Origin of the sequence: Spiroplasma endosymbiont of Sarcophaga carnaria (assembly GCF_964019595.1) — a bacterium.
Taxonomy (GTDB): domain Bacteria; phylum Bacillota_I; class Bacilli_A; order Mycoplasmatales; family Mycoplasmataceae; genus Spiroplasma; species Spiroplasma poulsonii.
This window is the reverse complement of sequence record NZ_OZ026456.1, coordinates 922,747-1,038,089: the sequence shown is the minus strand read 5'-3', so window position 1 is coordinate 1,038,089 and position 115,343 is coordinate 922,747. Positions and strand designations below refer to the sequence as shown.

General features: G+C 27.6%; 133 protein-coding genes, 1 tRNA gene and 2 pseudogenes (2 of these 136 only partly in view). 44 read left to right on the top strand and 92 right to left on the bottom strand.

The features are described 5' to 3' along the window. The 11 genes from AACK91_RS05960 to AACK91_RS05910 form a co-directional block, all read right to left on the bottom strand. Positions 1-652, bottom strand: partial view of a prolipoprotein diacylglyceryl transferase family protein gene (locus AACK91_RS05960; protein ID WP_338965112.1) — the 5' portion only. 554 nt of this gene lie to the left of the window's left edge; 652 of the gene's 1,206 nt are visible here — the first part of the coding sequence; its start codon is at positions 650-652; its stop codon lies beyond the left edge, outside the window. 17 nt (positions 653-669) lie between these two features. Then, positions 670-1,593, bottom strand: coding sequence for an HPr(Ser) kinase/phosphatase (gene hprK, locus AACK91_RS05955; RefSeq protein ID WP_338965110.1), 924 nt, complete (start codon positions 1,591-1,593; stop codon positions 670-672). A gap of 39 nt (positions 1,594-1,632) precedes the next feature. Continuing rightward, positions 1,633-3,597: an excinuclease ABC subunit UvrB gene (gene uvrB / locus AACK91_RS05950; RefSeq protein ID WP_338965109.1), complete on the bottom strand. Its 1,965-nt coding sequence runs from the start codon at positions 3,595-3,597 to the stop codon at positions 1,633-1,635. 103 nt (positions 3,598-3,700) lie between these two features. After that, a complete protein-coding gene (locus tag AACK91_RS05945) occupies positions 3,701-4,687 on the bottom strand; it encodes a hypothetical protein (RefSeq protein ID WP_338965106.1) in 987 nt (328 codons plus the stop codon). Then, a complete protein-coding gene (locus AACK91_RS05940) occupies positions 4,618-5,217 on the bottom strand; it encodes a hypothetical protein (RefSeq protein WP_338965103.1) in 600 nt (199 codons plus the stop codon). The genes AACK91_RS05945 and AACK91_RS05940 overlap by 70 nt, the downstream gene beginning before the upstream one ends. Positions 5,218-5,230: 13 nt before the next feature. Then, positions 5,231-6,817 (bottom strand): ABC transporter, encoded by a 1,587-nt coding sequence (locus AACK91_RS05935; protein ID WP_338965100.1) that lies wholly within the window; start codon positions 6,815-6,817, stop codon positions 5,231-5,233. 57 nt (positions 6,818-6,874) lie between these two features. Next, positions 6,875-7,048, bottom strand: coding sequence for a hypothetical protein (locus tag AACK91_RS05930; protein WP_338965098.1), 174 nt, complete (start codon positions 7,046-7,048; stop codon positions 6,875-6,877). Between the two features lie 72 nt (positions 7,049-7,120). Then, entirely contained in the window at positions 7,121-7,423 is a 303-nt protein-coding gene (locus AACK91_RS05925; RefSeq protein WP_338965095.1) for a hypothetical protein, read from the bottom strand. Further along, on the bottom strand, positions 7,423-9,093 hold the full coding sequence (locus tag AACK91_RS05920; protein ID WP_338965092.1) for a hypothetical protein: 1,671 nt from the start codon (positions 9,091-9,093) through the stop codon (positions 7,423-7,425). Before AACK91_RS05920 ends, AACK91_RS05925 begins: the two co-directional genes overlap by 1 nt. A gap of 209 nt (positions 9,094-9,302) precedes the next feature. Continuing rightward, complete coding sequence (locus AACK91_RS05915; protein ID WP_338963247.1) at positions 9,303-10,265, bottom strand: IS1/IS1595 family N-terminal zinc-binding domain-containing protein; 963 nt, start codon at positions 10,263-10,265, stop codon at positions 9,303-9,305. Continuing rightward, positions 10,266-11,468 (bottom strand): hypothetical protein, encoded by a 1,203-nt coding sequence (locus AACK91_RS05910; protein ID WP_338965089.1) that lies wholly within the window; start codon positions 11,466-11,468, stop codon positions 10,266-10,268. A 590-nt stretch (positions 11,469-12,058) separates the two neighbouring features. On the opposite strand from AACK91_RS05910, the gene AACK91_RS05905 reads away from it, so the two are divergent. Beyond that, on the top strand, positions 12,059-12,550 hold the full coding sequence (locus tag AACK91_RS05905) for a hypothetical protein (protein ID WP_338965087.1): 492 nt from the start codon (positions 12,059-12,061) through the stop codon (positions 12,548-12,550). Positions 12,551-12,680: 130 nt separating this feature from the next. Here AACK91_RS05905 and AACK91_RS05900 read toward each other — a convergent pair whose 3' ends face one another. Beyond that, complete coding sequence (locus AACK91_RS05900) at positions 12,681-13,709, bottom strand: ribose-phosphate pyrophosphokinase (protein WP_338965085.1); 1,029 nt, start codon at positions 13,707-13,709, stop codon at positions 12,681-12,683. A gap of 137 nt (positions 13,710-13,846) precedes the next feature. Here AACK91_RS05900 and AACK91_RS05895 point away from each other — a divergent pair, with 137 nt between their 5' ends. Next, complete coding sequence (locus AACK91_RS05895; protein WP_338965083.1) at positions 13,847-14,074, top strand: NifU family protein; 228 nt, start codon at positions 13,847-13,849, stop codon at positions 14,072-14,074. On the opposite strand, the gene AACK91_RS05890 is transcribed toward AACK91_RS05895, so the two are convergent. From AACK91_RS05890 to AACK91_RS05875, 4 genes are all read right to left on the bottom strand, one after another. Continuing rightward, positions 14,067-14,699 carry a hypothetical protein gene (locus AACK91_RS05890; RefSeq protein ID WP_338965080.1) on the bottom strand — a complete coding sequence of 211 codons (633 nt, stop codon included), beginning with the start codon at positions 14,697-14,699 and terminating at the stop codon, positions 14,067-14,069. The two genes, AACK91_RS05895 and AACK91_RS05890, sit on opposite strands and share 8 nt — an antisense overlap. A gap of 146 nt (positions 14,700-14,845) precedes the next feature. Next, positions 14,846-15,562, bottom strand: a complete 717-nt coding sequence (locus AACK91_RS05885) for a hypothetical protein (RefSeq protein ID WP_338965078.1) — start codon at positions 15,560-15,562, stop codon at positions 14,846-14,848. 8 nt (positions 15,563-15,570) lie between these two features. Further along, on the bottom strand, positions 15,571-16,002 hold the full coding sequence (gene rpiB, locus AACK91_RS05880) for a ribose 5-phosphate isomerase B (protein ID WP_338965075.1): 432 nt from the start codon (positions 16,000-16,002) through the stop codon (positions 15,571-15,573). A 65-nt stretch (positions 16,003-16,067) separates the two neighbouring features. Continuing rightward, positions 16,068-16,235 carry a hypothetical protein gene (locus AACK91_RS05875; RefSeq protein WP_338965072.1) on the bottom strand — a complete coding sequence of 56 codons (168 nt, stop codon included), beginning with the start codon at positions 16,233-16,235 and terminating at the stop codon, positions 16,068-16,070. A gap of 266 nt (positions 16,236-16,501) precedes the next feature. On the opposite strand from AACK91_RS05875, the gene rpsT reads away from it, so the two are divergent. Continuing rightward, positions 16,502-16,753, top strand: a complete 252-nt coding sequence (gene rpsT / locus AACK91_RS05870) for a 30S ribosomal protein S20 (protein ID WP_338965070.1) — start codon at positions 16,502-16,504, stop codon at positions 16,751-16,753. A gap of 77 nt (positions 16,754-16,830) precedes the next feature. Here the strand turns inward: rpsT and AACK91_RS05865 are convergent, their stop codons facing one another. From AACK91_RS05865 to AACK91_RS05690, 37 genes and pseudogenes are all read right to left on the bottom strand, one after another. Then, entirely contained in the window at positions 16,831-18,318 is a 1,488-nt protein-coding gene (locus tag AACK91_RS05865; RefSeq protein ID WP_338965068.1) for a hypothetical protein, read from the bottom strand. 29 nt (positions 18,319-18,347) lie between these two features. Continuing rightward, positions 18,348-19,313: a DNA polymerase III subunit delta gene (gene holA, locus AACK91_RS05860; protein WP_338965065.1), complete on the bottom strand. Its 966-nt coding sequence runs from the start codon at positions 19,311-19,313 to the stop codon at positions 18,348-18,350. Positions 19,314-19,391: 78 nt separating this feature from the next. Continuing rightward, positions 19,392-21,170 carry a ComEC/Rec2 family competence protein gene (locus tag AACK91_RS05855; protein ID WP_338965062.1) on the bottom strand — a complete coding sequence of 593 codons (1,779 nt, stop codon included), beginning with the start codon at positions 21,168-21,170 and terminating at the stop codon, positions 19,392-19,394. 11 nt (positions 21,171-21,181) lie between these two features. Next, on the bottom strand, positions 21,182-21,442 hold the full coding sequence (locus AACK91_RS05850; RefSeq protein ID WP_338965060.1) for a hypothetical protein: 261 nt from the start codon (positions 21,440-21,442) through the stop codon (positions 21,182-21,184). A gap of 10 nt (positions 21,443-21,452) precedes the next feature. Continuing rightward, positions 21,453-22,010 (bottom strand): hypothetical protein, encoded by a 558-nt coding sequence (locus tag AACK91_RS05845; RefSeq protein WP_338965058.1) that lies wholly within the window; start codon positions 22,008-22,010, stop codon positions 21,453-21,455. A 70-nt stretch (positions 22,011-22,080) separates the two neighbouring features. Then, positions 22,081-24,696, bottom strand: a complete 2,616-nt coding sequence (locus tag AACK91_RS05840) for an ABC transporter permease subunit (RefSeq protein ID WP_338965057.1) — start codon at positions 24,694-24,696, stop codon at positions 22,081-22,083. Further along, on the bottom strand, positions 24,680-25,648 hold the full coding sequence (gene potB / locus AACK91_RS05835) for a spermidine/putrescine ABC transporter permease (protein WP_338965055.1): 969 nt from the start codon (positions 25,646-25,648) through the stop codon (positions 24,680-24,682). The genes AACK91_RS05840 and potB overlap by 17 nt, the downstream gene beginning before the upstream one ends. 12 nt (positions 25,649-25,660) lie before the next feature. After that, positions 25,661-26,713, bottom strand: a complete 1,053-nt coding sequence (potA, locus tag AACK91_RS05830; RefSeq protein WP_338965053.1) for a spermidine/putrescine ABC transporter ATP-binding protein — start codon at positions 26,711-26,713, stop codon at positions 25,661-25,663. A 23-nt stretch (positions 26,714-26,736) separates the two neighbouring features. Further along, positions 26,737-27,270 (bottom strand): XRE family transcriptional regulator, encoded by a 534-nt coding sequence (locus AACK91_RS05825; protein ID WP_338965052.1) that lies wholly within the window; start codon positions 27,268-27,270, stop codon positions 26,737-26,739. A 115-nt stretch (positions 27,271-27,385) separates the two neighbouring features. Beyond that, positions 27,386-28,207, bottom strand: coding sequence for an HAD family hydrolase (locus tag AACK91_RS05820; RefSeq protein ID WP_338965051.1), 822 nt, complete (start codon positions 28,205-28,207; stop codon positions 27,386-27,388). A 44-nt stretch (positions 28,208-28,251) separates the two neighbouring features. Continuing rightward, a complete protein-coding gene (metK, locus tag AACK91_RS05815; protein ID WP_338965049.1) occupies positions 28,252-29,403 on the bottom strand; it encodes a methionine adenosyltransferase in 1,152 nt (383 codons plus the stop codon). Positions 29,404-29,659: 256 nt separating this feature from the next. Continuing rightward, positions 29,660-30,601 carry a hypothetical protein gene (locus AACK91_RS05810; RefSeq protein ID WP_338965046.1) on the bottom strand — a complete coding sequence of 314 codons (942 nt, stop codon included), beginning with the start codon at positions 30,599-30,601 and terminating at the stop codon, positions 29,660-29,662. A 16-nt stretch (positions 30,602-30,617) separates the two neighbouring features. Beyond that, a complete protein-coding gene (locus AACK91_RS05805) occupies positions 30,618-31,418 on the bottom strand; it encodes a TIGR00282 family metallophosphoesterase (protein WP_338965043.1) in 801 nt (266 codons plus the stop codon). Positions 31,419-31,430: 12 nt separating this feature from the next. Beyond that, complete coding sequence (gene ylxM / locus AACK91_RS05800) at positions 31,431-31,751, bottom strand: YlxM family DNA-binding protein (RefSeq protein ID WP_338965040.1); 321 nt, start codon at positions 31,749-31,751, stop codon at positions 31,431-31,433. Further along, complete coding sequence (gene ftsY / locus AACK91_RS05795; RefSeq protein WP_338965037.1) at positions 31,751-32,737, bottom strand: signal recognition particle-docking protein FtsY; 987 nt, start codon at positions 32,735-32,737, stop codon at positions 31,751-31,753. The genes ylxM and ftsY overlap by 1 nt, the downstream gene beginning before the upstream one ends. A 74-nt stretch (positions 32,738-32,811) precedes the next feature. After that, the gene (locus AACK91_RS05790; RefSeq protein WP_338965035.1) at positions 32,812-33,768 is read right to left on the bottom strand and encodes an alcohol dehydrogenase catalytic domain-containing protein; all 957 of its coding nucleotides are present in this window, start codon (positions 33,766-33,768) and stop codon (positions 32,812-32,814) included. A gap of 102 nt (positions 33,769-33,870) precedes the next feature. Then, entirely contained in the window at positions 33,871-34,629 is a 759-nt protein-coding gene (locus tag AACK91_RS05785; RefSeq protein ID WP_338965033.1) for a hypothetical protein, read from the bottom strand. A 114-nt stretch (positions 34,630-34,743) separates the two neighbouring features. Then, positions 34,744-35,196, bottom strand: coding sequence for an SsrA-binding protein SmpB (gene smpB, locus AACK91_RS05780; RefSeq protein ID WP_419335379.1), 453 nt, complete (start codon positions 35,194-35,196; stop codon positions 34,744-34,746). Next, on the bottom strand, positions 35,193-37,310 hold the full coding sequence (gene rnr, locus AACK91_RS05775) for a ribonuclease R (RefSeq protein WP_338965028.1): 2,118 nt from the start codon (positions 37,308-37,310) through the stop codon (positions 35,193-35,195). The genes smpB and rnr overlap by 4 nt, the downstream gene beginning before the upstream one ends. Before the next feature lie 77 nt (positions 37,311-37,387). Beyond that, positions 37,388-37,684, bottom strand: coding sequence for a preprotein translocase subunit SecG (gene secG / locus AACK91_RS05770; RefSeq protein ID WP_338965025.1), 297 nt, complete (start codon positions 37,682-37,684; stop codon positions 37,388-37,390). Between the two features lie 84 nt (positions 37,685-37,768). After that, positions 37,769-38,620: an HAD family hydrolase gene (locus AACK91_RS05765; RefSeq protein WP_338965023.1), complete on the bottom strand. Its 852-nt coding sequence runs from the start codon at positions 38,618-38,620 to the stop codon at positions 37,769-37,771. Positions 38,621-38,634: 14 nt separating this feature from the next. After that, positions 38,635-39,465: a Cof-type HAD-IIB family hydrolase gene (locus AACK91_RS05760; protein ID WP_338965021.1), complete on the bottom strand. Its 831-nt coding sequence runs from the start codon at positions 39,463-39,465 to the stop codon at positions 38,635-38,637. A gap of 99 nt (positions 39,466-39,564) precedes the next feature. Next, a complete protein-coding gene (locus AACK91_RS05755; protein ID WP_127092524.1) occupies positions 39,565-39,828 on the bottom strand; it encodes a FoF1 ATP synthase subunit delta/epsilon in 264 nt (87 codons plus the stop codon). A 1-nt stretch (position 39,829) separates the two neighbouring features. Further along, a complete protein-coding gene (gene atpD / locus AACK91_RS05750; protein WP_338965018.1) occupies positions 39,830-41,227 on the bottom strand; it encodes a F0F1 ATP synthase subunit beta in 1,398 nt (465 codons plus the stop codon). 15 nt (positions 41,228-41,242) lie between these two features. Further along, complete coding sequence (gene atpG, locus AACK91_RS05745) at positions 41,243-42,100, bottom strand: ATP synthase F1 subunit gamma (RefSeq protein ID WP_338965017.1); 858 nt, start codon at positions 42,098-42,100, stop codon at positions 41,243-41,245. A 15-nt stretch (positions 42,101-42,115) separates the two neighbouring features. After that, the gene (atpA, locus tag AACK91_RS05740; protein WP_338965015.1) at positions 42,116-43,687 is read right to left on the bottom strand and encodes a F0F1 ATP synthase subunit alpha; all 1,572 of its coding nucleotides are present in this window, start codon (positions 43,685-43,687) and stop codon (positions 42,116-42,118) included. A gap of 17 nt (positions 43,688-43,704) precedes the next feature. Next, complete coding sequence (locus tag AACK91_RS05735) at positions 43,705-44,250, bottom strand: F0F1 ATP synthase subunit delta (protein WP_338965013.1); 546 nt, start codon at positions 44,248-44,250, stop codon at positions 43,705-43,707. 6 nt (positions 44,251-44,256) lie between these two features. After that, complete coding sequence (gene atpF, locus AACK91_RS05730) at positions 44,257-44,784, bottom strand: F0F1 ATP synthase subunit B (RefSeq protein WP_338965011.1); 528 nt, start codon at positions 44,782-44,784, stop codon at positions 44,257-44,259. A gap of 49 nt (positions 44,785-44,833) precedes the next feature. Continuing rightward, a complete protein-coding gene (atpE, locus tag AACK91_RS05725) occupies positions 44,834-45,121 on the bottom strand; it encodes an ATP synthase F0 subunit C (RefSeq protein ID WP_040094327.1) in 288 nt (95 codons plus the stop codon). 51 nt (positions 45,122-45,172) lie between these two features. Beyond that, positions 45,173-45,994 (bottom strand): F0F1 ATP synthase subunit A, encoded by an 822-nt coding sequence (locus AACK91_RS05720; RefSeq protein WP_338966580.1) that lies wholly within the window; start codon positions 45,992-45,994, stop codon positions 45,173-45,175. Next, the gene (locus AACK91_RS11605) at positions 45,984-46,364 is read right to left on the bottom strand and encodes an MG406 family protein (RefSeq protein WP_419335376.1); all 381 of its coding nucleotides are present in this window, start codon (positions 46,362-46,364) and stop codon (positions 45,984-45,986) included. The genes AACK91_RS05720 and AACK91_RS11605 overlap by 11 nt, the downstream gene beginning before the upstream one ends. 49 nt (positions 46,365-46,413) lie before the next feature. Beyond that, complete coding sequence (upp, locus tag AACK91_RS05715; protein WP_338965006.1) at positions 46,414-47,037, bottom strand: uracil phosphoribosyltransferase; 624 nt, start codon at positions 47,035-47,037, stop codon at positions 46,414-46,416. Positions 47,038-47,168: 131 nt separating this feature from the next. Then, positions 47,169-48,278, bottom strand: a complete 1,110-nt coding sequence (locus AACK91_RS05710; RefSeq protein WP_338965004.1) for a MupG family TIM beta-alpha barrel fold protein — start codon at positions 48,276-48,278, stop codon at positions 47,169-47,171. A gap of 5 nt (positions 48,279-48,283) precedes the next feature. Beyond that, entirely contained in the window at positions 48,284-48,616 is a 333-nt protein-coding gene (locus tag AACK91_RS05705) for a PTS lactose/cellobiose transporter subunit IIA (RefSeq protein WP_338965001.1), read from the bottom strand. Between the two features lie 19 nt (positions 48,617-48,635). Beyond that, positions 48,636-49,589 (bottom strand): annotated as a pseudogene (locus tag AACK91_RS05700) (ROK family protein). A gap of 17 nt (positions 49,590-49,606) precedes the next feature. After that, the gene (locus tag AACK91_RS05695; RefSeq protein WP_338964998.1) at positions 49,607-49,891 is read right to left on the bottom strand and encodes a hypothetical protein; all 285 of its coding nucleotides are present in this window, start codon (positions 49,889-49,891) and stop codon (positions 49,607-49,609) included. 114 nt (positions 49,892-50,005) lie between these two features. After that, positions 50,006-50,641 (bottom strand): Gfo/Idh/MocA family oxidoreductase, encoded by a 636-nt coding sequence (locus AACK91_RS05690; protein WP_338964995.1) that lies wholly within the window; start codon positions 50,639-50,641, stop codon positions 50,006-50,008. A gap of 59 nt (positions 50,642-50,700) precedes the next feature. Between AACK91_RS05690 and AACK91_RS05685 the strand changes: the two genes are divergently transcribed. From AACK91_RS05685 to AACK91_RS05620, 14 genes are all read left to right on the top strand, one after another. Beyond that, entirely contained in the window at positions 50,701-50,931 is a 231-nt protein-coding gene (locus tag AACK91_RS05685; protein ID WP_338964994.1) for a hypothetical protein, read from the top strand. A 17-nt stretch (positions 50,932-50,948) separates the two neighbouring features. After that, a complete protein-coding gene (locus tag AACK91_RS05680; RefSeq protein WP_338964992.1) occupies positions 50,949-51,398 on the top strand; it encodes a hypothetical protein in 450 nt (149 codons plus the stop codon). Further along, positions 51,382-51,726: a hypothetical protein gene (locus AACK91_RS05675; RefSeq protein ID WP_338964990.1), complete on the top strand. Its 345-nt coding sequence runs from the start codon at positions 51,382-51,384 to the stop codon at positions 51,724-51,726. Before AACK91_RS05680 ends, AACK91_RS05675 begins: the two co-directional genes overlap by 17 nt. Positions 51,727-51,765: 39 nt before the next feature. After that, positions 51,766-51,915, top strand: coding sequence for a hypothetical protein (locus AACK91_RS05670; RefSeq protein WP_338964988.1), 150 nt, complete (start codon positions 51,766-51,768; stop codon positions 51,913-51,915). 749 nt (positions 51,916-52,664) lie between these two features. Beyond that, positions 52,665-53,975, top strand: a complete 1,311-nt coding sequence (locus AACK91_RS05665; RefSeq protein ID WP_338964986.1) for a DNA (cytosine-5-)-methyltransferase — start codon at positions 52,665-52,667, stop codon at positions 53,973-53,975. A gap of 412 nt (positions 53,976-54,387) precedes the next feature. Next, positions 54,388-54,540 (top strand): hypothetical protein, encoded by a 153-nt coding sequence (locus AACK91_RS05660; protein ID WP_338964984.1) that lies wholly within the window; start codon positions 54,388-54,390, stop codon positions 54,538-54,540. Between the two features lie 30 nt (positions 54,541-54,570). Beyond that, a complete protein-coding gene (locus AACK91_RS05655; RefSeq protein WP_338964981.1) occupies positions 54,571-55,194 on the top strand; it encodes an Mbov_0396 family ICE element transmembrane protein in 624 nt (207 codons plus the stop codon). Between the two features lie 12 nt (positions 55,195-55,206). Further along, the gene (locus AACK91_RS05650; protein ID WP_338964979.1) at positions 55,207-56,229 is read left to right on the top strand and encodes a hypothetical protein; all 1,023 of its coding nucleotides are present in this window, start codon (positions 55,207-55,209) and stop codon (positions 56,227-56,229) included. A gap of 117 nt (positions 56,230-56,346) precedes the next feature. Beyond that, complete coding sequence (locus AACK91_RS05645) at positions 56,347-56,949, top strand: hypothetical protein (protein ID WP_338964976.1); 603 nt, start codon at positions 56,347-56,349, stop codon at positions 56,947-56,949. A gap of 58 nt (positions 56,950-57,007) precedes the next feature. Next, entirely contained in the window at positions 57,008-57,361 is a 354-nt protein-coding gene (locus AACK91_RS05640; protein ID WP_338964973.1) for a S1 RNA-binding domain-containing protein, read from the top strand. Between the two features lie 1,039 nt (positions 57,362-58,400). Then, positions 58,401-58,580: a hypothetical protein gene (locus tag AACK91_RS05635; RefSeq protein WP_338964970.1), complete on the top strand. Its 180-nt coding sequence runs from the start codon at positions 58,401-58,403 to the stop codon at positions 58,578-58,580. 48 nt (positions 58,581-58,628) lie between these two features. Continuing rightward, positions 58,629-59,609: a hypothetical protein gene (locus AACK91_RS05630; RefSeq protein ID WP_338964967.1), complete on the top strand. Its 981-nt coding sequence runs from the start codon at positions 58,629-58,631 to the stop codon at positions 59,607-59,609. A gap of 465 nt (positions 59,610-60,074) precedes the next feature. Beyond that, positions 60,075-60,740, top strand: a complete 666-nt coding sequence (locus AACK91_RS05625) for a hypothetical protein (protein WP_338964964.1) — start codon at positions 60,075-60,077, stop codon at positions 60,738-60,740. After that, entirely contained in the window at positions 60,740-60,946 is a 207-nt protein-coding gene (locus AACK91_RS05620) for a hypothetical protein (protein ID WP_338964961.1), read from the top strand. Before AACK91_RS05625 ends, AACK91_RS05620 begins: the two co-directional genes overlap by 1 nt. Positions 60,947-61,062: 116 nt before the next feature. Here the strand turns inward: AACK91_RS05620 and AACK91_RS05615 are convergent, their stop codons facing one another. Next, a complete protein-coding gene (locus AACK91_RS05615; protein ID WP_338964580.1) occupies positions 61,063-62,034 on the bottom strand; it encodes an IS30 family transposase in 972 nt (323 codons plus the stop codon). Positions 62,035-62,153: 119 nt separating this feature from the next. Here AACK91_RS05615 and AACK91_RS05610 point away from each other — a divergent pair, with 119 nt between their 5' ends. Both AACK91_RS05610 and AACK91_RS05605 read left to right on the top strand, forming a co-directional pair. Then, positions 62,154-62,246 (top strand): lipoprotein, encoded by a 93-nt coding sequence (locus AACK91_RS05610; protein WP_338964578.1) that lies wholly within the window; start codon positions 62,154-62,156, stop codon positions 62,244-62,246. Beyond that, positions 62,224-62,349, top strand: a complete 126-nt coding sequence (locus AACK91_RS05605; RefSeq protein ID WP_338964576.1) for a hypothetical protein — start codon at positions 62,224-62,226, stop codon at positions 62,347-62,349. The genes AACK91_RS05610 and AACK91_RS05605 overlap by 23 nt, the downstream gene beginning before the upstream one ends. A 256-nt stretch (positions 62,350-62,605) precedes the next feature. Here the strand turns inward: AACK91_RS05605 and AACK91_RS05600 are convergent, their stop codons facing one another. From AACK91_RS05600 to AACK91_RS05575, 6 genes are all read right to left on the bottom strand, one after another. Further along, positions 62,606-64,684, bottom strand: coding sequence for a spiroplasma phage ORF1-like family protein (locus AACK91_RS05600; RefSeq protein WP_422397288.1), 2,079 nt, complete (start codon positions 64,682-64,684; stop codon positions 62,606-62,608). A gap of 142 nt (positions 64,685-64,826) precedes the next feature. After that, positions 64,827-65,363, bottom strand: coding sequence for a family 1 glycosylhydrolase (locus AACK91_RS05595; RefSeq protein WP_338964958.1), 537 nt, complete (start codon positions 65,361-65,363; stop codon positions 64,827-64,829). 81 nt (positions 65,364-65,444) lie between these two features. Then, positions 65,445-65,987: a DUF402 domain-containing protein gene (locus AACK91_RS05590; protein ID WP_338964955.1), complete on the bottom strand. Its 543-nt coding sequence runs from the start codon at positions 65,985-65,987 to the stop codon at positions 65,445-65,447. Positions 65,988-66,311: 324 nt separating this feature from the next. Next, complete coding sequence (locus tag AACK91_RS05585) at positions 66,312-66,632, bottom strand: hypothetical protein (protein ID WP_338964952.1); 321 nt, start codon at positions 66,630-66,632, stop codon at positions 66,312-66,314. Positions 66,633-66,737: 105 nt separating this feature from the next. Further along, the gene (gene groL, locus AACK91_RS05580) at positions 66,738-68,351 is read right to left on the bottom strand and encodes a chaperonin GroEL (RefSeq protein WP_338963590.1); all 1,614 of its coding nucleotides are present in this window, start codon (positions 68,349-68,351) and stop codon (positions 66,738-66,740) included. 25 nt (positions 68,352-68,376) lie between these two features. Further along, positions 68,377-68,649 (bottom strand): hypothetical protein, encoded by a 273-nt coding sequence (locus AACK91_RS05575; protein WP_338963589.1) that lies wholly within the window; start codon positions 68,647-68,649, stop codon positions 68,377-68,379. A gap of 423 nt (positions 68,650-69,072) precedes the next feature. Here AACK91_RS05575 and AACK91_RS05570 point away from each other — a divergent pair, with 423 nt between their 5' ends. Genes AACK91_RS05570 through AACK91_RS05540 form a run of 7 tightly spaced genes read left to right on the top strand, consistent with a single transcriptional unit; the run spans position 69,073 to position 71,309 of the window. After that, complete coding sequence (locus AACK91_RS05570; protein ID WP_338964949.1) at positions 69,073-69,222, top strand: hypothetical protein; 150 nt, start codon at positions 69,073-69,075, stop codon at positions 69,220-69,222. Continuing rightward, positions 69,222-69,404, top strand: coding sequence for a hypothetical protein (locus tag AACK91_RS05565; RefSeq protein WP_338964946.1), 183 nt, complete (start codon positions 69,222-69,224; stop codon positions 69,402-69,404). Before AACK91_RS05570 ends, AACK91_RS05565 begins: the two co-directional genes overlap by 1 nt. After that, the gene (locus AACK91_RS05560) at positions 69,385-69,798 is read left to right on the top strand and encodes a hypothetical protein (protein ID WP_338964943.1); all 414 of its coding nucleotides are present in this window, start codon (positions 69,385-69,387) and stop codon (positions 69,796-69,798) included. Before AACK91_RS05565 ends, AACK91_RS05560 begins: the two co-directional genes overlap by 20 nt. Next, the gene (locus AACK91_RS05555) at positions 69,782-70,459 is read left to right on the top strand and encodes an ERF family protein (protein WP_338964941.1); all 678 of its coding nucleotides are present in this window, start codon (positions 69,782-69,784) and stop codon (positions 70,457-70,459) included. Before AACK91_RS05560 ends, AACK91_RS05555 begins: the two co-directional genes overlap by 17 nt. Continuing rightward, the gene (locus AACK91_RS05550; RefSeq protein ID WP_338964939.1) at positions 70,459-70,914 is read left to right on the top strand and encodes a hypothetical protein; all 456 of its coding nucleotides are present in this window, start codon (positions 70,459-70,461) and stop codon (positions 70,912-70,914) included. The genes AACK91_RS05555 and AACK91_RS05550 overlap by 1 nt, the downstream gene beginning before the upstream one ends. 4 nt (positions 70,915-70,918) lie before the next feature. Beyond that, complete coding sequence (locus AACK91_RS05545) at positions 70,919-71,107, top strand: hypothetical protein (protein ID WP_338963402.1); 189 nt, start codon at positions 70,919-70,921, stop codon at positions 71,105-71,107. Then, complete coding sequence (locus tag AACK91_RS05540; RefSeq protein WP_338963231.1) at positions 71,100-71,309, top strand: hypothetical protein; 210 nt, start codon at positions 71,100-71,102, stop codon at positions 71,307-71,309. The genes AACK91_RS05545 and AACK91_RS05540 overlap by 8 nt, the downstream gene beginning before the upstream one ends. A 19-nt stretch (positions 71,310-71,328) precedes the next feature. On the opposite strand, the gene AACK91_RS05535 is transcribed toward AACK91_RS05540, so the two are convergent. Continuing rightward, entirely contained in the window at positions 71,329-71,667 is a 339-nt protein-coding gene (locus tag AACK91_RS05535) for a hypothetical protein (protein ID WP_338964936.1), read from the bottom strand. A gap of 73 nt (positions 71,668-71,740) precedes the next feature. Beyond that, entirely contained in the window at positions 71,741-72,367 is a 627-nt protein-coding gene (locus tag AACK91_RS05530) for a hypothetical protein (protein ID WP_338964164.1), read from the bottom strand. Between the two features lie 225 nt (positions 72,368-72,592). On the opposite strand from AACK91_RS05530, the gene AACK91_RS05525 reads away from it, so the two are divergent. Both AACK91_RS05525 and AACK91_RS05520 read left to right on the top strand, forming a co-directional pair. Continuing rightward, a complete protein-coding gene (locus AACK91_RS05525; RefSeq protein ID WP_338963247.1) occupies positions 72,593-73,555 on the top strand; it encodes an IS1/IS1595 family N-terminal zinc-binding domain-containing protein in 963 nt (320 codons plus the stop codon). A gap of 187 nt (positions 73,556-73,742) precedes the next feature. Further along, entirely contained in the window at positions 73,743-74,705 is a 963-nt protein-coding gene (locus AACK91_RS05520) for an IS1/IS1595 family N-terminal zinc-binding domain-containing protein (RefSeq protein ID WP_338963247.1), read from the top strand. A gap of 94 nt (positions 74,706-74,799) precedes the next feature. Here AACK91_RS05520 and AACK91_RS05515 read toward each other — a convergent pair whose 3' ends face one another. From AACK91_RS05515 to AACK91_RS05490, 6 genes are all read right to left on the bottom strand, one after another. Beyond that, complete coding sequence (locus tag AACK91_RS05515) at positions 74,800-75,846, bottom strand: hypothetical protein (protein ID WP_338964933.1); 1,047 nt, start codon at positions 75,844-75,846, stop codon at positions 74,800-74,802. Continuing rightward, positions 75,836-76,774 carry a hypothetical protein gene (locus AACK91_RS05510; protein WP_338964160.1) on the bottom strand — a complete coding sequence of 313 codons (939 nt, stop codon included), beginning with the start codon at positions 76,772-76,774 and terminating at the stop codon, positions 75,836-75,838. Before AACK91_RS05510 ends, AACK91_RS05515 begins: the two co-directional genes overlap by 11 nt. Positions 76,775-76,780: 6 nt before the next feature. After that, positions 76,781-77,422 (bottom strand): hypothetical protein, encoded by a 642-nt coding sequence (locus tag AACK91_RS05505; protein ID WP_338964930.1) that lies wholly within the window; start codon positions 77,420-77,422, stop codon positions 76,781-76,783. 18 nt (positions 77,423-77,440) lie between these two features. Then, positions 77,441-78,145, bottom strand: a complete 705-nt coding sequence (locus AACK91_RS05500) for a hypothetical protein (protein ID WP_338964928.1) — start codon at positions 78,143-78,145, stop codon at positions 77,441-77,443. Between the two features lie 18 nt (positions 78,146-78,163). After that, positions 78,164-78,625, bottom strand: coding sequence for a hypothetical protein (locus AACK91_RS05495; RefSeq protein ID WP_338964925.1), 462 nt, complete (start codon positions 78,623-78,625; stop codon positions 78,164-78,166). 219 nt (positions 78,626-78,844) lie between these two features. Then, positions 78,845-79,807, bottom strand: a complete 963-nt coding sequence (locus AACK91_RS05490) for an IS1/IS1595 family N-terminal zinc-binding domain-containing protein (protein ID WP_338963247.1) — start codon at positions 79,805-79,807, stop codon at positions 78,845-78,847. 461 nt (positions 79,808-80,268) lie between these two features. Between AACK91_RS05490 and AACK91_RS05485 the strand changes: the two genes are divergently transcribed. The 3 genes from AACK91_RS05485 to AACK91_RS05475 are packed head-to-tail and all read left to right on the top strand — an operon-like array spanning position 80,269 to position 81,143. Continuing rightward, entirely contained in the window at positions 80,269-80,625 is a 357-nt protein-coding gene (locus AACK91_RS05485; protein ID WP_338964922.1) for a hypothetical protein, read from the top strand. Then, positions 80,625-80,804 (top strand): lipoprotein, encoded by a 180-nt coding sequence (locus AACK91_RS05480; protein ID WP_338964919.1) that lies wholly within the window; start codon positions 80,625-80,627, stop codon positions 80,802-80,804. The genes AACK91_RS05485 and AACK91_RS05480 overlap by 1 nt, the downstream gene beginning before the upstream one ends. 3 nt (positions 80,805-80,807) lie before the next feature. Next, the gene (locus AACK91_RS05475; protein WP_338964916.1) at positions 80,808-81,143 is read left to right on the top strand and encodes a hypothetical protein; all 336 of its coding nucleotides are present in this window, start codon (positions 80,808-80,810) and stop codon (positions 81,141-81,143) included. A 27-nt stretch (positions 81,144-81,170) separates the two neighbouring features. On the opposite strand, the gene AACK91_RS05470 is transcribed toward AACK91_RS05475, so the two are convergent. Beyond that, positions 81,171-81,452: a hypothetical protein gene (locus AACK91_RS05470; protein ID WP_338964914.1), complete on the bottom strand. Its 282-nt coding sequence runs from the start codon at positions 81,450-81,452 to the stop codon at positions 81,171-81,173. Positions 81,453-81,753: 301 nt separating this feature from the next. On the opposite strand from AACK91_RS05470, the gene AACK91_RS05465 reads away from it, so the two are divergent. The 8 genes and pseudogenes from AACK91_RS05465 (at position 81,754) to AACK91_RS05430 (ending at position 87,059) form a co-directional block, all read left to right on the top strand. Continuing rightward, entirely contained in the window at positions 81,754-81,903 is a 150-nt protein-coding gene (locus AACK91_RS05465; protein ID WP_004027793.1) for a hypothetical protein, read from the top strand. Then, the gene (locus tag AACK91_RS05460; RefSeq protein ID WP_126821078.1) at positions 81,903-82,154 is read left to right on the top strand and encodes a hypothetical protein; all 252 of its coding nucleotides are present in this window, start codon (positions 81,903-81,905) and stop codon (positions 82,152-82,154) included. Before AACK91_RS05465 ends, AACK91_RS05460 begins: the two co-directional genes overlap by 1 nt. A gap of 279 nt (positions 82,155-82,433) precedes the next feature. Continuing rightward, positions 82,434-82,874: a DUF3627 domain-containing protein gene (locus AACK91_RS05455; protein WP_338964911.1), complete on the top strand. Its 441-nt coding sequence runs from the start codon at positions 82,434-82,436 to the stop codon at positions 82,872-82,874. A 152-nt stretch (positions 82,875-83,026) separates the two neighbouring features. Beyond that, positions 83,027-83,230 (top strand): DUF2649 family protein, encoded by a 204-nt coding sequence (locus AACK91_RS05450; protein WP_338964909.1) that lies wholly within the window; start codon positions 83,027-83,029, stop codon positions 83,228-83,230. Then, positions 83,230-84,243, top strand: a complete 1,014-nt coding sequence (locus tag AACK91_RS05445; protein WP_338964907.1) for a hypothetical protein — start codon at positions 83,230-83,232, stop codon at positions 84,241-84,243. The genes AACK91_RS05450 and AACK91_RS05445 overlap by 1 nt, the downstream gene beginning before the upstream one ends. Next, positions 84,236-84,633, top strand: a pseudogene (locus tag AACK91_RS05440) (hypothetical protein). The gene AACK91_RS05445 and the pseudogene AACK91_RS05440 overlap by 8 nt, the downstream one beginning before the upstream one ends. Continuing rightward, positions 84,633-84,869, top strand: a complete 237-nt coding sequence (locus AACK91_RS05435) for a hypothetical protein (protein ID WP_004027616.1) — start codon at positions 84,633-84,635, stop codon at positions 84,867-84,869. Before AACK91_RS05440 ends, AACK91_RS05435 begins: the two are co-directional and overlap by 1 nt. Before the next feature lie 9 nt (positions 84,870-84,878). Then, positions 84,879-87,059 (top strand): spiroplasma phage ORF1-like family protein, encoded by a 2,181-nt coding sequence (locus AACK91_RS05430; RefSeq protein ID WP_338964905.1) that lies wholly within the window; start codon positions 84,879-84,881, stop codon positions 87,057-87,059. Between the two features lie 20 nt (positions 87,060-87,079). Here the strand turns inward: AACK91_RS05430 and AACK91_RS05425 are convergent, their stop codons facing one another. Further along, positions 87,080-87,490, bottom strand: coding sequence for a lipoprotein (locus AACK91_RS05425; RefSeq protein WP_338964903.1), 411 nt, complete (start codon positions 87,488-87,490; stop codon positions 87,080-87,082). A 79-nt stretch (positions 87,491-87,569) separates the two neighbouring features. On the opposite strand from AACK91_RS05425, the gene AACK91_RS05420 reads away from it, so the two are divergent. Both AACK91_RS05420 and AACK91_RS05415 read left to right on the top strand, forming a co-directional pair. Continuing rightward, positions 87,570-88,532 (top strand): IS1/IS1595 family N-terminal zinc-binding domain-containing protein, encoded by a 963-nt coding sequence (locus tag AACK91_RS05420; RefSeq protein ID WP_338963247.1) that lies wholly within the window; start codon positions 87,570-87,572, stop codon positions 88,530-88,532. A gap of 185 nt (positions 88,533-88,717) precedes the next feature. Then, complete coding sequence (locus tag AACK91_RS05415) at positions 88,718-89,071, top strand: S1 RNA-binding domain-containing protein (RefSeq protein ID WP_338964901.1); 354 nt, start codon at positions 88,718-88,720, stop codon at positions 89,069-89,071. 110 nt (positions 89,072-89,181) lie between these two features. Here AACK91_RS05415 and AACK91_RS05410 read toward each other — a convergent pair whose 3' ends face one another. The 8 genes from AACK91_RS05410 to AACK91_RS05375 form a co-directional block, all read right to left on the bottom strand. Then, positions 89,182-90,000, bottom strand: coding sequence for a hypothetical protein (locus tag AACK91_RS05410; RefSeq protein ID WP_338964899.1), 819 nt, complete (start codon positions 89,998-90,000; stop codon positions 89,182-89,184). 180 nt (positions 90,001-90,180) lie between these two features. Then, on the bottom strand, positions 90,181-90,762 hold the full coding sequence (locus tag AACK91_RS05405) for a hypothetical protein (protein ID WP_338964897.1): 582 nt from the start codon (positions 90,760-90,762) through the stop codon (positions 90,181-90,183). 39 nt (positions 90,763-90,801) lie between these two features. Continuing rightward, entirely contained in the window at positions 90,802-92,157 is a 1,356-nt protein-coding gene (locus AACK91_RS05400; protein ID WP_338964895.1) for a hypothetical protein, read from the bottom strand. 150 nt (positions 92,158-92,307) lie between these two features. Continuing rightward, the gene (locus tag AACK91_RS05395; RefSeq protein WP_338964893.1) at positions 92,308-92,817 is read right to left on the bottom strand and encodes a hypothetical protein; all 510 of its coding nucleotides are present in this window, start codon (positions 92,815-92,817) and stop codon (positions 92,308-92,310) included. 162 nt (positions 92,818-92,979) lie between these two features. Beyond that, entirely contained in the window at positions 92,980-93,552 is a 573-nt protein-coding gene (locus AACK91_RS05390) for a hypothetical protein (RefSeq protein WP_338964890.1), read from the bottom strand. Then, positions 93,545-93,823 (bottom strand): hypothetical protein, encoded by a 279-nt coding sequence (locus tag AACK91_RS05385; protein ID WP_338963373.1) that lies wholly within the window; start codon positions 93,821-93,823, stop codon positions 93,545-93,547. Before AACK91_RS05385 ends, AACK91_RS05390 begins: the two co-directional genes overlap by 8 nt. Beyond that, the gene (locus tag AACK91_RS05380) at positions 93,823-95,283 is read right to left on the bottom strand and encodes a PBSX family phage terminase large subunit (protein ID WP_338964887.1); all 1,461 of its coding nucleotides are present in this window, start codon (positions 95,281-95,283) and stop codon (positions 93,823-93,825) included. The genes AACK91_RS05385 and AACK91_RS05380 overlap by 1 nt, the downstream gene beginning before the upstream one ends. Beyond that, positions 95,276-95,674, bottom strand: a complete 399-nt coding sequence (locus AACK91_RS05375) for a hypothetical protein (RefSeq protein ID WP_338964885.1) — start codon at positions 95,672-95,674, stop codon at positions 95,276-95,278. The genes AACK91_RS05380 and AACK91_RS05375 overlap by 8 nt, the downstream gene beginning before the upstream one ends. A 313-nt stretch (positions 95,675-95,987) precedes the next feature. On the opposite strand from AACK91_RS05375, the gene AACK91_RS05370 reads away from it, so the two are divergent. Beyond that, the gene (locus tag AACK91_RS05370) at positions 95,988-96,974 is read left to right on the top strand and encodes an IS30 family transposase (RefSeq protein ID WP_338964882.1); all 987 of its coding nucleotides are present in this window, start codon (positions 95,988-95,990) and stop codon (positions 96,972-96,974) included. A 283-nt stretch (positions 96,975-97,257) separates the two neighbouring features. On the opposite strand, the gene AACK91_RS05365 is transcribed toward AACK91_RS05370, so the two are convergent. Further along, positions 97,258-97,333, bottom strand: a tRNA-His gene (locus AACK91_RS05365). A gap of 449 nt (positions 97,334-97,782) precedes the next feature. On the opposite strand from AACK91_RS05365, the gene AACK91_RS05360 reads away from it, so the two are divergent. After that, the gene (locus AACK91_RS05360) at positions 97,783-98,154 is read left to right on the top strand and encodes a hypothetical protein (protein ID WP_338964879.1); all 372 of its coding nucleotides are present in this window, start codon (positions 97,783-97,785) and stop codon (positions 98,152-98,154) included. Positions 98,155-98,187: 33 nt separating this feature from the next. Here the strand turns inward: AACK91_RS05360 and AACK91_RS05355 are convergent, their stop codons facing one another. From AACK91_RS05355 to AACK91_RS05330, 6 genes are all read right to left on the bottom strand, one after another. Next, on the bottom strand, positions 98,188-101,199 hold the full coding sequence (locus tag AACK91_RS05355) for a 2-oxo acid dehydrogenase subunit E2 (protein ID WP_338964877.1): 3,012 nt from the start codon (positions 101,197-101,199) through the stop codon (positions 98,188-98,190). A 168-nt stretch (positions 101,200-101,367) separates the two neighbouring features. Beyond that, on the bottom strand, positions 101,368-103,044 hold the full coding sequence (locus tag AACK91_RS05350; protein WP_338964875.1) for an MATE family efflux transporter: 1,677 nt from the start codon (positions 103,042-103,044) through the stop codon (positions 101,368-101,370). Between the two features lie 67 nt (positions 103,045-103,111). Next, positions 103,112-103,897 carry a hypothetical protein gene (locus AACK91_RS05345; RefSeq protein WP_338964873.1) on the bottom strand — a complete coding sequence of 262 codons (786 nt, stop codon included), beginning with the start codon at positions 103,895-103,897 and terminating at the stop codon, positions 103,112-103,114. A 393-nt stretch (positions 103,898-104,290) separates the two neighbouring features. Then, positions 104,291-104,536 carry a hypothetical protein gene (locus AACK91_RS05340; protein WP_338966579.1) on the bottom strand — a complete coding sequence of 82 codons (246 nt, stop codon included), beginning with the start codon at positions 104,534-104,536 and terminating at the stop codon, positions 104,291-104,293. Positions 104,537-104,620: 84 nt separating this feature from the next. Continuing rightward, positions 104,621-106,828, bottom strand: a complete 2,208-nt coding sequence (locus AACK91_RS05335) for a fructose-specific PTS transporter subunit EIIC (RefSeq protein ID WP_338964871.1) — start codon at positions 106,826-106,828, stop codon at positions 104,621-104,623. A 130-nt stretch (positions 106,829-106,958) separates the two neighbouring features. After that, positions 106,959-107,867 carry a type I phosphomannose isomerase catalytic subunit gene (locus tag AACK91_RS05330; protein ID WP_338964869.1) on the bottom strand — a complete coding sequence of 303 codons (909 nt, stop codon included), beginning with the start codon at positions 107,865-107,867 and terminating at the stop codon, positions 106,959-106,961. 110 nt (positions 107,868-107,977) lie between these two features. Here AACK91_RS05330 and AACK91_RS05325 point away from each other — a divergent pair, with 110 nt between their 5' ends. Continuing rightward, a complete protein-coding gene (locus tag AACK91_RS05325) occupies positions 107,978-108,472 on the top strand; it encodes a hypothetical protein (protein WP_338964867.1) in 495 nt (164 codons plus the stop codon). Here AACK91_RS05325 and AACK91_RS05320 read toward each other — a convergent pair. The 7 genes from AACK91_RS05320 to rpoC all read right to left on the bottom strand — a co-directional run. Further along, positions 108,462-109,265: a DUF3137 domain-containing protein gene (locus AACK91_RS05320; protein WP_338964865.1), complete on the bottom strand. Its 804-nt coding sequence runs from the start codon at positions 109,263-109,265 to the stop codon at positions 108,462-108,464. The genes AACK91_RS05325 and AACK91_RS05320 overlap by 11 nt on opposite strands. A 269-nt stretch (positions 109,266-109,534) precedes the next feature. After that, positions 109,535-110,149: a LemA family protein gene (locus AACK91_RS05315; RefSeq protein ID WP_338964862.1), complete on the bottom strand. Its 615-nt coding sequence runs from the start codon at positions 110,147-110,149 to the stop codon at positions 109,535-109,537. Between the two features lie 121 nt (positions 110,150-110,270). Further along, a complete protein-coding gene (gene tuf / locus AACK91_RS05310) occupies positions 110,271-111,461 on the bottom strand; it encodes an elongation factor Tu (protein ID WP_338964859.1) in 1,191 nt (396 codons plus the stop codon). Positions 111,462-111,577: 116 nt separating this feature from the next. After that, complete coding sequence (fusA, locus tag AACK91_RS05305) at positions 111,578-113,656, bottom strand: elongation factor G (RefSeq protein ID WP_338964857.1); 2,079 nt, start codon at positions 113,654-113,656, stop codon at positions 111,578-111,580. 23 nt (positions 113,657-113,679) lie between these two features. Then, on the bottom strand, positions 113,680-114,147 hold the full coding sequence (gene rpsG / locus AACK91_RS05300) for a 30S ribosomal protein S7 (protein WP_338964854.1): 468 nt from the start codon (positions 114,145-114,147) through the stop codon (positions 113,680-113,682). Positions 114,148-114,169: 22 nt separating this feature from the next. Then, entirely contained in the window at positions 114,170-114,592 is a 423-nt protein-coding gene (gene rpsL, locus AACK91_RS05295; protein ID WP_040094450.1) for a 30S ribosomal protein S12, read from the bottom strand. A gap of 135 nt (positions 114,593-114,727) precedes the next feature. Then, positions 114,728-115,343: the 3' portion of a DNA-directed RNA polymerase subunit beta' gene (gene rpoC / locus AACK91_RS05290; protein ID WP_338964843.1), read on the bottom strand. The gene runs 3,137 nt beyond the window's last position; 616 of the gene's 3,753 nt are visible here — the last part of the coding sequence; its start codon lies beyond the right edge, outside the window; it ends in the stop codon at positions 114,728-114,730.

The window sequence follows — 115,343 nt, the reverse complement described above, 5'->3', positions numbered from 1 at the left end:
TTCATAATAAAATATTGGCAAATGATTCATATAAAAAAATTGGTTGAAAATATTGCACATTATTAAAATCAGTTGGATCAACAGGACCACCACCAATTCCGACCGCTTGTGTTGGGTGAAAATTATTTGGTATTGGATCAGGAACATATCATTTAAACAAATTGTCGCGAATAAAACTTGGTAGTCACATTAATTGCTCTCGTGCAACAGCTGCTCCCAATAACTCATGATTAAAAAAATTACCTCAACGCCCAATTGCTTGTGCTAATAAAATATTTGGAACAATTGAATCAGCATAAACTCAAATGGAAATATTATGTTTCCGTGATTCAAATCCAAATCAAATTCACCCGGTTATTAAACCAAAAATTAAACCACCATGAATACTCATTCCTGGTTGTCAAAACGAAAATAACGTAAAAAAGAAAATTGGATTCTTAGCATCGTATTTTCCAAAAAAACTAGCTCCTAATAAAGCAATTGGTGAAATAACAAAGATTCCTAAATATAATCCTTGGGTGGGAATATGGCGTTTACAAAAATTAACTCATGACAAAATAATTGTAATTGCAAAACCACAAAAAATTAAAAATCAATATGGTCGAAATCAATTCCCATAAGTATCATAGGCAATTCATATTCCTAAATTCACCAGCCCTACTCCTTTTTCTATTTTGAATATTTTTTAAAACGATCTTGTAATGTTTTCATTGAAGAGATACCAGCTGCTCCTAATTTTAATTTTGAAACAGCTGTTTCAACTAATTCACTAACATTTCGTCCATACGTAACGGGAATTGTTACAATTGGAACTTGTGTATCTAAAATTTTAATATATTTATATTCTGAGCCAAGACGGTCGATTGATTTATATTGCTCATCCTCAAGATGAATCAATTCAATTACTAAATCAATTGTTGTTTCATCTAATAAAACTTGTAAGCCATAAATTTTGCTTAAATCTAAAATCCCTAAACCACGAACCTCAATTAAATTTTTTAACATTTCATGTGATTGCCCATACAACTTATTATTTCGTTGTTGAATAATAATCCGATCATCACCAACAAATAAATGATTTTTTTTAACTAATTCTAATGTCATCTCAGATTTTCCGATGCCAGATTTTCCTTTTAATAAAATTCCTTTCCCAAAAATATTAATTAATGACGCATGTTCTTCCACTATTGGAGCAAATTGTTCATCAAAAAATTCTAGGACAACTTGATACAAACGACTTGTGGTAATATTTTTTGCTAAAACAACCGGACAATCATGCTTGTCGGCAATTGTTAATAATACTTTATCCGTAAACTTTTCTGTCAAAATAATCATTGGAATGTTTTCATTTAAAATATATTCATAACGTTCTTTTTTTATCTCATCAGTTAATGTATTAACAAATAATTGCTCTTTATTTGATAATAAAACTACCCGACGGTTACTATTATTTTTTTCAAAATCAAATCCTGCTAACTCTAACCCCGGACGATTAAGACCATAAACTTTAACTTCACGGTTAAGTCCTTTTGCTCCTGCTAAAACTTCATATTCAAATCTATCAACAATATCTTTTACAATAAACTTTTCCACCCTAAGTTCCTCCTCATAGTTTAATACTATCACAAATTTTTATTCTGCTTCAATTTCAATAATAATATCGCGTAATTCTGCTGCTCGTTCAAAGTCAAGTTTCTCACTGGCTTCATACATTTCTTTTCGCAAATCGTTAAGCAATGCTTCTTTTGCTGTTTTATATTCTTTTGATTTTTTATTTTTAATTTTTTGTAATTTATCATCCTGACTTTTAATATTAGTATAATCACGAATGCTTTTAATAATTGTCGTTGGTGTAATATGATATTTTTGATTATACTCGTCTTGAATTCGACGACGACGTGCTGTTTCTGCCATTGCTTTTTCCATTGCATCAGAAACATTATCTGCATATAAAATAACATGCCCACTAGCATTTCGTGCTGCGCGTCCAATTGTTTGAATTAAACTACGTTCATTACGTAAGAAACCTTGTTTATCAGCATCTAAAATACAAATTAGTGATACTTCTGGGATATCAATTCCTTCCCGAATCAAGTTAACACCAACAATACAATCATAAACACCCTTTCGTAAGTCTAATAAAATTTGACTCCGTTCTAATGTTTTTAATTCACTATGTAAATAAGCAACTTTAACATTTTGTTCTTGTAAATAACTTGTTAAATCTTCTGACATTCGAATTGTTAAAGTTGTAATAAATACCCGTTCATTTTTTTCACGGCGACTTTTAACTTGGGCAATAATATCATTGATTTGCCCAACTGTTCCTTTTACCTCAACAGTTGGGTCTAATAAACCAGTTGGTCGAATAATTTGTTCAACTACTTTTTGATTAACTAATGCTAATTCATAATCACTTGGTGTTGCCGAAACATAAATAACATTCTTTAATTTTTGATTAAATTCATCAAAATTTAGCGGGCGATTATCTAGCGCACTTTTTAATCGAAACCCATAATTAACTAGTGTTTCTTTCCGACTGCGATCAGTATTATACATTGCCCGAATTTGGGGTAATGACATATGTGATTCATCAATAATTGTTAAAAAATCATCACCAAAAAAATCAATTAAAGTATATGGAGCTTCCCCTTCACTTCGTAAATCTAAATGCCGTGAGTAATTTTCAATCCCAGAACAAATTCCACTTTCTCGTAACGAATCTAAATCATATTCTGTCCGTTGTTTTAATCGTTGTGTTTCAACAATTTTTCCTTCCTGTTCTAATTCTGCTAGGCGAACTTTTAATTCTGCTTCAATCCGTTTGATTGCTTCTGCTAATCGTTCTGGTGAAGTAATATAATCTTGTGCCGGAAAAATTGTTAAGGTTGATAACCGTTGTGTTACATCACCAGTTAACCCATCAATATATGCTAAGTCTTCAATCTCATCACCAAATAAATCAATCCGAATAAAAGTTTTAATATTTCATCCCGGAACAATTTTAATGACATCTCCTTTTGCACTGAAACTACCTGGAATTAATTCAATATCATTTCGGACATATCCTGAAGATACTAAAAAATTTGCTAACGCTTTTTTACTAATTTTCTGGTTACGATCAACTTGAAAAAAAGATTTTTTATATTCGTTGGGATCTTGGGCACCATAAATTGCAGCAACTGAAGCAACAACAATTACATCCTTACGCGTTGTTAAAGCATTAAAAGCACTTAGACGCATCATATCTAATTCCATATTTTGACGAGCATCCTTGTCAACATATAAATCCTTGCTAGGAACATATGCTTCTGGTTGATAAAAGTCAAAGTTTGAAACAAAATATTCCACCCGATTTTCCGGAAACATTTCTTTTAATTCAACATATAATTGCATTGCCAATGTTTTGTTATGAGCCATTACTAATGTTGGTTTTTGATAATTTTCAATAACATTTGCCATCGTAAAGGTTTTTCCAGTCCCAGTCGCCCCCAGTAAAACTTGATGCTTTTTACTCGCAAATAAATTTGTTGTTAATTGTTCAATTGCTAATGGTTGGTCACCAGCTGGCAAATAATTAGCGATTAGTTTAAACATTATGACACCCCCCTTATACTGCTCTCTTTTTATTCTACTTTAATTATATCAATCTTCGCTTTAAATATTTTAAAAATAAAAAAAGTAAAATTAATTTTACTTTTTATCCATTCGTAATGTTGGCAACTGGAATATCAACTCCTGCTCAATAAATATCAATTGTTTCATTAGTTGTAAATTTCATAACTTGAATATTCATTTTATAAGTTCCTGTAACTTTACCACCAATTGGCGTGATTGTTACAGCATACTTTACTTCAACTAAATTACCAACAGCACTACCACCAGCTGGTCGTGCATCAATTGTTGTATTCAAAGTAACACCATTGCGATATTCTCGTGGCATTCATTTTAAAACCGCTGCTTTAACTGCTGTTTCTAAGTCATCTTCTTTATAATTACTATTTAAAAATGATGGTGCTGGAATTTTATTTGAAAACTTTGTTAAGTCTAAGTCAACAACTGGTTTATTTAAAACTCCAACTATAATTTCTAATTTTTTATCCACTGTTGTAGCCGCGCTTTTTGCTGACACAATAACTTTATATGGTTTTACTGTTAATGCTTTTGTATCATCAGTTTCATTTTCAACAGTATATTCAATTTCGGTTTTATCAACTGCTGGAGCAACAAATGATTCAACATAATTTTTAACCGCTGCTTTTAAATCGCTAACCTTGTTACCAACAGTTAAATCAACTGAAAAATATTTTGTTGGAATTGTTTCTAAATTAAACTTAAAGTTAGCTTTATCAACAACATCAACTTTAAAATTACCTAATCCCTGAATTGTTTTAGCGTCTTTTTTTGCTTCCAAAGTAAGTTCGTAAGTTCCAACCACTAATTTCCCACCGGCAGTTCCACCGCTTGGTCTTGTTTTAACAACTAATTCAACTTCAGCAGGATCAATTTTAATGTTACTTTCTTTATCTAATTCAGCAATAACAACTTTTGTAATATCTGCTTCACTATCATTGGTTGTGAAAAAATCTTTTTTAAGTCACCCAAAATCAACAGCACTTAAATTAGGTAACATTGAATAACCATACTCATGAATTTTTGCTTTGCCACTAATTTGGTAGTAACCCATCAACATTTTTTTGCAGCAGGACTAACTTTTGCTTTTTTATACATTGCATCATCAATAAAATCTGATGTTGGCACCAAACTTTGTGCGGTCTGAAATAATGTTCCGTTTTTATTGGGCATAATTCTCGCAACAGCACCATTAACTCCCGAAGGTTTATCCTTACTATTTCCTAATAAAGTAACAGTATATAACACCACCGCTAGTGAATTAACGGCTGTTGTTCCTTGGTCATTGTTTGTTCATGGATTTAATGAAGGATCCTCTAACGAAGGATAACGCTCTCATTGGTTCTGTAAAATATCTTGATAATTATAATAAAACTTATTGTCAGCAGCAGAAGTACCTTTAATATATAAAACATTATACATTAAAAAGTTATTAACAGCATTGATAACTGCTGGTGCCGCTGTCTTCGCAACTTGATTATTACCAGGAAAATCACCAAGATTGTTTGTCTTGCAACCAACAACATTAACTCCAACTGCTGCTGACAATGAAAAAATTGTTAGTAATGATAATAATTTTTTCATTTATTGGTCCTCCTTAATCAATTGAATTTCGTTCCATTTTTTTAATTTGTCTTTTACTTAATTTTGTATAAGAATATTTTTCACTAATATTTGTAAACAATATTTCATTAACTTTTGCCTTGATTTCTTTTTTCTGCTCTTTTGTTAAAATCAATAACACACTTCTTTTATGAGCATACTCTGCTGTACTTTCAACTTGTGTCATTGCTTTATAAATAACACTCATTCGACGTGTTCCATAATGAGCACGAAAGAACCGAATATGTAATGTCGCTAATTTTATAACAATCATAATAATAGCCATTGCTAATAAGACTAAACAGTTTTTAATAATATCTGCTTGATAGTATCATAATTGTCCCGCCCCCGATGCAATTCAATAAATAATATTTCCCATATTATGCATTGCATAAATGAGTAGCATAATATTTGATAATGCATTGTAGAATGGATTTGACATAAATGATGGGAATAAAATTCATCCACAAGCAAAATTAAACATTAGAACAACCATATTTAATACCCGTGAAGAAACTTCATCAGGAATGGATAACCATATACCACCAACAATAAAGGTAAAGATAAACCCAACATAAAGTGAGAATAAATATAGTAACCAAAATGTTGATCCTAACTGTCAAAATCCAATTGGCAATAACATTAATAATAAAATTGAGACTTGAATAAACATATTAACTTGTAAAATTAGCATTTTAGATAAATAATGTTGATAAAATCTAGTATTAGGTGTCCGTGACCGGCGATTATAAATAATTGTTGAAGCAAAGATTCCAATGAAAGTTGCAATTAAAATAAATGCTTCTCCTAACCCAATTCCATATTGACTATATTGTTTTCCAACTAAAGTATGTGGCATTTTAAAAATATTTATTAAATTAGAACCTGTTTCAGTAAAGCTTTTTGATGCTGCTGAAAATTCAGTATAATTCATTTCCTTACGATTAAATTTAACTTGATAGGTTATAAGATCAATGTCAAATGCCGGATTTGGTTTTGGATTGTTAATTTGAAATAAGTCATTAACAATTGGCATTAATGAAATTGGTTGAATTCCCGTTAAGAAGCGATAAATTTCATCAGCAATTTTTGAACTAATATAGTTTCCTGAAATTGCAACATCTAAAATATTTTTTAAAGCAATTGCTCTTTTTTGGACTGGGATATAATCACTTAATTTAACTGGGCGTCCAGCAATAACCATTGGTGGAACCAATGATGGATCAATGAATTCAAATAGAAAGCGATTAATATCAGCTTCTTGAATTGTTCGATCATTAGGATTTGTTGAATTTGGTGGATAATAACTAAACATTGTAAACAAAGTTGTAGCCATTAACTGTGGTAAAATTTGAGCACTTAATGCTTTTGTTAAATTTCCATAAAAATTACTAATCATCCCACTTGCAAAATTCTGGCGAAATGTTCCTCAAAAAATAATTCTGTTTTGAACAAATCAACGTAATTCCTTAATAATAATACCATTTAATTCTGTTGCTGGTAAAACATGTGTTGGGTCACCGTCTTTGCAAACATTGTTACTATCAAAACCATCAAAGCAAGCATAATTTGCTTTATTCATGTTGACAATTAATGAAGCTAAATGTTGTGTAAATCCTTGTGGAATTCGGATTTGAACTTAATATTTACTATCTAATTCACTAACATTTTGCCCTGAATAGCGAACATAATCTCCTTCAACTTTTCCAACTTTTAAGTCATAAGTAAAACGATTAGTGTCAGCATTGTAAAAATTTAATTTTGTTACAGCTTCATCAGAAATACTTGTATAATAACCTATTTTCCCAACCATTTTTGCTTGTGAAGTACAATCTGCTTGATTATTAACAGTATAATCAAATGAAATTCCTTCTGCATTTAATAATTAATCAGTCCCATCAGTTGATGGTGGCAAGTTTTTATCATCTTTATAAATCATACAAACATTAGCATCTTGATTAACAATTGCCATTGGTATTCTTCGCAAATTTTGATACGGATTAAAGAAGGCTCAAATATAGAAAAATCCATAAATAAAGGTCATAAAACAACCAACAATTGCGATTACTTTATTAAATGGCTTTTCAACAAAAAAGGCACGTAATTCGTTTTTTAAAATATCACTAAATTTTGGTTTAATATCCGTGTTATTCTTTTTATTTATTTTGTACTCGTCGTTTTTCATCACTAAGCCTCCCAATCTATTCCTTCGCGGTTATCATCATAAACATAATTTGTTTTTAATTTAACTAATTCCGCATTATATTTTGCAAATTTAAATTTATTAGTAATTTTATCTTTTTGCTGTTCAATAATTGAACGTAATTCATCTTCTAGATTTTCAATTTGGTGATTAATATCTTCAATCTTAGTATTAATCTTATGAATTCTAATATTGTATATTTCATCTTTTGTAATTTTCGATAACTTATAATTTTTATCTTTTTCAGCATTTAATTCTTCTAATTGACGTTTTAATTTAGCAATACGGTCTTCAATATGATGATTAACTTGGGTTTTATTTGCCTCTAAATCTTTAATATCATTTGCCAATATTAATAATTTTTCTTGGCAAATTGCAACTATTCTTGATTCTGGTTTTGTTTGTTTTAAATGATTTAAATGTTCTTTTTCTAGATTATATTGAACAATTAATTTATTAATTTTTTTATCACGTGGGTTATCAAAAACTGTTTTCTTTGTATTACTGTTTAACTCATCAATTTTATTTTGAATATATGTTAATTGTTGTCGTAAAGTATATACTTTTCGTAATTTTAGCTTTGAACTATTGTCATTAATTGTTCGTGTTGCAAAATTATATTTGTCTTTTAAATTATCAAATTGTTCACGTAATTTTAGAATACGTTCATAATTTGGATTAGTTTTCAGCATTTCAATTTCTTTTCGTGCTGCCTTAATTTTTTCGCCTAAAGTTTCTAATTTTTCTTTTAATATTTGTGATTTACGAATATCATAACTATCATTTGTAATTTCAGCTTTTTGAACTAAAATAACATATTTTTGCTTAATTATTTCAAAACGGTTTCGATACATTTCAATTATTGCTTCTAATTTTTTAATTCGAACAACAGCAGGATCTTTATACAATGAATTAATTTTATCTTCTAAATCTTTAATTTTTTGTTCACGATGTTTTTCATCAATATATTCTTTAATTAATAAAGCATATTCAACACTTAAATTGTTAATAACACGACGACTTCTAACAAATTCTTTTGTTGCATCAATATTATCCATTGTTTCATAAATTTCTTTTAAGCTAAATGTTCCAAACATTTCAATTCGACGATAAATATATGCCGTTCCTAAACCAATTCCTAAAAAGACTGCTAGGAAAATTAGTAATGCTCCAAAACACCCTAAAATTTCATTGTTATACATGCTAACAATTCCCTCGTTAGATGCAATTCCATAGACAATATTACTCATTCCAAAAATCGTATATTTAAATGGCACAATATAACTAATTGCTTGGAAAAAGCCATTTTGTAAAATAACTGGGAAACTTCCCCCCCCGGCCGTTAAATTAAAGACAGTATAGATAATAGATAAGAATCGCCCGACATTATCATCTGGCATTGAGTACCAGAGCGCCTGGGTTATTGTTGTTAAGACGGTCGCTGTGACAATCATCCACATCAGCATATAAACAATTGGTGATCCTAATTTTCCATAACCAACAGCTAATAATCCTAAGAATAACAATAGCGTTTGGGCATAGGAAGTTATCAACATTGTAAATCATTTTGAAAAATAGTGTTGATATCATTTTGCATTAGGCGTATAACTTTTTTTACGATAAATAAATGTTTGCGTAATAGCTCCAATTCACAATGAAATTGAAATAAAATATAATCCTAATCCATATCCATAAGTTCCAAATTCATAACCTTGGATATGTTTATTAACACTAGTTGATTTTGATACATTATTTAAAAAATATCTTTAATTTTGTCGAAAACTCTTGATGAAATAAAAAAAATCATCAATATGACAATTTGAAAACTAATTTTGTGTAAGATTATGATTTTGCTTTAAATTTTTTAAACGTTAAAATATAATACCGTTGATTGTTGGTTTGGTGTTAAACCTTTGTGTTGGTATTTTCATTTTCAGAGCTTTAAATAATTTTGAATATTAGTGAAACCCAAACCATGATAATGAATTAAGGCTTCTTTAAGACTGGATTGTAATTTACTAATCTTATTTAACTTTTGATAACTAGTATCAGGGTTTGTACTAGTTTTGGTGGAATATAGAGTAGAATTTGTTTGTTTTGCTACTAATAAATATAGTGGTTGCATATCAGAAATAATTATTGATTTTTCTTTAATTAGTTGCTTATTCATATTTTCAATAATCCATTGTTTTTGTAATCTTTTGGTATTGGTGGATTGAACAAAAATATTATTATTGCTATCAACTGCCATTTGAATACAGCATTTGGTATCAGTTGAAAATGGATCGAGATGAGTTTTTCGTTTATCAAATTTATCTTTAAAATTGCCTTTATGAATTTCTTTAATAAATGTTTCATCCATTTGGATTTGACCATTTAATTTTTTAAATTTTAACTGTGTATTTTCTAATTGTTTTGATTGCATTAATTTTTGTCGATTATATCAAGCGGTTTTTGGGGTTGTTTTAATAAAACGAGAAATTATTTTACTAGATTGTCCTAACAATGAAATTTGAATTAATAAATTTCACTGTTCATAATTTAAATGACTTCAATAAGTAAAATGATGACGAAATGCATCAAAACTAGCACGACATTTTTTACATAAATATTTTTGTTTTCCTTCGGAATTATGACCATTTTTAACACAATGAAAAGATTTGCAATTAGGACATATAATGCCTTTATCTCTAAATTTTTGATCAATTTCATTTAAACGTTTTTGTTTTTTAATTAAGTCTGCTTGTTGTTTTATTTTTTCATAAAATTCTAAAAATTGATCATCTGTTAAGCTATTTATTAATTCTGTAATTATTTTTTTCATCATTTATTTACCTCTATATATTAAAAATATACCTAATTTTAGGTATATTTTATAAATATCAAGAGTTTTCGACAAAATTAAAGAAAAATATTGAGTTACATATAATAATTTTGTTTTATAATCTGAAAAGTAAACACGTTGTTCTCATCTTGGGTCATTATCTTTTGGGCTTCCTAAATCAGGAAACATAATTTGAAAAGCAAGCGGTAAAATATCCGCCATTTTTAATTCAATAATCCCACCAACAGAAATCATAACATCGTTTTTAATATGACCAAACATTTTGTTAACGGATTCATATAATTTAGGGTTATTTTGTTTTAGATGTTGTAACGCTTTATATAAGTTTGATGGCTCATTTGGTTTTGGTCCCTGACATACTTTCCCATCACAATCATATGTGCTAATGTTTTGAACAACAGCCATGATAAAATTATACATATTTTTGGGGATAATATAATACTCACCAAAATGAGAGCTCCCACCACCATTTGAACTTTCACCATAATCTTGTCGTGATGCTAATCAAAACATTGTTTCTGGTGCTAATGTTGCTAGAATACTACTAGCTAAACTTCCAAAACCCGCTTGTAACATATTCATCATATTACCAATCATAAAACTATGTTCATATGTCGCTCAAAATTCCATTTTATTAGCACTGAAATAATCCATTGTTTTAAAGAAATCGTTTTCATCATCATCAGTAAAATTTGGTTCACCAATTTGAGCTAATCCACGCATTAATTTATAAGTATTTAAAGAATAATCAGTTGGAATTTTTAGTTGCACTCAGTATTTACTATTTGGAGTAAAACTAGTTTCTGTCTCTTTTAAATATTTAATTGTTGTTGCAATATCACCAATTGATGTTGTTAAAGTTTTTGAATTTTCATCATATTTGTTATTATTAGTAATAACACTATCAACCAATGAAGAATAACGATAATTAAGTTCATACTTATTTGGATCAAATCTTTCACTTTGGTATCATTTGCTTGCTTGCCCATTACATTCTTCTGAGCTTTTTGCTTCTAAATAACCAACTTTAACTGCATTGTCAATAAATTCATTTCCACCTTTACTATTAACATAAGCAACACAAGTTGCATCATCACGGTTTACAATTGCCATTGGTACTTTTGAAATATTAGCAACTGGATCTCAAACTCCAGTAATACAAATAATTCCATACAAAAAAGACATAAAACAAATTAATAAAAATCGCAGCAAATGTTTTTTATCACGGGCAATAGAATTATATAATTCTGTTTTAAAAATTCCCCCAAATGTTGCACGTCCATATTTAATGTTATCCGTAGTTTGTTTTTTCTCAGATTTAGGATTAACAATTTCATTTTGATCAGGCGAAGCGTTTGGATCAATATCTTCACTAAGATCTTTTTCAGTATCTTTATTTATGTTAAAATAACCCCTCTTAAATAATTACACTAATTTATTAATATTAACATAAAAGGAGGTATTAATCAATATAAAAAATTGAATAAAATAATACACGATGTAAAAATAAATTGCAAGAAATTTTTCTTTTATTTTTTAAAATTTGTAAATAAATTTTAATTTTTTGGCATTGTTAAATGTAACAACATTTAAAAAACAATTTTAAAAAATTCTTATAAAGCATACCAGATTGTTAAAAAATATGGTATCGTAAAAATATATGTAAAAAATGAGGAACAAAATGAGTACAAACAAATTAACAACAACTTCAACCCTATATCACAACAAAAAAATATACTGTAGAAAATCAAAATATTTTAAATTAACTATTAGCAATGCGCTTAAATGCACCGACGATTGAAAGATTATTACGTTTTAAAAAAGGACTAACACAAGATCAAAAACAACTCCTTTTATCAATTACAAAAAATTTAACTCCCGGTCAAACTTTGGAATTGCCAAAAACACCAAAACAAATTACAATCAAAAAAACTAATAATAAAAAAGAAGGAAAAATTGTTGCAATTAAACCACAGCAAGTTAAACCGCCTTCACAATTAGAGTATATTAATGAACAGAAACATAAACGAATTACACAAAAAATTAAAAAAACTAACTATGCCGGTCGTACAATTTCAAAGCAAGAAAGTATTCATCAAGCACCAACTAAAAAGGAAGCAAAACAACCAAACAATAGTAAAAAATATCAAATCACAAATAATGGCCCCTTCTTTGATTATGATCCAGGTTATGTGCGACAATATAGTCGTACAACATTATCATTTTTAGTTAGAGCAAATTACAAAACTTGAAATAAAGTAAAATAACAAAATATAGTAGGTTTTAGAAAACTACCATACTAAAATTAAAAAGTTTAAGGTCTATTTTTTAATTAACCTTAAACTTTTTTAATAACTATTTTAGTATCTTATTTTTATTTAATATATTAAATGACTGTTATTTTATTCCTTTGATTTTTTCTACTAATTTTTTAATTTTTTCATTACATTGTAGATAAACATCAGATAAACTACGTTTTTCAATCATTGCTTTAATCATTTGTGAAATTAAGCTAGCAATTGAAATAACTTCTAACCCATCAAAGAGACGGTCACTATTAATATCAATTGTATTCGTAACAATAACTTTTTTGACAGTTCCATTATTGATGATTTCAGTTAATCGTTCTTTTGCTGGTGGTGAAAAAACACCATGACAAGCTAATAAGTATACTTCTTTTGCACCATTTTCTTTTAAAGCTTTAGCGGCATTGCAAATTGTTCCTGCTGTATCAATCATATCATCAACAATAAAACAAATTCGATCTTTAACATCTCCCAACACAAATTGAACTTCACTAACATTTGGTTTTGGGCGACGTTTATCAATTACCGCAATATTCCCGGCCAAACTCCCTAACCGATTAGCAACGTCACGAGCACGAACTAATCCACCGTGGTCTGGTGAAACAATTGTTACTTCTTCAGTAATATGATCTTCTTCGAATTTACGAATAATTGTTGTTGCTAATTCTTGTGTTGAACGTAAATCGTCAACAGGAACATCAAAAAATCCCATTGATTGTGGTGAATGTAAATCAACAGTCATCACTCTTGTTGCCCCTGCTGTTGTTAACATATTAGCAACTAACTTACAAGTAATTGGTTGACGGCCACGCGCTTTACGGTCTTGTCGCGCATAACCAAAATAAGGAATAATCACATTAATGCTTTGTGCACTTCCGCGTTTTAAAGCATCAATTGCAATTAATAACTCCATCAAATTTTCATTAACTGGCCGTGATGTTGATTGAATAATGTAAACATCTTTGCCACGAACTGAATTCATTGCTCGTACTAAAATTTCTCCATCAGCAAAACGAATAGTTTCCATTTCTTCTCTTTTAACACCTAACATATTACAAATTTCATCTGCTAACTTAACTCCAGCAGACAGGCCATATATACTAAAACTCTTTTCTTCCATTAGTCCTCCTATAAAATTTTGGTATGAGATAAAAATTCAAATTGAATCCTTACTTATACTATATACTTATCCATAATGAATTAAACAATCTTTTATTAGAAAATAATAATGATATAATAAATAATGAAGGTGATAAAATGACACAAACAAGTCAAGCAAAAGATATTATCGATAATCTTCGCCCCTATATTAACCAAGATGGTGGGGACATTGAATTTGTCGAAGTTAAAGATAATGTTGTTTATGTTCGATTAGCTGGGGCATGTGTTGGCTGCGGATTAATTGATTCAACAATTAAAGATGGCGTTGAACAAATTGTTAAACAAGAAATGCCTGACATTAAAACAGTGGAAGTTATTATGTAACTTCTTTTTTTGTTTGTAAATATTCTTGTAAGACAATTTTTTGATCAACCCGTTCTGGAACAACCATTCCTACTAATTCCGCTAATTTTACTTCCGCTTGTTTTGGATAATAATACTCACCACTAATAAATTTAGCAGTAAAATAAACAAGAATAATTAATCCAAAACAACTAAGTGCACACCCTAAATATAAAAATAAAATAACAGTTTTTAGTGTTTTTAAAAATGCATCGTTTTCAACAAATGGTAAATTTCAATTTATCGCTAAATTATTAAAAATACCAAAATGATTGTCAGCAAAAACACGAATTAAAAACTGAACTAAAAAAGTCATCAAAGAATTTAGTGCCGAAAAACAACCAGTTACCGGTCGGTTTCGAATCCGATAATTCCACATAATTGCTAAGGAAAACAAAACCCCAAATAATACTCCTAAAGCAAAACCATTTAAAACTTGCAATCCCAACAAAACTTCTGGCACTGAAATTGTTGCGGCTAAAATGAAATATACTCCTCAAATAGCAAATGCTAATATTAGTGAATTTTTAATTCCAACCTTTTTAACAAAAAAATGATATATTAATGCGGCATCAACAATTTGTGCAATTCACCAAATTTCTTGCACAGAATGAAGATATTGTTCGACAATTATTTTGTTATGGTACTTAACCCAAGCTTCTTGAGCTAATAATAAGTTTAAAAATCACCTTGACTTATTTCTCTTAATATTGCGACAAAAAATAACAAAACAAAAATAATAACAACTTTTCATTATGAAAACAGCGGAAGTTGTTTTAATACTGGTGGCTGAAATGCACCAATATTACTCTTAATTTCTGGCAAATAAAAACAAAATATCATCGCAAATATTAACAAACCAAAAATAGTTCCAAAAATAACATAATGTAATGTTAAAGGATTTTGATTAAAATTTTTTACAAACATTAAAAAATTTGCTCCTGCCATATTAGCTAAAAATACAACTGGTAAGTTTAAAGCAATTGTTAAAAACGGATTAGTTCGATATAAATAAACTTCATTAAAACTTAAATATCATATTGAATTGGTTGAAACACCAAATCCAAACGCAATGGTACAAATAATCATTGCCACTCAATTATATGGCAAAATTAAAACTAATAAAATTCCAAAAAGCATTAACCCATATGAAATCCACAATCATAGTTTCCGGCTACGAACCAAAACAGTAATTCATGCTCCTGGAATAAAAAAGATGGCAGCATAAAACGAAGTACTAACGGCAAATAAAATTGCAATTGAAGTAATGTTTTTTGCAAAATCAAAAATAATAAAATTATAGTTTAAAGTTAATGTACATGATAATGCTAATCAAAAACAAAAATGTTGAACAATAAAAACTCATTGCCAAAAAGATTTTGCTCCTTTTTTAACCAAACCAATAACATAAGCAATCATTACTAATATTGTTAAAAAGGGATACAAAATTAAACTATCTCAATTATTCATAACAATAATTACAGTTTATTAAGTTTATCAACACGTAACGCATGACGTCCCGCATCAAAACTAGTATTTAAAAATGTTTCAACAATTCAAATTGCATTTTGAATAGCAATAACACGGGCCCCTAATGCCAAAACATTTGCATTATTGTGTTCACGTGCTAATTTAGTTAAATTTGTTTCATTGGACAACGCCGCTCTTACTCCTTTTACTTTGTTGGCTGCAATTGAAATTCCAATTCCCGTTCCACAAATGACAATGCCAAGACTATCTTTTTCTTGCATCACTTTTTCACCAACTGCTTGACCCAAGTCTGGATAATCCACTGCCGCATCACTATTTGTCCCTAAATTAATAACTTGATGTTTTTGATCTGTTAAATATTTAACAATTGCGTTTTTCATCTCAACACCAGTATGATCGTTCCCTATAATCACTTTCATAGTTTCTTTTCTCCTTTGCCTATATTTTAACTATAACACATCTTCCCCACGAAAACACTTAGACCCTAATTTTGGGTAATTACATCAAGTAATTTTTTTGGACTCATTGGTGTTACAGTAACAATTAAACGCTGTTGTTTTTCAACAGCAACATACAAATTACCCTCTAAATCATCTAATTTAATATATAAATTACTCCTTGTTTCAATCCGATCAGAAGAGTTGTCAATCATTTTAATAATTTTATCTTTAATGATTCAATCATTTTCATTCTTAAAAAGTGGAATTCGTTCCCGAATCCGCGTTGTAAACCATGAAAAGAAAATCCTAACTTATGTTGATAATAATAACCCATGCCCGTAGCTCCTATTACCTTTATTATACATATAATCAAGAAAAAAAGTTATAAATTATCGAGAAAAAGTACTACTTTTCTTTACACCTTTTTATCTATTTGCTATAATTCCTTTGTGTCTTAAAAAATGAAAGGAGACCTAACATGGCTAATATTAAATCACAAATGAAAAGAGTTGCAACAAATGCAAAAGCTAATTTAGCAAATAAATCTTTTAAATCTTCAATAAAAACTGCAATTAAAAAAGCAGAATTTGCAATCAATGCAAATGATGCAAATGCAACAGAACTAGTTAGCACAGCAATTAGTTTAGTTGATAAAGCAGTTACTAAAGGAATTTATCATGCTAATAAAGCTGCTCGTGTTAAAAGTAAATTAATGCTTAAAGCAAATTAATTACGCATCCTTTTTCAAAATAGACAACAGTATTAAAATAAAAAGTTTTCATAATTAATTTATGAAAACTTTTTATTTTAATTATCTTTCTTACGATATGAGTCATCTTTTTCAAAAACATTGTCATCTTTAAATTCATCATCAAACAGCGTTGGGTCCATTTCGTATTTTTGACCACTCATCATTGCTGTCACTGCTTTTTGATATTCTGTATTAGCACGAATCAATTTATTGCGATCTACTTTAGGTGCTAAAACAGCTAAAATAACAACCATAATTCCAGCAATTAGACCAATAATCATTGAAATAATTGTAAAAATTCGTAAAACTTGATAAGTTGTATTATTATACACTTCATTTATTAAACTTTTAATTGTTTCAGCCAAATCAGAATCTGGCAATAATAACCCACCAGTAATGTCTAATCCGGGGTCGTTTTTAATAATTACTCCATTGTTAGGAACTGAGATTTTATTAAGATATTTCTCAACCATATTTGGTAGTAAAACTTGAATTAATGATAACGCAGAATATAATAAAATCACAATTGACAACACAACTGGTCAAAAACGAACAACATAGTTATCTCGTTTAAAACGTTTTTTCCCCAATAACTCATAGCCCAAGAAAATTCCCGGTAAGATTGATAGAATCCCAGAAAATGTTTGTAAACCAGCGGACAACATTAATGAGAAGTTATACTGCGAACCAAAAGCAAATGCTTCTTTACTAAAATTATTATTCACATTATGTAAGGCAGAATCTGCTCCTCCACCAACAATAATCGATAATTTTGTTCCCGGAATTGTATAAACAATTACTTTTGTATCTAAGCGGATATTTAAATAAGAAGTTAAAAATCATAGAATTACTAATAAAACCGACGCTAGAATTACAACACCAGCAACAATTTTTTTCAAAAGCGGCATATATTTTGGTTTTGAAGTATAAAAGTAAAAACGGGGATCCAATCGCGGTGGAACTGGCATATTAGCCATTTGTTGCATCATCTGCGACATATCAAAATTATTTGGATCAGGAAAGTTAGGTCCCATCCCACCCATAGCAGCACCCGCACCAGCAATTGTTGGTCCTGTTTTGTCCCGTAATTCATCTAATTCTTCTTTGTTAGTTTTAATTTTTAATTTATCTTGTGCATTTTCAACTGCTTTTTTATCAGTAAAATCAGCTGTTGCATCAATTAATTCATTTGTAATCACATTTTCTCTCGTAATATAACTTTTTTCAACTTCAAAATTTTGAACAATATATTGTACAAATTCAACATATTCTTCATCTAACGAGTTAAAAGTAGCCCCGTCAACTTTTTCAATTGTTTCTGATTCATTGGTAATATCGGCTAAGACTTGTGCAAATGAAAGAGTAAACTTATTATCATTTAAATTTGCATTAAATTCTTTTTCTAATGTCAATAGGTTACAAATTTGCTGAATTACTAATTTTTTAAACTCTGGATTAACGATTACTTGTGCCTTTATATTGTCATCATTAAATGTATTGTATAATGTATAAACTATATGAGCATATAATTTATTTTCTTTCATTTGTTTCCCTCGTCTTTCTTTGCTATAGTTTAATTTATATCAAATAATTTAATTAAATACAAATCACTACTAATTTCTTTCCTTATTATACCCTTTTTTATATTATAATCAATTCAAAATAATTCCTTAATAATATTATTTGCTTTTTTGATACTAAAATTATGCATATGTTCAGCAATTTTTTTAACCCGAAAAGGATGAATTTGTAGAATTTCAGCAATTTGGGATGGTGTTTTCTTTAAAGCAGATAATACAATAATATCTCTTGTAAAAATAACACTATTAGTAATTAAAGCTAACAAAGCAATACTACTTAATCCCCGTTCTTGCAAATAATGATAATTAATTAGAAAATTATTTAAATCATTTTTTAATAGGTCATCAACCAATTTAAAAATATCCGTATCCAAATATTTTGTCATATTATTTTCAATTAAATCATCAGCTATCACTTTATCAATTAAAAGTAATTTTTTTAGTTCATTTTTAATAATATATAAATTATTTGGTAAATATTCAACAATTTTATTAATTAAATTTTGCTTAATTGTTCCGTTATTTTTAACAATATAATTATCAATAAATTTTGTTAATTCATTGTATGATAAATTAGTTGCTTTTAAAACACTAGTTAATTCCAACATTTTTTTTGTTATTTTTAAACGATTACTAATATTATTTACTGGGCAAATAAAAATAATGAAAGTACTTGGATTGGGAGTTAACAAATATTCCATTAAATGGGTTAAATATTCTTTATTATCAACTTTTGTTTTAATTTTTTCTTCGGTAATAAAGTAACTATCATTAATAATGATAATTCTTTTTTCAGAAAATAATGGTATTGTATTAGCATCATTTAAAATTGTTAAAAGAAAATCTTCTAAATAACTATACTCTTGCAAATCATATTCATTATCTGGATTAATTTTCTTTAGAATTTTATTTTTTTGCATTTTAATTAAAAAAGCATCTTCCCCATATATTAAAAACATCTTTAAAACTCCTTTAAACTGTGCTAAAAACTATGTTAAAGTAATCTTATCATAAAAACAAATAATTAAAATGTTAACTTAAAATAATTTGAGAACTGTTTTTTTATCAATAATATGAAACTGAAGATTTCTTTTACCACCAGTAAAATAAATTTGGCAATTAACAGCTTGCAAATTTTGTAAAACTGTTGCATCAGGATACTTTTGTTGTTTTGTTTTTTCACCAGAAATAAAACAAAACATTGGTTTTATTCTTTGCAAAAAAAGTAGATTAGAACTTGTCACCGAGCCACGATGAGCAACTTGCAATAAAGTAACTGTTGTCAAATCTTGTTCTAATAAATTAAGTTCAATTTTTTGAGTAATATCTCCTGTTAATAAAATTTTAGTATTATTAATTTTAACTAAAACAACTAAACTATTATTATTTTCATCAGAGTCATTAATCCACCGATGTAAAACCGTAAATTTCATTTCTCCAAATCTAATCCTTGTTAACTTAGTATTATTATAAATAATTTGTTTAACTAAAAAATAATTTTGCACTCCTAATAAATTATTATAGTGATCATCATATTGATGTGAAATAAAAACAGCATCAACTCAATTAACTCCTGCTCATCGTAAATAATTACTTACTAATTGTTTTGACCGACCCCTACCCACACCAGCATCATACAGAACAGTTCTTAAAGTTCGGTTATCTTGAAAAACAATTGTTTGACCATTACCAACATTTAGCATTGTCATAGAATAATTAGCATTAAACAAAGTATTTTGAAAACTACTACAAAGTAAAAAAAGTATTAACCCAAAAGCAAGGATCTTTTTTCATAACCCAATACTATTAATAACACTTAATAAAATAAGATAATATAAAACAATATAACCAATATTAACAACACCAATATTTCATACTAAATTAATTTTTGTACAAAGAATAACATAGTTCCTTAATAACAAATAAAAATATTGGTAAACAAAATAACAAGGTGGTAAGCAAATAATTAGAAATGAAAGGAAATAAATTAACACTAAAATTGGTGTTAATAACAAATTAAACAACATACTAGAAAAATTTAAATGATAATTAAAATACATTGTCCAACCAAGTAATACAACAAAAATCATAAAATTATAATAAAATAATTTTTGATAAAAAGTAAAGTGCTTTGTCCTTGTTTGAAAAGTAAAAATAAATAATGTTACTGTAAAACTATACCAGAAACTACTTGATAAAAAACTATACGGAAAAAATAATAATACTAAGAAAACATTTAATCCTCATATTTTGTGCAACGATAATTTTTTTTGTAAAAAATGAGTGTTAAACAATGAAAGGGTTAATAAAATAACAGCTTTAACGCTTGCAAAAGAGTAATTTAAAAGATATAAATAAAAAAGTAAGAAACCATAAATGAAATAATAATAAATTTTTTTTCGAAAAATTCGCTGAAATAATTTATCTAAAAAACAAAATAAAATATTAATATGATATCCCGAAACAATCAATAAATGAATGACCCCTATTTTGACAAAATCATTATACAAATTAAGTGTTGTTTTTGCTTTCTGACCAAACAAAATTAAATAAATTGTATCCTTTGTTAAATCATCATAATTATTAAAGAAATTTGTTATTTTGGCAAGAATACTAGTTCCTGTTTTAACTTCTATTATTTTTGTTAAGTTAAATTGATAAAAAATATTGTTCGCATTTAATCAAGCGTGGCGATTTAATTCATAAATATTAGATGATGAGATAATTGCCGAATAATATCCTTGTAAACGAACTTGATTATGCACCTCAAAATTAAGCGTTGTTTTCAAAAAATATTGTTTTCAACCAATTTGCAAATAATAATAACCTACCCCCTCTTTTGAATCTGCCCAGTAACAATTTGATTGTGATAAAAATTTGGTTGCTTTAAATAATAAGATAAAATTGCTGACACAATAATCGCTAAAATTAATATTAATAAATGAATTCTTCGTTGTTGTCAAATTAAAACAAAACCTAAAATAAAAATAACTAAAATAGCATAATAACTATTTATCAAAAGTAAATAATTAGAAAGAATTATTCCTCCAAGTAAAATAAAATCTGCTTTTTTAAAAAAACAATACATCTGTTTTAGATTAAAAAACACAAAACAACCTAATAATATTAAAATATTTTAAATAACTACCACTTAAATATTGTTGTAATTTAGTAATGATAATCTTAGAAGAATTTACTTTATCTTGCAAAATTTTGATAACTTTTGATTGCAGAAAATTTGGAATTAAAACTTGTTTTAAAAGTTGTTTTGTTAATAATTGCCGTTGATATCATTTAATATACTGTGCTGTTGGAATTAGTCCAATTGTTGATATTTGCTGATATTTTTTTTGCAAAATATTTTTATGAATTGGAGCAAAAACATTAAAATCAAACTGATAATTTAATAAAATTGTTTCAATTGTTCAACCAACCATTTCCGCAGAAATTCAAACAGGAGTTGGAATTACTTTTGGTTGTGCTAATGGTAAATTATATTTATTTGTAAAAATTATTTTGTAATCATATTTTCGGAGGTCTTTTTCTACAAAATTATTAACATTTATTCGTCAAGAAAATAAAAAATAAATTAAAGTAACTAAAATACCAAATAATATTGTAAAAATAAAATATCCCTTCTTTTTAACAAAAACCACCCGCTTTCAACTTATGATATAATCATTGTCTTTTCATTTTCCTTGCAAGAAAAAAAGAGATGATACATCTCTAATTCTTCCCAGCAATTAAAATATTATATTTATCTAAAAGATAAGTATCTAAGTCAGTCAACATAAATGGACCGTCGGAAATTTGTGGTTTAGCAATATACTGTTGAAGCGTCTCATCAAATCTTGCCACCGGTACATAATCACGACGATAGTTAACCATTGTTCCTGATTCGGGATCATGGCCATTACTATAATAGTTGTAATTATTTTCATAATCCATAACTTGTTGATAAGGTGAAGTATAATTTGCTTCTTCTGTTATTGCTGTTGCATTTTGAACAACATAATTCATAAACTTATAAGCTAAATCTTTGTGTTTAGCATCTTTTGCTAATACCATATTATCACTTCAAATATTAGTTCCTTCAGTTGTTTGTGATATTCACTGGGTTGTTGCACGGGGACGAGTAATAATTAATTTTGTACCGCTGGCTTCTTTTCTACTATTTGCAAATAATGTGTCAGCATAAATCGCATCACCATTATACATAAATGCAAAATCAAAGTTTCCATCACCAACAGCATTAAGTAATTCATCATTCATCAAAGCAACATTATTGTTTTTTAATAATGTTGTTAATTGATTATAATCAACATCAACTTGGCTTTGTGTTTTTGGAATTGGTCTAAAATAATTTTTTTCATTTGCTAGCATAAATAAATTTCGTGGATCATTATTTACTAAAACTCGTTTTTTAGCTGCTGCTGCTTGCCAAAGAATATCTCATGAAATACCATTTGAATAAATATTATTGTGGGTTACTTCATTAATAGCAATTTGATCACGATTTGTTGCAGGATCTCATTGTTCACGTTGATAACCAAATTTTCCTTTTGCTGGTGCTGGTAAGTTAGTATTTGCTTTAGCAAAAATATCTTGTAAAAAATCTAAGTTACTTTTTGTTGGATTAATAACTAATGAAACTTCTCCTCAAAAGTATGGTAAACTATAATTTACAATTGTTTTAACATCAGCATTAGGTTGCCCTGCCAACTTATCAGTCCCTTTAATTTTATTTTCATTTAAGATATTTAACAAACCATTATTTAATGATGCCGCATATGTTTTATCAAAACACTTTGATTGTGTTGGGTCAATAGTTGAAACAACACAGTTTTGATAAAAATCTGGATTAATTTCTTTTACTGCAGTAATATAAATATTTAAATCATTAAAATACTGATTACCAATTGTTCATTTACCTGAATTATTTTCATTATATGTTGGATTAGGTTTAATAATATTAAAACTTTTATCAACATCATTTAGTTTTTGATAATCAATTTCTTCTAAGCGCCCTTCTTGGGCTAATTTATTGACCATATAATCACTTGGAACCATAACATCATAATGCGTTGTATATAATTTATTGTACAATGTTTCATTGCTATCATAAACACTATATTTAACTTTAACATTATATTTTTTCTCAAAATTACTAATTAAATCAGAAGTAATATAACCACCTCAATTGGCAACGGCCAAATCATAAATGTTATTACTAATATAAACCCCCGTTAATAATCCAACGGAACCAACTGAAATGACTGCTAATAATAATGGTTTTCAACTCCGTGAAAATCAACGAAATTTTTTTCGTGACATTTTGTTAATGTTCTCTTTAGTTTCTTGGCGTTCAATAAAAGTTTGTTTTTTATTTTTAATTCATACTAAGGTTTTTTCATATTTTTTTTCTAATTTAATAATTTTTCAACGTAAACGTTCTTTTTGGTTTTCACTTTGAAATTTTTTAGTATTAAGTTGATGATAAAGCAATGCTAATTTCATTTCATAACACATAATGTCTTTATCTTTATATGTTCCTTTTAACATTTCGCGGCGTAAACGATTGTAATTAATTTTATAAATATTTCAACCATTTCAACCAATAATAACAAAAGCAATAATTGCAATACAAATTGTTCCAAATGCATTAATGAATGGTTTGATTCGTTTCATTGTGTAAATAAATGTTGCAACGTTAACATCATCACCCCCGGTGAAATATGAAATAATGAAATCATCGAAACTCATTGCAAAAGCAATTGCAGCAGCAGCGATAATTGCTGGTTTTAAAATTGGTAAAATAATTTTACGTAAGGTTTGTGATGGTTTTGCTCCTAAATCTAATGATGCTTCAAGTAATTTTGGATCAACTTTTCGTAACCTTGGTAAAACAGTAATAATTACATAAGGTACATCAAACGAAATATGGGCCAGTACTAAGGTAAGCATTCCAAAGTTAGCTCCCAGGGCAATAAATAACATCATTAACGAAACCGCCGTAATAATATCGGCATTAATTAACGGAATATTAGTAATTGATAATGTCATTTTTTGTGTAATCTTACGGGCACGACTTAAACCAATCGCTGCTAATGTTCCAATTATAACCGAGATAACTGTTGCAATAAGGGCAGTAAAAACAGAAACAATAATACTTTGTAGAAATGGTTGTTCATTAGCAAGTTGTTTATATCAACGATCAGAAAAGCCATTAAAGATACTCGTACTCTCCCCAATGTTAAATGAGAACAAAATTAGAATCATAATTGGAACATAAATAAACAATATGATTAATGCCATGTAAGATGATTTAAGAAATCTTTTCATTACGACGCCCCTTTCTTGTTTCAAAATATCTTGATAATAAGTTTGATAATACAATAATCAGAAAAACAATAATTGCTAAAATAACTGAGATTGCTGCTCCAATTCCAAAGTTTTCGCCTTTAAAGAAATATGATTCAATTACATCAACAATTAAATTAATGCGACCATTCCCCATAAACTTAACAATAATTAAAGAAGTTGCTGCTTGAACTAACAATAAAGTTCCTCCAGCAATAATTCCTGGAATTGATTGACGAAAAACAACTTTTCAAAATGTTTTAAAACCATTTGCACCCAAATCTTTTGAAGCTTCAATTAATGATTTATCAATTTTATCTAAACTATTATAAATTGGTAAAATCACAAATGGTAAAAAAGCATATACCACCCCAATTACAACTGAAATTGGGGTCCCCAATAATCCTGGCGCAATAATATTAAATAAGGTTTGTAATCCAATAATTTTTAATAACATATTAATTCAAATCGGTAAAGTTACAAGAATTCAAATATTTTTTGATAATAGTTTTGACTTACAAAAGGCCATTACATAAGCAACTGGATATGCAATTACAATTGCAATTAAAGCCGCAATAAATGAATAACCTAGTGCTAAGAGCAATGCAATTACAAATTTTCGTTCTGATAAAAAAGTTACAAAATTTTTAAAATTAATTTCAAAAACTAAACTATTTCCGGTTGGTTGAATAAATGAATATAATAAAATAATTAGTAACGGAACAACAATTAATAAAATCATAATAATAATGTATGGTCATAAAATTGGATTTAACCCTCGTTTAAATCATTTACTTTGTTTTGCCTGATAAGAAATGTTGAGATATTTTGTTCGACATCAAGCAGCAAAATGTTGTCTACGTGATTTAGCACGACTAGTTTGTTTTTTAAATCAAGTTTTAACTTTCCCTGGTGGTTTTTCTTTGTTTGCCATTATACCCTCCTCTTAATCATCAATCTCTTTTCACATAACATGAATATCTTCAACATGTCATGAAATATCAACTGTGTCATATTCTTCAACTTTATCAGTTGAATGAATTAAGTATTTGCGATCTTTACATTTAACAATAATTTCTCAATGAACACCTTTAAAATTAACACTAGTTACTACACCGGTAAAAAATCCTTTTCCGACTGGAACAATATCAATATCTTCGGGGCGAATCATAATATCAATTTGATCCTCTTTTTCACCAAAACCACGATCAAGACATTCAAATTTCTTTCCATCAAATTGAACACAATTATCTTTTAAGAAAATAGCATTTGAAATAATATTTGAATCACCAATAAATTGTGCGGTTCAAATATTTTCTGGTTCATTATAAATTTCAGTTGGGGTTCCAACTTGCTGGATTGCACCATCATTCATTACAATAATTCGATCAGACATTGTTAGTGCTTCTTCTTGGTCGTGCGTTACTAAAATAAACGTAATACCAATCTCCCCTTGTAAAGCTTTTAGTTCAGCTTGCATTTTTTTCCGTAATTTTACATCTAACGCCGCCATTGGTTCATCTAATAATAAAACCTTTGGTTTATTAATTAAGGCACGCGCTAAAGCTACGCGCTGACGTTGCCCCCCCGATAATAATTCAACTGACTTATCTTCAAAACCTTCTAGTCCGACTAAAAAAAGAAATTTTTTAACTTCTGCTTCCAAAACATCATATTTAATTCGTTTAATTTTCAAACCATAAGCAATGTTATCAAAAACAGTTAGATGGGGAAATAAAGCATAGTTTTGAAAAACAGTATTAATCTCTCGTTTATGAACCGGAATTTTAAGATAATCTTTTCCTAAAAATAATAATTCACCACTATTTGGTTGCTCAAAACCAGCAATAATTCTTAATGTTGTTGTTTTTCCACATCCAGATGGACCTAATAATGTAACAAATTCTCCTTCTTTAATGTTTAAGTTAATCCCTTTTAAAACAACTTTCCCATCATATTGTTTTGAAATGTTACGTAACTCTAAAATATTTTTTTCCAATTTTTTTCTTCCTTTCTAGCAACTTAAAATGTTGGTGGCGTTGATATTCATAATACTTCAACGATGTCAGCTGTTTCATTTTTTAAATAATGTTGGTTGTTCCCATATAAATAAAAACTATCTTTTGCTTGTGCTTTTTGTGCTTTTGGTCCAGAATAAACCATTACTGTCCCCTTTAAAACATATCCAAAAATTTCACCTTCAAATGGTAAAATCCGTTCGGATTCACAATGTGGTTTAATCTGAATTAAAATTGGTTCTAATTCGTTTGCTTGTGCATTCGGAACTAATCACTCAATGCGATAATTATCTTGTTTAACTTCATAATGATCATCTGCTTGATAAACAAACTTTTTATTTTTTTCTTGTTTAAAAAAATCTGCTAAGTTGGTGCCTAACACTTCTAAAATATTTTGAAGTGTTACAATACTAGGCGAAGAAATATCTCGTTCAAGTTGACTAATAAAACCTTTTGTTAATTCACAGCGATTAGCTAATTCTTCAATTGTTAAATTGTTTTTTTGACGTAACAACTTAATCTTCTCACCCAGTAACATATGCACACATCCTTTTTGTAATTGTGTTTAGTTATACTAAACTTTTTGTTTTAAAATTACAACCACATTAATTATAGGGAAAACAAAAAAAATATCAATACTTTTTTGATATTTTTTACTTTTTAAAATACTTATCAATTGCTTTAGCAACTCCGGAACGACGATAATGGGCTGTTGTATCATCAGAAATACCCTTGATATCATCTGTTGCATTTCCCATTGCAATTCCAACACCTGCTCATTTTAACATTGCATAATCATTTGAACCATCACCCATGGCAATAACTTCCGCAGGCTGAATATTATATATCTTTGTCAAATACTCTAAAGCATCTTTTTTATCACTATTTTTTGGACTAATTTCTAAATTTAAACTCTGGTTTGTTAAATATGATGAATCAAAAACATTAAACTCGTATTTCACTAAAATTTTTGCTTTAAATTTTAAAACAGCTTCCTTTTTACCACTAACAACAAACTTATATGCTTGGTCGTGCAAAGTATTACTATTTTTAACTAAAATTCTTTTTCGTTTTGTATGAATACTCATTCATTTCACCATAAAACCATGGTTAGTATTAACATAGGCTAAATGATCATTAGCAACAGAATAAGCTCATAATTGAATACGATATTCATTAGCAATATTAAAAACAGTAATTAATTCTTCATTTGTAAAAGCATTTTGTTGAATAATCTTTTCCTTAGCAAAATCATAAATAATTCCACCATTAAAACCAATCACTGGCATTTGTTTTTCAATAATTCCTAATTTTTTTGCCACTTTTCGAATTACTCCAATACTACGCCCAGTGGCAATAATTACTTTAATATCATTTGCTAACGCTCATTTAATTGCAGCAATGTTTTGTTTTGAAATTTGATTTCGATGAGCTGTTGTTCCATCCAAATCAAGCGCAATTAACTTATATTCCATTAGTTCTTTCTCCTTATTTCCTTTCTTTTAATTATATCTAAAATTTAAGAAACCAACAGATATTTGACTAAACTTTGAACTTTATCTAATTTCTCTCATGGTAATTCACTATGATAACGACCAAAATGACCATAAGTTGCTGTTTGTTGATAAATTGGCTTTTGTAATTCTAATTTTGCAATCATTGCTTGTGGTTGAAAATCAAAGTTCTCTTTAATAGCCGTTAAAATTACATCATTAGAAACCAGATTTGTTCCAAAGGTTTCAACAAAAATTGAAATTGGTTCTGCAACACCAATTGCATAAGATAATTGAATCTCACAACGTTCAGTTAATCCTGCTGCAACAATATTTTTGGCAACATAGCGTGCCATATAAGCCGCCGAACGATCAACTTTTGTTCCATCCTTACCAGAAAAAGCACCCCCGCCATGGCGAGCATAACCACCATATGTATCAACAATAATTTTCCGACCAGTTAATCCAGCATCTCCCTTCGGTCCTCCAATTACAAAACGTCCAGTTGGATTAATCAATACTTTAAAATCTAAATTCATTTTAAATTCTTTCACAACTGGTTCCATAATTTCAGTAATAACGAATCCTTTAAATTTCTTTTCATCAATATCTTCATCATATTGAATTGACATTAAAATTGTATCAATAAAAATATTTTTAGAATTTGTTAAATCTAATGTCACTTGTGATTTCATATCCGGACGAGCTCCGTGAAAAATTCCTTCTTTTCGTAAAATACTTGCTCTTTTAACTAATGCATGGGCTAACGAAATGGCTAATGGCATATAATTATCTGATTCGTTTGTCGCATAACCAAACATAATCCCTTGATCACCAGCGCCAAAATTATCAACCCCTTGGGAAATATCTGGTGATTGTGTTTTAATTAAAACTTCAATCTCGCAAGTTTCTCAGTCAATTCCTCATTCAGCATTATTATAACCAATTTCTTTTAACACTTTTCGCGCTACTGCTGCATAGTCAACGTTTGTTTTTGTTGTAATTTCACCGCCAATAATAACACGGTTCGTTGTAACAAAACACTCACAAGCAACTCGTGAAAACGGGTCTTCTCGTAAACAAGTATCTAAAACAGCATCAGAAATTTGATCACAAATTTTATCAGGATGTCCCTCTGAAACTGATTCAGAAGTAAATAAAATTTTCTCTTTCTTCATACCTTTTCTCCTTAATCATAAATAAAACCACATCATAATAATGTGGCATTAATAATAATATGTTTACACTTAAATTAATAGTTAACTTTATTCAATAACTAATAAATCTTATTGGTAGCATATCATCTTGCCCTGCTAAAAGCACCTTCTAATTAAATATAGGGTTGCTAGTGGATCATTGTTTAGCGTACTAACCACTTCAAAATAAGTTTTATGTTGTTACTTGACAACATATTTATTATAACTTAAAAATTAATTAATTTTGTTTTAAATTAATAATTTCTGTAAAAATTTTATGATCAATATTTTTATCAGTAAAAAGATAGTGCTTTGCTACTGAAACTTTGACAATGTTAATCATTTTATTGTTAATTAAGTTTACTTTTTTATTATTATAAAATTTATCATTTTCTACTTGAACAATTAAAGTGGTTAGTTTTATTTTATTAAGTTGTTTAAGAAGTTTTTTATTTAAATAATTAAATTGTAAAATTTGATTTAAAAAATACGTCTGTTCTTTTTGCAACATTAATTGACTATAAATTTCATTTTGACTTAAAACTTGATAATCAATGTGGATTTTAAGTAACTTATCTAAGTTAAAAATAAAACCAATACCAATACCAATTTTACTAGTAATTGAAAAACGAATTCCTTTATGATTAGTAACTGGATTAACTAAAATAACCTTTTCAACTAATGGTTGCTTTTTTAACAATAAACCAATTAAACTAATCGAAAAACCTTCTAATAACAAAATAATCTTTTGCTGTTCGTATTTATTTTTTAATGCCGTAATGACATCAAAAATGTCGTTAACTAAAAACCCAACATTTTTGATGCGCGCTGAAACATTATCCTTGACATTTCGTTGGTTAAAAGTAATAACACTTATTTTGTTTTTTAATAGCTCATCATTATTAACTAATCCCATAAAATTCTCTTTCGCTCCATATAAGTCATGCACTGCCAAAAGAATATATTCACTATCCTTATTAACTGTTCCCAATGTTGTTAATTCATACTGATCAGCAGTAAGAAAATGTTTATTTTCAATATATTCTGGTAGTTGAATTTGTCCTGGTTTGGCTTTTTTATTAAAAAGACGGTAAAATCGAAAAAGCAAATAACGGCAAAGAAAAATCCCTACGATGGCACAAATAACAATAATAAGATCTGTTTTAATAAAACTAGTCATTTAACTTCTCCTTCTTTTATTTCAAAAAGTCTGCTTCATTTTCCGGGCGAATTAAAATTCGTTCAATTTTAACTGCTTTATTTGTCTTATCATCAACTTCTAATAACGCAGCAGAAAAAATTAATTGATCATCATTTTCTGCTGGTTCAAATCGTAATGGTAACCCCATTTTTTCTTTAATAATAATTTCAGTGGGATTAGCCCCAATGATTGAATTATAACTTCCACACATTCCAACATCAGTAATATATCCTGTTCCTCGTGGTAATAACCGGTTATCTGCTGTTTGCACATGCGTATGTGTTCCAAAAAAACCAGTAATTATGCCATCATAATTTCAAGCAAATGCTAATTTTTCAGCACTAGCTTCTGCATGAAAATCAACAAAATGTAAATCACTATCATCATTTACCATAATTTCTTCAAAAACAGCATAGGGATTATCAACTGGGTCCATAAAACTGCGTCCCATTAAATTAGTTATCCGGATTTTCTTATTATTAATTTTAATTTTAACAGTACCGTTCCCCGGCGTAAATGAATTCATATTTGCTGGCTTCAATAAGTCATTAACTTCCTCAATATAATTTAATACTTCAGGATTACGAAAAATATGATTACCAGAAGTAATAATATTAATACCATATGATTTTAATTCATTGTAATGGTGCTTTGAAATAGATTTCCCATGGGTTGTATTTTCACCATTAGCAATAACTAAATGTAGGTTGTATTTTTTTACTAGTAAAGGTAAATACTTATTAACTGCTATCCGACCAGTCTTACCATAAATATCACCAATCATTAAAATATTCATTCGAGCCTCTCCTTAATCATTATCAATTTCTTTTAATTTTTTTATTAATGGAACACATTCATCAATTTTATCAAACTGTTGACAAAAAATTTCACGTTGTTGTTGTGTATAACTTAATTGTAGGTTATTTTCAAATTTGTGCAATGCGTTTGTAATTTTTAATAATGAATCATAAACTGCATTACGAGAAACGTTTTTTTGCCCAGCGATTTCACTTAAAGAATAATCATCAAAAAAATATAATTCAAAATACTCAACTTGCTTAGGTGTTAATAACGAATTATATAAATCATATAAAATAATTAATTCATTTGATTTTTCTAAATCTTTCATTATGCTTCATCCACTTCATCATGATTAAATAAATCTTTTGTCAAATTATAAATATATTGTTCTATATCAAACTCTTGTAAATCTTCTGGTTGTTCACCAAGACCAATTAATTTAACTGGAATATTTAACTGATCTTTAATTTCTAAAACAACACCACCCTTAGCAGTTCCATCCATTTTCGTTAAGACAATCCCGGTCACATTTGTCACTTCTGAAAAATTCTTTGCTTGTGAAATCCCATTTTGACCAGTCACCCCATCAATTACTAATAATGTTTCATGCGGAGCATCAGAAATTTCTCGTTTAATAATGCGATTAATTTTATCTAATTCATTCATTAAATTGACTTTATTTTGTAAACGCCCTGCCGTATCAATTATAACGACATCAACTTGTTCGTTTTTTGCTTTTATTAAACCATCATAAATTACGCTGGCGGGGTCTTGTCCTTCTTTAACTGGTTTGACAATATTAACTTTTAATCGCATTGCTCATTGGTTTAATTGCTCAACAGCTCCAGCTCGGAACGTATCGCCCGCAACAAATAAAACAGTTTTCCCTTGGTCAAGAAATTGTTTAGCTAATTTGGCAATTGTTGTTGTCTTTCCAGCCCCATTAACACCAACCATTAAAATAACATTTAAACGGTTATCTTTTAAATTTAATTGGTTTTGTTTACTTTTGGGATCATTATATAAATCCATAATTACTTCGACCAAATAATCATTAGTATCATCAATGCTTCATCCTTTTTGCACTTTTTTTCGAATTTGATCGGTAATTTGCAAAACCATGTTCATTCCCATATCACTAGCAATCAAAATTGCTTCTAAATCTTCTAAATATTCATCATCATATTCTTTATATTTATTTGCTAATTTTTTAATATCATTTGAAAAAGTTAATCTTGTTTTACGTAATGCTTTTTCTAATTTAACTTGTTTTTTTTCTTCTCGCTTTGCTTTTAATCTTTGGAAAAAACCCATTTTTAACTTCACCCTATTCTATTTCGTACTATAATTTCACCACAACTTTAAATATATCTTTGTCCATAAAAGCTTTATAAGCCTTGTAAGACTTGATTTTTATTAAAAGCTTTTGTTACTAACTGCATTGGTGAAATTTCCTTTGCTTCAATTTTTGTAACTAATTCATCAAGAGTATAAACATTTAAGATCCCAGTGTGAACAGTAATATTTTGGTATCATAATTGTTGTAAATTAAAAACAACAGATTTATTAAAAACACCGATTGTAATAATTGTACCATTAAAATTAACCATTTGTTGAGCTTGTTCAAAGGTTCCCCGATCATTCCCAACACATTCAATTACTAAATCGTATTTAATATTAAGAATAGTTTTAGTACTATAATATCCCTTATGTGCTCCAAGTTTTTCAAAATAATCTAATTTTCGACTATGATGACCATAGACATCAACTTCTTTATGATATTTATTTATTAACAAAAGAACTGCAAGGCCGATTGGACAATCACCAATAATTGCAATATTATTAATATTTTGAAAATCAACTTTTTTGATAACATTCTCATAAGCCGTTGGTAAAACATCACTAAGCATTAATGCATCAGCTAAATTTATTGTAGAAGAGATTTTGATTACACTATTGTCACCATATGGGATGCGAACATATTCAGAATGCGTTCCATTAATTTTTGTTCCCAAAATAAAACCACCATTAACACATTTTGCAAAAGCTTTTCGAAGACACCACTGGCAAATGTTGCAATGCGTAATACAACCAATTGCGACACGATCACCAACCCTAAGATTAATAACACTGACACCAACAGCAGTCACAATACCAACCCCTTCGTGTCCCATAATTGTATTTAGAGCAACACTATCTTCTTGGCCCAAATAAGGACGATAATCGGCACATGAAAAAGTAAACCCTTCAATTTTTACAATAATATCTGTCGGTTCGACAATAACTGGTTCCGTTGTTTCTGTTCATTCAATTTTATTTTTTCCTTTAAAAATTAATGCTTTCATATTTTTGCCCTCTTTTCCTTCTACCTATGATTATACCCAAATAATAAAAATATCAAATAAAAAAGAATAAGCTAGAACAACTTTAAATAACATTGTTTTAACTTATTCTGAAACTTGTAATGTTCCCTGTTCAATTTCTAGTCCAATCTTAGGATCAACTAAATCAGTAAATAATCGTTGGTGTGGCATTTTAGTATTAAAATATTGGCGATAATTTTTTCGAATTAATTCCTGATTCTCATCATTTAAATTCACAAAAACTCATGCATCAGTACAAACTGGTAAGTTATTAAACATAATAACTTCTGCTGCATACATCTCTGCTAACTTGACACTATCTTTTGTGCGATCATCAAAGGGAACTAAAAAACTATCTTCTAAATCATAAATTTTTTCTTCGGAAGGATCATTTGCAATTCCAATTCCAACTTTTACTTCTTTTACCGTTTGATATTTTTCATATAACGTATAGTTAATAATTTTAACAGTTGTATTAATATAATTAGCAATTTCAATTAAATAATCTAAATCACCATCATCTTCATATAATGCTAAATAAATATCTTCATGACGATGAATACCAACAATATTTTCTGCCATTTTTAGTGAATTTAAAATTGTTTCTTCTAAACTTGTCACAATTCATTGATAAGTTTCCTTATCATATGTTTTTTTAATTTCTTTTTCATTAATGAAACGCACAACAACCGATGACATTGACTGATTATTATTTTCTTTGACATAAAAAGGTGGCAATTGTAAATTTGATAAGGCAACTCGATTACGATATTCATCAATTCGATTTTTACTATAAACATATTCCTTTAATATTTCAATAGTTTGCTGTGGATCTCATTTCATATTATTTACCCCTTAGTTAAAAAAATTACCATATTAATTATACTACAAACCGCAATAAAAAGGAGGGCACTAGCTCCCGCAAACCCTAACCTTCCCAACTTTTTATTTTATTTATTAACGCTTTTGACGTAAACGTTCATTATCACGTTGCTTAATTAGTTCTCGTTTATCATAATTCTTCTTCCCACGAACTAGAGCAATTTCCAATTTAGCATAATTATTTTTTAAATACAACTTTAATGGAACCATTGTTAGTCGTTCTAATTTAATTCGTTGCAAAATCTTTTTAATTTCAGATTTATGTAAAAGTAGTTTTCTGGTACGATCAGCATCAGGAACATAAGCTGTTGAAAATTTATATTGTGCAATCACCATATTAATAACAAATGCTTCCTTTTTACGAATAATAACAAATGCTTCATTAATTAAAACATCATTATTTCGAATTGATTTAATTTCACTTCCTGTTAAAGCAAGGCCCGCTTCATAAGTTTCAATAATTTCATAATTATACCGTGCACGCTTATTAATTGTAATTATTAACATTATGATCAACTCCTTGCTTAATTAACTAATTCAAAATCAATTTGTCGTAATTTCTTGCTTGCTTTTTTAACTCTTATCCGAACTTTTTTTCCTAAAAAATATTCTTTTCGTTTTCGTTCTCCAACTAATTTTAAACTTTTTTCATCAAAAGGATAATAGTCATCATTTAAATCAGTAATGTGAACCAATCCTTCAATCGTATTTGGTAACTCAACAAAAATTCCAAATGCCGTTACACCAGCCACAATTCCATCATATTGATAACCAATTTTGCTTTCCATATACTCTGCTTCTTTCATCTTATCAACTTCTCGTTCACATTCCATTGCTCGTAACTCTGCTAATGATGATTGCTGACTGGCATGGCCAACCAAAGCGCGTGTTTGTTCCAAATCAGTAACTTTAACTTTTGCCTGAAACAAATATTCTTTTAATAATCGATGGACAATTAAATCGGGATAACGCCGAATTGGAGAAGTAAAATGCGTGTAACACCACGACGCTAATCCAAAGTGGCCATCATTAATTGGAATATACTTAGCTTTTTCCATACTGCGTAAAACTAATGCTGAAATAACTTTAAAGTTTTCTTTGTCTTTTAATTTATTTAAAATTTGTTGTAAATCTTTAGAATGAATATTTTCCATTTTACCTTTAATATTTAATCCCAAATAAGACAACTGGGTATACAAATCAAATAATTTTTTTGGTTTTGGTTTATTATGGATACGATAAACAAATGGTAAATCCATTCAGTAAATTGTTTCAGCAACAGTTTTGTTTGCACGAATCATAAAACTTTCAATTAACTTTTCAGCATCCGCACGTTCAATAGTAATGATATCTTTAATTTTACCATTTTTATCAACAATAAATTTCGGTTCATCTAAATCAAAATCAACAACACCATCTTGTTGTTTTTTTCTTGCTAAAATTTGGTACAACTGATGGGCCAAAGAAAGCATCTCTGTTAACGCAAGAGGAATTTGGTTTTTTTCATTTTGAAAAAATTTATTAACCTCATCATAAGTTAACCGTGCTTTTGAAATGATAACAGATTCATAAATACTTGAAGTAACAACATGCCCTTGTCCATCAATTTCCATTTCACAAGTTAATGTTAAACGTGATTCAAACGGATTTAACGAACAAATACCGTTACTTAATTTTTCTGGTAACATTGGCACAACCCGATCAATTAGATAAATTGAACACCCCCGGTCAAAGGCTTCTTTATCAAGGGCACTATTCGAGGGAACATAGTGTGCAACATCAGCAATTGCAACTGATAGTAAGTAATTCCCGTTCGCATTTTTCTTAACTAAAATTGCATCATCGAAGTCTTTTGAATCATTACCGTCAATTGTTACAAACATTTCATTTTGTAAATCACGACGTAATTTATTTTTTAATGCTTCTGTTACATCAAGCTCTTGTTTAATTTGGTTGGCCTCACGTAAGACTTGCTCATTAAATTTAGTGGGAATATTGAATTCATGTAAGACTGCTAAAACATCAACACCAACTTGATTAGCATTGCCAATAATTTCAGCAATCTTAACTTGCATTAAATTGGTCTTACTATTAATATTGACAATGCTCCCTTTAATAATTGTATTTTCAATTGCTTCTTTAAAATTAATAATTTCAGCACGATACTGTGTTAATTTATTATTTAAAATTTCTAGATACTTTTGATTATTACGATTTTTTTTAACAACTCCAACAACATATTCATTATTTCGTTTAACAACTTTAATAACTTGTGCTTCAATTTTTCTGGCATTATTATTAGGTTTATGTTTTTTTAAAACAAATAAAACAGAATCTTGATCTAATGCATTATTTAAATCATCTTGCTTAATAAAATACTCTTCTTGGCCTTCGCCAATTTTAACAAAACCAAATCCTTTTTTATTAACACTTACAACTCCTTGTAAATAAACTTTTGGATCTAAATAGTAAAAACGATTGTGGTTTGCAACCGCAATAATATTATCATTTTCTAGTTCAACTAAAGTTTTTAACATCATCTTATTATCATCAATATTATTAATTGCCAATAGTTGTGCTAATTCAATTGTATCAATCGGCTTTGCTTGTTTTTTTAAAATCGCAATGATTTGATCATGCATACAACTTCCCCCTAAATGAAAAAAGAGACATTTTTAAATCTCTTTAAAATTAATGCCATTATTAGTAATCTACTTTTTTAAAGTAACACTTTGGTCAATAAACTTATCAACAATGTAACAATTAATAATGTTGATCCAAAGCTTAACATAAAAATTGATAATGTACAGTCTAATCCTCTTTCTTTACTATTAGCAAATAATTCATCATTACCACCGTTCAAAGCGCTTAAACCAGTTTGGGCTTTTTTGTTTTGCAGCAACCCAATGATAATCATAATAATTGAAACAATTAATGCCACAATTTCAAAAACATAGATAACCGTATTAGCTGTTTGTGAATCAATTGCTAAAAGCATCATACTTGATAGGCTCATTAAAACCGTCCTCTCTAACTTAATTTATGTCCTTATTAATCATACTATAATATCAAGAAAATTATAGCATTTTAACGGTAATTTTTAATTATTTTGTTCAAGTTTATTTAAATAATGATAAATTCCACCGGCATTATTACTGCCCGCAACATCAAAAGCTAGTTTTAATACTTCCGTTGGGGCATGTTCCATTGCAATAGCGTATGGCAAAACTTCAAAAGCAGAACGGTCATTATAATTATCACCAAAGTATAAAACATTTTCAATTTTAATATTTGTCTTTTGGGTCTGGTTTAAAATATCAACTAAATGCAAAATTGCTTCACCTTTGTTTGATTGAACATGAACAATATCACAACCATAATCTGATAATTGCTCAACATTAATATTTTGCATTTGCTTCAACACCTGAAACATTTCGTGAAAAACTGTTCGCGACAGATGTTTTGCAACAATTTTATTTGCGCGTTTAATTTCATCAAACTGAAATGGTTTTGCTATTTTCATTCCATCTAAAAAAGCGCCTGGCTCGGACTTCGCTTTTAAAAGGACTTCACCAGCACAATAAAAAGTATTATCATTTTCATATGAAATAGTAAACTCACACTGGTATTCTAATAAAATTGTAACAACAGCACGAACATCATCAACAGTCAATAAATTACTATAAGCAATTTTGTTATTTTTCGCATTGTAAACTAATGACCCATTTGCTCCAATGACATATTGTGAATAATCCTTAATTTTTAATGCTGTTGTATAATTATCAAATCCCAACGGCATTCGTCCTGAAGCAATTGAAACATAAACCCCTTGTTCTTGCAAAACAATTAATTTATTTTGAACAATAACGGGTAACTCTTGGTGATCGGTAATTAATGTTCCATCAACATCAGTTACAATTAACTTAATTTCGTGATCATTAATTTTTAACATTTGGACCTCATTTTCTATTTTAAAATAGTTTGATAAAGGTAATCTGCAATTCCTGCCGCATTATTATCTTTACTCGTAACAGCTGTTGCAACTTCTTTTAATTGTTGTGTCGCATTAGCTAACGCGATGCCATATTTTGCATTTTTAATCATTTCATAATCATTCATTTGGTCACCAAAACACATAATTTCATCTCAGTCAATGTGAATATTTGCATTATCTTTCAACGCCGCCGTTAATCGCAAGATTCCTTGCCATTTATTAACATTCTTTGGAATAATTTCAATAAAACGATAGCCAGTAACCTCCGTACGTAACGTGGCACTAACAGCAACTTGTTGACGTAATCAATTTTGTTTTTCTTCATCATGACAAGAAATAACAACTTTGCGCATTTGCGGAATGTTATTTCAATCAAATAGTTCTGGTTTTATATCACTGTTACGAAATAAAAAAGTATCTTCTGTGATAACATTTTTCCGTGAAACAAAAGCCTTTTGTTCATCAAGAGGAGCTAAATAAAAATCATAACCAAATTTTTTGACAATTGCCATTGCTCATAACGTATCTTCATATGAAATTATTTCATCATAAACATACTCATTAGTTTTTAAATTTAAAACAGCACCACCATTACTACCAACAACATACTGACAATTATCAATAATCCCCAACGTCATAGCATAATCATAGAGACTACTTGGTACTCGTCCTGATGCAATTGTTACTAAAATCCCGGCGGCTTGGGCCTTTTTTAATGCTTCAATATTAGCTAATGGAATCACTTTTTCTTTATCTGTCACTAATGTCCCATCAATATCACAAACAATCATTTTTACTGCCATAGGAATTCCCACTTTCTACTACCTATTACTTATTATCTTATCGTGTTTTTACTATAATTAACATAAAAAATCTCAAAAAGAGATTTTATTTTTTCTTATTTAATTAATAACTTCAACTTCATCAGTTAGAATTTTAACAAATTCTTGTTCAACTTGTAAAATTCCTCCCCCAATGTTTAACTTGTGCTCTTGATTATTAATTTTATATGACATTTCTGATGGAGTAAGCGTTGAAACAAGCGGAATATGACCATACAAAATTCCCATATAACCAGTAATTGTTCTTACTGTCACAATATCAACTGGATTATCAACAATTACCCCTTGTGGAGTAATAATTTTTAAAGCAATTTGATTAGCCATTTTAATTATGTTTTAAAGCAGTTGCTGCTTTAATAACCTCATCAATTGTTCCAACATATAAAAACGGTTGCTCTGGTAAATCATCATATTTTCCCGCTAAAATTTCTTTAAAAGCACGAATTGTTTCAACAACAGGAACATACTTTCCTTGTTTTCCTGAAAATTTCTCAGCAACAAAGAACGGTTGTGATAAAAAGTTTCGAATTTTTCTTGCACGGGCAACAGCTAACTTATCTTCATCTGATAACTCATCCATTCCTAAAATGGCAATAATTGATTGTAACTCTTTAAATTTTTGTAGAATCTCTTGGACACCCTGTGCAACTTCGTAATGTTCTTCACCAACTATTAATGGATCTAACAATCGTGATGAACTTCCTAGTGGATCAACCGCCGGATAAATTCCTAATGCCGCAATTTCACGATCTAAAACAACTTTAGCATCTAAGTGAGCAAACGTTGTTGCTGGTGCGGGATCAGTTAAATCATCCGCTGGAACATAAACGGCTTGAACGGAAGTAATACTTCCTTTTTTAGTGGAAGTAATTCGTTCTTGCAATGCTCCCATTTCTGTTGCTAATGTTGGTTGATAACCAACTGCTGAAGGCATACGACCTAATAAGGCTGAAACTTCAGAACCAGCTTGCGTAAAACGGAAAATATTATCAATAAATAATAAAACATCTTGGTTTTTATCATCACGGAAATATTCGGCAATTGTTAATCCCGTTAAAGCAACCCGCATACGAGCACCTGGTGTTTCATTCATTTGTCCAAACACTAATGCTGTTTTGTCAATAACACCAGCCTCAATCATTTCATAATACAAATCATTACCTTCACGAGTTCGTTCACCAACACCAGCAAAGACAGAGATTCCTCCGTGTGCTTTTGCAACGTTATTAATTAATTCTTGTACTAAAACAGTTTTTCCAACTCCGGCTCCTCCAAACAATCCAATTTTTCCTCCCTTTGCAAAAGGTACTAATAAATCAACAACTTTAATTCCTGTTTCTAAAATCTCAGCAGTTGTTTGTTGTTCTTCATAGGATGGTGCCTCACGGTGAATTGGTTGCATTAATTTTGTTTTTGGTTGCGGTTTTTCATCAATTGCTTCCCCAAGCACATTAAACATTCTTCCCAGCACTTCTTCACCAACAGGAACTGTAATTGGGGCTTTGGTATCAATAACTTCCATTCCCCGGACCATTCCTTCGGTTGGTCCTAACGCAATTGTCCGAACAGTATCATCACCAATGTGTTGAACAACTTCTAAAACTAATTTAGTTCCATTATTATCAACCATAATCGCATTGTACAATTCAGGTAAATATTCTTCGGCAAACCGTACATCAACAACAGGTCCTAATACCTGTACTACTTTTCCATTTTTCTCCATTTTTCTAATCACCTCTTAATTTTCTTGTGCGCCTGCTCCAGCAACAATTTCCGTAATTTCTTGAGTAATTGCTGCTTGACGCTTACGATTATATAATAATGATAACTTTTCTAACATTGCGTTAGCATTATCGGTTGCATTTTCCATTGCTACTCTTCGTGATGCTTGTTCAGAAACTTGTGACTCAACAATTGTTGAAAATAAAATTGTATTTAAATACATTGGTACTGCATTTTCCAAAATTATTGCTGGGTCTGGTTCAAATTCAGTAATAACATGTGGGTGTTTAGTTTCTTCTTTACTACTTGCTTTAACAATTGGCAACAATTGTAAGATGGTTGGTTCAAAAGTAACATTATTAATAAATTTTGTATAAGCAATTTTAATTTCATCATAAGTGTTACTATTAAAACCAGATAGAATTTCTTGAGCAAATTCACGAGCATCATCATATGAAAAATTAATATCAATGTCTTTTTTCGCATGCATAATTTTAAAACCTTTATGAAGATAAAATGATTCTGCTTTTGACCCAATTGCAATAATACAATCATTTGGACGCAATTCTTTTAAAACTAATTTATTAATATTAATATTATAACCACCACATAAACCAAGATTTGAATTAACAATAATTCAACAAGTTTTAATACTAGCATTAGTTGGGCCTTTTTTCTGATAAATTGAATCATCAGCTTTACTAATGATATCGTTAAAAACGGTATAAACTTCAGCAAAATATGGTTTTGCATTAGAAATTCGTTTTCCAACTTTTTTTAATTTTGCGGTAGCGACTAACTTCATTGCCTGTGTTATTTTTGAAGTTGAATTAATTGAAGTAATTTGTTTTTTTAAACCTGTTCCGACTGCCATTCTTAATAACCTTTTTTATCGTCCTAGTTTATTTCATTCTTCAATTCGCCCAAATCGTTCTGGATTATAATCTGCAATTTTGTTAGTAACTTTTTTCACAACACTAATAATTTCATGATCAATATTTGTCATTAAAGTTTCGCTATAAGCTTTTTCTTGCGCTAATTCATCATAATATTTTTTTGCTTTTATATCAAAATGTTCAATAATTTCTTCCTTAAACTCCTGAATTTTATCAACTGGAACTCAACGAATTCTTTTTTTATTAACTGCTAATAAAATAATTGCTTGGTCAATTTGTGAAAGCGGGGCATATTGTTTTTGTTTTAAAATTTCAATTACCCGTTTTCCGTGCTCTAATACTTCTTTCGTTGTATCATCTAAATCCGAACCAAATTGAGCAAAAGCTTGCAGTTCACGATATTGTGCTAATTCTAATTTTAAAGAACCCGCTACTTGTTTCATTGCTTTAATTTGCGCCGCTGATCCTACCCGTGACACTGATAACCCAGCATCAACAGCAGGACGAATTCCAGCATTAAACTGATCATTATTTAAAAATATTTGACCATCGGTAATTGAAATAACATTTGTTGGAATATAAGCAGAAATATCACCAGCTTGTGTTTCAACAATTGGCAAGGCGGTAATACTTCCACCCCCATATTCTTTTGTTACTCGCGCTGCTCGTTCTAATAAACGACTATGCAAATAGAAAACATCCCCCGGATACGCTTCACGACCTGGTGGGCGGTGTAATAACAAAGCCATTGTTCGATAAGCAACAGCATGTTTGGAAAGATCATCATAAATAATAATAACATTATCGCCTGATTCCATTCATTCTTCTCCAATTGTCACACCAGTATAAGGCGCTAAATATTGCAATGGTGCTAATTCACTTGCTGTTGCTGAAACAACAGTCGTATATTCCATCGCCCCTGCTGCACGCAGTTTTTCAACAATTTGAGCAACAGTTGATGCTTTTTGTCCGATTGCAACATAAATACATTTTACATGTTTTCCTTTTTGATTTAAGATTGTATCAATTCCAATTGCTGTTTTTCCGGTTTGACGATCACCAATAATTAATTCCCGTTGCCCTTTTCCAATTGGAATCATCGCGTCAATTGTCATAATTCCTGTTTCCATCGGTTGGTCAACTGATTTTCTAGTCATAACTCCTGGCGCAATTCTTTCAACTGGTCTTGTTTTTGTTGCTTTCAATGGTCCTTTTCCATCAATTGGTTGACCTAAAGCATTAACAACACGACCCAATAGAGCATCGCCAACAGGTGTTTCAACAATTTTTCCTGAACGACGAACTTGGTCACCTTCACGGACAGTTGTATCATCTCCCATTAATACAGCACCAACAGCACCTTCTTCTAAATTTAGCACCATCCCATAAATTTCGTTTGGAAAAATTAATAACTCACTCATCATCGCATTATCAAGTCCATCAATTAAAGCAATTCCATCGCCAACGGTAACAACAGTTCCTTCTTCATGAATTTCAATTTTCTTTCCATATTCTTTAATCTGTTTTTTAATTATTTCAGAAATTTCATTTATATTTAAAGCCACTTTTTCCACCCCATCTTCTATTTATTATGTATTGCTTTTTGGCGCATTGTTTCTAATTGGCCCGCAATCGAACCATCAATAATTTCATGTTTAATTTTAACGCGAACACCACCAAGTAATGATGGGTCAATTTTATTAACTAATTCAATATGATATCCAAATTTTTTACTTAATTTATTCTCAATTATTTCAATTTGTTTTTTTGTTAACGGTTGTATTGAAAAAATATTACCATATTGAACATCATAACTAATATTAATAATTTTTCGCAAACGCTTAAAAATTCTTCGAACATAACAAAAGGCTTCTCGGTCAATTAATAAAAAAAGCGCATTTAGAATTAACGGATCAACCGCCTTCTGAAATGGTTTCGCTAATATTTTTTTGCGTTCTTCTTTAGTAATATAAGCATTCATCATTAATTTAACATATTCTGGATCTTGTTTAAATAATTCAACAATCATATTACTTACTTCTAAATAATGATCAAGTTTTTTTGTTTCAAGCGCTAAATCCATTAAAGCAGCAGCGTAATTATCAATAAATTTTTCACTAACTAACATAATGTTCTAGTCTAAATCCTTAATAAAATCTTCTACTAATTTTTCATTTTTTTCTTTTGTTATTTCGTTTTCTAATAATTGTTCAGCTGCATTAAACGCAATATTAATAATTGATTTTCGAATATCATCTTTATATTGTTCTTTTTCTTTTTGTATTTCTTTATGTGCTTGTTCATTTAAACGAACTACTTCCGCTTTTGCTGTTTCTAACACTTGATGTCGTTTTGTTTCTGCTTCAGTCCGCGCATCAGCAAGAATCCCATTAGCTTCTACTTTTGCTGTTGTCAGCAATTTTGATGCTTCTTTCTGATCAATTGTTGCTTTTGCTTGTTTATCAGCAGCATCTTGAATTAATTCACGAATTTTATTACGACGAGCACGCATTGCTTTACGAAATGGATTATATACTCATTTTGATAATAAAATTAGTAAAATAATTGTTGCAATAACATGAGCAATAAAAATTCATAAATTTGGAAATAGTTGATTAATAATTTCTGCTGGCTCAATTGGTTTTGACATTAATCATAACATAAGACATCCAAACCTTTCTGTTTTAAAATTCTTTTAATATTATTAATTATTAACCAGTAACAAATGCTAAAATAATAGCAATAACTAATGCATAAATTGAACCTGATTCAGTAATAGCAGCAGCAATAATATATTGGGTACGAACTTTCCCCTCAACTTCTGGATTACGAGCAATCGCTTCAACTGCTTTCCCCCCAGTGTATCCTTGTCCAATTCCTGAACCACAACATCCAATCGCAGCTAATCCTGCTCCTAATAAAGACATTCCTTTGGTAAACCCATCATTAATTCCTGCCATTAATCATACGCCAATCATATTTGACATTAAATCTAACATATTGTAATTCTCCTCTTCTTTAAAAATATATAATTTTATTTTAATACTTTTTTACCTATTTAAGTGGACATTTTGAACATTTTTTATTTTTTTATGTTTTTTTAATTTAATTGTTTTTTCTTTATCGGTTTTTTCATCAGTATGCATTTCCATCGCCCAATACGCAATTGTTAAGATAGAAAAAATATACGCTTGGATTAGACTATCAAAAACATCAAAATAAATACTTAAAAATGGTAAAAATACTCCCGCTAATAAATCAACTGGCCCAATATAAGGAATTTGTCCTCAAATAAAGCTCATTAAAGCGGTAAATAAAGCAATAATAACTGTTCCCCCTAAAATGTTTCCAAATAGACGAAATGAAATTGAAATTAACGGCACAAATTGCGTTAATAATTCTAATGGGTTAACAATAAATTTTTTAAAATACATTAGTTTTTGATATTTAATCCCAAAATAATATATTCCAATAAAAGTAACTAACCCCATTGATAGTGGCACTGTATAAGCTGTTGCCAGTGAATCAAATCCAACAACACTCATTAAATTACCAATACCAACATACAATAATAAGTACATAACATAAACTGTTAAAAATTTATATTTTGGTCCCATTAAGTCCACAACTTGCTTTTCAACTCATTTAATTGCAATTTCAGCAAAAAGTACTAAGTCTGTTGGAACATCAGTTGGACCAATTTTTTTTAACCTTTTATAATAACCAATTGATAAAAGCATAATAATAAAAGTAGTTAATACTATCGTTACTAGTTGCGGTAATAAAATTGTATAACTTCATACGTCCATTCCAGTTTTATTTGGATCAGGAATTAAATCCATTGCAAAAAGTTGACAAAAATTAACTTTCATCACCATTTATCCCTTCCTTTCTGTGCTTATGACTTGAAAATTTAATATTAACAAATAATGACGATAAAGGACAAAGACTAATACCCACAATTACCGTATATATACTAAAAAAACTAGTATTCTTAGCATAAATAACTATTGGTATAGAATAAATAACTAAGCGAACTAGGTACAATAAGATAAAAAAGTACTTATTTAAACTTATACTTAACAATCATCCCGAAAAGCAAATGATTAAGAAACCTATAAGAGAAAACAAATACCCTAAGACTAATCCCGAGTATAAAGTTCAGTCCTGTTTTAAAGTCAAATATATAATCGTCAATATCGCAAATATTCCTAAAAACATAATTAAATTTATTATTGACATTTTATATTCTACACCTTTAAAATGTTTTTTTCAATGTAATTTATTCTTTTTATTTAGTTCCAAAAATACGGTCTCCTGCATCACCTAGACCTGGAATAATATAACCATATCCATCTAATCGTTCATCTAAAGCAGCAACATAAATATCAATATCAGGATGATGTTTTTCAATATATGCTTTACCTTCTGGTGCAGCAACTAAACATACTAGTTTAATATTAGTTGCTCCTCATTCTTTTACCTTTTGAATCGCAAGATTAGCACTACCTCCTGTTGCTAACATTGGATCTAAAACTAAAACATTTGCCTTGATAATATTTTCTGGTTTTTTAGCAAAATACTCATGAGGTTCTAGTGTTTTTTCATCACGATATAATCCAATGTGACCAATTTTAGCATTTGGAACTAAATTAATAATTCCATCAACCATTCCTAAACCGGCTCTTAAAATTGGAAACAAAACAATATCATTCGCAATTTTATATCCTTTTGTTTTTGCTACTGGTGTATCAATTTTAAATTCCTTTAATTCAATCTCACGAAATATTTCGTAAGCCATTAATTGGGCAATTTCATCTAGATTTTCCTTAAACACCTTTGAGTTACTTTCTTTCTTACGCATCCTTGTTAATTTATCTAAAATTAGGGGGTGTTTTATTACCGTAAATGACATTAATTATTTTTCCTCCTTAATTTATTAGATTTTAACATAAATAAAGAAAAGATACCAAGGTTTAATAAACAATTACCCATAAAAATTAAAATGCTTAAACAAAAAAACTTAACAAACTGTTAAGTTTTTTGCTAAATTAAATTAAAACTAAACTCACGATTTGATATTAAACAATCAACAATCTTTTGCTCGTTTTCATCCAATTGTCCAACTCAATTACGAATGCCATCATTGGCCATTCGTTTCGTAACAATTTGTAATTCGCCACGATAGTTTTGAGCTTCATTATTTAAAATAACAACATCACCTTTCTCAAAATATTTTCCTTCAAAGTGACGAGGTGGAATATCATCGTCATGATATTTTAAGCGAGAAAAAGTACTACGAATCATATATTCTGCCAAATATGGACGGACAAAATGGACCCTTTTATCACTCAAAATTGTTTTTTCTGCTGCGGTAATTTCAACAGATGGTCTTAAATTTAACGTTATTTGAGATAAGTTAATATTATTTAACGTCATCAATTCATCATCATTTAAAAATTGTGTTGAAACAATAATATCATCAACACCTAGAGCAACAAAATGACGAACTTGAAAATCTAGTGCCAAATCACGGTGCATTTCAATACTTGGTAGTTTATCATTGTGTTGTCAAGGACCTTGCGCATCGACACGTTGTAAAGCAACAAAGGCCTGTGATAAAATCCCCGTTGCTTTCAAAGCATTCATTTTTTCAACAAAATATGATAATGAACTAGCAGTATAACGTTGTGGATAAAAATTTCAGCATGCTACTAAATTACTTTTCTTTACTTGTAAGGAAAGTAAATATGGGGTTTCCTGCGCTGGATTTGAACTATTTAAAATAATTTTAATATTCTCATGATTATGCGTTAACTTTGCAATTCCTTCAGCACTAACTCCTGCGTCAAAACGAACTCCTTTTAATCCTAATTCTGCGATAAAAAAATGCATAATTTCTTCACGATTATTCTTATCTAATTTAAATTCATCATAAACAGTATCATCGACTTCACCATAAACTTCCATTCCTAACTTGTTAGCTATCTTCGTTAAAGTTAAAAACCGTTGCAATAATTCTTTGTCATCTTTTTTAGCATTAATTAAAGTAGTGAAAATAACGTTGATCTGTCCTTTTGCACACTTTATCAAATATCCTTCTAAATCATAGTTTGCTTTAATCAAATGTGGATATAAACTAATACCAATACGCATGATAATTAATCTAAAACCTTTTTTGCTTGTAATTTATCATATAAATCAATAAATTCTTTTGCAAGTTCAATAACCATTTGTGCTGTCATCATTTGATCTTCAGCATGAATAAATAACACCGGAACTTGGTGTTTAACACCTTGGGCTTCTTGTTGAATAATACTCATATGTTGTTTTTCTGCTTCAATAATATTTTGTTCTGCTTCTGTAATTAAATTATTCGCATTTTCAATCTTTCCCTCTTTTGCTGTTTTAATTGCAATTAAAGCATTTGACTTTGCCATTCCAGCAAAAGTAATAATTCCAAATGATACTTCTTCAAAATTTACTTGTTCCATAATAATTTTCTCCTTTTCTTTATTTTACCTCGTTTATCTTCGAAAGGGCATAATATCCCGTCCCATACATTCCTGCTTTATCTTGTAAATTAGAAATTTCAATTTTAAAAGTTTTTAACATAAAATCACCAATTCGTGTTTTTACTAAATTTTCAAGAATTTGTTTTAATTTTACCCCCAAATTAGTAACTACTCCTGCCAAAATAATTACTTCGGGGTTTAAAGTATATAACATTGTAACAATGTGGTCGGCCAGTGGAATTAATCCTTATGTAATCGTTGCAATTGTAATTTCATCATTCTTATCAAATAATGGTTTAATGTCAACTAATTTTAAATCACATTGCAAGTTCTTTTTTAAAGTAGCTAATAAACTTTCTTGTTTTTCATCAGCCACTTGGTTGATTAATCTTGTTAAGCCCGTTGCCGACGAAACTGGTTCAATACAATGTTGTAAACCACAAGTACAAGGAAAACGGTTTTGAAAATAACCTCTATGGCCAAATTCTCCCGCATATCCATTTGCCCCAGTTCATAAGCGACCATCTAAAACAATACCACCACCAATGCCAGTTCCGAGAGTATATAATAATAATGATTCTTTTTTATCATAAATGCGATCTCAATATTCAGCTAATACAGCAGCATTAGCATCATTAATAATATGCACTGGTCTTTGAAAAAGATTTTCTGCTTCTTTTTTAATATTAAAATAATGTCAATTTAAATTACCCGCTAAAACAACAATTCCCCCTTTTTCATCTAAAAAACCAGGAATAGCAAAACCAATTTGACTTATTGTCGATCAATCAATGTGATATTTAATTAGTTGTTCATCAATTTCTGTTTTTAAATTTTCTAAAATTGCTTCTTTTTTTGTTGCCACTTTAAATTCACAAAGAATTGTTTTTTTTGTTGAAAAAACAGCACATTTTGAACTAGTTCCCCCTAAATCAATTGCCAAAACATTCATAGTATTTTATTTCCTTTCTATAACTCAATAATTTGTTTATCATTAGTATTATTAGTTAATTCTAGAATTTTAATAATTTCTAGTGAAATAGCTTTTGTAACAATGTTTGATTCTATTTTTTGATTTTTTCATAGTTCATAAATGTGGTCAATTTCAAAACATAATCCTTCACCAGCTGTTTTTAGTTGTTCATTAACATTTTTAAGTAAATTTCCTTGTAAATCATACACTTGATAAGTATATGCCATATGACAAGAATCTTTATGATAATCAACATGATATTTTTGTAAATTACCCCCCAATTTAATATACCCAGCTGTTCCTAAAATTTGAGCAGATAAATCACTGGATAAATTATCACTTGCTAAAATTGTTGAAATACCATTATTTTTATGACGAATATTTAAAACAGAAGTTTAAATCGCCCTATGGGTTGCATAAGCATTATTTAAATGTGTTACTAGCTGCGCTGGTCCTAGTAAATCAAGGCCAATAAATAAAGCATACATCCCTCCCGCGAGATGCAATCCAACAAATTTTGGATCATTTCAAATTGGTTGTGGTTTCTTGCCACTTGTTGAAACCTTAGAATGACTAGCACTTAAATATTCAATTGTTCCAATTAAACCAGCTTCAATATCTTTGCGCATTAGTTGATAAACCGGTGAAAAGCCAGTTTTAATACCATCAAATAGCAAAACATTATTAGTAGTTGCTAAATCATATAATTCTTTTGCGGTTTGATATGATAATGTTAATGGTTTTTCACAAAAAACATTAATTTTATTAATCAATAATTGCTTTGCAATTTCATAATGGGTGGCATCACTTGTTCCAATATAAGCCAAATCAAAGTTTGCTGCATCTTGAAGAAAATCATCTAAAGATTGATAAACTTTTTGAATTTGATATTCAGATTGATATTGGAACGCTTTTTCATGTGTTAAGTTATAAATCCCAAATAAGGTTATCTTATCGTAATATTTAGTATTTTTTAAATCATCTAAAAATCATTTTACAATTCGTCCTGCTCCAATAAAAACTATTTTCATTTAAGCCTCCTTATTGATATCAAAAATCTCATGTTGATTATCATAAAGATTCTTGTCATATGGCATATACTTATCAAGTGTATGATTTACAAGGAAATTTACTTAAAAATGTTAATGAACAACTAAAAACAGCTGGTGAAGGATTATGTTTTGAAATTGACCACATTTATGAACTATGAAAAAATCAAAAAATAGAATCAAACATTGTTACAAAAGCTATTTCACTAGAAATTATTAAAATTCTAGAATTAACTAATAATACTAATGATAAACAAATTATTGAGTTATAGAAAGGAAATAAAATACTATGAATGTTTTGGCAATTGATTTAGGGGGAAATAGTTCAAAATGTGCTGTTTTTTCAACAAAAAAAACAATTCTTTGTGAATTTAAAGTGGCAACAAAAAAAGAAGAAATTTTAGAAAATTTAAAAACAGAAATTGATGAAAATAAAAATTATGTAGTAAATAATATCTTAAATAACAAAAGTGGCAATATTGTGGGAAAAAATTTAATTTTATCTTTTGAAAAATTAAAGCAAGAAAACAAAAAGAAGTTTAATTTGCAAAACAAAAATGATAATAATAATGATTTACTAAATAAATATAACAATAATTATGATAACAAAACAACACAACAAAAATTTTCCATAGAAGAAGAAAAACAACTACTAGAAGATTTAGAAAATATTGATAACCCCAATTATTGAGATAATGGTTTTTATTTAGGATACAACAAATATGAAAAAATTGTTTAGTTTATTATCAATATTTTCGTTATCGTGTACGAACACAGTGAGTTTAATAGGCTGTGGTAATATTACAAATAACAAACCACATTTACCACCAACAAAACCAAAAGAACCAATAATCAAAGACATTTTTTACTATGAAAAATTAAAACAAGAGATTACAGCAGAAACTAAAGAATATGATGAAGTAATTAAAGAAATTGAAAATAGTAAAAAGGATTATGAAGGTGAAGAAGATTATCAAACAGAATTAAAACAAACACAAACAGAAAAATTTATCAAAATGTCGGAACTAAATAATTGTGAATATCAAATTTTACTATGTAAAAAATAAAATGAGTTTACAGACGAACAAAAACAACAAGCAATTAAGTTGTTAGAAAAACAAATAAAAAATTTAAATAGTGCTTTAAATTTACTAAGTGAAATTAAAAATAGTGATTTTGACCAGAAAGATTTAGAAAAAATTAAAACAAAAATTAAAAATATAAAAATTATTTTGGATGAAGTTAAAAGAAATTAAGAAGGGAAAGATTTAATGTGAAAAAATTTTTTAAATAAATTACCTATCAATTATAATTTTTATTTTAACAACTATATTTTTAATTTTATGTAGAGAGTGGTCATCAAAAGAAAATTTATTTTTTCCAATATATATTTATTTTTGTGTTATTAATTTTACTTTTGGTAGTTTGTTTGTACTATCAACTTTCCATGAAGTCTTGGAATTTATAGATAATAAAAAACAACAAAAAAATTAAAAAAGAAAGGAATGATTTAATGTGAAAAAATTTTTAAAAGAAATTAATTTATTAAAATTATTTATTAGTTGCTTATCAATTATAATGTGTGTTTTAATGACTACATTTTTAATTTTATGTAGAGAATGAATAAATGATGGTGGGGGTCTTTTTGTTTATGTTGTAGTTTGTATTTTTAATATTGTTATTGGTGGCGGAGTTATATTATGTATTTGTTTTGAAATTTTACAATTAATTAAAAATAAAAAACAAAACAAAAACAATATAAATAATGAAAACATATAACAGATTAAATTAAAAATAACATAAATAATTAAAATAACACAAAACAAGATAATTAATATCTTGTTTTTAGAAAGAGGTGCGGCAATGATTAATTGTCCGTTTTGTAAATATATTCATAATACTTATAATGAAAACAATATCCATATATTATTTTTTTGTTCTTATAGATATCCCAATCCATGAATCATTTTAGATAAAAGAAAAATTGGAAGAACGATGATTTATTATGCTTAAAGTAATTGAATTATTTGCTGGGATTGGAAGTCAAAGAAGAGCATTAGAAAAGATTGAAATTAACCATAAAGTAGTTGCTTTTTGTGATAATGATAAATACGCTGAAAAATCATACCGAGCAATTTTTAATGATTATGAAACCCCTAATTTAGGTGATATTACTAAACTAGAAACTTTACCGTATGCTGATTTAATAACTTGATCATTTCCATGCCAAGACATATCAAATGCCAATAATAATGGCCAAGGATTAAATGGCAAACGAAGTGGTTTAGCTTACAAAGTTGTTGATTTAATAAAAACAATGACAATAAAACCCCAATATCTTTTAATGGAAAATGTACCAAATTTATTAAGTAAAAAGTTTTTTGTTGGATTTCAAAATCTACAAAATCAACTTAATAAATTAGGATATAATAACCAATATTTTACAATGAGTGCCAAAGATTATGGAATTCCCCAAAATAGAAAACGATTGTTTATGATTTCAACATTAAAACAAGATTTTAAATTTCAATATCCCCAACCTTGTAATTTGAAATTTTTAGTAAAAGATATTTTAGAAAATAATGTGAATGAAAAATATTTTATTCGGCAAGAATCAATGAAAAAAGCAATTGAAAACAATAAACTTAAAATCATTGAAAAATGTGCTTATACAATTACAACAAAACAAATGCGATGAGGAAACGCAGGAATTATTGCAATTCCCAATTATATAAAAAAATTAAATGATGGAAAATTAATTATTAATCTGAGAAATTATAATCAAGTTAATATTTTTAATGACATAACAAAAAATAATCTTATTCCAACCATTACAACAGCACAAGGAAGACCACCACAAATTGCATTGCCAATTAAGGATTATGGTAATTTTATTGTTTTACCACGAGCAAAAGATGGTTTACTAGTTAACGGTTCATATAATCAGTTTTGAAAAACAGGAAATAATTATATGGGAACAATCGCAGCAAGTAATATCAATAAAATCATCGTTGATAACCATAAATTACAAGAACAAGATAGTAGTAAAATACTATATTTTTTAATTGATGAAAAAGAATATTTTTTACGAGTATTAACTCCGCGAGAATGTTGATTATTAATGGGATTTAGTAATAAAGATTTTGATAAAGCAAGCAAAGTTGTTTCAGAAACCCAACTTTATAAACAAGCCGGCAACAGTATTGTTGTTAATGTGTTAGAAAAAATATTTATATCAATGTTTCAAATAGAAAGGAAAGATAAAAGATGCAAAATAAAAGAAAAGTTTGGTGAAAATGACTTTTATATCCTTTAACAATTATTATTGGAATTTTGTTGCTAGTAATTTCCCCCATTTTATTTTTAATTACCCTCGGAATTGATTGTGATTTTATGCTCGGTGATTTATTGTTGCATTTATTTTGTCTTCCTTTTGAAAGGAAAAATAAAAATGACTAAGAAAAACAATATTAAAAATTATTTTAATAATCATCAACAACACTATCAAAAAAATAAAAATCTTTTTTATTGACAAATAAACAAATTTAACAAAAACAAATTTTTAAAATAACAAAGGAGGAGGAAAATATGAAATCAAACAACACGGCAAATTTTAGAGAAATAATTGTGATGTTATTACTTTATGAAGTAATGTTGTATTTGGTGTTTTTTTAGTAATTGTAGTTATATTTGCGATTTGAAAACTAATTTTTATTTTAGTTTCAATTATGCGAAGTGCAGATAGTCCGGAAGAAAGAGCAAATTATTTAAGTGCTTTAAAATTCCCAATTGGAGCAATTATATCTATATTGGTACTTACTGCCATTATGAATGTTGTTTTACAAGTTATCAAAACATATAACCCTAGTATTGGAACATAGTTGATAAAAAATGAAAGGAGGTGAAAAATTATGATAGTTAATGCACTATATAAACTAATATGATCGATTTTTGTACAAGGGCCATTGCAGTTAATTGCATCATTTAACACTGTTCTAAATTATTTAACAGGTGGTGTGGTTGGTGATTTAATGTTTGGATCAAAACAAGAATTTAGTTTTCAAAATATCCCAATGGCATTTTGATATTTTGTCATAACGGCTCTTTGTTTATTTTATTTAATATTTACAATTACCATGATTAAAATTTTGTTTCAAGATGCCAGCGAAACAAAAACAAAATTTATTGTTGCCTTACAAAATGGTAGTAAGGCATTTATTTTTATATTTTTAATTCCAATCTTTTTCTTTTTGGCAAATTTTGCAATTGCTAACATTGCCAAAATGATTACATCTGGATTTGGGGGCGAAAACGGAAATATTGCCAATTATCTATACAATATCGGAAACAAACATTGAGATGGTAGTGGTGATAATATACCAAGCAATTATTCCTATCCTGACAATATTGGTGATTTTAATATGATTGCCGAAGTTTTTGGAGTATGATTTATGCTATTTGCAATGTTTATGATTGGAATTGCTTTGGTACAAAAAATAATCGAATTGTTTTTCTTATTTATTATTTCGCCATAAGTAATGGTTATTATGACAATTGACAACGGGAAAGGAGCATTTATTTGAAAAGATATGGTAATTGCAAAATTTCTAGCATCAACCGCCACTTTAACAGGATATTTTATTTTTATGACAACAATTCAAACAATTTTAAGCACTAATTTAGCGGGATTGGGAATCGAAGGATATGGTAAATCATTGTTTGTAATTCTGATGATGTATGGTGGTGGTTTAGCGGTAATGGCATTTTCGGATGTTGTTGCCAACCTAATTGGTGAAGCAGCCGGTGTTCGTGAAGGGATGAGTTCAATGAAATCAACTGTTGCTGGTGGAATGATGGCAATGGGGGCTGGGAAAATAGCAGGAAAAGCATTCGGATTTGCTAAAAGTAAAAGAGCCAAACGAGCAATGGCAATGGGTGGCACTAGTATGGGCGAAAAAACCATGAACGCAATGGGTTCAATGGCTGGTGGCGGTGATGGTGATTGAGGTGATAATGAAACAGCAAGCGGTCAATCTCGCCAAGAAAAACCCCTTGACTTTCGTCATTTCTGACATGCTACCGAGGGAATGAGCTCAAGAGCCGGGATTGTTGGTTTGGCAGGATTTGGATTTGGAGTCACAACCCTAGCAACAAGCAAACTAGTGGGAGCAGCTCGCGGAGGTGGAACAAAAGGATTTTTCCGCCAAATTGGAACTGGGATTGCAACACCATTCAAGGCAATTGGAAAAAGATTTAATCCACAACTAGCTAGCAAAGGAACGGAAACTAACATATCAAAAACAATAGATTTAGATAAATGAAATAGAAAATCTTTAAACAAAAAACCAGGGAAAGTCGAAAACAAATTTACTAGCAAAAACAGTTTTTCATATCTTAAACCAACAATCAAAAAAGAAATGAAGCATAATCAAAAAGTTTCATTACAAAATTTAAATGAGAAACAAACAAAGATTAATGAAAAACTTAAAGATCATTTAACAAAATCAGACGCTAGACAGAAAAAATGAGATGAAAAAGCTGCCAAAAAAGCAGAAAAGAAAAAGCAATAATCAAAAAACACCTGACAAAAATAAGAAATGTGGTATAATGTAAATAAAAAGGAGTGATAAATCATAGGATTATGACGATTATTAGGTGGCGAAGTCAACTGAGAACGCGTTTCAAGAATGCAAGACAGAGGTCTTGCAACTGAAATTCACGCTGCAATTATTGATGCACTCGGGGGGGCGAATATTCCTTTAAGCATTGATAGATTAAATAGTGATAAACAAAATAATGTTATGTGAGTACTAGAAAAATTTGGTCATCAAGTTCCTGATTTAAATAGATATCCATTTTTATCAAAATCATATCTTGATCCTCAACAAACTTTAAAACAAAAACATAGTTTAGAAAATCAGAAAGATTGAGATCAAGCGTGAGAATGATATGATTACTATAAAAGTGGAATAATTCCATTTCTCGAATATCGCATTCAAATCCGCGAAAAAGAATTAGAAGAAATGGAAGAAGATTTAATAAAGTTCAATTCCAACCCAAAACCTACACGAGTTACTCGTAGATTAATTAAATCTTATGAAGAAAACATACCATTAAGAAAAACAGAAATTGCTAAATTAAAAAGAGGGTTGGAATCTATGAAAGCAAAAGAAATGCAAAAGAAGCAAGAAATAAAACCTGAGTTAATCCTTGAAAATGAAAATTTACGCTTAAAAAAAGAAATTTTAGAAATGGAACTAAAACTAAAAGAAACAAATAGAGAAAGATAAAATGTATCAAATATTAACTTATCAAAATTTAATTTAGAAAAGGAGATATATTTTATTTATGTATGAAAAAGGAAATAAAATTAATGTTAAAATAACAAATATTACTACGTATGGTGCTTTTTGTCGGGCAGAAAAAGCTGATGGCTTAATCCATATCAGTGAAATTTCAGATTACTTTGTTAGAGATATTAAAGATTTTTTTGATGTTGGTGATGAAATTGAAGTTGAGGTACTTGATTTTGATTCAGTTAGGAAACATCTTAAATTAAGTTATAAAAAGTGTCACCCTGAGTTATTAAAAACTTATGATAATGAAATTCAAGAAATAAAAGCAGCTTTTAAAAGTTTAAATAAAAAACAAAATAAAACAGACAATATTGAAAATATTAGTAAAACAAATGAAAACGAATAAATTAGCAAAAGTAATTAAGTGTAAAGTAAAGGGAGAAAAATATGTTAGAAATTTGTTGTCCTGGTAGAATTAAACAACAAGAGAATAAGAAAAAATATAAAAAGTAAAGGAGTTAAATTAATAAATGAATTATTTTGAAAATAAAAAAACAATTCCTAGATTTATTAAAAATAAAATTACTTTTATTAAAGTAATTTCGTTTTTTCAAATATTATTTTCTTTATTTTTATTCTTGTTTTTATCTTTCATATTATTTTTATATTATAACATTGATTATAAAAACAAAATTTTTAAATTAAATACAAATATTAATTTTATTTTTAATAAGATTGTTAAATCCCTTGAAATAGAATTAATTCCCTATCCATTTTTATTAATTTTTTTATTAATAATCTTTTTTCTTGTATTTATATATGGTTGTTTTAATTTAACAATGATAAAAAAACAAGCAAAAAAATATAAATTATGATTAAAAAATGATGAAAATACTATTCCAGAATTTATATATAATGTATATAAAAAAAGTATTGTATATAAAATTATTGCTAATTGATTTTGCAGTTTTTCTTATATAGTTGGTGTAATTACATTGTCTATATTGATATGATTACAATATCAGTATATTAATAATGAAAATATTTTTTATTTAGGTTTTTGAAAAATAGGAACAATAAAAAATTTACAAACAGAAATAATAATAACTAGTTCATTAATATTATTATTTTTTATTTTGCATTGTTTTTGTTTTATTCATTTTAAAAAAACTAAAACACAAATAATAGGTTATTGAGGAACAGATATCTTATCATTAGAAGAAAAAAAATATTTAAAAAGAAAAACAAATTGAATTTGTTTTATTATAATTGCTATATTATTAACAATTACATTATTTTCTATTTATATTATTATTAAAAAATTAAAAATAAAAAATAATAAAAAAATATTATCTTAGTGAAAATTAAATATATCTTAAAAATAAACAGCAGTTTTAATTTAATTGCTGTTTTTTATTTTATCAAAATAGAAAGGAAATAATAAAATGAAAAATAAAGATAACATCTTTAATTTTGATGCAAATACTAATTCATATTTTGAAAATGGAAATATTAAATATTATGAAATATTAAGAAAAAGTAAAAATAAATATAACTTTAATTTTATAGTTGGAAAAACCGGAAAAGGACAAGCATTTAATCCAAAAATCAATAGCAAAAAATAAAGTTGCTATTTTTTTATTTTTTCAAAATAGAAAGGAAAATAAAAATGAATGAAAAAATTACTTAGTTTTTTATCAATATTTTTGTTGTCGTTTGTAAACACGGTGAATTTAATTAGTTGTGAAAATATTACAAATAAAAAACCACACTTACAACATAATTCAGATAATGATTTAAAAGTTAATTCAGAAACAAATATTGATTTAGAAAAAATATACTTTCCCCACCCTGTTTTAATTCAACAGCGAGAATATAAAGGAACTTTCTTTAATCAATATAAAACAGATATAATCAAAAAATTAACTAATGCCTTTTTAAGCAAAGCAAATAATAATTTAGCAATTAAATTTAAAACAAAATTTATCACTTATGAACAATTACAAGGTTATTTAAAAATATACCAGCAAAATTATTGACAAAATTTATTGAATAATATTTGTCAAAAAAACCAAGATAATTTAAAGAAACTTATTTTATTGTTTTATAATTTTGTTGCTAATATTTGAAATAAAACAAATATCAGTGAAATTTTAAAGAAAATAGAAATTAAAAATGTGATTGATGGTGATAATAATGTCCTAGGACAAACAAATAATTACCAAACTATTTTAATAAAAAAGGTTTTATCTTGTGCGTTTGAAAAAACAATAAATAACGAATGACACAAAGGTCAATTTACAACCAATAACTTTCTGCATATTTTTATCCATGAATTAGGACATATCTTTTATTTTTATGATTGAGAAACATTTAAAATCAATCATATTTTTTATTTAAAGCAATTTTTAGGACAAAAAATTAACAACTTAAATAAATTTTCAGAACTAGACAAAGAAAAAGTGTTAAAGATATTTGCCAACAGTAATTATGGATTGAGTGATGATCACGAGTTATTGGCAGAGGGATTTGCATATTGGTTATTAACAAAACAAAATATGCAAACAAAAATATGAGCATTTTGAAACGAATACTTTACAAGTTATTTACCACAAATAAGAGATAAAAAAGAAAGGAAGTGTAAATGATGTTAAACACAATAATCGGAATGATGGGAACCATTGCTGTAATCGGTTTATTTGGTTGTTTATGAAAATTTCTTGGTATTAAATTACAAAAAATTAAAAAACAAATTGAAATAAGCAAATATAAAAAAACTTGTCGAATAATATTATATGTTAGTATAAGTTGTTTGTTGTTGCTTTTGTTAGTAATTGGATTATGATTCGGATTAATATATCCAACTTTGAAATAAAATGAAAATAATATTCAAGTTTTTAATATGTGTTTTTCGAATTGGCAATTATTTAACTGGAATGTACTTTTTCGCAACAAATTCAATATATTTAATTAAAAATTACAATATGAGTGAATGATTAATTTGATTTGTTATTATGCCAATTCATTTTATATTTTTTTATTTTATAGATTGAATATTATATAAGATTAAAATTTTTATCTAATTACATTTTTAAAAAATAGAAAGGGGGTTATATGCTGTGAAAAAGATTATATTATCATGTTTATTAACATCGTTGATTGGTGTAAGTGAACCACTTATTTTTAAATCATCCATCAATGATAATTTTTCAATTGCAAAGCAAGAACAAGTTATTAGTAAAAATGCAAAGAAAAGTTTTAATCCAACAGCACCAAGTTTTACAAAAAATATTAATTGAAATGATGATATTGATGTAGAAACGGGTGAAACTTGGGGTGGTGATTATACAAAAAAAGTAGAATCATCATATTATTATGTTAATGTACTTGATTATGCTAGTAGTTGAAATGATTTTAAAAATAAATACAAGCAGATTAAAATAGATTTTGAGGGTTATGTTGATCATAACAAAGCAGCAAAAGTGGATTATAATGCTTATCACTATATCGATCTAAATCAAATAAGTGGCATAGCAAAAGCATCACAAATTTTTCATCATTATCAAGGTTATACCCAAAATGAAGAATGAGGATGAGCAAATGTAAGATATCAATTAGAAAATAATCAAATCAAAATTGATTTTCTAGTTTATACACGGGCAAAAAACGGATGAAATTCAAGTAATACCTGAGCGAAAACATGATTAAAAGTTAATAAACTAATTTTTAATACAAGTTTTAGTTTTAATGATATGAAAAGTAATTTAGAAAGGATTTTTAATTAATGAAACAAAATAAAACAACTTGATTAAAGGGTGCCTTACCTTGAAATTTATTTAAAAAAGACCTTATTCCGACTTATAATTGAACTCATAAAGATATTAGAGAATGAGAAAGAAAATATAAAATTCGTAGTTGAGTAGTTAGTTTTTATACATGGAATTATGTAAAATGAAATGCAACAAATCTTATTAGTCAAATAATACAATAAAAATCATAAAAAATCAATTATAAATTTTTAAAAATCAAAATATTTATAGTTTTTATTTTATTTTAAGGAAAATTAAGCACACTAAAAAATAATTTATTAAATTACTTCAAATAAACCTATTTAAAATTATCTGAAAATACCTCTTTTGCTGTTTTTCAATTAAGAACAGGCCTTAATTTATCATTTATAACATTAACTACTCAATTTATTTTTTGTTGACTAACATTATTAAAATCAGTTCCCTTAGGAAATCATTGTCTAAGTTCAGAATTCATATATTCAATTAATGGTTTTTGTTGTGGTTTACCAGGGTCACAAAAATAAATTTGTGTTTCAGCAAATATTTCTAATTCTCTTCATTTACTAAATTCTTTTCCTCTATCAGTTATTATTCCTTTAATTTTCCCAAATAAATTATTACTTATAACAATATCTTTAAACTTTTCCACAACTTCATTAGCAGTATGGTTTTTTAATTTCATAACAAAATAACTTTTACTATTTTGTTCAACTAAAACCAAATTACTAGATTGATGCTCTTTTCCAACTATGGTATCCATTTCAAATCAACCAACATCAGTCTCTTTATTCTCAATATCTCATATTGATTTAAAATTAATTAATTTACCACGATTATCAAATTTTCCTTTTGTTTTATATTTTTTACCACGATGACGTAAATTATGTTTTAAAAAACCATAAAAACCCAAACGAATTCATTTATACAATGTTTTAACACAAACAGGAAATTTAATACCAAACTTTAGAAAATAACGATGAATAGGTTGTGATGGAGAATCACGATAAACATTAAATCTTATATTAATAAAATTTAATTGTTCTTCTGTAAACTTATATCTTTTATTATTCTTTTTTCTTTTCTCATAATACATTTTATCTGACTTATAAGCACTATATTCATCAATAGTTTTAAAACGCTTAATTTCTCGCAAAATAGTACTACGATTTCTGTTCAAACATTTAGCAATTTGTGAAATATTTATTTCACCATTCTTTTTTAAAAATAATTTTGATAATAATAATTTTTCCAATTTAACCTTATCAATAAAACTTAAATGACTATACATAACATTTATATACCTTTCATTAATTTATAAATTTAATATTAAAATTATTTAATACATTATTGATATATGATAAAATCAATTATAGCATTCAAGTAATTTTAATAAAGGAGAAGTAAAATATGAAAAAGTTACTAAGTATTTTAGGAGTAATCGGATTAACAGCAACAAGTACAACAACATTAATTAGTTGTGAAAAACCAAATAATAATTAAAACAGGGGGGGTAATAAACCTACACCAGAACCACAACAACTACCAGAAAATAGCAAATGAACTAATATTCCTAGAACACAGGCGCCTAATAAAGAATTTTTAACTGCTACTAATAAATGATATTTTTATATAAATAAATATGAAAATAATTATATAACGACAAAATTTTATTTTGATAATAATTTTATTAATAATCAAAACACTTGATGACAACACTTAAAAAATGATTCAGATTTTATTTGAAACTATAATTTAGTATATCGTTGAAATAAAAACAATGAACCACAAATACCAGAAATTAATAAAGACACAGGACTAATAATTGATTGAAAAGAATAAAAGGACTAACAAGTCCTTTTTTAAATTAATCGAACAAACTTCATAAAGATAATTAATAGGAATATATTTGTTATTGTATTATATAATGCTGGACTAAATTTTCATACCTCAAATGTTTGACTAAAAAAACTATATATTGTTTGAAATATTTTACCAACACCGCTTGCTAATTCTTTTACTTGTTTAACACCAGGAATATTATTTACAATTCAAATTGCAGCATTTTTTATATGACACGCTAAATTATATCAACTACAACTTTCATATTGGGCTTGTCATCATTGTCCATCAGGAAACAACCCGCCATTATTTATTTCTTGTCAGTTATAAATTCCAAAATTAAAATCACAATAACGGTACATATCATTTTCTTTTTGGGCTTGTAATTCAAAAACATTATAACCGATTTTTTGTTCTTCAATTTTTTTGTATTTTAAACCGTATTTATCTTTTAAAGCACCTTCAAAAACATAACCCTCATTTTGATTAATATTATAATTATTTGCAACTGAAAAATCATAATTAAATACATTACCATAATTAGTATTATAAAAACGATTTTTAAATGCTGAATACAATTTAATGTCTAATTGATTGTATTTATCAGAAAAATAAAAATAACGGGGATAAATTTTAAAACCATTATTTGCTAATAAACCATATTTTTTATTATATCCTTGTACATAAGTATCATTTTCTAAATCAAAAATTGTTCGTAAATAATCTTTATAAAAATTTTGGGAAACCGTAAACATACTATTTAATAGTTTTTCAAATTGATTTTTATTAGTATTAGTTTCATCAATTAAAACATCTCTAAAATTAATCAATTTTAAACCAAAAAAATTAATTAAAACAGTATCATACTGTAAATTATCAATATAACCACTTTCAATAAAATTACTGCGATTTTGAAATACAGGTACCAAAGCATGGGTAAAAAAGGCTTTTAAAAATTTATTAATCTCAATTTGACCTTTCATCTGTTCAAAAACCATTTTACCAATATTAGGAGAATTACCTTGATAATAATTATAAGTTTCAGCACTAAAATTAAAAGTATCTTCTTTTTCTTTTATGAAAGAAAATAAAAAACCTAAATCATCAGTATACCGATAATTATTATAATCACTACCATCCCAATATTGTTTAAAATGTGTTAATTCTAAACTACCAGCAATAATATTTTTATTTTCATCAATTGTTAAAATCATCCGATAAATTGATTTTCTAGTTAAAATAACATCAGGTTTTCAATCTAATTTTTCCATATTATTAATAATTTCAAAATCAAAAATTATTCTTTCACTACCCAAATTTGGGTCATCATAGTTTGGATTACCACCTTGCTGAATTCGGATATTTTCTTGTACAATAACATCAATATATTTAAGCAAAAAAGAACGAACATTTTGATAATATTCAGTATATCATTTTAATTTGCCATCATTATCAACAACGGGTAATTCTGGTTCACCGTTTCCATCTCAACGATATACTAAATTATAGTTTCAAATAAAATCTGAATCATTTTTTAAGTGTTGTCATAACAAATTTTGATTTTTAATAAAATTATTATCAAAATAAAATTTTGTAAGCAAATATTGACCATTTCTTTTTTCTCCATAAAAATATCATTTATTAGTAGCAGTTAAAAATTCTTTATTAGGTGCCTGTGTTCTAGGAATTTGTATTCAAAACTCATTAATCATTTTAACTAATTGTAAATTATCAATACCTCTTTCTAATTTATTAATAACTTCCACAGTATTAAAATACTTAGCAAAATAATAAGAAAAATCAGTTAATTCTTTTAAAAATTGTTTTTTATCAACATCATAGAATTTATCAATATTATATTGTTTAGCATAAGTATCTCAATTTTTATATAAATCCATAAACTCATCACTAGGCTTATCAAATGAAATTCCCGTTGAATAACTATCCTTTAAAAAGTCTAAATATCATTTATCATTATAAGTTAATGTTTGTGATGTTTTTAGAGTTGGATTAATAAAGTAATTTGTTTCAGACCAGTTTTCAAAAAAACTACTGCGTAAAAACATTGTATTAATAAAATCAGTTTCATTCATTCCCATTGTTTGTTAATTAACAGTATAATTCTGCTGATTTAAGGGTTTAAATGCTGTTAAAGTAATAAATGGAATAATTAAACCTAAAATACCTAAAATAGATATGGCAAATAAAGATAATGATTTTTTCATATTTATAATTCAACCCCTAACTATACAATGTTTTTGAAACAATAAACCCAACAATATATAAACTTGATATTGTTAACATTAATGGATGACTAAACAAAATTGCCATTTTACCAAACAAAGAAAGTAAAAAAGTATCTGAGTTATATAAATCCATAATGATATTTTTTGCTGATGTTAATTGATTTATAATCACCGTAATAAAACTAGTACCAAAAATAGCAAAAGCATCAACGACTTCGCGCGATAATCAGCCCCCTTTTTCTTGCGCTCAATGTGGCATATCAAAATGAAATAAGTTAATAATTGGTTTAATATTATTTTTTAACATTTCATTAATAACATTATTATAGAATGTAACTCCTTTTGGATTAATTGTTTTACCATCTGGAATTAATCTAGTCCATTGAATTGATGTTCGTAATGAATTAAAATTTAATTCCTTTGCAATTTTAATATCCTCTGGATAACGATGATAAAAATCATTTAAACAAGGTTGTTGATTAAAAAAACGATATTTTTCAATCTTAAATCAATAATCTCAATTTGAAGACAATTTACCATCTTCAAAAAAAGCACCTTGCTTTTTATTGGGTATTAAATTATTTGTAATAATTAAAAAAATCCCATCAAGGATTTATTTTTTGATTTTTGGTTTTAATTTTAAATACCGTTCTCACATTGCTAATGCTGCCTCATATTCAAAAATAAATTTTTTATTCTTGATTAAATGTTTTAAATTATCAATTTCTGTTCAAATCACATTAATAATATCACGCGTATATTTTCATGCAATCCGATTTCGATTAAATTCTTTTAAATCTAAAATTTTATAACTTCCATCAGCAAAAACTTTAATATCTAAATCATAATCAATATATTTAATTGTCTTTTGGTCCATAATAAATGGCGATGCGATATTACAATAATAATTAATTCCGGTTTCTTTAAACATACAAATGATGTTGCTCCAATTCTTACGATTAAAAATTCAAATTGCTGGTTCATTTGTTTTTCATTTTCTGCCGTTTAATTCTGTTACGGTCACATCTTCATTTACTAAAACAATATACTCTTCTTCTAACAATAAAACAACAGCTGATTCTCAACTACGATAAACCGAGCCATTGTGTTTGTAAGCATGTACTAAAACACTATCTCCAACTTGTAACGTGTCCATTATGCTGCCTCCCTATTAATCCATTAATAAAAATTACAACAAAAAAAATTAAAAATAAAACAATTAAAAATGTCTGTAAAATTATAAGTTGCCATAATATAAAATTTTGTTTTTTTGATATTAATTAATTTAAAATAAAAATTATTTAATTAATATTTTAAACACATCAACATTGTAATTATAACAGTTATATTTATTAAGTAAATAAAAAAGCACCAACTAGCAAGAAAAACTTTATCCAATAATTTAATAATTTTACAAAGGCATCGTGTAAGTGAAGTGCAACAAATCAACTCAGAAAGGAGTTGATTTGTTGCACTTCACTTATACGATGCCATCTTGAATTAATTTTGATAAATTAATTTTTTGATTATTGTAAGTATAAATACTTGGAATTGATTTTCAATATGCTGCTGGATCATATAAACTTCGCACAAGTTCACTTGGGTTAAAATTTAAATTTTCATAACGTGCTAATAAGGAAATTTTTGTTAGCAACCCTGTTGTATTAATCATACTACGAAGTTTTTCAGGAATATCATTGTTGTCATTATTACTGTCATTTTTATGGCGACAAGCTAATAACGGCATGCTATTTCCAACTACAACAGTTGTAATGGCAAAAAAACTTAATATTTTTTTCATAAGATAAAACCTTCCCTTTGTACATTATAAAAATAAATACTTTTTTATTTTAATGAAAAAAAAACAAGTAAAACTTGTCTTTTATTGAAATAAAATTCTTGTTAATTAAATTCCTAAATCGGGATAACTTGGTATTTTTGGTTGTTTTTCTTCTGGGTCATTTACCACAACTGCTTCTGTTGTTAACAATAATGCACTAACACTACCAGCGTGTTGTAAGGCATATCTTGTTACTTTAACGGGATCAACAATTCCAGCTGTAATCATGTCTTCTCAGACATTTGTTGCAGCATTATAACCAACATTATTAGGTTGGTCTTTTAATTTATTAATAATGATTGAACCATCAACCCCTGCATTATCAGCAATTTGACGAACTGGTTCTTCAATTGCTCGTAAGACAATATTTAATCCTAATTTTTCCTCTTCATTTAATTTCAAATTAGTTAATTTATGTCCAACTTGAACTAAAGCAGTTCCCCCACCAGCAACAATTCCTTCTTCAACTGCGGCTTTTGTTGAATTTAATGCATCTTCAATTCGAAGTTTTTTCTCTTTCATTTCCGTTTCGGTTGGTGCCCCAACTTTAATAATTCCAACCCCGCCTGCTAATTTTGCTAAACGTTTTTGTAACTTTTCTTGTTCAAATGATGAAGTTGCACTTTTAATTTGACCACGAATAAACTCTTTTCGTGCTTCTAAATCAGCTTTTTTGCAACCGCCTTCAATAATTGTTGTTGTATCTTTTGAAACAATTACTTTTTTTGCTGTTCCCAAATCATCTAAAGTTAATGTTTTAAAATCCATTCCCAATTCACCATTAACAAATTTTGCCTTAGTTAAAATAGCAATGTCTTCTAATAAGTTTTTACGATTATCACCAAATTCTGGTGCTTTAACAACAGCAATATTAAATGCTCCACGCATTTTATTTAGTAATAATGTTGGTAGAACATCACCATCAACATCATCGGCAATAATTAATAATGGTCGTCCTTCTTCAACAATTTTTTCTAAAATTGGTAAAATTTCTTTCATGTTACTAATTTTTTTATCAGTAATTAAAATATAAGGATTTTCAAATTCTGTTAACATTTTTTCACTATCAGTTACCATATATTGTGATAAATAACCTTTATCAAACTGTAATCCTTCGGTGATACTTAATTCAGTATCAATTGTTTTTGACTCCTCAATTGTAATAACACCATCATTACCAACTTTTTCCATAATTTCAGCAATTAAATTACCAATTTCTGGATCTTTTGAACTAACACTAGCAACTTGAGCAATTTCTGCTTTAGTCTTAATTTGTTTTGCTGATTGTTGTAATAATTCCACAATTGCTTTAACTGTTTTTTCAATTCCATTTCGAATTGCTACCGCATTAGCTCCAGCAGTAATATTTTTTAATCCTTCTTTAACAATTGCTTGTGTTAAAACAATTGCTGTTGTTGTCCCATCACCAGCTACATCATTTGTTTTATTTGCTACTTCAGCAACTAATTTTGCTCCCATATTTTCAAAATGATTACTTAATTCAATCTCTTTTGAAATAGTAACACCATCATTTGTAATTAATGGTGAACCATATTCTTTTTCTAATAAAACATATTTTCCTTTTGGTCCTAATGTTACTTTAACAGCATCAGTTAATTTATTAATTCCGTTAATTAACATCATTCTTGCATCTTCTGAAAATTTAATTGATTTTGCCATAATTTGATTCCCCCTTTAAAGTCTATTATTTAATAATAGCTAAAACATCTTCGACAGAAATTAAAACTAATTTTCTATTATCATATTCAACTTCGGTTCCAGCATATTCACGATAAAGAACTTTATTATTAATTTTTCCTTCAAATGCTTGTTCTTTTTCAACTTCGGTACTAATTGCAATTATTTTTCCGATATGACTTTTGCTTTTCTCATCTTCTTGTAAATAAATTCCATTAATAAAAGTTTCCTCTTTTTCTTCTTTTGCTAAGACAATATTTTTGCCTAATGGTTTTATCATCAAAAATCCCTCCTTATTTATAATTTTAGCAAACGGCATATGTAACTGCCAATAATATATTTAACAAATTTTATTAATAAATGCAAGTGTTTTTGTCTTAGAAACAGAAAAAAACAAACTGTAGTTTGTTTTTTTATTTTAAATAATTGGCATCGTGTAAGTTAAGTGCAACAAATCAACTCAGAAAGGAGTTGATTTTTTAATGGAAAGAAAACATTATTTTATTTTACGGTCCTTAGTAACTAAGTATGGAAAAGATAATTTTATTAATACGGTAAATAATATTGTAATTAATAATGAAAAAGAAGATGAATAAATTATCCGCGTAATTTATTAGCGGTAATTTATTCAATATAGTTTATTTTGAGCGTAGCGAACACGCGAAGCGTGCCGCGAAAATTAGATTTTTAGGAGGAATAAGTTATGTCAGTTTTATTAACGACAATTTTTAGTGTTGTTATTATATTAGGTATTTTTGCATGAATTGGTTTATCAATTTATCAAAAAATTCGCCAAATTCTAGGAAAGAAAAAAGATAAAAAAGAAATTGAAAATAAGGAGGATAAGAAATAATGTTAGGTATGTATTTAACAACATCAATTAATTTTTTAGCAGTTGGTGATAAACCTACTATTTCAGATGGAATGGGTTCTATTTGAAGTGGTTTAGGGCAAGCAATGATGGAAGTTAAAGAAGCAATTTATGCTGTATTACCACAATTAATGACCTTTTTAGGTGATGCGTGAATTATTTAAAAATTTTACAAAATTATATCAAGAAACTTTTAAAGATATTAAATTTAAACATTATGAAACTGAAAAAACATATTATCATCCTTTATTATGTGGAACAACTGATTTTATTGGCATAACAATATATAATGAGTATATAATATGTGATTGAAAAATTACTAGTTCTAATGAAAAAACAGATATTGAACGCTATATTTGACAATTAAAACTTTATTATTTATTAGAAAAAGATTTTTGTATAGATAGTAAAAAAATATTAATAATAATTATTAATCCAAAATTAAAAATAGTAATTAAAGAAAAAGTTAATATTACTAAACAAGATTTAGAACAAATTAAAGAAGCCATTTTAATATGACAAGAAAGAGAGGAATGAGAAAATGCCACAAGAAATTAAAAAAACATTAATAGAAAGTATTGGTGAAATTCAATCTAATATAAATATTTTTGTTGGTAAAAATGCAGGGAATGATTTTAATAAATATAATTATTTTACTGAAAGTGATTTGTATCAAACTTTAAAACCACAATTAAAAGAGCATCATATAACTTATACAATTCAAGCAGTTGGTGAACCAACATTTATTAATAATGATAAAATGGTAAATTATTATTCAAAAGGATTATTAACACTTTATAAAAATGATGAAAAATTAGAATTAGGAATTATTTTATCAGCACAAAATTCAGATATTGCAAAAGCAGTTGGTAGTGCTTTAACTTATGGTGCTCGTTATTGATTGTGTAAGACATTTGGTATAGCAACTGATGAATTAGACCCTGCTGATAGTACTGAAATAAGTAAAGAAAATAGTAATCAAGTTATTAAAGAAACTAATAAGCAACAAATTAATAATTTAAATCTAAATTGAATGAGGGAAGAGCATTTTAATAATATTAAAGATTTTATTACAAATACAAAAATAGAACAAGATATTATTTCAAAAGGTAAAAATTGAATAAAAGAAGAATTAAATGTTGAAAAATTATCACCAGTTATAATTAGAAAACAAAGCGAAGATTTTTATTATCAATTTAAAGAAAGATTTTTAAGATAATGATAAAAATAGGTGTTGACCCATCAGGAACAGGTACTACTGCTATTGTTATTTATGAAGATAATAAATTAATTGAAAAATTAGAATTTACAAATAAAAATTGAAAAGAACAATATGAATTTATTAATGATAAATTGTTTGATTATGAAGAAAAAATTAATATTGAAGATTGTTTATATACATCTGCTAATGCAAGTAAAGATAGAGATGATTTATTAAGATTATTAGGAGCATTATCTGTTTATAAATATTTTATTAATTGAGTATCACCAAAAAATACTAAATCAGTTGTTAAAAATATGGAAAATTTAAGTAAATATAATGATAGTTGTATATGAAAATTTGATAAAGATACTAATTTAACTTATCAATATGGTAAAGGTTGATTTTATAATAATGAAAAAATAAGTAATCATTTACGAGATGCAATTATTATTGCTAATTATGAAAGTTAATATTATGAAACATTCATATAATCAAAAAACAGGAAAGTATTATTCTTGTCAAATTCGTAATGTTAATATTTACTTAAATAAAAATGAAGAAAAAGTTTGAAATGAATTTAATAACTTTACTTATTCGCAACGAATTGAATATCTTATTAACTTTTATATAACACATTATAAAGGAAATAAAGAATATGAATAATTATATTTTATGTTATCGATCTGAACAAGGTAATCGCCCTTGTAAAAACCCTCGTGGTGAATATATAATTGGGATTGATAAACAAGATGTAGATATTAATTCAACTGAATACTGAGAATATTATAAAAATAATTATGGAAAAAATAATTTAGTTATTTGTAAAGTTAAAAATTTAGACTTAATATTAGAAAATAAAAAATAACCAATTAAGGTTATTTTTTTTAAATACTATTTGTTAGTTTTTTAATAGCATCTTTTTGTGCTTGTTTTTTGTCATTTACTTTAACTTGTTTTTTAACATTTTTAATTTGACCTGTTTTTAATGCTAATTCTGTTGCATAATCAGGTCCTCGTAAATGTTTTTCGTGAGCAATAACAGCAGTTCTTAATTCTCTAATTTCTGCTTTATATTTTTTAATTTTTTTAGCAGATAATCCAAGAATACCAATACTACCCATTCCACCAGCACCCGCTAACACAAGTAAAGCAATTACTATTTCATTACTAATTTCCATTTCTTTATTTCCTTTCTTATCCTTACTCAAACAGTGGCCATCCATTCTTTCAGAACAAAATAATTTATAAATTAAACTATATAACCACCCAAAAATATCAACCGCCCCTATATATAGTTTATTTTAAATTTAATTCTTTGTTATTTTCTTCTTGTTTTTTAGTATATTCATCTTGCATATTTTTAAATATTTCTTCTGTTATACCGTCCAAATTATTTCATTGTTTTGCTATTCTTGGTTGAATAACACGAGAATTAATTCGACAATCTAAGCAATGTCTTAAATGGTCTTTTTTTCATTTTGATTTATCAATTCAAATAATAATTAAAGAAATTATTAAAGTAATTAAAGGTAAAATTGTAAATACTAATCCCATTTTAGATATTTTTAATCGTGGAATATCAATTTTCATATCTACTTTGGGTTTACTACTAGCAACAAATATACCCTGAATTCCGTGTGTAAATAAAGGTGTTAATAAAATAGCAATTCCATTACCTCAATATTGACCATAATTATATCAATTAATATTATCTTTTATTGCATTGATCATGCCATATTCTAATCAACAATTTAATGCTAAAAATATCAATGTATAAAAACTAACTACTCAACTACGAATTTTATATTTTCTTTCTCATTCTCTAATATCTTTATGAGTTCAATTATAAGTCGGAATAGGGTCTTTTTTAAATCAATTTCAAGGTAAGGCACCTTTTAATCAAGTTGTTTTATCTTGTTTCATTATTAACTCACCAATTTTCTTTTAATTTTTAAATTACCTATTTTTATATTTTCAAAAGAACTAATAAGACCATTTGTGTCAATATACCAACCTGAAAAACCTTTACTAGATGATACAACAATTCCACAACCAATATCAAAATCTTCTTTAATTTTGTCGAAAACTCTTGATATTTATAAAATATACCTAAAATTAGGTATATTTTTAATATATGGAGGTAAATAAATGATGAAAAAAATAATTACAGAATTAATAAATAGCTTAACAGATGATCAATTTTTAGAATTTTATGAAAAAATAAAACAACAAGCAGACTTAATTAAAAAACAAAAACGTTTAAATGAAATTGATCAAAAATTTAGAGATAAAGGCATTATATGTCCTAATTGCAAATCTTTTCATTGTGTTAAAAATGGTCATAATTCCGAAGGAAAACAAAAATATTTATGTAAAAAATGTCGTGCTAGTTTTGATGCATTTCGTCATCATTTTACTTATTGAAGTCATTTAAATTATGAACAGTGAAATTTATTAATTCAAATTTCATTGTTAGGACAATCTAGTAAAATAATTTCTCGTTTTATTAAAACAACCCCAAAAACCGCTTGATATAATCGACAAAAATTAATGCAATCAAAACAATTAGAAAATACACAGTTAAAATTTAAAAAATTAAATGGTCAAATCCAAATGGATGAAACATTTATTAAAGAAATTCATAAAGGCAATTTTAAAGATAAATTTGATAAACGAAAAACTCATCTCGATCCATTTTCAACTGATACCAAATGCTGTATTCAAATGGCAGTTGATAGCAATAATAATATTTTTGTTCAATCCACCAATACCAAAAGATTACAAAAACAATGGATTATTGAAAATATGAATAAGCAACTAATTAAAGAAAAATCAATAATTATTTCTGATATGCAACCACTATATTTATTAGTAGCAAAACAAACAAATTCTACTCTATATTCCACCAAAACTAGTACAAACCCTGATACTAGTTATCAAAAGTTAAATAAGATTAGTAAATTACAATCCAGTCTTAAAGAAGCCTTAATTCATTATCATGGTTTGGGTTTCACTAATATTCAAAATTATTTAAAGCTCTGAAAATGAAAATACCAACACAAAGGTTTAACACCAAACCAACAATCAACGGTATTATATTTTAACGTTTAAAAAATTTAAAGCAAAATCATAATCTTACACAAAATTAGTTTTCAAATTGTCATATTGATGATTTTTTTTATTTCATCAAGAGTTTTCGACAAAATTAAAGAAATCTTCTTTAATTTTGTCGAAAACTCTTGATATTTATAAAATATACCTAAAATTAGGTATATTTTTAATATATAGAGGTAAATAAATGATGAAAAAAATAATTACAGAATTAATAAATAGCTTAACAGATGATCAATTTTTAGAATTTTATGAAAAAATAAAACAACAAGCAGACTTAATTAAAAAACAAAAACGTTTAAATGAAATTGATCAAAAATTTAGAGATAAAGGCATTATATGTCCTAATTGCAAATCTTTTCATTGTGTTAAAAATGGTCATAATTCCGAAGGAAAACAAAAATATTTATGTAAAAAATGTCGTGCTAGTTTTGATGCATTTCGTCATCATTTTACTTATTGAAGTCATTTAAATTATGAACAGTGAAATTTATTAATTCAAATTTCATTGTTAGGACAATCTAGTAAAATAATTTCTCGTTTTATTAAAACAACCCCAAAAACCGCTTGATATAATCGACAAAAATTAATGCAATCAAAACAATTAGAAAATACACAGTTAAAATTTAAAAAATTAAATGGTCAAATCCAAATGGATGAAACATTTATTAAAGAAATTCATAAAGGCAATTTTAAAGATAAATTTGATAAACGAAAAACTCATCTCGATCCATTTTCAACTGATACCAAATGCTGTATTCAAATGGCAGTTGATAGCAATAATAATATTTTTGTTCAATCCACCAATACCAAAAGATTACAAAAACAATGGATTATTGAAAATATGAATAAGCAACTAATTAAAGAAAAATCAATAATTATTTCTGATATGCAACCACTATATTTATTAGTAGCAAAACAAACAAATTCTACTCTATATTCCACCAAAACTAGTACAAACCCTGATACTAGTTATCAAAAGTTAAATAAGATTAGTAAATTACAATCCAGTCTTAAAGAAGCCTTAATTCATTATCATGGTTTGGGTTTCACTAATATTCAAAATTATTTAAAGCTCTGAAAATGAAAATACCAACACAAAGGTTTAACACCAAACCAACAATCAACGGTATTATATTTTAACGTTTAAAAAATTTAAAGCAAAATCATAATCTTACACAAAATTAGTTTTCAAATTGTCATATTGATGATTTTTTTTATTTCATCAAGAGTTTTCGACAAAATTAAAGGAAATCTTTAAAAGTTTCTAAAAACATATATGGTAAAATTGAAAATTGACATCATATTTTATATTCAAATTTAGAACTATCAAAATTTTTAATTTGATATGTTAGACTACTATTTGGATTAAAATCACTAGTATCTACAAATTCTCAATTACTACTACTAATAAGTATATCACCATTACCTAATAATGAATTACCATTAATAGTTTTAATATTTTCACCCGATATTAATTGATCTTGTTTTAAATCAGAAACAGTAATCTCATTTTTATCATTTTTAATAATATATTTATTATCAATTTTAATATCACTACCGCCACTTTGTTTTGCTTTTCATACATTATTTTCATAATAAATCGTGTCATTATCAAACGGAACAATAAGTTTAATATATTCGTTATAATCAATTTTAGAAAAGTCATTAATAGTAGAATAAATAATATTTATTGAATTATCAGTTTGTAATCGTTCTTTTAATCAAAATAATAATGTTGGATAAAAAGTTTTTTTACTAATATGCTTATATTCTTCTTCTCATGGATGAACATAATTATCTAAACTATAATTATAAGGTCTAGATACTGTTTTACTAGATATAATATCAATAATTTCACCTGCTAATTTTAAAGCATTTTTAACATCACGAGTAATATTTTCATTTGCTTCTGGGTCATTAGTTTGTGAATATGCTACACCACCTTGTGAAAATGAAGCACTACCAGTTAAATCATTAACTCCTTTTGGTAAATATCAATTTATAACTGCTAATAAACAAGCAGATTGAATATAACTTAATCATTTATCATATTCAATTAAACCAGTATTATCTTTTTTTACTCAAGGAAACAAATCTTTTTTATTAATTTTATCTGAAATTGTTCCACCTGATAATCTATCCATTCATAAACTAGTTTTTAAAATAGCATTATAAATTAAATTATCATTATAAGCAGATTGTTTACGATCATTAATAGGTTGTCAAAGTTTACTTTCTTTAACATCTTCAACTGTTATAAATAACAAATTACTTAAATTATTTTCCATATAAAACACCCCTTAATTGATTACGATATTTATTTTTTAAATTATTTGGTTTATAACTATTAACCTTTCTTTTGGTTTTATTAATTGCTTTAATAGATTTATTAACCTGATAAAATTTATTTTTAACTGGTGTTTTATATAAATTCTTAATATTTTTAACATCACTTTTTCGTTCTCGATATCATTTTTTATTATTAATTTCACCAGCAAAATTAAAATTAAAATGTCCAATCTTTAAATTATTAATAAACTTTTTAATTTGTTGTAATTTTTGAACTGTTGGTAATGTTAATTTAGTAGTTCCTTTGGGATATTTTTCTTTTAATGCTTGTGGTAATCGTTTTTTAATATAATTTCTTAAATGACTAGGTAACCATTTTCTTAATCAATAACGCCAAAATAAAGTTCCAGCATTAGAAACAGCATTACTTAATAATTTTCATATTTCAACTGGAACACTAGGATAAACATAAGGTCCATAAAACTTAGGATGTTTTGCTGTTTTTGTATATATTAAAATAGTTAAATTACCTGTTAAAGTTAACTTATTTGTAATATTAAACATACCACTATCAAGTCAACTACTATTTAAAGGTTGTCAATTAGTATTTAGATAATTTTCATTTTTAAATTGTTCTCTATTTTTAATATTATTATCTTTTTCTAATTGACTTAATATTTGTTGTATTTCTTTTTTATGACCTTTTTTAATTAAATCTAAATAAGTAAATGGATTTAATCACTGATAAATATCTTCAACTTTACTTGTAATTTTATTATATTTATCAGTAATATAATTAATTGGTTTTAATACTTTATTTTGAACTTGATTAACTCTATTAATTAAATTTACAAATTTACTTATTAAAGGTTTATTTTCTAAATTAGATACTAATAAAGTTAAAACGCGTAATATTAGTAAATTCATTGTTTATTAAGAATTTTTAATTACTACATCAATCGGATTTGTTTGACCAGTAGCATTGTTTTTACCTTCAATTTGAACTGCAACAGTTTTATCATTTGTAATATCAATTGGTCAATCTTCACCCTTAGCTTCAATAAAGTAATCATAATCATTATCAGTTAAAGAACTATCTATGGCTTTAACTGATTTTAAAACAACATTTTTAAATTGTGGTTTTAATTGTTCGGCTGTTGTTTGAGTTGGATCGTCAACATGAATAGTTGGTTTATCTAATTTATTAATCCCACTAATATCAATTTTATTTGATGATGGAATTACATAATCAACAGAAACTCTAAATGTTTTATTAAGATTACTTTTAGCAGTATTAATTTCTGCTTGTGTAGGTGCTTTTTCTAAAATAATTTTACATGTTTTTGGATATAAAATAGTTGGTGTTGCATATTGCACTTTACCAATTCATTTAGGGTTAGCAGTATCGTTATCTAAAACTTGTTGAATAGTATCCATATTAATTGGATATGCTCATACTTGTTTATTAATAATTAAACCATTTACATTAGTAAAATTATAACCTTTATCACGATTAACTTGTCCTTTTGTATATGTTTTTTCTAAATGAAAGCTTTTTGATACAGGAATCCCCATTGCTGTATTTTCATATAATTAACCATTAACCATTGCTTTTAATTGGGCTTGTGAACCAATTACTTTTAAATAAGCTGGTGTTAATCCTAAATAGGCTCTACGACCTAAAACCATAAACATTTTATCTGTTGGCAAACCAAAATATAAATTACTAATTTGATTAGTTAATTCAATCAAAGTTTCATTTAATGTAAAGAATGCCTTATTTGAATCATCAGCATTTTCTGCTGTATAACTACGAAATGGAATTACTTCATATTGACCATCTGCTAAACAATAATCATAAATAGCATGAATTAATTCACATTCTAAATTAACAAATTTATTCTGTACAACACTAGAAATAGCATCAGCAATAACACCATTTTTAATATTTTGTTCTATTAATGCCAAGTCAAATGCTTCATTAATTAATTTTAAATTAAATCTTTTATCAATCGGTACCGGAATTCTTGTTAATCCCATTGTTTGAGTTTTCCCACCATTTGGTAATGAATAATCATCTTGTCATACCACACGATGAGTTAAATTATATAATGCTTGTCGTGCATTTGGTAATCAAGCAACTTGTTCGGCAGTTGCTGTTGCATACTGCATAATACTTGCATATTCATTATATAAAGGTCCGCGCAATAAAGCATTAACCATATCAACATAGGCTTTTTGAACTGTTGTATTACCTTGTAATGTAAAAGGTACTTGTGGCAAATTAATTGTTGCCATAATATTTCACTCCCTTTATTATCTAAGGTTTTTAAGTGTGAAATCTGATATCTTTTTAATCTCTTCGGGAGTATATGCTCCTTTTTCTTTAATAGTTTCAATTTCATCATTTTTATTTTCAACCGATTTTTCAATCATATCTTTAATAAAATTAGTTGGTGAAATTGATGGTTGTTCTTCAACAAACAAATCAGGTTTTAATTCTTTTAAAGTTTGCATTTTTTCAGATAAAGAACTACCACTAATTTTATTTAAATTAGTTTTAATATCTTCAATTTTAGTAGATGGAACATCTTTAAATGCTTTTAATTCATCTAATTCATTAGATAATTTAATAAAGTCTTCTTTTGATATAACATCTTCGCGTTTTTGCACACTTTCTCTAATTTGCTTTGCTTCATTATTAAACTGATTTAAGATATTTTCAGCAATCTCTTCACTTAAACCTTGTTCTATTAATTGTTCTTTTGTAAGTGCCATTTTATAAACTACTCTTTTTTTATTCTTGTTCGATTAACAAGTCAGCATAAACTCTTTTTTATGGAAAAAGATTAAAACGTAATTTAATTATATACCAATAGTTTATAAATACAATACTTCTTTAATTTTGTCGAAAACTCTTGATGAAATAAAAAAAATCATCAATATGACAATTTGAAAACTAATTTTGTGTAAGATTATGATTTTGCTTTAAATTTTTTAAACGTTAAAATATAATACCGTTGATTGTTGGTTTGGTGTTAAACCTTTGTGTTGGTATTTTCATTTTCAGAGCTTTAAATAATTTTGAATATTAGTGAAACCCAAACCATGATAATGAATTAAGGCTTCTTTAAGACTGGATTGTAATTTACTAATCTTATTTAACTTTTGATAACTAGTATCAGGGTTTGTACTAGTTTTGGTGGAATATAGAGTAGAATTTGTTTGTTTTGCTACTAATAAATATAGTGGTTGCATATCAGAAATAATTATTGATTTTTCTTTAATTAGTTGCTTATTCATATTTTCAATAATCCATTGTTTTTGTAATCTTTTGGTATTGGTGGATTGAACAAAAATATTATTATTGCTATCAACTGCCATTTGAATACAGCATTTGGTATCAGTTGAAAATGGATCGAGATGAGTTTTTCGTTTATCAAATTTATCTTTAAAATTGCCTTTATGAATTTCTTTAATAAATGTTTCATCCATTTGGATTTGACCATTTAATTTTTTAAATTTTAACTGTGTATTTTCTAATTGTTTTGATTGCATTAATTTTTGTCGATTATATCAAGCGGTTTTTGGGGTTGTTTTAATAAAACGAGAAATTATTTTACTAGATTGTCCTAACAATGAAATTTGAATTAATAAATTTCACTGTTCATAATTTAAATGACTTCAATAAGTAAAATGATGACGAAATGCATCAAAACTAGCACGACATTTTTTACATAAATATTTTTGTTTTCCTTCGGAATTATGACCATTTTTAACACAATGAAAAGATTTGCAATTAGGACATATAATGCCTTTATCTCTAAATTTTTGATCAATTTCATTTAAACGTTTTTGTTTTTTAATTAAGTCTGCTTGTTGTTTTATTTTTTCATAAAATTCTAAAAATTGATCATCTGTTAAGCTATTTATTAATTCTGTAATTATTTTTTTCATCATTTATTTACCTCTATATATTAAAAATATACCTAATTTTAGGTATATTTTATAAATATCAAGAGTTTTCGACAAAATTAAAGCAATACTTTATGTATAAAAATAATAAACAAATAAAATAAAAAAATGCCTAAGGTTACCCGCATTTACAATGCGATTAGGTCATCCGGATACCCGAAACCGTAATTACTTAGGACTTACATATAAATTATATCATTTATAAAGTCATTTATCTATATTTTAATAATATTTAATATAATATAAATATTAATATATATATTTATATATTTATTATAAAATAAACTTAATATATTTCATTGCTAATTTATCCCTTAAAACGCGTCATAAGAGCTATTTTTCAAGATAAATTTTTAAAATAATTCATAATATTTTGCTTGCTTATATATATAATACAATTAGATCTTGATAAAAAGTTTCAAGATAAGAAAAGGAGAAATACAAGTATGAAAAAATTACTTAGTTTATTAAGTGTATTAACAATTAGTGGGACTACTATACCAACCACAATTGCTGCCAATTCTTATGAAGAAAATAAATTAATAAATATTAATGATGAAATAAGACAAATTCAACAAAAGATATATTATTTAGAAAATGAAATTGAAAATAAAATTTTAGAAGAAACAGATGAAAGAAAAAAAATGGAAAATTATAATAAATTATATGCAGAAAATTATGATACAGGATATTTAAGATATTTAGATGAATCTAGGGAAAAAATTAGACGTATAATTAAAGAAAAAAAATCTATGCAAAATGAAAAAAACGGTTTAACTGAATATTTAAAAAACATTAGATAATGAAAAAAATATTAAGTCTTTTGGGAACAATCACTTTAATAGGAACCAGTACAACCAGTTTAGTTGCTTGTAATACACCACAATATACAGAACAACAATTAAAAGAACTAAAAGAAAAACATAAAATAGATACTGAAAACAAAGAAATTAAAGACAATTTAGAATGAATAGCACCATAAGAAATGCCATTTAATACAGTTGATAATAAATGATATTATGTTGTATGAAAAGGTAAAAATTGAAATATCACCAAATTTAAAAATAATGAAGAAATACAAAATAAGGATAGTTTTAAAGTTTTAGAACAAAAAGATGAATATAAACTTGAATTACATCGTTATAGTTTAAAATATGAAGTTGATTTAAATGTTTATGAACCATCTAATATGACAAACTGGCCTTGAAGAATAGATCATGGTAATTATTTTAAATTTGTTTATCGTTGAAATGGTGAAAAACAAAATTTACCTAATTTAGATATTGATAAAGATGGTACTGTAAAAGTTAGTGGCGAATAAAAAAGAGATGTAAAATCTCTTTTTCTTTTATCTTGGTTTAATTATAATTTTAACAGAACTATCGCTCTTATTTCTAATACCTAAAACATTTGGATTATTAATATCTATTGTTATATCTTTATCATTACCTCATGAAGTATGATTTGTTTCACAATATCCTGATAGTTGAATAAATAATATTTTTGAAAATCTAATTTTTAATTTTACATCATTAGTATAATATGCTTGTATATATGTTTCTCTAATTTTGTTATTATCATTATTAGATAATTTTGTTATTTGAGTTGTAAATTGTAAATGCCAAATCATAAAAAGTTAACTATTAATTTAGTTAACTTTTTTAAGTTAATTATAGGAGGTTGAAATTATGCAAACAAAGCAATATTTAATTTTGCGGTCATTAGTGAAAAAGTATGGTAAAGATATTGTTATTAATACTGTCAATAAGATTGTAAAAGATATTGAAATTAAAAAGTAAAAGAATAAATTATTCCGCGTAATTTATTAGCGGATAATTTATTCAATAATGTTTTTTAAGTGGAGCAAAGCGACAACGGGCGGAGCGAGTTTGCAAATTTCAATTTTTTAATTTATTGAAAGGAGATATATTATGCCAGTTTGATTAACGACAATATTTAGTGTTGTTATTATATTAGGTATTTTTGCGTGAATTGGTTTATCAATTTATCAGAAAATTCGCCAAATTCGAGGTAAGAAAAAAGATAAAAAAGAAATTGAAAACAAGGAGGATAAAAAATAATGTTAGGGATGTATTTAACAACAGCAATTAATTTTTTAGCAGCAGATACTCCACCTACTATTTCAGATGGAATGGGTTCTATTTGAAGTGGATTAGGGCAAGCGATGATGAAAGTTAAAGAAGCAATTTATGCTGTATTACCACAATTAATGACTTTTTTAGGTGATGCGTGAATTATTTTAATTCCATTTGGTATTTTTGTTATTGTTAAAATATTAAACTTTTTCCGTGTTATGGTCAAAGGATTTTAGTAATAAGAAACTAAGGCACACTAGTTTATTTATTTTTTATTAATTTATTTTGTATAACTATTATTTTAAAACTTAATAGTATTTTTCAGTGTGTCAATTTTTATTATTTTATATATTTAACATTGTTAATAACATTGTTTATTAAACATTAAATAAACAATATATAGCATTATGTATAACATTGTTAATAATCAGTGTTTTTATCAATAAGTAAACAATATATAAACATTAAATATAACATTGTTTATTAAATAAATATTTAGTTAGGAGTTGATAAAATTGAGTAATTTTGTTAAGAAAAATCAAAATATAGAAAATTATTTTATTCGTAAAGAGTTGATAGTTTTTGAAACAGAAAAAGCAATTTTTATAAATTTACCTAATCATAATCGTCATATTGGTTTTTGGTTGAGTAATAAATTTATTTATCCGAGTGAAAAACACTCAGAACAAGTAGCAATCGGTTTGATTTATGATAATTCTTATCCTATTGTAAAATATGATGAAAATTTAAAACGTCATATTTGAAAGTATTTAACTGGAACAGAATTAATTAATTTGTATAATCAATATAAACAAAATTATTTTAATCGTATGCACAAAGCATTATTTTCAAATGAACCTAAAAAAGTAAAAGTAAATAATAACAATAATAATTTAACAAATTGAAGTGTTGAAAAAGAGCAAGAATTAATTAATGATTTAGAAAGTTTAAATTAAATGAGTTTATATGACTATTGAGTTCAATTTGTTAGTTATATTTTTGGTTCAAATGCCCCTGAATTTTTATATGTTATATCGTTTGTATTATTTATCGTTTTATTTTTTGGGATGTTTTTTAAACTTATTCAAAAAATGTGGAGTTTTTAAAAATGCAAAATGATTGAGAAAAATTAAAAGAGTTTTTTATTCATGTCTTTTTGTTTATAAATAAAACAAATGTTGAAAGTATTACAACTTGGACTTTGACACAGAATGAATATTTAACTTTGATGGTTGGTGTTTGAGTTGTTATTTTATTTTTAACTTGGTTTTTGTTATGAATGATTTTTAAAATAGTTGGGTATTTTAAATAATGAAAAAGTTTGTATTTTTCTTAAAAAATTATTGTTATATTAGTAGTTCAATGATTTTGTTTAGTTTAATTGATTTGTTATTTTGAATAATTTCATTAAATTATACTGGTTTAGTATTTTGATTATTATTTGCTTTGCAATGTGTTTATTTTGTATGATGAGTTTGAAAAAACATATTTTATCAGTTAAATGCTTTTCGGTTAGTAAGTTTTGTTTGAGATAATCCGTTATCAGTTATTATTGGTAAATTAGGAACCGGAAAAACTTTACTTTTAACTTATTTATCACAAACTATGAAATTATTAACAGATAAAATTTATAGTAATTATCCGTTAGAAGATGAGAAAGTTAAAGTTTTAACATTTAAAAATTTAGATTTTACAGATAGAACAAAACCAGTTCCCCCTGATGATAGTGTTATTTTATTTGATGAAAGTTATTTATATATTGATGGAACTAGTCCTCACGATGAGAAAAAAGTCCATAGTGGTAAAATTCCGTGAATTGTTTTAGCAAGACATTTTGGTAATCGTGCTTTGTTTACAGCACAGCGTGAGGGTATGATTTGAAATAATATCCGACAATTAGCAAGTGGTATTATTATTCCAATTTCACTTAAAAAACCGATTGCTAAAAAAGGATTTAATTTTTTTAATCGTTTCTTTATTATGCGAATTGGTATTTTTCAAGATATTACGGATTATGAAATTTGAAAAACAAAATCAGTAGAACGAACAGCAGAAGGTAAACGAGTAAAACATAAGTCAGATGTTGGTTTAGGAATTCGGTTTTTTAAAATAATTATTCCGTTAGAATTTGCACAGAAATATGATAGTCAATGATTAAAGTTTGTTCATGATTTAAAAAATGATGAAATAATTAATAACAAAGAATACTATTGGTCAGAAATTACTAAATTGAGTGTTAAAGAGCGGTTAGAATTGTTTGATATTGATATTTTGAAAAAGAATTTAAAACCTAAAAAAGAAAAAGGAAGTGATAAAAATGATTAATTTGTTGTCAGAAAGTAGTAATTGAGATAAGATTTTTAGTTTTATTTTTGATGTTTTTTTGTTTATTTTTGATGTAATTTGAAATACTAAATTACCAATGACAAATACAACAATTGCTTATTTTATTATTTTTTTATGGTTGTTAAGTTATCAATTTATGCAATTCACGACACAAGAACACAATATAACGAATTAGGTTCAATAGTACAAACGGGGGTATCAAATATTTATTCTGCGACTGCTCGTGGAGTTTCAGATACTAAACAAGGTATGCAAAAACATATTACAGAGCGTAAACAGTTTAAAATTAATCGTAATAAACAACAATTATCAAGTTTAGCAAAACAAGCAAAAACAAGAGAACAAGGATATCGGAGAGTGCATAAATAATGATTAGACTAGTTTTATTGGTTGCGGCAATTGCTATATTTGGTACTGGTTTTATTACAGTTATTATTAATCAATTAACATCAGCAAAAAATATTATTATGGATTTATATAACTCAGATACTTTTTTACTTTCTTTATTTGGTAAGATGGCAATTTTGTTTAGTCATCCGTTAATGTTAACAATATCAAGTTTATATATTGTTGGGTTTATTGTTTCAAAAACATTATATAGTTAGGAGTTATTTATGAAAAAATTATTTTCTTTATTTTCAATAGGACTTTTAGGGCTTTTAGGTTTAATTATTCCTTTTATTACTTTAACAGCATTTAAACCGTTAAATCAACAAAATTATACTGTTAATCAACAAACAACAGGAATGAATGAAACTGATTTTATTAATACAATGTTTTTACGCAGTAGTTTTTTTGAAAATTGGTCTGAAACCAATTATTTTATTAATCCAACTTTAAAAACATCGCAATCATTAACTTATAATGATAAATGATATTTAGATTTTTTAAAGGATAGTTATTCAACGGGGATTTCATTTGATAAACCCAGTAATGAATTTATGGATTTATACAAAAATTGAGATAGTTATGTTAAACAATATAACATTGATAAATTTTATGATGTTGATAAAAAACAATTTCTAAAAGAATTAACAAATTTTTCTTATTCTTTTGCTAAGTATTTTAATACTGTTGAAATAATTAATAAATTAGAAAAAAGTATTGACAATTTGCAACAAGTTAATTTAAAATTTCAGAATTGAAAATGATATTCAGGAGATGAATTGAACCATGGACCAACTAATAAATGATATATATTAATATCTAAATCAACTAATTCAACTGATGCAGTATATGCAATACATTTAATTCATTTTACAACAAGTACAAGTATTAGAACAACATATCCATTTTTAAAGTCAATATACAGATGAGAAAATACAAGTATTCCAACTGATAAACAAGTTCCTGAAATAGATAATCAAGGTAATCTTCTTTTTTATACTGATAATGATTATCAAAAGGTTCGTTCTTTTTTATTAAAGTATATTGATGTAATTGTTCAAGAAAATATTAGAATACAGCAAGGTGGTAATCCTGATTATGATGATTCAAATTTAGGCATTCAAAGAATAATCTTTGATTTTGAAATTATTAATAATATGGAAAAATTAGATTGAAAACCTGATGTTATTTTAACTAGAAAATCAATTTATCGAATGATTTTAACGATTGATGAACATAAAAATATTATTGCTGGTAGTTTAGAATTAACACATCTTAAACAATATTGGGATGGTAATAATGCAAATAGTTATCGATATACTGATGATTTAGGTTTTTTGTTTACTTTTATGAAAGAAAAAGATAGTATCTTTAATTTTAGTGTTGAAACATATAATTATAATCAAGATAATACTCCTAATATTGGTAAAATGGTTTTTGAACAGATGAAAGGTCAAATTGATATTAATAAATTTTTAAAAGCCTTTTTTACCCATGCTTTGGTACCTGTATTTCAAAATCGCAGTAATTTTATTGAAAGTGGTTATATTGATAATTTACAGTATGATACTGTTTTAATTAATTTTTTTGGTTTAAAATTGATTAATTTTAGAGATGTTTTAATTGATGAAACTAATACTAATAAAAATCAATTTGAAAAACTATTAAATAGTATGTTTACGGTTTCCCAAAATTTTTATAAAGATTATTTACGAACAATTTTTGACTTAGAAAACAATACTTATGTGCAAGGTTATAATAAAAAATATGGTTTATTAGCAAATAATGGTTTTAAGATTTATCCTCGTTATTTTTATTTTTCTGATAAATATAAGCAACTAGATATTAAATTGTATTCAGCATTTAAAAAACGATTTTATAACATTAACTATGGTAATGTATTTAATTATGATTTTTCTGTTGCAAATGATTATAATATTAATCAAAATGAAGGTTATATTTTTGAAGGTGCTTTAAAAGATAAATATGGTTTAAAATATAAAAAGATTGAAGAACAAAAAATTGGTTATAATGTTTTTGAATTACAAGCCCAAAAAGAAAATGATATGTATCGTTATTATGATTTTAATTTTGGTATTTATAACTGACAAGAAATAAATAATGGTGGATTATTTCCTGATGGGCAATGATGACAAGCACAATATGAAAGTTGTAGTTGATATAATTTAGCGTGTCATATTAGAAATGCGGCAATTTGAATTGTAAATAATATTCCTGGTGTTAAGCAAGTGAATGAATTAGCAAGCGGAGTTGGTAAAATATTTCAAACAATATATAGTTTTTTTAATCAAACATTCGAAGTATGAAAATTTAGTCCAGCATTATATAACACAATAACAAATATATTCCTATTAATTATTTTTATGAAATTTGTTCGATTAATATAAAAAAGGACTTATAGGTCCTTTTATTCTTTTCAATCAGTAATTTTACCTGTTTTATTATCAATTATTGGTAGAGCTGGTTTATTTAGTTCTTCTCATCTGTATATTGACTTTAAAAGTGGATATGTTGTTTTAATACTTGTACTTGTTGTAAAATGAATTAAATCTATTGCATATACTGCATCAGTTGAATTAGTTGATTTAGATATTAATATATATCATTTATTAGTTGGTCCATGGTTCAATTCATCTCCTGAATATCATTTTCAATTACTTCCAATTGGTGGTTCTTGTGGTTGTTGTGGTTCAGGTGTAGGTTTCGGTTTATTACCCCCTCCGTTTTCATTGTTATTTGGTTTTTCACAACTAATTAATGTTGTTGTACTTGTTGCTGTTAATCCGATTGCTCCTAAAATGCTAAGTCATTTTTTCACTTTAATTTTGTCGAAAACTCTTGATATTTATAAAATATACCTAAAATTAGGTATATTTTTAATATATGGAGGTAAATAAATGATGAAAAAAATAATTACAGAATTAATAAATAGCTTAACAGATGATCAATTTTTAGAATTTTATGAAAAAATAAAACAACAAGCAGACTTAATTAAAAAACAAAAACGTTTAAATGAAATTGATCAAAAATTTAGAGATAAAGGCATTATATGTCCTAATTGCAAATCTTTTCATTGTGTTAAAAATGGTCATAATTCCGAAGGAAAACAAAAATATTTATGTAAAAAATGTCGTGCTAGTTTTGATGCATTTCGTCATCATTTTACTTATTGAAGTCATTTAAATTATGAACAGTGAAATTTATTAATTCAAATTTCATTGTTAGGACAATCTAGTAAAATAATTTCTCGTTTTATTAAAACAACCCCAAAAACCGCTTGATATAATCGACAAAAATTAATGCAATCAAAACAATTAGAAAATACACAGTTAAAATTTAAAAAATTAAATGGTCAAATCCAAATGGATGAAACATTTATTAAAGAAATTCATAAAGGCAATTTTAAAGATAAATTTGATAAACGAAAAACTCATCTCGATCCATTTTCAACTGATACCAAATGCTGTATTCAAATGGCAGTTGATAGCAATAATAATATTTTTGTTCAATCCACCAATACCAAAAGATTACAAAAACAATGGATTATTGAAAATATGAATAAGCAACTAATTAAAGAAAAATCAATAATTATTTCTGATATGCAACCACTATATTTATTAGTAGCAAAACAAACAAATTCTACTCTATATTCCACCAAAACTAGTACAAACCCTGATACTAGTTATCAAAAGTTAAATAAGATTAGTAAATTACAATCCAGTCTTAAAGAAGCCTTAATTCATTATCATGGTTTGGGTTTCACTAATATTCAAAATTATTTAAAGCTCTGAAAATGAAAATACCAACACAAAGGTTTAACACCAAACCAACAATCAACGGTATTATATTTTAACGTTTAAAAAATTTAAAGCAAAATCATAATCTTACACAAAATTAGTTTTCAAATTGTCATATTGATGATTTTTTTTATTTCATCAAGAGTTTTCGACAAAATTAAAGAAATCTATTAATTATTTTTGTGTTTAACAAATTTTTTTCAGCATTTTAATAATATAATTAGATTTTAGTAAAGGAGAAAAAATATATGTATGATAAAAATAACAAAATTATTGTAAAAATAACAAATATTACTCCCTATGGTGCTTTTTGTCGAGCAGAAAAGGCTGATGGTTTAATCCATATTAGTGAAGTTTCAGATTATTTTGTTAAAGATATTAAATATTTTTTTGATATTGGTGATGAAATTGAAGTTGAGGTGCTTGATTTTAATATAGTTAAAAAACATCTTAAATTAAGTTATAAAAATTGTCACCCTGAATTATTAAAAAATGATGATAAAGAAATTCAGGAAATAAAAACAGCATTCCAAAACTTAAATAAAAGACAAAATAAAACAGACAATATTGAAAATATTAGTAAAACAAACGAAAATAAATAAATTAATAAAAATATAAAAAAGTAAAAAATAGTTTTATTACTACTTTTTACTTTTTTATTGTATTTCATGATTAATATGTTAATATAATTATAACTTTTTATGATTTAGTTTTACAGTATACAAGTTAAAAAGTTAATTGGTCATCTTCTTCAAGAAATAGTATATCTACTTTTATAATCATCATAACTTGGTAAACCATTAGTTTTACCAGTAGTAAATGTTTTAATATTATTAGTTATTTCTTTAGTATCATTTATTCTAAAAATATTTGGGAAATTAACTTTATCAGTTTGTGAACTACCACTTTCTTGTAAACTTGCATCAGATAAAGTACCAAAATTATATTCACAAGTAGAATAACCTGCTAAAATATTAACATTTCTATTTGGAATAAAATTTTCTATATCACATGGTCCACACTCAACTTGTAAATTACTCAGATTACTTATTTCAATAGTTTTATAAGCATCTTGGAATTTACTTATACTTTGAATTGTTGGGTCAATTTGTTTTAAGTCAATTTCTACCTCATAATAAGCAGAATTAAACTCATCAGAAAATAAATTAAAATAACTATTAGGAATATTTGAATGTTTACATTGTTCTGGTGTTGTAATTTTAGTTTTTAATGGTTGTACTACATCAGAAGGAATAATATCCTTTGTATACTCTTGATAATTATATGGAACTGGTGGCAGAACATATTCAGGGTAATTAAATGTTGGTATTTCATAATCATGTGGGATTAAGAAACTAGTTTTATAGTTAGTTGTCATATCGCGTAAATAATTATTTAATGTACTTTTTGTTTTTCCACGAAAACTCCATACTGATAATCGTAAATAATCTTCTTCATTATTAGTATATGGGTTATCAGCATAAAAGATAATTTCAAAATTACCTTTATATAATGCTTGGATTGAAAACATATCAATTATATAACTACAATTTGTACCATCTGGTGTTTGTAAGAATTCGCAATCATTATCTTTTTCACTATCACTAACTGGTGTTTGTGCATCAATTGCTTTGGTTTGTTCATTAATTAAATAAACTCGGTTAGTTTTAGGATTTAATTGTTTTAAATTATAAGTTGAATAAACTAATTCTTAGGTTGGTTTACCATCATTAGTTAAAACAGTCCCTTTAAATTTATCAGTTAATAAAGTAGTAAAACTAAAACTAGTGGCATTAGCACCAATCATAGCACCAATTTTATCATTTCCTTGTTCTCTAAATATTTCAAATGGTAAATAACCTTTACCAGCAGACTTATCACCTCAAAAGGCATCGTTATAAAAACTATAAACATTAGCACTCATAAAACCATTAAGTCATGGAAAATTAGGTCATTTATCATCTTGGGTAATTGTTAAATTTCCAATTAAGTCCCAAGGAATACCAAAAGAAACAAAGTTTAAAAACTTTCCAATAGCAGGTATAGTAAAAGGATTAAAGACTAATTTTTGCGTATAGTTTAAAGTTAATACGGTAATTTGGCGATTAATAAAATTATTCATATTTAAAATGTCTCAAACATTACACGAACCCATTTTATTATATTCAATTTGAACACTTCCAACAGTATTACCAAATTCATCTTTTCTTCTAAAATATGATGACGCTTGGGTACTAATAATATTATTAACAGTTCCACTATTTACTTTTACTTGATTTGGTGGAGTAATCATTCAACTTTTAGACCAATAAGGTTTAGAATTTGAATTTTCTTACTTAATAGTTGTTCCAACAGTCGGATTGGTTGCTGTTGAACTTGCTTTATCTGTTATTACCATACCCTCATTATTTTTTTCAATTCAAAAATCAGACATTGATTGAATATGTTCTTTTCAATCTTTATATCCAGTAATAATAGTTGGTTGTATCCCTTGAATGTTATATCAACTTACTTCGGGTGATGCATAAGTATTTATTTTATCAGGTGGGGCAGGATACATGTTATACATTAATAAATCTCTTGAATTCATTACTTTTTTATTAAATTGACCTTTAATAATTGGCCGGCCAATAACAGGCATATCAAAAAAGATAGGATTACCATAAAATTTAACTGCCATTGCTCTAACACCTGGGTCTTTTAATAAAACTTCATCTAATTCAACAATACCTTTATTTAGTTTTTCATCATAAGTTATTTTAGGAAAACAATAACCTTCACCTGGTGCTGATGTTTGAATAAATTGTCGTACTGCCAAACCACTATTACTAATTTTGTCATTAATACTTGAAAAGGTAATTTCTTGTCATAAAAAACTACCATCATAAGGTGAATAATAATTAATAACATTTGATGGATATAATCATTGTCTATCTTGTGGTGCAGAATTAATATCACCACCACCAATATTTAATCCACGATCATTAAATACAGTATAAAAATTATAATAATCATTAATATTTAATTTATCGGCATCTTCATCTAAAATTAATAAAGTATATTGTCTTTCGGTTGATTGTTGAGTAAATACTTGTTCAAATTTAACATCACCAAATTGAATTGAACTTCTATCATCAATCATATAAGCATCTCAATATTTACCAACTTTAACTTCTTTTGTATAAAAATTATCTGCTTTATTATCATTATTCATAAAATAACTTAATTTATATTGATTTAAGTATTCTAACATTTTATTAACATCATAAATTTTTTCACCATCAATTAATTTTCAATAAACATTATTATTTTCATCTTTTAATTTTATCGCAAAAGGTGTTTCATTATTGGCTCATATAGTTGAGTTAATTGGTTGTTTATTAAAATCATCAATCATTAATATATTAATTTCTTCACCTTTATATTTTTGTACTATTTTTAAACTATCTTGTCATTGCGCAATAGTACTTTCCATATTATCAAATATTCTTGTATAACTACCATAATCACTTGGTTTGGCATTATTAGGTTTTCAACCTGTTTCAGTATCAGGTATATATGAGCTATAAACATTAAAAGGAAATACCATTCAATGTCTATTATCTCGTATATTTTCTCTAATATCTATTAAAGTATCATGGGCCTGTCTTCTTAATTCTTCCATAACACCTGGGTTAATTCTACTCATTTGTTAATTCTCCTTAATTTCCGTTCTACCTTGTACTGCATTTTGATTATTACCAGTTTAATCATATTCTAGTAATTTATTATTATGTTTTATTTCTTTGGCTTGCATTTTTTCTTGTCATGCTTCTACTTTTTCAAAATATTTGGTTGCTTATAATTCATCAATATTATCATATTCAGTAATTGCTCTTATTGGTTCCATTGTGCAATTATCTAATCTAGCAGTAATTAGTTCATTTTGTCGCATTTGGTCAACTAAACTAGCACTAACAAAATCAAAACCATATTCTCGTTCACCAACACCATCTCATAAACCATAATATTTTAAAACAGTATCAAACATTTTAGTATAGTATTGCTTACGATATGCTTGTAAATATGCTTGTTTTTCTAAGTCTTTTGTTTTAGTTAATAATGACTGTGTTTTATTTTGGTCATTATCTGATTTATCACCAAAAGGACTAGAAAAATGACATGCTAAGTATACTTGTTCAATAATAACTTTTTGGTCTTCGGTATATGTTTCTAAGGTTGGTGTACCTTGTACTACTTGTAAAGATTGGGATAATTGACCATCTACTGCTGATTGACCTGATTGAATAAAAATATCATCAAAAGCATCTTGTAATACTTTTTTATTACCTTTGTTATAAGCAGTCATTAAATCATCATCTAATACCCCATATCAATGAGTACGATTTGCTCATATTTCTTTTGATTTAATATTAAAACTATCTTATAAATCAAATTGTAATTTATAACAATTTGCCATAGTAGGCCATGGGTTTAATGTTGTTGAAGTTGATAAAAATAATGGATTAGGTTAATTAATCATTTCTCAAAAAGGGACAATACCTAATTTGTTTTTAAATTCTTGTACTAAAACAGGTCTAACACCATCTTTAATTTGTGTTTTACTTTGTCCAACAACTACTTCATTATTTTTAGGTCAACCTTTAATAACTATTTTATCTTTGGTACAAATTAAATTTAAAATAAAACCACTATCTGATTGATGATAATTTAATCAAATATCAGCACCTTGTTCAATTTCGTTTATTTTACTTACACGTGATGTAAAGTTAAAAGGGTTAATTCATAAATCAATATTGCCGTCATTAGTCTCTAATAAACCAAAGATAGTTTTACCCATTAAACTTGCTGTTAATTCATTTTTATCTAATTTTTCTTTTATTTTATAAGTTTCATATCATCAGTTTAATTTTTCTAAAATGTCTTTACGATGAGATTTAAATAAAATATCTTTACCATTTATTAATCGCATTTGATGACGAGCAATAATATTGGCTAAATTAATAGTTCAATCATAATTATAAAATTTTAAAACACTATTAATATCATTTAAGTTTGGTAAACTAGGAAAAGTATTATTCATTGTTATTTTGCTCCTTTAATTTTAAAATAAGTGCATAATTAATAATATTTACTGTTAATAAACTAGGTTCATTTGCTAAAACTTGTACACATACTTTAACTTTTTGATATTTCTTAATATATTCGTTATATAAATTTAATTTACATATTGCGATATTATCTTTTTTTAATTCTTGACAAAGTCTTTTTTTAACTTGTCCACAAACAGACATATATGGTCTTTTTGCATTAATTACTCTTTCATCGTGTATTACATAAATATCTTTTTTCATTAAGTTATTCACTCCCTTTGTTGTCATAATTTATAATCTGCTGAACTATTATGTTTAACCATATTAACTAATTCAAAGTGTAAAGCATAAAAATCACTATCAAATGTATCATCATATAAATCTAACATTCTCTCTTCTCTAGCATCTGGTTTATCTTCTCATTGAATTAATTCATATTGTGTTTTACTTACAGGACATTTTTCTCATAATCATTTTAATTGATTAGTATTAATTAACATTGTAAATGCTTCTACACGATGCTTTATTTTAAATTTCTGCTTTTGCGCTGGTTTAAAATGCATGTATTGACCAAAAGTATAATTGTATTTCTCTCGGTTTAAACTTTCTAATGTTGCATAAGCACTATCATCAACATTAATTGATATACCTTGTTGTATTAAATTAAAATATTGATTTAATTGATTATTATAAAACTCCAATATATCTTTTACTTGTTCTAATGGTCCTTTAAATTGTTGAGTAGCATTTGAGTGTGTATATTCAGCAACTTTATAGGCTTTTTTATCAAATGAATTATATATTCAAAAACTCGCTGCTGTTGTATGTCCCTTAGGACTAGTAGAGTTTGCTAAGTCAACACCACCTAATAACTTAGTTGGTTGAATAATATCTGTTGCTTGCATAATATCAAGATATCTTGCAAAGATTGAACCACTAGTATTACCTGGTAAACCTCAACTCCAAACTCTTGCTCTTTCAATATCTAATTGTTCTAATCTTAATTGCTCATTAACTTTATCTTGTGGTAATTCATAATTTAATCTTCAACTAGAATAATGAATAATAATTTTCATATTTCATTTTTCAATATACTTAATTTGCTCATATTTACTACGCATTATTTCTTCATCAAAAGGCATTAATTCATTACAATAACCAACAATATATCGTTTTAAACTTTCAGGATTACATGTATTAATTGTTATTTTATTTTGATAACCACGAATAGCAAACTCTAAATCACTTAAATCTTTTTGTTGAAATTGGTCACATTCTTCTCTTCAATCAATAACTAATTTATATTTATTCAAATCAGCAAAAGCTTTTAATTTTTCTTTACGACTTGGTGAATGTAAACCTTTACAATATATTTTGCTACCATTTGATAAAGTAAAAGTAAAATTTGATAAATTAATAGTATAAGGAATATGATTTTCATCTAACATATTTCATATATTTTGAAATACACTATCTTTTAAATCTTTACTTCAATACATACTAGCAATGATACAAATTGGTTCTTTAATTAATAAACTAATTTTTAATAATTCACCAAACATTTTAATATTTGAAATAGTCTTACCACTATATCGTGTTCCAATTTGATTAATTTCATTAACTAACTCATATTTCTTAGCAAATGGATATTTATTACCAATACTAATATTTTGTAATAACCAATAAGGAGTTTCTAACAAATAAGTAAAATGGTTAAGCATTATTATCATTTTCTTTCTTAATATCTCTAATATCAGTTTGTAAATTAACTATTATTGGTTGTTGATTATTTAAGTTTAATTCTTGTTCTAACTGTTTTTCTTGCAGTGAATATTTATAATTAAATGCTCGTTGTCAATATAATTTAGCACCATCAGGTGAACGCATCATATATTCAATTATTTCACTTTCAATCCTATTAATTTGTCTTTCAATTAAAGGAACTATCTTTTCGCTCGCATAAGTATCATATCTTCACTTGCGAGAAAGGTTGAATTTATTGGTTAAATCATTCAAAGTATAGGGAATATTGTGTTTCTTATCGGCTCAAAATTCTTCTATTTTACGCTTAATTGTGCTTAAACTTGCTGTTTTTGGATTAAATTCTTTCATTTTTTACTCCTTTTTGCATATTAAAATTGCTATTATTTAAACAATATGATTAAATAAAAGAGTAAACAATACTATAAAAATGTAACAAAAGAACCAACTCGGCTCTTTTTTTATTATCTATATTTTACATCAAAATAAAAAAAAGCAAATTACTTTACTTTTTATTTTTTAATATAAACAGTTTTTAAGAGACAGAATTCAAATACTGTTTATTGCGTATATTATATTCCTATAAAAATATTTGTCAATATAATAATTTTAATTTTTTAATTTAATGTTATAAATTAAATTAAAAGATTGGAGACAGAAAAAAATGCAAGATTATATACATGTAAAATTTGATGAACGAAGATTTTTTAAGGATTTATTTTTATCTGATAGTTGTAAAAAGAAAAATGGCACACTTAATTTATCTGAAATATCAAGGCAAACGGGTCGTGCAGTTAATACTGTTAAAAGAGAAATTAATAGATTTAAAAATATAGAAGATTATGATGCTCGTAAAGCACATGGTGATTATTATAAAAAACGAAAAAAATCTATTAAAAAACTACCTGAATTTACAGAAGAACAAAAAGAATGATTAAATGTAAGATTTAATAAATATCATGATACACCATCACAAATTATTAGAAAATTTAAAAAAAAGTTTGGTGTTAAATTTCCAGCATGTAAAAAAACTTTATATAAATGAATTAAGTTAAATTTATTAGGATTAAATAAACAAAATTTACGCCATCATGGTAAAAAATACAAAAGAAAAGGAAAAACTGAAAATCGTGGAAAATTAGATGATAAATTTAAGTCAATATGAGATATTGAAAATAAACAATCTAATGTTGGTTGATTTGAAATGGATACGGTAGTTGGAAAAGACCATCAATCTGCTGTTTTAGTATTAGTTGAACAAAATAGTAAAAATTATTTTGCAATGAAATTAGAAAAAAATAATTCAAGTGAAGTTTTAGAAAAACTTGAACATATAGTTAGAATTAATGGTTTAGTTGGAAAAATTAAAGGAATAATAACAGATAGAGGAAAAGAATTTAGTAAGTTTGAAGAAATGGAAAAGATTACTGGTTCTAATATTTATTTTTGCGACCCTGGTAAACCACAAAAAAAACCATTAATTGAATATATGAATTCTGAACTTAGACAATGATTTCCTAAGGGAACTGATTTTAATAATGTCGCTCAACAAGAAATAGATTGAGTAGTCAATGATGTTATAAATGAAAAATTAAGGCCTGTTCTAAATTGAAAAACTTCCAAAGAAGTATTTTCAGAGAATTTTAAATAAGTTTATTTGAAAAATTTAATAAATTATTTTTCAGTGTGTTTAAATATGCTAAAAATAGGGCAAATTTACAAATATTTTATTTTTTTGAAAAAAATAGTTGCATTTCTTAAAAAGAGTGTTATTATCAATCTAACAAGAGACAGAATTTGCTGCTTGAATTTACACGATGCCTTTTATAATTGATTTTTTATGATTTTTATTGTATTATTTGACTAATAAGATTTGTTGCATTTCATTTTACATAATTCCAAAAATAAAAAAACTACTTACCTGTAGTTAAAAATGGGGCGGCTGATGGGACTTGAACCCACGAGTGCCGGAGCCACAATCCGGAGCGTTAACCTCTTCGCCACAACCGCCACGTATGATTAAATAAATAACCTTATTTATTATAACTTAAAACAAGAAAATGTAAATAGAAAATTTTCTAGTTCCCCAAAAGTTTCCGGCCATCACCTTAAACATTTTAAAACTATTAAATTGTTAATAAATCTTATCAATAGTTTTATATTATAATGTACTAGGTACATATATGCAGTACCCAAAGGAGTGCGAATGGAAGAAGAGTAACTAAATGTATATAATTAAAAAGAACAAAATTTTAACTAAAGAACTAATAATTCGCAATGTTAAATTCATTTGTTTCGCTAGTTACGTTCAAACAGAGACAGATGTTATTAACTTCTTAAGAAAGTATAAAAATAAAAAGGCAAACCATAACGCATATGCATATGTCATCGGCAGTAGGCGTTAAAATATTTATAAAACTGATAATGGTAAAGCGCGACATATCTCTGGAAAAACCATTTTGGAAAACATTATTGAAAAAAATCTAACAAATATTATTGTCTTAGTTCATCGGTATTATAATCCAATTTATAATTTACCCGAAGACTGGATTAAGAATGGGTATGCGACCATTACCCGTATTATTTTAACTTCCGCCCAATTAGAAAAAATAAATGAACAAATTAAAATTGGAATTTTATTGCGCCCCTTGAACGAAGTATTCTTACGAGAACTTTTAGACAAAAATAAAATCAATATTGTATCTAGACTAATTTATCGTGGTGACTTAATTTTTACTATAATCATCGATCGTAACAACAGTGTCTTAATCGAATTAGATAATTTAATTATTAAAGTAATAATATATAGTTATAAAATTTTAAAAAATTAAAAAATCTTATTAATATTTATTAATAAGATTTTTTTATGATAAAGTAATTAATTCTGGCGCTTCTAAAATTTCTTTTAAACGTGTTAAGAAAATTCCAGCCTCGGCTGCATCAATAATTCGTTGATCAACTGTTAAAGCAATATTCATCATTGAACGAATTACTAATTTATCACCTTTAATAACAACCGGCTTACGAACAATACGGCCAATCCCAATTACCGCTGAGTTTGGATAAAAAATTGTTGGTGTTGCATTAACAGCTCCTACCGTTCCATAGTTGGCAATCGTAATCGTACTTCCTTGTAATTCATAATCGTATAATTCACCTTGGCGTAAACGTTCAATTGTTTCTTGAATATTAATTGCAATTTGTTTTAAACTCATGCGTTCCGTAAATTTAATTACAGGAATAACTAAACCTTCACTAGTTTCTGTTGCTAACCCAATATGTTGTGAATTTTTAATAACGATTTGATTTGTTTTTGAATCATAATATGAATTTAATTTTGGATACTCACTTAATGCTAATGAAACAGCTTTAACAAGAAAACTCATTGTTGAAAAACGAACACCATACTCAGTATTAGCATTTTTCAATTTACGTTGTTGATCAATAATTGAAGACATATCAATTTCAGCATTAATTGTTAATGGTGGTATATGCGTTTGTGACATGATCATTGACTGAATCGCCGGATATCTTGTTGCTTTAATTTCTTCTCTTGTTTCTAATCCTTGTGGTTCAATCTTACTATTTGTATTGACAATGTTTAAACTATTGTTTAATGGTTGAACTAAATTTCCATAAGTATTGGGAATTGCATTTGTTTCGCTATCAAACTTTTTAACTTGTAAATTATTACCACCCGAAGTATTTTCAATTCCTTGGTTAAGAGTTTGTTTGTTGTTCAAATTAAATTCTTTCAACATTTCTTTTAACATTAGATCGGGGGCATTCATTGTTTTCAACATTTGTTGCATTAACATATACTGCATCATTTTATCTAAGTTGTTAACATTATTGTTTTGATTCATATTATTATTTGTTTCTCGTAAACTTTGAATTTCACGTAACAATTCATTTTGACGATTACTTTGTTCTTGATTTAATAATTTTTCTTTTAAAACAGCTAGTTCAACAAGCATAGTATTATCACTTGCTGATTGTTGCGTTGACGGACATTGATAGTTATTTGTAATTGGTGTGACACTCCCTGTTCCTTGTTTTGCTTCTTGGTTTACCGGTCCATATCCTGGTTGGTTTTTATTTTGATTAGCAAAACCTTGTTGATGTTCTGTTGTTGATTGCTCATGATGCTGATTTTCATTTCCATAATATTCATTATCCAACATTTCGTATTGTGATTCAATTTCTTCAAAAGAAGGACGACGATAATTATTAATTTCTCCTAATACTGAATCAACTTCAACATTTCCTTTTGCAATTTGTTCCATTCTTTTTTTAATTAATTCACGTTGGTTTCTTGTTTTTAAAATTTTTTCACGTTGTCCCCCATCATTTAATTTTTCATATAAACGATCACGATAAGATTTTAACGGTGAAAAATAACTCGGTTTTTTAAGCGCTGATTTTTCTGTATCCTTAGGATCAACGGTATAACCGTCAGCTGAAATATAAACTTCATCTGACAAGTCGTCATCCTTAGCACGATAATCTGGTTGGTCATAACCATAAGTGCTGCCTCCACTTTGACCACTTAACATTTCTGGACTAGCATTTCTTTTAATTAGATCATTCATCCTTCCTTGTACAATATTACGTAAAATTTTTGGACGACCATCATCATCTAGGAAATCCATTGAACTTTTTGAATTATCACTTTCTAATGATAATTCATGAAAATCATTTTTATTATGTAACTGCTGACGACGTTTATTAACAAGATTACGAAAACTACTATTTTCTGCTTGATTGCCAAAAAGAGCGGCTGCATTAGCTGGGGCTTCATCTTGATGTTTTGTTTCATTAACTAAATACTTAGCATATTCTTTTGCTTGATTTTCTTCTTCTATTTTTTTTTGCCCAATTAGAACAGCATTAGCAATAATATTTTGTCCAGTTGATTGTGTATTAACATTAAGACTGCTAACTGCTGAATCAAAGTTATTTTCTTTCATAACATCATTTATATTATGCATATTAATCATCATATTATTTTCTTCACTTCTTACATTTTGATTACTTGGTTGTTTAATTGTATCAATTGAAGGAATTTTTGCACGGTTATTAATAATATGATCATCATCAATATCAAAATCTTTAAAAGAAAGGCGGCGAGTTTTTTTAGGACCAAATGTTAATTCTGTTTCGTCTCATCTTTTAATTTCAGTTGGTTTACTTTCTGAAATGGTTTGTTGTTCCATTGTTGGTGTTGGTTGAACCATTGTGTTATTAATAAAATTAGAATTATTAATAGGTTGCCCCATATTATTAAAGTCCATTGTTGTTGGCAATGGTTGATTTAAATTATTTTGTTCAAAACCTTGTCCAAAACTTTCATTTGAAAGTGGCGCTTCATTAATTAATTCTGCTTTAGAATCAATATTCATTTCATTATAATTGGATTGTGTTGCCTCACTATTATTTTGCATTTGTTGTTGATATAATAATGGTGGTGTAAAAGTCGGATTTAAAGTGTCGGATTTAACAAGATTAATACCAGAATAATCATCTTCTTCAACATCTTTTCATTTTGTTCCAAATTCACCATTTTTGGTTGTTGTAAACACAACACCTTTTTTATCTAAATGACTGAATTCATCATTTTCAAGATGTTTAAAATAATATTTTTCAATTTCAGTTTCTGTTGTTAATAAATGAGCAATAACAGCGTTTTTTTTAATTTTGCTGCCGGCTTTAATTGGTTTAACAATGATTCCATCCATTGAGGCTTTAATGATGGCTTCGCCATTGTCACTTTCAATCAAGGCGATATCATCCCCCGCTTTGACAGCAACATCTTGATATAGGAATTCTTTTAAAATTCCTTTTTTTTCTAAAAATGATACTTTAATTTTTTCCATTGTCTCAATTTACCCCATTCAAAAAAACTTAATTTGTTTTATTAAATTTTGTCTAGCCACTTTTATACCCATTTTTTATTACAAAATAATTATATCATATATTCGCTATTTTTACCCGTTAAAATTAAAAACAATATTATACACAAAAAATAAAAAAATGCAAAATTTTTAAATTTCTTTTGCATTTTCTTTTAATTCTTTTACTTTATTGTCAAATTCAGTAATATGTTTTGTTGCTGTTAAATTTTTAACTCATTTTTTACGACTTAAAATTACGATCGCTCAAATTGCTTTTAGAATGTCTGCTGTTTGCATAATTAAAACAATATAAATAATATCTAAATTTGATGTAAAAATTAAAATTGCTAATAATGGAACAGGAACTAATCATATAAATAAAGCATCTAAAATAAACGCATTCATAACTGCCCCACCGGTTCTAATAATCGCATAACTTGTCGCAGCAATCATTAAACAAGGATATCAAAGACCATAAGCAAAGAGCATCCAGTGAGCAATTCTAAATGTTTCTGGCGTATTATTTCTAAATAATAATTCTGGTAAAAATCAACCACCGGCGACTAAAACTAATCCAGTAATAATTCCAACAAAGAAAGCTAAAATCACTAAATGTTTACCATTGTATTCTGCTTCTTCTAAATTATTAGCGCCCAAGCGACTACCAACTAACACTGAGGTTCCTGCTGAGAACCCATGGTACAATGGGGTATACAAGGCGGCAATTATTGTTGAAAAAATAGCATTTGCTGTCAGAGCATCTAGACTATAATATGCTCGTAGCTTAACCTGTAAAACCATTCCAACTGATCAAAAGATTTCATTTAACACAATTGGCCATGCCTTTTGAAACGCACGACGGGTAACATAGCCATCAAAACGATACCAATTACGAGGAATAAATTCATACCGTTTATATCAAAACAAAATAATAATAAAGATAAGTTGCAGAACCCGCGAAGCAGAGGTCGCAATTGCTGCTCCCTGCATCCCAATTCCTTTAAAATCGCCAAGAAAATGTGGTTCAATTAAAAATGGATTCATAAAACAATTTGTGCTTAAAGCAATAACTGAAATTCAAACCGCCAAACCAGCACACCCTGTTTCACGAAGTGTTGTAATAAATGCAATATTAATTGCTAATAATGGATATGATAAAGCAATAATTTTAAAATACTCTGCTCCTTCTTCCGTTGAAATTGATGCTGCTTGATATTCAAAGTATTTAAATCATTGAATTGCTAAGTCTTTATCACCTGGTTGTAATTGTTGAAAAACATCTGGCTGTGGTGCATACTTAGGTGTTGTTGCAAAACTAATTAATTGGTAACCACAAAGTTGCGATAAAATTAACACAATAAAGCAAATAATTAAACAAACATAAATTTTTAATAAGGTAACTTCTTGCAATTCTTTGTATTTTTGTGCACCAAAATATTGTGCATTAAAAACACCAAACCCATAACAGATTCCACTTAAAATCGCAAACATAATAAAATAAAGTTGATTTGAAGCGGCAACTCCATTCATCGCTAATTGACCTGCCGTATAATGAAAACCAACATAGTTTCCTAAACCCCACTGTTCTCAAACTTCTTTTACATTATAAACATTATCTGCTCCAAAAATAGTTTTAATCTCATCAGCCAAATGTTGAAAACCATGCACATTGCTCTTAATTGCACTAGCAAAAAAATTATCAACTAAATCCGTTGACTCCATAATAATTTCTTGCAATGTTGCTAATAAAATTAAAGCTAAAGCTGTTGCATATCATTTTTTTGAAGCAAAAAATTTTGGTCGTTTCTTGATTTGAATTTGTGTCATTGTATATCCCTTCCCATTCAGCTTAAATTACACTGCAAATATTATAATATAAAAAAATAAAAAAACATTATTTTTTTATTTTTTTTAAACAATATTTTTGGTATAACTTATAGCACAATAAATTATGGTATGTTCATTCATCTTTTGAAAACCCTAATTTATTTTTCTTTGTTCGAACTAATTGTGCTGTATGATTATTAAAGTTAATTTGATACCACTGACCACAAGCATTCAACATTAAATGGCCAGTAACTGTTCCCAATGCTCCCAAGACAAATAAAGGCACGATTTGGGATGGATAACCACCCAGTAAATCACGAACATTAGTCCCGCCAAAACTTCAAACACCTTTACCCATATATTGAAAATTATCATTTAGAATTGCTGAAAATAATAACGCCAACAAAGCGTATATTAAAAACATTATTAAACTTCCCAAAATTTGTTTTTTATCATAACTTGGGGTTCCATAAAGGTGCATATGTCAACAAACAGCAATAATTAAAGCGTGATTCCCATAATGAGCTCAATAATAATAATTCCCAAAAGTATAAGCATCTGGTGGAAAAACTAAGGCCAAGATTGGCAATCACACTCCCCATGGCGCATAATACGAATATAAGTTTCTGGTTACTTTGCTATGCTGTGGACACAATAATAAAATTCCATAAATTAAATTTAATCATTTACATAACTCTAACGGTACAGCATCGGTTCAATTATCAGCGCGAATCGTTGAACCACTAGAAATTGTTTCATAAACACCTGGACTAATTAACCTAACTTTAACTCAAGCCTTATAAATTGGCAAGTGCAAACGATCAACAGCCCCAGTATCAAAAAAAATGAGCATATCATTGCCCCTCATATTGCACAATATTATTTTGTCCATATTGCAAACCATTAATTAAAATGTTATTATCACCATTAAACATTAAAGTTGGAATAACTTGATAATAATAAATGACTTTTAATAATCAAAAAATTAATCATGCAAAAATTAAATAACTACCCAAAGAATAACGAAAGGCATTCCTTGTTGCTAACTTCGCATTAAACTTTGGTAATAAAAAAACTAATAGTAATAAAACAACAACCATACTTAAACCAACACCAAATTCAATTCCAAAAGTAACGGGTCCATTCGGTTGTGCTCATTGACTACCTAAGGGGTCAAAAAAACCTCAAGGTCCGTTCCAACCACCAAAACACTATAACTCATTAAACTCATTGGCGCCTCCATTTGCTACTTTTGCTTTTTCTTTTTTGCCTTTTGCTTTACTGCTAGTTTTTCTGTTTTTTTCTTCTTATGGTTTTTACAAATTTTCTGTCATAAACTTTCAATCTTGACTCTTTCACTATGATTTTCAATTTGATCTGTTTTTCGTTTAAAGAACAAAACAAGCCCAACAACAATTTCTAAAATTACAATGACGATTAATAATGCTGCTCATCACGGAAGAACATCAAACAATGATTTTACCATTAACATCACTTAATTTTCCTCCTTTATAATATCTACCATTATACACAAAAATAAAAAATTAATAACATTCGTTATTAATTTTTTATTTGCTTAACTTCGTTTTGATGATTGTTTTTTAGCGATATTGTTTTTGTTCTCTTTTTTAGCTGCTTTAATTTTTTTATCAGCAGCAACTTTATCAGAACGTGTTTTTAAAACAAATTGTTTCATTGAAATTGTTTCACCAGTACGTTTTTTATCAGCAATTTGTCAAAATCCATACATAAAGGCAGTAATTAACGCTCCAATCGCCATAAATAAGAATGCTAATAATGTTCATCCTCAAGCACCAGCTCAACCATAAACACCAGTGTCACCGTTTCCACGACCTAAAGCGGATAAGAACCCAACAATTGGACCACCATGTCCAGCTAAATCAGCAATCCCTACTGCTCCAGCTAATCCACCAGCAATCGCTGATCCAACAATATTACTTGGAATAACACGTTTTGGATCATTTACCGCAAACGGAATAGCTCCTTCTGAGATTCCGATGCAACCCATAAAGAACGCTGTTGAACCCATTGTTCGTTGTTCTTCATTATAAAATGGTTTAAAGATTCATGTTGCAATTCCCATTCCCATTGGTGCAACTGGGATTGCAACTGCCATTGCTCCCATTGGAGTATAAATTTTTGAACCAATTAAACCAGTACATGCTAAGAAAGCAACTTTATTAACTGGTCCTCCCATATCAAATCCAGCCATTGCCCCAATTAATAGACCAAAGGCTAATCCAATTGCCACATTAGCAGCATTTGAAATATTTCCTCATGTTTTTGAAATTCATTCTTGGAATTTTCCCATTACTCATCCAACTGTTGAACCAATTACGAACATCATAATCATTCCATAAATAAATCCAACAACAATTGGAATAAAGAAGATTGGCATTACTGGTTTTAAACCTTTTGGCACGTTTCATGCATTAATTCATTTAACGGTATAACCAACAGCTAATCCAGCCACAATCGCTCCAATAAATCCAGTTGGCGTATTAACTGCTTCAATCCCTGGTAAAGGATAAAAGTTAGCAACATTGTTACCAATAAATGAAACAACAATTGCTGGCGCAATTGCAGAACGACCAGCAATTGAGTTAGCAATAAATGCTCCTAAAACAGGAATCATTAACGTAAATGCTGATCCCCCCAAAATATTTAAATAATAGAAAAAGTTCTTAGGATCAGTTAATGGGTCAGTATAGAATAACTCTCCTCAATGTGCTGTTCCTCCTGCTGGGTCAGGAATTCAACCCATCCCTTTTGAAGAACCGTGGAAGTTTTCATAATTAGGACCATAAATTGCTTTCGCCAATCCTAATGAGATAGCAATAAAAATCCCCCCCAAGATAACAATTGGCACCATATATGATACCCCTGCCATCAAATGTTTCATAACTCCAACTTTCTGACCATTATTACCACCACTTTTTGTTGCAAACTCTCCAACTGGTGTAGTTTTTCCCTCTTTTAAAGCAGCATTAATAACTCCTTCAGGGTCTTTAATTGCTTTAGCAACAGGGCAAATATATACCTTTTTTCCACCAAATCTTGCCATATCAAGACCAATATCAGTTGCCGCAATAATTACTTCTGCTCGTTTAATTTCTGCTTCAGTAAAATCGTTACGAATTCCTTCTGCCCCATGCGTTTCAACTTTAATATCATATCCTAATTTTGGACCAGTTTGATTTAATTTATCAGCAGCCAGGAAAGTATGCGCTACTCCTGTTGCACAAGCTGTCATTGCTAAAATCAACGGTTTTTCACCAGTTGGTTTAGTAGTTTCTTTCGTATCGTTTTGATCAGAACCAGCTAATAGTGCTGCTTGAATTTTGTCCTTATTTGTTTCAACTTTCATTTCTTTTTTAAAGTTTTCATCCATTAATTTTCGAGCAACTTCACTTAATATTCCTAAATGAATATCACCTGATTTAGCCTCAGGAATAATTAAGGCAATTGCCACTTTTGTTGGTTTTCCATCCATTGCTTTTCAATCAATAGCATCTTTAAAACGAATAAACAAAACTGCTTCTTTTTTAACTTCTTTAATCCGCGCATGCGGAACTGCAAAACCATCTTCAAAACCTGTTGAAGATTCTTTTTCACGAGCCTCAAAACCTTTAACAAGTTCGTTCGGGTCAGAAACATACCCTAATGTTTCAGCCAACTTAGCAAGTTCTAAAAAAGCTTCTTCTTTAGTCTTTGCGGTTGAATCTAAAATGATATGCTTCTCATTAAAAATTTTATTATACATATAGTTTTTTCCTCCTACAATCTTAAATTTAACAAAAAAAAAAAAAAAAAGCAATAGAATACTTAAAAAAATCTATTTTTTTAAAAAAACTGGAATTTTTTTCTATAAAAAATGGTTTTGAATAAACCACTTATTTCTTATAACTTAGTAGGGCTTTCCCATTAACCTTAACCGTAATCTTTTGATTTAAATCAAAAATAATTGCTGATTCACCAGCTTTAAGCGTTTCTGTTCCAATTGTAATTTCCCCTTCAACAACTGTTACTTGCCCTCATTGCACTAATGATAAATCAAGGACCTGCGTTTTTGTTAATAAGTGTAAGGTAAAATATTGATTATCAACCAATATTCCTTCTATAATATGTTGGACTTGTTCATTTGAATCTGGAACTGTGGTTACATCAAAACACTCTTGTAAATGTAAGGGACGCAAGTTCCCATCTTTATCGGCTCGATCAAAATCATAAAAACGATATGTCACATCGGATGAACGCTGTAACTCAAAAACAGTCACTCCCGGTGTTATTGCATGAACTTTTCCCGGTGGGACATATAAAAAATCACCTTTCTTAACTTTTACTTTAGTAAATAATTGTTCTCATGCTTTTTGTTCCACCATTGTAATCAATTCCGTTTTGGTTTGGGCTTGATGACCATAAATCATTGTGGCATCAGATGAACAATCAAGAATATATCAACATTCTGGTTTTCCCAACATCTTATTGTGCTTTAAACTATATTCATCATCAGGATGCACTTGCACCGATAAATAATCATTTGCTGTAATAATTTTTGACAATAACGGAAACTCGCTTTCCGTAGTGCCAAAATATTCAGGATGGTTTTCATAAAATGATTTTAATGACGTTCATTGCTCTGGGCCAGTTGCAATATAACTCATACCATTATCTAACGCACTAATAACTCATGCTTCGCCATATAAATCATTTGTTGGTAATTGAAAGCCAAAATCCTTCAACTTGTGGCCCCCTCATAATCGTTCAGAAAAAAACGGGGTTACTTTAATTACTTTATACATAAATGTCCTCCTCAGGTTTTCATTTATATTTAACCATAAAAACCGAAAAAATAATATTATCTTATCAATTTATAGTAAGATATAAATAACTAGCAGAAAAGGAGTTCAGAATGGAAATTATTAATATTCGTAGCTATCTTAAAAAAATAAAGTGGCATTTGTTATGGCTTCTTGCCGCTTTGGGGTTGGTTACAATTATCTTTTTAATTATCTTTTTATTACAGAAAAAAATGTCAGCCCAAGATAAATTAATGTACTGTTCAATTTTTATTGTCATTAATTTGTTGCTATTATTTATTAACTATTTAATTATCAAAAACCCCTTTGTTTTTTCAAAAATTTATCGTTATGATGGTGAAAAAAATAGATTAAGTCTAAGTTTTTACTTTTATATTTTTGTTTTTATTATTACCCTTGTTTTTTTCTTTTTAACAATTGTTTCAATCCAACTAATTTTAAAAACAACTTTTAACAATGCAATTAAACAATTATGATATGCTGGTTTTGGTTATGCCTTATGAAGTTGTTCTATTATTGGTGGTTTTAATACAGTAAATTTAATTATCTTAAACCGACCAATTCCCCCATCAAAACCTAATTCTTAAAATCATAGGCCTCAATTCACTGCAATGATTTTAATAATCATTCTAAATCATTACGAATAACATTAACAACATTGGTTATCGCTTCTTGGTAAGTTCCAACAAAACAAAAACCAAGCAACATCCCCGTTATATCATTAAAACTATTAACATTATAATTATTGAAAGAAATTGTAATATAACCACCATCAAATTGCATTAAGGGGATTTTCTTATTGTTATTAGCTAATTCAATTAGATTAACCATTACTTTTGGGGTTAATAGTTTTCGAATTAGAATTTGATAATTTGCATTAACAGCAAATATTTTTTCAAATTCTGTTGATTCTAAGTCCGTATTATCTTTTGATTTAAAGATTTTTAAAAAAGTTCGCATTGCCTTAATTGTCGCAATTAACATTCATAGTTCATTAACATCAATTATTAAATATGGATAACGTGTATAAATAATATCTTTGCTTTTCCCCATATCAATTAATTCTTTACGGGTTAAAGTTCCAAACGAATAATTAACATTTGTTGTTTGAAAGTTAATAACATAATCTTGTCTAATTTCACTTTTTGCTGGGACTCCAACATAGGGAAAAAGATCAAAATCTTTTTTAACGGTGTCAACTTGATATTTCTTTGTTGTGATAGCATCTAATTCTGTTTGGTAGAATTTTGCTAAGGGCAATTCTTGAATAATAAGTTTTTGTAATTTAATTGCTTTTGAATATTTAAATGTTAAATATCCAGCACCACTTAACGAACCTAAACTAGCAAGAAAAATGAGAACTTGACCAGTAATTCCCACCGAACTTAGAGCTGCTAAAAAGAACAAACTAAGCTTAATAAAAGTTATTATTAATAAAAATCATAATAAAAATTTAATTATTACTAAAAACCAATTCAAAAACATATAGCGCTTTTTTAAATATTTAAAATTAATATTTGTTAATTTATGTTTCATAACCGGGTCGGTAAACTCTTGTGTAACAACCGCTTCTAAAGGTAATATATTATTTTCCATTGCTTCCTTTTAATTCCCCCATTAATTTAAAAAATAGAATTAGGAACAACTAATTATTGTCCTAAATCTATTTTAACATCTTGACGATCAACAGCATCTGCTTCAAAATATAAGAACGTGTTTAAACGTAATGAACTTGCCGCAACATTTGATGGCCAAGTTTTTAAACTGGCATTAAAATCACGAACTGCTGAATTATAGAAACGACGAGCGGCAGCAATATTGTCTTCGCAATCTTTAATTCCTGTTTGTAATTCAATAACACTATTGTTTGCTTTTAAATCTGGATAATTTTCTAATAAAACATTAATTTTCCCCGCTTGACTAGTAATTGCATTATTAACCTTATATAATTCTTTAACATTTAAGTTTTGATTAGTTTGACTTCTTAGCTCAACAATTGCTGTCAAAGTATCTTTTTCATACTTCATATATTGTTTTGTACTGTCAATTAATTTTGTTAACATATCAACTCTTCGCTTTAATTGAACGTCAATATCTGATGCTGTTTCCTCAATTTTTTCTTTATTACGAATCAAATTATTTCTTGATAAAATAAATAAGAAAATTGGAAAAATTAAAATAAACCAAATATAAACAAAGAATTTGCCAAAAAAACTACTTTTTGCTGCAACTTCTGCATTATTTACTGTTGGATTATATCCCATTTTTGTTCCTCCTTTACGGGCCTATTTGTTAATCATTATATAAGAAAATAATAATAAAAACAAGATAAACTTTTAAATAATAAAAAATAGCTCGTACTTGAGCTATTTTTAAAAAAGTTAATTATTTAATAATTGAAACAACTGTTCCGGCACCGATTGTACGACCACCTTCACGAATTGAGAATTTTGTTCCTTCTTCAATCGCAACTGGGGCAATTAATTCAACTGTCATTTCAACATTATCAGCTGGCATAACCATTTCTACTCCAGCTGGTAATTTAATTGAACCTGTAACATCGGTTGTACGGAAATAAAATTGTGGACGGTAATTTCCGAAGAATGGTGTATGACGCCCTCCTTCTTCTTTACTTAAAACATAAACTTGTGCTTTAAATTCTTTATGTGGTTTAACTGAACCTGGTTTTGCAATAACTTGCCCACGTTCAACATCGTCGCGGTTTACTCCACGTAATAAAATCCCAACATTGTCTCCAGCTTTAGCGTCATCTAATAATTTTCTGAACATTTCTAAACCTGTTGCAACAACTTTTTTAGTGTCTTCTTTTAATCCAATAATTTCAACTTCTTCATTAACTTTAACAACCCCACGTTCAACACGTCCTGTTGCAACTGTTCCACGTCCTGTAATTGTGAAAACATCTTCAACTGGCATCATAAATGGTTTTGCGATATCTCTTTCTGGTTCTGGAATTCAAGTATCAATTGCATCCATTAATTCCATAATTTTTTCTTCTCATTGAGGATCACCTTCAAGTGCTTTTAACGCTGATCCTCTAATAACTGGGGTATTTTCTCCATCAAATCCGTATTCACTTAATAGGTCTCTAACTTCCATTTCAACTAAGTCGATCATTTCAGTATCGTCACCAATCATGTCACATTTGTTTAAGAAAACAACCATTTTTGGTACACCAACTTGTCTTGATAATAAGATATGTTCTCTTGTTTGAGGCATTGGCCCATCAGTTGCCGCAACAACTAAAATCGCACCATCCATTTGTGCGGCCCCTGTAATCATGTTTTTAACATAATCGGCATGGCCTGGACAGTCAACATGAGCATAATGTCTTTTTTCAGTACGGTATTCAACGTGTGAAGTATTAATTGTAATTCCACGTTCTTTTTCTTCAGGTGCTTTATCGATATTATCATATCCTTGTGCTTCTGCAAATCCTTTTTTAGCTAATACAGTTGTAATAGCTGCTGTTAGGGTTGTTTTACCGTGGTCAACGTGACCAATTGTTCCAACGTTTACGTGTGGTAAACTTCTATCAAATTTTTGTTTTGCCATTTTAATCTTTTCCTCCTATATTTAATAGACAAATGTCATAACTATTGTAAATTAATTTGTCTTGCTTTGCAATCCTTTTTTAATAATGGTGGATAAAAACCATCGGTGTAATAACCTTATTCAGCTGATTTTCCAGCTTTTTTAATAATTTCTTCGGTAACTGATTTTGGTGCTTCTTGATAGTGTGAGAATAACATTGTGTATGTTCCTCTCCCTTGTGTAAAGCTTCGTAAATCAGTTGCATATCCAAACATTTCTGATAATGGAACTTTTGCCTTAACAACTTGGGCATTTCCACGTTGATCATTTCCTTCGATTTGACCACGACGTGATGATAAGTTCCCCATTACATCTCCATAGTATTCTTCTGGAACAGTAACTTCAACCGCCATAATTGGTTCTAAAATAACTGGTTTAGATTTTTTTGCCGCTTCTTTTAAAGCTAAACTAGCAGCAAATTCATACGCCATTTGTGATGAATCGACATCATGGTATGACCCATCAAATAAAGTTGCTTTAATATCAATCATTGGATACCCTGCTAATTTACCAGTTTGCATTGATTCTTCAATTCCTTTTTTAACAGAACCAATAAATTCTTTGGGAATTTTTCCCCCAACAATTGCATCAACGAATTCAAAACCTTTATCATGGTTTGGTTCAAACTTAATTCATACGTGACCATATTGTCCACGTCCCCCTGATTGCTTAATGTATTTTCCTTCTACTTCCGCACTATCTTTGAAGGTTTCACGATATGAAACTTGTGGTGCTCCAACATTGGTTTCCACCTTAAATTCACGTTTCATTCGATCAACTAGAATGTCTAAGTGCAACTCACCCATTCCAGCAATAATTGTTTGCCCTGTTTCTTCATTTGTTCATGTTCTAAATGTTGGATCTTCTTCTGCTAATTTTTGTAATGCTAAACTCACTTTTTCTTGGTCTGCTTTTGTTTTTGGTTCTAACGCTAAACTAATAACTGGTTCTGGGAAAACCATTGATTCTAAGATTACTTCATTTTTTTCATCACAAAGAGTATCTCCCGTTGTTGTTAACTTTAGCCCAACTGCAGCAGCAATATCACCCGCATAAACTTCTTCAATTTCTTCACGATTATTAGCGTGCATTTTTAATAACCGTCCAATTCGTTCACTCTTATCTTTTGTTGAGTTTAAAACAGAACTTCCTTTTTTTAATACTCCTGAATAAACTCGGAAAAATGTTAATTTTCCAACAAAAGGATCAGTCATAATTTTAAATGCTAACGCTGAAAATGGTTCACTATCATTTGTATGACGTTCAACTTCTGCTCCGTTTGCTAATACTCCTTTAATCGCTGGAATATCAACTGGCGAAGGTAAGTAGTCAATTACCCCATCCAACAGTAATTTAACTCCTTTATTTTTAAAGGCACTTCCACAAAAGACTGGAAAAAAGTCTCCCGTTAATGTTGCCGCACGAATTGCACTTTTAATTTCAGAAATTGTAATTTCATTACCATCCAAGTATTTTAGCATTAACTCTTCATTGAAATTAACAACTGCTTCAATTAATCTTGTACGATATTCTTCCACTAAATCTTTTAAATCATCAGGAATTGGAATTTCTTGGGCTTCTTCATTTGCTGCTCCATCGTAATGGTAAGCTTTACGTTCCACAATATCAATGATTCCTGAAAATTGATCTTCTGCGCCAATTGGGATTTGCACTGGATGTGCATTTGCTTGTAAACGGTTATGAATTGTTTTTACTGAGTATAAAAAGTCAGCTCCAATTTTATCCATTTTGTTAACAAAGACAACTCGTGGTACCCCATAAGTTGTTGCTTGTCTTCAAACGGTTTCTGTTTGGGGTTCAACTCCTGATTGTCCATCAAGAACAGCAACTGCCCCGTCTAATACTCGCAATGATCTTTCTACTTCCACAGTAAAGTCAACGTGACCTGGAGTATCAATAATATTTAAACGAATATTTTTTCAAAAGGCTGTTGTTGACGCAGAAGTAATTGTAATTCCACGTTCTTGTTCTTGGGCCATTCAGTCCATTTGACTAGCCCCGTCATGTGTTTCTCCAATTTTATGAATTTTACCAGTATGGAATAAAATCCGCTCTGTTGTTGTGGTTTTCCCAGCATCAATGTGCGCCATAATTCCAATATTTCTCGTATTTTCTAGAGAATATTCTCTTGCCATTTTTAGATTCCTTTCTGTGTTTCTTATCAACGATAATGGGCGAAAGCTTTATTTGCTTCTGCCATTTTATGTGTATCATCTTTTTTCTTTACTGACCCACCAATACCATTTGAGGCATCAATAATTTCATTTGCTAAACGATCAATCATACTTTTTTCATTACGTAATCTTGCATAATTAATTAATCATCTTAATCCTAAAGTAACTTTACGATCATCATTTACTTCAATTGGGACTTGGTAATTAGCTCCCCCAATTCGACGAACTTTTAGTTCTAAATGTGGTGTGATGTTTTCAATTGCTTTTTTAAACACTTCTAGTGGTTCACTATTTGTTTTTTCTTTTACAATATCAAATGCTCCATATAAAATTGTTTGAGCAACTCCCCTTTTCCCATCAATCATAATCTTATTAATTGCACGAGTCACTAATTTTGAACTATAAATTGGATCTGGTAAAACATCTCTTTTCTCTGCTTGGCGTTTACGCATAAAACTCCTCCTTTCTTTTTATCTAAGCTTTAGTTGCTTTTGGTCTTTTTGTACCATATAGTGAACGTCCTTGTTGACGGTTATTAACTCCGGCAGTATCCAACGTTCCACGAATAATATGGTAACGTACCCCTGGTAAGTCTTTAACCCTTCCTCCACGGATTAAAACAACACTATGTTCTTGTAAGTTATGGCCTTCACCTGGAATATATGCTGTTACTTCCATTCCGTTTGTTAAACGAACACGGGCATATTTTCGTAACGCTGAGTTTGGTTTTTTTGGTGTCATTGTCGCAACACGAGTACAAACTCCTCTTTTTTGTGGTGAGGTTACATCAGTTGGTTTTTTTTGTAAAGAGTTTAGCCCTCTATTTAAAGCGGGGGCTTTTGTTTTTCACACTTTTTCTTTACGTGGTTTACGAACTAATTGGTTAATTGTTGGCATTAAACTTGCTCCTTTCTTTTTCACATATCCGAGTGTATCAAAGAATACAATCCATATATAATATTACATAAAACCCAAAATTAAGTCAATAATTATTTAACTGTTTATCATAAAAAAAGACCAGACGGTCTTTTTTTAATATTCTTCAGCTTTTGCCGCAATTCCGGCTGTAATAATATCTTTCGGATTTTTTAATCCTGTTCCAGCTGGAATTAAATGTCCTAACATAATATTTTCTTTTAAGCCTTCTAAACGATCAACTTTTCCTTTAATAATTGCTTTAACTAACACACGCGTTGTATCTTGGAATGAAGCGGACGATAAGAATGACTCTGATTCTAATGGTGCTTTCTTAATTCCAAAAATAACATGTTTAGCAGTTGGTGGTTTTTTCATTGAACGAACTGCTTTAATTGTTTTATTACGATAGCGTTTAATTGTTACAATTTCACCTGGCAATAAATCAGTATCACCAGCATCAATGATTTTAACTTTATTCAACATTTGTTTAACAATAATTTCAATATATTTGTCTGAGATTTCAATCCCTTGTAAACGATAAACACGTTGAACTTCTTTTAAAATGTAATTGTGAACATCTTCAATCTTAGCAATTTCTAATAATTCTTTAATATTAATTGAACCTTCCGTTAACTTTTGTCCACGAACAACTTTATCACCAATTTTAACTCGTAAAACGGCATTATATTGTGTTTTATATTTTCGTTCATCACTATCTGATGCAACATAA